Source organism: Neobacillus sp. S1115 (assembly GCF_055385565.1).
This window is the reverse complement of sequence record NZ_AP038275.1, coordinates 3462002-3577344: the sequence shown is the minus strand read 5'-3', so window position 1 is coordinate 3577344 and position 115343 is coordinate 3462002. Positions and strand designations below refer to the sequence as shown.

General features: G+C 39.9%; 96 protein-coding genes and 4 pseudogenes (2 of these 100 running past the window's edge). 82 read left to right on the top strand and 18 right to left on the bottom strand.

The window, feature by feature from the left end; all coding sequences use genetic code 11:
• The 8 genes in view from ACZ5B7_RS17255 to npdG are tightly spaced (at most 30 nt apart) and all read left to right on the top strand, a layout consistent with a single transcriptional unit that may run on beyond the window.
• A protein-coding gene (locus ACZ5B7_RS17255) for a pyridoxal phosphate-dependent aminotransferase (protein WP_464490286.1) crosses the window boundary here: on the top strand, nt 1–608 show its 3' portion. Its footprint begins 559 nt before the window's first position; the window shows 608 of its 1167 coding nt (coding positions 560–1167); the start codon falls outside the window, past its left edge; the stop codon is at nt 606–608.
• Between the two features lie 30 nt (nt 609–638).
• Entirely contained in the window at nt 639–1271 is a 633-nt protein-coding gene (locus ACZ5B7_RS17250; RefSeq protein WP_464490285.1) for a hypothetical protein, read from the top strand.
• A gap of 17 nt (nt 1272–1288) precedes the next feature.
• Nucleotides 1289–1897 (top strand): flavin reductase family protein, encoded by a 609-nt coding sequence (locus ACZ5B7_RS17245; protein ID WP_464490284.1) that lies wholly within the window; start codon nt 1289–1291, stop codon nt 1895–1897.
• Nucleotides 1898–1922: 25 nt separating this feature from the next.
• A complete protein-coding gene (locus tag ACZ5B7_RS17240; protein ID WP_464490283.1) occupies nt 1923–2570 on the top strand; it encodes a bifunctional 4-hydroxy-2-oxoglutarate aldolase/2-dehydro-3-deoxy-phosphogluconate aldolase in 648 nt (215 codons plus the stop codon).
• The gene (locus tag ACZ5B7_RS17235) at nt 2557–3537 is read left to right on the top strand and encodes a sugar kinase (RefSeq protein ID WP_464490282.1); all 981 of its coding nucleotides are present in this window, start codon (nt 2557–2559) and stop codon (nt 3535–3537) included. The genes ACZ5B7_RS17240 and ACZ5B7_RS17235 overlap by 14 nt, the downstream gene beginning before the upstream one ends.
• 26 nt (nt 3538–3563) lie before the next feature.
• Nucleotides 3564–4610, top strand: a complete 1047-nt coding sequence (locus ACZ5B7_RS17230; RefSeq protein WP_464490281.1) for an XdhC family protein — start codon at nt 3564–3566, stop codon at nt 4608–4610.
• Nucleotides 4561–5220, top strand: coding sequence for a nucleotidyltransferase family protein (locus ACZ5B7_RS17225; protein WP_464490280.1), 660 nt, complete (start codon nt 4561–4563; stop codon nt 5218–5220). Before ACZ5B7_RS17230 ends, ACZ5B7_RS17225 begins: the two co-directional genes overlap by 50 nt.
• A 24-nt stretch (nt 5221–5244) precedes the next feature.
• Complete coding sequence (gene npdG, locus ACZ5B7_RS17220; RefSeq protein ID WP_464490279.1) at nt 5245–5895, top strand: NADPH-dependent F420 reductase; 651 nt, start codon at nt 5245–5247, stop codon at nt 5893–5895.
• Nucleotides 5896–6025: 130 nt separating this feature from the next.
• On the opposite strand, the pseudogene ACZ5B7_RS17215 reads toward npdG, so the two are convergent.
• Nucleotides 6026–6505: pseudogene (locus ACZ5B7_RS17215) on the bottom strand (IS66 family transposase); the annotation flags it as partial.
• A gap of 1 nt (nt 6506) precedes the next feature.
• Between ACZ5B7_RS17215 and ACZ5B7_RS17210 the strand changes: the two are divergent.
• The 6 genes from ACZ5B7_RS17210 to ACZ5B7_RS17185 all read left to right on the top strand — a co-directional run bounded on the left by ACZ5B7_RS17210 (nt 6507) and on the right by ACZ5B7_RS17185 (nt 13863).
• Nucleotides 6507–6896 carry a hypothetical protein gene (locus tag ACZ5B7_RS17210; RefSeq protein ID WP_464490278.1) on the top strand — a complete coding sequence of 130 codons (390 nt, stop codon included), beginning with the start codon at nt 6507–6509 and terminating at the stop codon, nt 6894–6896.
• A gap of 289 nt (nt 6897–7185) precedes the next feature.
• Complete coding sequence (locus ACZ5B7_RS17205; RefSeq protein WP_464490277.1) at nt 7186–7980, top strand: hypothetical protein; 795 nt, start codon at nt 7186–7188, stop codon at nt 7978–7980.
• Between the two features lie 32 nt (nt 7981–8012).
• Nucleotides 8013–8747: an SIR2 family NAD-dependent protein deacylase gene (locus tag ACZ5B7_RS17200; protein ID WP_464490276.1), complete on the top strand. Its 735-nt coding sequence runs from the start codon at nt 8013–8015 to the stop codon at nt 8745–8747.
• Between the two features lie 263 nt (nt 8748–9010).
• Nucleotides 9011–10120, top strand: a complete 1110-nt coding sequence (locus ACZ5B7_RS17195; RefSeq protein WP_464490275.1) for a hypothetical protein — start codon at nt 9011–9013, stop codon at nt 10118–10120.
• A gap of 1 nt (nt 10121) precedes the next feature.
• Entirely contained in the window at nt 10122–12080 is a 1959-nt protein-coding gene (locus ACZ5B7_RS17190) for an McrB family protein (RefSeq protein ID WP_464490274.1), read from the top strand.
• Nucleotides 12064–13863 carry a DUF2357 domain-containing protein gene (locus ACZ5B7_RS17185; protein ID WP_464490272.1) on the top strand — a complete coding sequence of 600 codons (1800 nt, stop codon included), beginning with the start codon at nt 12064–12066 and terminating at the stop codon, nt 13861–13863. The genes ACZ5B7_RS17190 and ACZ5B7_RS17185 overlap by 17 nt, the downstream gene beginning before the upstream one ends.
• A gap of 217 nt (nt 13864–14080) precedes the next feature.
• On the opposite strand, the gene ACZ5B7_RS17180 is transcribed toward ACZ5B7_RS17185, so the two are convergent.
• Together ACZ5B7_RS17180 and ACZ5B7_RS17175 are read right to left on the bottom strand one after the other, a co-directional pair.
• Nucleotides 14081–15037 carry a phosphoglycerate dehydrogenase gene (locus ACZ5B7_RS17180; protein WP_464490271.1) on the bottom strand — a complete coding sequence of 319 codons (957 nt, stop codon included), beginning with the start codon at nt 15035–15037 and terminating at the stop codon, nt 14081–14083.
• Between the two features lie 87 nt (nt 15038–15124).
• The gene (locus tag ACZ5B7_RS17175; protein WP_464490270.1) at nt 15125–15730 is read right to left on the bottom strand and encodes a TetR/AcrR family transcriptional regulator; all 606 of its coding nucleotides are present in this window, start codon (nt 15728–15730) and stop codon (nt 15125–15127) included.
• A gap of 470 nt (nt 15731–16200) precedes the next feature.
• Between ACZ5B7_RS17175 and ACZ5B7_RS17170 the strand changes: the two genes are divergently transcribed.
• The 20 genes from ACZ5B7_RS17170 (at nt 16201) to ACZ5B7_RS17075 (ending at nt 36331) form a co-directional block, all read left to right on the top strand.
• Nucleotides 16201–17451, top strand: coding sequence for a 3-isopropylmalate dehydratase large subunit (locus ACZ5B7_RS17170; protein WP_464490269.1), 1251 nt, complete (start codon nt 16201–16203; stop codon nt 17449–17451).
• Between the two features lie 21 nt (nt 17452–17472).
• A complete protein-coding gene (locus tag ACZ5B7_RS17165) occupies nt 17473–18000 on the top strand; it encodes a 3-isopropylmalate dehydratase small subunit (RefSeq protein WP_464490268.1) in 528 nt (175 codons plus the stop codon).
• Nucleotides 18001–18039: 39 nt separating this feature from the next.
• Nucleotides 18040–19239: an ABC transporter substrate-binding protein gene (locus ACZ5B7_RS17160; protein ID WP_464490267.1), complete on the top strand. Its 1200-nt coding sequence runs from the start codon at nt 18040–18042 to the stop codon at nt 19237–19239.
• Between the two features lie 20 nt (nt 19240–19259).
• On the top strand, nt 19260–20150 hold the full coding sequence (locus ACZ5B7_RS17155) for an isocitrate lyase/PEP mutase family protein (protein WP_464490266.1): 891 nt from the start codon (nt 19260–19262) through the stop codon (nt 20148–20150).
• A 64-nt stretch (nt 20151–20214) separates the two neighbouring features.
• Nucleotides 20215–21069: a branched-chain amino acid ABC transporter permease gene (locus ACZ5B7_RS17150; RefSeq protein ID WP_464490265.1), complete on the top strand. Its 855-nt coding sequence runs from the start codon at nt 20215–20217 to the stop codon at nt 21067–21069.
• 18 nt (nt 21070–21087) lie between these two features.
• Nucleotides 21088–22044: a branched-chain amino acid ABC transporter permease gene (locus ACZ5B7_RS17145; protein WP_464490264.1), complete on the top strand. Its 957-nt coding sequence runs from the start codon at nt 21088–21090 to the stop codon at nt 22042–22044.
• A complete protein-coding gene (locus ACZ5B7_RS17140; RefSeq protein WP_464490263.1) occupies nt 22019–22765 on the top strand; it encodes an ABC transporter ATP-binding protein in 747 nt (248 codons plus the stop codon). Before ACZ5B7_RS17145 ends, ACZ5B7_RS17140 begins: the two co-directional genes overlap by 26 nt.
• Nucleotides 22758–23492, top strand: a complete 735-nt coding sequence (locus ACZ5B7_RS17135; RefSeq protein ID WP_464490262.1) for an ABC transporter ATP-binding protein — start codon at nt 22758–22760, stop codon at nt 23490–23492. Before ACZ5B7_RS17140 ends, ACZ5B7_RS17135 begins: the two co-directional genes overlap by 8 nt.
• A 35-nt stretch (nt 23493–23527) precedes the next feature.
• Nucleotides 23528–25144: a class I adenylate-forming enzyme family protein gene (locus ACZ5B7_RS17130; protein WP_464490261.1), complete on the top strand. Its 1617-nt coding sequence runs from the start codon at nt 23528–23530 to the stop codon at nt 25142–25144.
• Between the two features lie 29 nt (nt 25145–25173).
• Nucleotides 25174–26133 carry a fumarylacetoacetate hydrolase family protein gene (locus tag ACZ5B7_RS17125; RefSeq protein WP_464490260.1) on the top strand — a complete coding sequence of 320 codons (960 nt, stop codon included), beginning with the start codon at nt 25174–25176 and terminating at the stop codon, nt 26131–26133.
• Between the two features lie 779 nt (nt 26134–26912).
• Entirely contained in the window at nt 26913–27635 is a 723-nt protein-coding gene (locus tag ACZ5B7_RS17120; RefSeq protein WP_464490259.1) for a uracil-DNA glycosylase, read from the top strand.
• Between the two features lie 299 nt (nt 27636–27934).
• Entirely contained in the window at nt 27935–29494 is a 1560-nt protein-coding gene (locus ACZ5B7_RS17115; RefSeq protein ID WP_464490258.1) for a helix-turn-helix domain-containing protein, read from the top strand.
• 285 nt (nt 29495–29779) lie between these two features.
• Complete coding sequence (locus ACZ5B7_RS17110; RefSeq protein ID WP_378582135.1) at nt 29780–30439, top strand: flavin reductase family protein; 660 nt, start codon at nt 29780–29782, stop codon at nt 30437–30439.
• Between the two features lie 214 nt (nt 30440–30653).
• Nucleotides 30654–32003 carry a YjiH family protein gene (locus ACZ5B7_RS17105; protein ID WP_464490257.1) on the top strand — a complete coding sequence of 450 codons (1350 nt, stop codon included), beginning with the start codon at nt 30654–30656 and terminating at the stop codon, nt 32001–32003.
• Between the two features lie 771 nt (nt 32004–32774).
• Nucleotides 32775–33560, top strand: coding sequence for a conserved phage C-terminal domain-containing protein (locus tag ACZ5B7_RS17100; protein ID WP_464490256.1), 786 nt, complete (start codon nt 32775–32777; stop codon nt 33558–33560).
• On the top strand, nt 33553–33903 hold the full coding sequence (locus ACZ5B7_RS17095; protein WP_464490255.1) for a hypothetical protein: 351 nt from the start codon (nt 33553–33555) through the stop codon (nt 33901–33903). Before ACZ5B7_RS17100 ends, ACZ5B7_RS17095 begins: the two co-directional genes overlap by 8 nt.
• Entirely contained in the window at nt 33890–35185 is a 1296-nt protein-coding gene (gene dnaB / locus ACZ5B7_RS17090) for a replicative DNA helicase (RefSeq protein WP_464490254.1), read from the top strand. The genes ACZ5B7_RS17095 and dnaB overlap by 14 nt, the downstream gene beginning before the upstream one ends.
• Before the next feature lie 69 nt (nt 35186–35254).
• A complete protein-coding gene (locus tag ACZ5B7_RS17085; protein WP_464490253.1) occupies nt 35255–35665 on the top strand; it encodes a hypothetical protein in 411 nt (136 codons plus the stop codon).
• 73 nt (nt 35666–35738) lie between these two features.
• Nucleotides 35739–36059 (top strand): hypothetical protein, encoded by a 321-nt coding sequence (locus ACZ5B7_RS17080; protein ID WP_464490252.1) that lies wholly within the window; start codon nt 35739–35741, stop codon nt 36057–36059.
• Nucleotides 36008–36331 carry a thermonuclease family protein gene (locus ACZ5B7_RS17075; protein ID WP_464490251.1) on the top strand — a complete coding sequence of 108 codons (324 nt, stop codon included), beginning with the start codon at nt 36008–36010 and terminating at the stop codon, nt 36329–36331. The genes ACZ5B7_RS17080 and ACZ5B7_RS17075 overlap by 52 nt, the downstream gene beginning before the upstream one ends.
• Nucleotides 36332–36634: 303 nt before the next feature.
• Here ACZ5B7_RS17075 and ACZ5B7_RS17070 read toward each other — a convergent pair whose 3' ends face one another.
• Together ACZ5B7_RS17070 and ACZ5B7_RS17065 are read right to left on the bottom strand one after the other, a co-directional pair.
• A complete protein-coding gene (locus ACZ5B7_RS17070) occupies nt 36635–36967 on the bottom strand; it encodes a hypothetical protein (RefSeq protein WP_464490250.1) in 333 nt (110 codons plus the stop codon).
• A complete protein-coding gene (locus ACZ5B7_RS17065) occupies nt 36967–37209 on the bottom strand; it encodes a hypothetical protein (RefSeq protein WP_464490249.1) in 243 nt (80 codons plus the stop codon). Before ACZ5B7_RS17065 ends, ACZ5B7_RS17070 begins: the two co-directional genes overlap by 1 nt.
• A gap of 159 nt (nt 37210–37368) precedes the next feature.
• Between ACZ5B7_RS17065 and ACZ5B7_RS17060 the strand changes: the two genes are divergently transcribed.
• Together ACZ5B7_RS17060 and ACZ5B7_RS17055 are read left to right on the top strand one after the other, a co-directional pair.
• Nucleotides 37369–38376 (top strand): hypothetical protein, encoded by a 1008-nt coding sequence (locus ACZ5B7_RS17060; protein ID WP_464490248.1) that lies wholly within the window; start codon nt 37369–37371, stop codon nt 38374–38376.
• 9 nt (nt 38377–38385) lie between these two features.
• Complete coding sequence (locus ACZ5B7_RS17055) at nt 38386–39225, top strand: S-4TM family putative pore-forming effector (protein ID WP_464490247.1); 840 nt, start codon at nt 38386–38388, stop codon at nt 39223–39225.
• Nucleotides 39226–39331: 106 nt separating this feature from the next.
• Here ACZ5B7_RS17055 and ACZ5B7_RS17050 read toward each other — a convergent pair.
• A pseudogene (locus tag ACZ5B7_RS17050) lies at nt 39332–39457 on the bottom strand (3'-5' exonuclease); the annotation flags it as partial.
• Nucleotides 39458–40502: 1045 nt separating this feature from the next.
• Nucleotides 40503–41714 (bottom strand): annotated as a pseudogene (dcm, locus tag ACZ5B7_RS17045) (DNA (cytosine-5-)-methyltransferase); the annotation flags it as partial.
• A 460-nt stretch (nt 41715–42174) separates the two neighbouring features.
• Here dcm (ACZ5B7_RS17045) and ACZ5B7_RS17040 point away from each other — a divergent pair.
• The 9 genes from ACZ5B7_RS17040 to ACZ5B7_RS17000 all read left to right on the top strand — a co-directional run bounded on the left by ACZ5B7_RS17040 (nt 42175) and on the right by ACZ5B7_RS17000 (nt 60713).
• A complete protein-coding gene (locus ACZ5B7_RS17040; RefSeq protein ID WP_464490246.1) occupies nt 42175–42339 on the top strand; it encodes an HNH endonuclease in 165 nt (54 codons plus the stop codon).
• An 86-nt stretch (nt 42340–42425) separates the two neighbouring features.
• Nucleotides 42426–44663 carry a hypothetical protein gene (locus tag ACZ5B7_RS17035; RefSeq protein WP_464490245.1) on the top strand — a complete coding sequence of 746 codons (2238 nt, stop codon included), beginning with the start codon at nt 42426–42428 and terminating at the stop codon, nt 44661–44663.
• A 1711-nt stretch (nt 44664–46374) separates the two neighbouring features.
• Entirely contained in the window at nt 46375–49422 is a 3048-nt protein-coding gene (locus tag ACZ5B7_RS17030) for a UvrD-helicase domain-containing protein (RefSeq protein ID WP_464490244.1), read from the top strand.
• A complete protein-coding gene (locus ACZ5B7_RS17025; RefSeq protein ID WP_464490243.1) occupies nt 49412–52066 on the top strand; it encodes a hypothetical protein in 2655 nt (884 codons plus the stop codon). Before ACZ5B7_RS17030 ends, ACZ5B7_RS17025 begins: the two co-directional genes overlap by 11 nt.
• Entirely contained in the window at nt 52066–52260 is a 195-nt protein-coding gene (locus ACZ5B7_RS17020) for a hypothetical protein (protein WP_464490242.1), read from the top strand. The genes ACZ5B7_RS17025 and ACZ5B7_RS17020 overlap by 1 nt, the downstream gene beginning before the upstream one ends.
• A 36-nt stretch (nt 52261–52296) precedes the next feature.
• Entirely contained in the window at nt 52297–53688 is a 1392-nt protein-coding gene (locus tag ACZ5B7_RS17015; protein WP_464490241.1) for a 3'-5' exonuclease, read from the top strand.
• 180 nt (nt 53689–53868) lie between these two features.
• Nucleotides 53869–56376, top strand: coding sequence for a UvrD-helicase domain-containing protein (locus ACZ5B7_RS17010; RefSeq protein ID WP_464490240.1), 2508 nt, complete (start codon nt 53869–53871; stop codon nt 56374–56376).
• A 10-nt stretch (nt 56377–56386) separates the two neighbouring features.
• Nucleotides 56387–59041, top strand: a complete 2655-nt coding sequence (locus ACZ5B7_RS17005) for a PD-(D/E)XK nuclease family protein (protein WP_464490239.1) — start codon at nt 56387–56389, stop codon at nt 59039–59041.
• Nucleotides 59010–60713: a UvrD-helicase domain-containing protein gene (locus tag ACZ5B7_RS17000; RefSeq protein WP_464490238.1), complete on the top strand. Its 1704-nt coding sequence runs from the start codon at nt 59010–59012 to the stop codon at nt 60711–60713. The genes ACZ5B7_RS17005 and ACZ5B7_RS17000 overlap by 32 nt, the downstream gene beginning before the upstream one ends.
• Nucleotides 60714–60821: 108 nt before the next feature.
• Here the strand turns inward: ACZ5B7_RS17000 and ACZ5B7_RS16995 are convergent, their stop codons facing one another.
• Nucleotides 60822–62153 (bottom strand): Sau3AI family type II restriction endonuclease, encoded by a 1332-nt coding sequence (locus ACZ5B7_RS16995; RefSeq protein WP_464490237.1) that lies wholly within the window; start codon nt 62151–62153, stop codon nt 60822–60824.
• A gap of 158 nt (nt 62154–62311) precedes the next feature.
• Here ACZ5B7_RS16995 and dcm (ACZ5B7_RS16990) point away from each other — a divergent pair.
• Nucleotides 62312–63541, top strand: a pseudogene (gene dcm, locus ACZ5B7_RS16990) (DNA (cytosine-5-)-methyltransferase); the annotation flags it as partial.
• 1405 nt (nt 63542–64946) lie between these two features.
• Here the strand turns inward: dcm (ACZ5B7_RS16990) and ACZ5B7_RS16985 are convergent.
• From ACZ5B7_RS16985 to ACZ5B7_RS16965, 5 genes are all read right to left on the bottom strand, one after another.
• Nucleotides 64947–65462, bottom strand: coding sequence for a competence protein ComK (locus ACZ5B7_RS16985; RefSeq protein ID WP_464490236.1), 516 nt, complete (start codon nt 65460–65462; stop codon nt 64947–64949).
• Between the two features lie 926 nt (nt 65463–66388).
• On the bottom strand, nt 66389–67237 hold the full coding sequence (locus ACZ5B7_RS16980) for a hypothetical protein (protein WP_464490235.1): 849 nt from the start codon (nt 67235–67237) through the stop codon (nt 66389–66391).
• 347 nt (nt 67238–67584) lie between these two features.
• Nucleotides 67585–67722 carry a YvrJ family protein gene (locus tag ACZ5B7_RS16975; RefSeq protein WP_213119625.1) on the bottom strand — a complete coding sequence of 46 codons (138 nt, stop codon included), beginning with the start codon at nt 67720–67722 and terminating at the stop codon, nt 67585–67587.
• A gap of 103 nt (nt 67723–67825) precedes the next feature.
• Nucleotides 67826–68044, bottom strand: coding sequence for a DUF2922 domain-containing protein (locus tag ACZ5B7_RS16970; RefSeq protein ID WP_464490233.1), 219 nt, complete (start codon nt 68042–68044; stop codon nt 67826–67828).
• Nucleotides 68045–68183: 139 nt separating this feature from the next.
• Nucleotides 68184–68402 carry a DUF1659 domain-containing protein gene (locus ACZ5B7_RS16965; RefSeq protein WP_464490232.1) on the bottom strand — a complete coding sequence of 73 codons (219 nt, stop codon included), beginning with the start codon at nt 68400–68402 and terminating at the stop codon, nt 68184–68186.
• Between the two features lie 218 nt (nt 68403–68620).
• Here ACZ5B7_RS16965 and ACZ5B7_RS16960 point away from each other — a divergent pair, with 218 nt between their 5' ends.
• From ACZ5B7_RS16960 to ACZ5B7_RS16900, 13 genes are all read left to right on the top strand, one after another.
• A complete protein-coding gene (locus tag ACZ5B7_RS16960; protein WP_464490231.1) occupies nt 68621–68947 on the top strand; it encodes a pyrophosphohydrolase domain-containing protein in 327 nt (108 codons plus the stop codon).
• Between the two features lie 35 nt (nt 68948–68982).
• On the top strand, nt 68983–69978 hold the full coding sequence (locus tag ACZ5B7_RS16955; RefSeq protein WP_464490230.1) for an HNH endonuclease: 996 nt from the start codon (nt 68983–68985) through the stop codon (nt 69976–69978).
• A gap of 484 nt (nt 69979–70462) precedes the next feature.
• Nucleotides 70463–71206: an SDR family NAD(P)-dependent oxidoreductase gene (locus ACZ5B7_RS16950; RefSeq protein ID WP_464490229.1), complete on the top strand. Its 744-nt coding sequence runs from the start codon at nt 70463–70465 to the stop codon at nt 71204–71206.
• A 43-nt stretch (nt 71207–71249) separates the two neighbouring features.
• Nucleotides 71250–71984, top strand: coding sequence for a GntR family transcriptional regulator (locus ACZ5B7_RS16945; protein ID WP_464490228.1), 735 nt, complete (start codon nt 71250–71252; stop codon nt 71982–71984).
• A 60-nt stretch (nt 71985–72044) separates the two neighbouring features.
• The gene (locus ACZ5B7_RS16940; protein WP_464490227.1) at nt 72045–73487 is read left to right on the top strand and encodes an FAD-binding oxidoreductase; all 1443 of its coding nucleotides are present in this window, start codon (nt 72045–72047) and stop codon (nt 73485–73487) included.
• A gap of 39 nt (nt 73488–73526) precedes the next feature.
• Nucleotides 73527–74564, top strand: coding sequence for a zinc-dependent alcohol dehydrogenase (locus tag ACZ5B7_RS16935; protein WP_464490226.1), 1038 nt, complete (start codon nt 73527–73529; stop codon nt 74562–74564).
• Nucleotides 74561–76075: a xylulokinase gene (xylB, locus tag ACZ5B7_RS16930; protein WP_464490225.1), complete on the top strand. Its 1515-nt coding sequence runs from the start codon at nt 74561–74563 to the stop codon at nt 76073–76075. Before ACZ5B7_RS16935 ends, xylB begins: the two co-directional genes overlap by 4 nt.
• Nucleotides 76076–76146: 71 nt before the next feature.
• Nucleotides 76147–77496 carry an ABC transporter substrate-binding protein gene (locus tag ACZ5B7_RS16925; protein WP_464490224.1) on the top strand — a complete coding sequence of 450 codons (1350 nt, stop codon included), beginning with the start codon at nt 76147–76149 and terminating at the stop codon, nt 77494–77496.
• A 111-nt stretch (nt 77497–77607) separates the two neighbouring features.
• Nucleotides 77608–78528 (top strand): carbohydrate ABC transporter permease, encoded by a 921-nt coding sequence (locus ACZ5B7_RS16920; protein ID WP_464490223.1) that lies wholly within the window; start codon nt 77608–77610, stop codon nt 78526–78528.
• Nucleotides 78525–79355 carry a carbohydrate ABC transporter permease gene (locus ACZ5B7_RS16915; protein WP_464490222.1) on the top strand — a complete coding sequence of 277 codons (831 nt, stop codon included), beginning with the start codon at nt 78525–78527 and terminating at the stop codon, nt 79353–79355. The genes ACZ5B7_RS16920 and ACZ5B7_RS16915 overlap by 4 nt, the downstream gene beginning before the upstream one ends.
• Before the next feature lie 80 nt (nt 79356–79435).
• Nucleotides 79436–80236 (top strand): SDR family NAD(P)-dependent oxidoreductase, encoded by an 801-nt coding sequence (locus tag ACZ5B7_RS16910; RefSeq protein ID WP_464490221.1) that lies wholly within the window; start codon nt 79436–79438, stop codon nt 80234–80236.
• Nucleotides 80237–80325: 89 nt separating this feature from the next.
• Complete coding sequence (locus ACZ5B7_RS16905; RefSeq protein WP_464494512.1) at nt 80326–81516, top strand: iron-containing alcohol dehydrogenase; 1191 nt, start codon at nt 80326–80328, stop codon at nt 81514–81516.
• An 87-nt stretch (nt 81517–81603) separates the two neighbouring features.
• Nucleotides 81604–83061, top strand: a complete 1458-nt coding sequence (locus ACZ5B7_RS16900; RefSeq protein WP_464490220.1) for a CoA-acylating methylmalonate-semialdehyde dehydrogenase — start codon at nt 81604–81606, stop codon at nt 83059–83061.
• Between the two features lie 398 nt (nt 83062–83459).
• Here ACZ5B7_RS16900 and ACZ5B7_RS16895 read toward each other — a convergent pair whose 3' ends face one another.
• The gene (locus ACZ5B7_RS16895) at nt 83460–83960 is read right to left on the bottom strand and encodes a sigma-70 family RNA polymerase sigma factor (RefSeq protein WP_464490219.1); all 501 of its coding nucleotides are present in this window, start codon (nt 83958–83960) and stop codon (nt 83460–83462) included.
• A 757-nt stretch (nt 83961–84717) separates the two neighbouring features.
• Between ACZ5B7_RS16895 and ACZ5B7_RS16890 the strand changes: the two genes are divergently transcribed.
• A complete protein-coding gene (locus tag ACZ5B7_RS16890; protein WP_464494511.1) occupies nt 84718–84852 on the top strand; it encodes an ATP-binding domain-containing protein in 135 nt (44 codons plus the stop codon).
• A 182-nt stretch (nt 84853–85034) separates the two neighbouring features.
• Here ACZ5B7_RS16890 and ACZ5B7_RS16885 read toward each other — a convergent pair whose 3' ends face one another.
• Nucleotides 85035–86267 carry an acetyl-CoA acetyltransferase gene (locus ACZ5B7_RS16885; RefSeq protein ID WP_464490218.1) on the bottom strand — a complete coding sequence of 411 codons (1233 nt, stop codon included), beginning with the start codon at nt 86265–86267 and terminating at the stop codon, nt 85035–85037.
• A 77-nt stretch (nt 86268–86344) separates the two neighbouring features.
• Entirely contained in the window at nt 86345–87679 is a 1335-nt protein-coding gene (locus tag ACZ5B7_RS16880) for a sigma-54 interaction domain-containing protein (RefSeq protein ID WP_464490217.1), read from the bottom strand.
• Nucleotides 87680–87958: 279 nt separating this feature from the next.
• Here ACZ5B7_RS16880 and ACZ5B7_RS16875 point away from each other — a divergent pair, with 279 nt between their 5' ends.
• The 9 genes from ACZ5B7_RS16875 to ACZ5B7_RS16835 all read left to right on the top strand — a co-directional run bounded on the left by ACZ5B7_RS16875 (nt 87959) and on the right by ACZ5B7_RS16835 (nt 97214).
• On the top strand, nt 87959–89680 hold the full coding sequence (locus ACZ5B7_RS16875; RefSeq protein WP_464490216.1) for an AMP-binding protein: 1722 nt from the start codon (nt 87959–87961) through the stop codon (nt 89678–89680).
• A 30-nt stretch (nt 89681–89710) separates the two neighbouring features.
• A complete protein-coding gene (locus ACZ5B7_RS16870; protein WP_464490215.1) occupies nt 89711–90502 on the top strand; it encodes an enoyl-CoA hydratase/isomerase family protein in 792 nt (263 codons plus the stop codon).
• A gap of 15 nt (nt 90503–90517) precedes the next feature.
• A complete protein-coding gene (locus ACZ5B7_RS16865; protein ID WP_464490214.1) occupies nt 90518–90955 on the top strand; it encodes a VOC family protein in 438 nt (145 codons plus the stop codon).
• A gap of 40 nt (nt 90956–90995) precedes the next feature.
• Entirely contained in the window at nt 90996–92072 is a 1077-nt protein-coding gene (locus tag ACZ5B7_RS16860) for a TRAP transporter substrate-binding protein (protein WP_464490213.1), read from the top strand.
• A gap of 150 nt (nt 92073–92222) precedes the next feature.
• On the top strand, nt 92223–92804 hold the full coding sequence (locus tag ACZ5B7_RS16855) for a TRAP transporter small permease subunit (protein WP_464490212.1): 582 nt from the start codon (nt 92223–92225) through the stop codon (nt 92802–92804).
• Nucleotides 92805–94118: a TRAP transporter large permease gene (locus ACZ5B7_RS16850; RefSeq protein ID WP_464490211.1), complete on the top strand. Its 1314-nt coding sequence runs from the start codon at nt 92805–92807 to the stop codon at nt 94116–94118.
• Between the two features lie 36 nt (nt 94119–94154).
• Nucleotides 94155–94946, top strand: coding sequence for an enoyl-CoA hydratase/isomerase family protein (locus ACZ5B7_RS16845; RefSeq protein WP_464490210.1), 792 nt, complete (start codon nt 94155–94157; stop codon nt 94944–94946).
• 18 nt (nt 94947–94964) lie between these two features.
• Nucleotides 94965–95393: a VOC family protein gene (locus ACZ5B7_RS16840; RefSeq protein WP_464490209.1), complete on the top strand. Its 429-nt coding sequence runs from the start codon at nt 94965–94967 to the stop codon at nt 95391–95393.
• A 93-nt stretch (nt 95394–95486) separates the two neighbouring features.
• Entirely contained in the window at nt 95487–97214 is a 1728-nt protein-coding gene (locus ACZ5B7_RS16835) for an AMP-binding protein (protein ID WP_464490208.1), read from the top strand.
• A 248-nt stretch (nt 97215–97462) separates the two neighbouring features.
• Here the strand turns inward: ACZ5B7_RS16835 and ACZ5B7_RS16830 are convergent, their stop codons facing one another.
• The gene (locus ACZ5B7_RS16830) at nt 97463–97636 is read right to left on the bottom strand and encodes a hypothetical protein (RefSeq protein WP_213145827.1); all 174 of its coding nucleotides are present in this window, start codon (nt 97634–97636) and stop codon (nt 97463–97465) included.
• Nucleotides 97637–97823: 187 nt separating this feature from the next.
• Here ACZ5B7_RS16830 and ACZ5B7_RS16825 point away from each other — a divergent pair, with 187 nt between their 5' ends.
• The 5 genes from ACZ5B7_RS16825 to ACZ5B7_RS16805 all read left to right on the top strand — a co-directional run bounded on the left by ACZ5B7_RS16825 (nt 97824) and on the right by ACZ5B7_RS16805 (nt 103652).
• Nucleotides 97824–98834, top strand: a complete 1011-nt coding sequence (locus ACZ5B7_RS16825) for an NAD(P)H-dependent flavin oxidoreductase (RefSeq protein ID WP_464490207.1) — start codon at nt 97824–97826, stop codon at nt 98832–98834.
• Nucleotides 98831–100252, top strand: coding sequence for a carotenoid oxygenase family protein (locus ACZ5B7_RS16820; protein ID WP_464490206.1), 1422 nt, complete (start codon nt 98831–98833; stop codon nt 100250–100252). The genes ACZ5B7_RS16825 and ACZ5B7_RS16820 overlap by 4 nt, the downstream gene beginning before the upstream one ends.
• Nucleotides 100253–100371: 119 nt before the next feature.
• Nucleotides 100372–102078 carry a class I adenylate-forming enzyme family protein gene (locus ACZ5B7_RS16815; RefSeq protein WP_464490205.1) on the top strand — a complete coding sequence of 569 codons (1707 nt, stop codon included), beginning with the start codon at nt 100372–100374 and terminating at the stop codon, nt 102076–102078.
• A gap of 33 nt (nt 102079–102111) precedes the next feature.
• Entirely contained in the window at nt 102112–103311 is a 1200-nt protein-coding gene (locus ACZ5B7_RS16810; protein WP_213145831.1) for an acetyl-CoA C-acyltransferase, read from the top strand.
• Between the two features lie 38 nt (nt 103312–103349).
• Nucleotides 103350–103652: a muconolactone Delta-isomerase family protein gene (locus ACZ5B7_RS16805; RefSeq protein ID WP_464490204.1), complete on the top strand. Its 303-nt coding sequence runs from the start codon at nt 103350–103352 to the stop codon at nt 103650–103652.
• A 488-nt stretch (nt 103653–104140) separates the two neighbouring features.
• Here the strand turns inward: ACZ5B7_RS16805 and ACZ5B7_RS16800 are convergent, their stop codons facing one another.
• Nucleotides 104141–104587 (bottom strand): PaaI family thioesterase, encoded by a 447-nt coding sequence (locus ACZ5B7_RS16800; RefSeq protein ID WP_423798154.1) that lies wholly within the window; start codon nt 104585–104587, stop codon nt 104141–104143.
• 397 nt (nt 104588–104984) lie between these two features.
• On the opposite strand from ACZ5B7_RS16800, the gene ACZ5B7_RS16795 reads away from it, so the two are divergent.
• The 8 genes from ACZ5B7_RS16795 to ACZ5B7_RS16760 form a co-directional block, all read left to right on the top strand.
• Nucleotides 104985–107207, top strand: coding sequence for an McrB family protein (locus ACZ5B7_RS16795; protein WP_464490203.1), 2223 nt, complete (start codon nt 104985–104987; stop codon nt 107205–107207).
• Nucleotides 107182–108654 carry a DUF2357 domain-containing protein gene (locus tag ACZ5B7_RS16790; protein ID WP_464490202.1) on the top strand — a complete coding sequence of 491 codons (1473 nt, stop codon included), beginning with the start codon at nt 107182–107184 and terminating at the stop codon, nt 108652–108654. Before ACZ5B7_RS16795 ends, ACZ5B7_RS16790 begins: the two co-directional genes overlap by 26 nt.
• 794 nt (nt 108655–109448) lie before the next feature.
• A complete protein-coding gene (solA, locus tag ACZ5B7_RS16785; RefSeq protein WP_464490201.1) occupies nt 109449–110597 on the top strand; it encodes an N-methyl-L-tryptophan oxidase in 1149 nt (382 codons plus the stop codon).
• A gap of 34 nt (nt 110598–110631) precedes the next feature.
• Nucleotides 110632–111660 (top strand): TRAP transporter substrate-binding protein DctP, encoded by a 1029-nt coding sequence (gene dctP, locus ACZ5B7_RS16780; protein ID WP_464490200.1) that lies wholly within the window; start codon nt 110632–110634, stop codon nt 111658–111660.
• Nucleotides 111661–111682: 22 nt separating this feature from the next.
• Entirely contained in the window at nt 111683–112180 is a 498-nt protein-coding gene (locus ACZ5B7_RS16775) for a TRAP transporter small permease (RefSeq protein ID WP_464490199.1), read from the top strand.
• A gap of 19 nt (nt 112181–112199) precedes the next feature.
• Complete coding sequence (locus ACZ5B7_RS16770) at nt 112200–113510, top strand: TRAP transporter large permease (protein WP_464490198.1); 1311 nt, start codon at nt 112200–112202, stop codon at nt 113508–113510.
• Between the two features lie 34 nt (nt 113511–113544).
• Nucleotides 113545–114687: an N-methyl-L-tryptophan oxidase gene (gene solA, locus ACZ5B7_RS16765; protein WP_464490197.1), complete on the top strand. Its 1143-nt coding sequence runs from the start codon at nt 113545–113547 to the stop codon at nt 114685–114687.
• A gap of 146 nt (nt 114688–114833) precedes the next feature.
• Nucleotides 114834–115343: the 5' portion of a TetR/AcrR family transcriptional regulator gene (locus ACZ5B7_RS16760; RefSeq protein ID WP_464490196.1), read on the top strand. It continues 126 nt past the right edge of the window; 510 of the gene's 636 nt are visible here — the first part of the coding sequence; its start codon is at nt 114834–114836; its stop codon lies beyond the right edge, outside the window.

The following is a 115343-nucleotide window of genomic DNA, read 5'->3' as shown; positions in this document are numbered from 1 at the left end:
TAGCGAAGAAGCACGGTGTATATCTTATTAGTGATGAAGTATATGAAAAAATCATTTATGACGATTACCAGCACTTAAGCCCTGCATCTCTTCCAGGGGCCAAAGAATTTGTGATTACCGTTAATAGTTTCTCGAAAACTTACGCCATGTGCGGATGGCGGGTTGGTTATGTTGCGGCTAGCAAACATGTAATTGCTCCGCTTCTTAAATTACAAGAAGGGATGGCATCCTGTGCGAATACAATGGCGCAAATGGCTGCGGTAACCGCTTTAGAAGGGTCTCAATTTGCTGTTACTGATATGGTAGAGCGTTATCGAGCCCGCCGAGACTTTATGGTAGAAGGATTAAATCAAATACCTGGAATTTCAGTGGTAAAGCCAGGTGGGTCATTCTATCTGTTTGTTAACATTAAAAAGCTGGGTAAAAGCTCGCAGGAATTTGCTACCGATCTTCTTCAAAAAACTGGGGTTTTAACGGTTCCAGGATCTGGTTTCGGTCAAGCAGGAGAAGGATTTTTACGAATCTGTTATGCAAAGAATGAAGAAGTACTCCAAAAAGCTTTAGAACGGATTAATCATTTTGTATGTAGCGAGTACATCCGGGCTTGAGTTGAGACAAAAAAGAAGGGATTGGTAAAAATGTGGCATTTTGAGAGATTTATAACAAGTAAAGGTACACTAGGTGAACTGGAAACTTTTATGCGTGACGAACTGCTGCCCTTTTTTCGAGGGCTTGGCTTCAACGTGAAATTTTTTGTCACACAACATGAATTAGGGACTGGAGAATTCTTTTTTGCCACTGAAGCATCATCATTTAGTGCCCTAGATCATTGGGGAGAAATCGTGGGGGGAAATACACGCGGTCAAGAGTTACTAACCCGATTGGTGAATTTGATCGATGGAACCCCACAGGCTAGTATGCTGAAGGAAATCGGAGCCGCTTCATCACCTTTAAACTGGGAAGCACATCCAATGTGGCATATTGAGGGTTTTAATTCTAAACGTATTACGGGAGAATTAGAAGCCCACTTAGTGGAGAAGTGCCTTCCATATTGGAGAAAACGTGGATTCACTGTTCATGTTATGGAAAGTCAACTAGGGTTTGGTGACCGAGCCTTATGGTTATTAACAGGTATGGATCATTTTGGTTCCTTAGATCAATGGGAAGAGATGGCCATGGAGGAATCTTATGGTCAGCAAATAATGAAGGAACTTGTTTCAATGATTCAGCATAAGGTCGCTAATCTGGTCCGAGATGTAGAGACATATTGAAAGGACGGTGCAATAGGATGAAAGCTTTATTACCTGAGGAAAGAATGGCAGAAAGTTGGTCCTTTCTCCAGCCAAGCCGGCCGGTTTTGATTACTACACTCAATGAGGATGGTACGACAAATGTTGCTCCCTTTGGATGGAACATGCCGGTATCAGCTAACCCTCCTCGGGTAAGTGTAGCATTGGTAAACTCTCCACCCAATCGAACTTTAACAAATATTCGCAGAGAAAAAGAGTTTGTAATAAATATCCCCACTATACAGTTAGCAGAAAAACTAGTGAAATCTTCCTATCAGCATCCTAAAAATGTTAGTAAATTCACGGAAATTGGGTTCGAGCCACTAAGATCCGGAGTAGTCAGAACGCCCGGTATTGCTGAATGTAAGGCGAGTTTGGAATGCTGCCTCTACAATGAGATGGAGGCTGGCGACCATACATTGATGATTGGTGACGTTAAGGCGCTTACATTTGAGGAGAACCATTATACTGACGACTTGGTACTCAAAATAGATGAATCTTGGCCCATTATTCATTTAGATCAGTTCAAACAAAGTGGCGGTCAGGTACACACATTTCTAGGTCCAGAAGGGTTACATAATATTTTTATCCCCTATAACAAACGGTAGGATAAAAATAAGAGGAGGCAGCTTAATGGGATTTTATGATTGGATGAAGGAGCACGGTATAGTTAGTATCGTTCGCGGTTTAGAGGAATCTAGTATTCTTCCTGTAGCCAACGCTGTTTATGCAGGAGGAATTCGTTTATTGGAAGTGACCTTAAATACACAAGACGCAGTTCAGATGATCTCACAATTGAGGGAAGCCTTCGATGGGAAAATGTATATCGGAGCAGGTACAGTATTAAATAAGAAAATGGCAGAACAAGCCGCGGCGGCAGGGGCACAATATTTTATTACTCCAAATCTAGATGAAGAAGTGATTGATTACGGTTTAAAACAAGGAATTGATGTTGTGCCCGGCGTTATGACACCAACAGAAATTGTAAGAGCCTATAATGCTGGCGCAAAAATGGTGAAAGTTTTCCCTATTAGCAGTTTAGGGTTTAAATATATTAAAGAATTACAAGGACCATTAAGTCATATTCCCATTGTTGCGGTTGGGGGAGTCACGATTGACAACGTTAAAAGCTTTTTTCAGGCTGGTGCCACTGGGGTAGGAGTAGGGGGCAGCCTCATTAATAAAGATATTGTAAAACATGGTGATTTTGACGGAATAACGAAGACTGCTCAGGCATTTGTTCAATCATTGAAAGGCAGTGGAAGTTATGTCTCTTCATAATGGAAAACCAGAAATCTTAACTTTAGGTGAGTCGATGGTATTATTCCAAACCAGTCAGGATGGCTCGCTGCAGTATGCTCCATTATTGGCGAAATCCTTGGCAGGAGCGGAATCCAATGTTTCCATCGGTCTTACTCGACTGGGGAAACGAGCGGGATGGCTAAGCCGTATCGGAAAGGACCCCTTCGGTGATTACATTTATTCCACCCTAGCTGGTGAGGGGGTGGACCTCTCATATGTAAAGCGTGATTCGCTGTACCCTACAGGTGTCATGTTTAAAGAAATTAAAGGGGATATGGATCCTAAAGTTTTTTACTACCGAAAAGGGTCTGCTGCAAGTGCTTGGGATATGAAAGAATTATCAGAGGATATGTTTGAAGGAATAAAAGCCTTTCACATAACAGGAATCACTCCTGCATTAAGCGCTGAGTGCAAAATGGTCACATTTGAAGCTGTTCGGTTAGCCAAACAGGCTGGAGCGATGGTTTCTTTTGATCCAAATATGCGATACAAACTTTGGAATATCAATGAAGCTAGGGCAACCTTCCTGGAGCTTATCAAATCTTCAGATCTCGTCTTACCGGGTGTGGACGAGGCAGAACTTATTACTGGAGAACAAGACCTTGACGTAATGGGGCATAAAATATTGGAGATGGGTCCAAAGATTGTGGTAATCAAGTTGGGACAGAAAGGCTCTGTTGCTTATACAACCATTGATGGACAGCTCAAAAAAATTGAAGCAGAAGGATTTCCTGTCCAACGGATTGTAGATAGCGTCGGTGCTGGTGATGGTTTCGCCGCAGGATTTTTGTCAGCCTTTCTAGATCAACACCCTATATTTTATTGTTTACAAAGGGCTAATGCCGTAGGGGCAATGGTAACACAGTATCGGGGAGACTGGGAAGGCCTCCCTACGCTCGAAGAATTAGAAGGTTTTATTTCAGGAAAAGTGGCAGTTACAAGATAACGTCAACAAAGTTGGGAGGGAGTACCTTGTCACGAATACAAGAGGCGCGGGATGTACTGCGTAACATCGAAGAAGCATGGCAGCGCAAACAAAAAACTGCATTGTTAATGATTACAGAAGTACGAGGTTCCGCCTATCGCCAACCAGGAGCCAAAATGATGATGGCAGCTGATGGGCAAATGTTTGGTACACTGAGCGGAGGCTGTTTAGAAAATGACCTGTTTGAATGGGCAAAGGAAGCTATCCGTAAAAATACTCCAATTACCAGAACATATGATTTAAGTGAAAACGAACTATGGTCATTAGGAATCGGCTGCAAAGGTTCATTAGAAATACTAATAGTCCCAGTGGATTCAAATGATGGTTTCTGGGGGGCTGCAATTAACTTACTGCAAAAAAATCAACCATTAACGATGATTTTAGAAATCGCAACAGGTGTTCGGGTTTTACTTGACCAAAATGGCGATGGAATCGGTGCTGTGGAAATGCTGCCCGATAGTGTTCTCAAGTTGGCCTTTGAACGGACGAAACGTACACGGGCACAGGTTGTCAGTGATGGGAATCGAAGGTTTGTAATCGATACGATGAACCCGAGTGAACGTTTAATCATTTCAGGTGCTGGTCATGACGCAGTTCCTCTTGCTTCTGTAGCTGATAAAGTAGGTTTCGAGGTCACCATTTTAGACCCTCGAAGAGACTTTAACAACCCGTTTCGTTTTCCGGACGTTTCTCATTTGGTAGTTGAACCAAGCGATGCTGATGCTATGTCCTTAAAAGACAGCTCGTGGGTCATTATGAATCATCAACAGGATCGTGACGAAGCTGCGCTGGCACTCGCATTAAAAAGTAACCCACGCTATATCGGTGTGTTGGGTCCTTTATCCCGTACCAATGAGATGCTCAATAATATCGGGGAATCATTATCCAGCGGTCCTATTTATGCGCCAATTGGCCTGGATTTAGGGGCAGAAACGATCGAAGAGGTTGCCATTAGTATTTTATCTGAGTTAATGATGTTACGAAGTGGAAGCAGCGGAAGGTCACTTATCGGACGAAGTAAAATCCATGCTTAGGATTGGTGCGGTAATTCTGGCTGCTGGTATGTCCAAGAGAATGGGTGAGCCTAAAATATTATTAGATCTTCATGGTAAGCCATTATTCCGATACTCGGTAGAAAGTGTACTAAATTCAACATTATTTCCTGTCCTGATTGTTTGTGGCGAGCATTTCCAGATAATTCAGGAACTAACTAAGGAACTCCCAATAAATGTGATTGAAAATTTAAAATATAGGGAAGGAATGTCTGAATCAATTAAGTTGGGAATTGAAGTTATGAAAGATCAAGTAGATGCCGTGATGTTTTTTTTGGCTGATCAACCTTTCTTATCTCCGAAACTGGTAAATAACTTACTAGATTCTTATAGAATAAATCGATCAAAAGGAATTAAGGTTGTGAGACCTAGGTATGAAGGTTTACCAGGTCACCCCGTAATAATCGATTCAGATTTATTTCGGGATTTTCTAACCCTAAATGGAGATGAAGGAGGACGCTCCATCCTAAAGAAACGTGCCAACCAGGTAATGTTAGTGGACGTTGAAAACCCTTTGTGGGGAGCAGACATCGATACCCCCGAGGAATTCAACAAATACAAGAACATGATGCCTCATACTGAATGGATTTAAGAAATTATATGGAGGGTGAATTGAATGGAAACGATTAGTATTATTGGTGGAACAGGAAATCAAGGGAAGGGATTGGCTCTCCGATTAGGAGCTGCCGGGTATCCAATTGTCATAGGTTCACGTAGCAGTGAAAAAGCCATCAAAGTGGCTGAAGAAATTAAAGAGCAAAATCCGGCTTTGAAAATTGAGGGCGTTGATAATGAGGTCGCAGCGGAAAGGGGGAATATAGTAATCCTAACCATCCCGTTTAAGTCTCAAAAGGAAACTGTTGAACCGCTAAAGGAGAAACTAACAGACAAAATCGTGGTCGATACTACTGTGGCACTAATTCCCGGTAAGCCCCCAACCACAGAAAATGTTCCAGAAGGGTCTGCTGCAGAAAAATTAAAGAGTATTTTGGGACCAGATGTTCAAGTTGTCTCGGCTTTTCATACCATTTCTGCTCACATGCTGGAAGACCTGAGCAAAGAGCTAAAAGGGGATACATTGGTAGCAGGTGATAATGCCGATGCAAAAGAAAAGGTTATTGAATTGGCAAATAATATGGGTTTACGGGGATTAAATGCTGGACCTTTAAAAGTATCATCTACCCTTGAGAGAATTACTTCCTTAGTAATCGGGATGAATATACGGTATAAGAAAAAAAGTATCGGGGTTAACTTTACAAATATTTAGAATCTCCATTTGGCCTAGGGAATTTGGGTATAAAGTAAGCCAGAAATATAAAAAATAAGTACCTTCCGGTACGCAACAAAAATAGCCGTAAATTCTGATTTTTTTTAATCGAAATTACGGCTTATTTCATTTATTTGCTACATTCCACCTGAATCATTTTTGACCAGGGCATGTATTGATCTAAAATTTCAGGATTTTGATGGAATCCAAGGTTCGGTAGATCCGTCAAAAGTTTCTATATATATTCATAGAAATCAATGCCGTTGCTTTTGGCAGTTTCGGGGATACTCAAACAGATGGCATTCGCTTTTGCACTAGCCTCACTAACAATAAAGAGCCAATTTTTTCTTCCTATAACGTTGGGACGGATAGCATTTTAGGCTGGATTATTATCAATTTCAACGCTTCCATCGTTCAGGAATGCTCTGAGCCCATTTGCTCTGTTCAATGTGTATTCTGCTGCTTTCGCGAGGGCATTTTTCCCGTAGAATGGTGACGATACAACCCATTGAAAGAATTTATCCAAAATATGCTCCGAGTATTTTTGGCGTTTTTTTCTACGCTTACTCGGAGACAAATGTTTAAATTTCCTTTCGAGTCGATATAAAGCGTTGGAAAAGGGAATAGACGGCAGCAAACGAATCAAACTACTATGTAACCTGGCTCTAGCCTATACAAGAATCGGATACCCGCGAAAAGGTGCGGACCTGATTAGGGAAGCAGTTACCCTGGATGTGAAAAAAGAACAGCTTTGGTTCATCGAACTATATTTGGATAAGATGAAAAAGAAACATATGGAACCCATACTTTTAAAAGAAAATGACGAAAAACGCAAGAGAATCACCCATCATGATATGGACCAAATCCTCGAAGATGCCATGAACGGAAAATACTTGGTTCTCAATCTAGCAGACTCTGAAAAGCTTGTTTATGGAAGCAGCGATACCGTTAGGCTGGAGCCGAAGCAGGAGGAGCTGGTCGGTTATTCGATTGACAACTAAGGAATCTATTGTGATAAAAGCAGAATTGAAAAGGCGGTATGGAATGATCAAGTGTTAACTCCAGCCGTTGTCAAACGATACATTTCGGGCATTCGAGGAAAATTAACGCAGGCAATGGGCAGGAACGATATTAGACAGAGTGTATTAATAACAACCCAGAACGGCGAATATGTCTGGAATGACGATATCCTAGCAAAAGTCCTCCGCATGGGGTGAAAAATCCGGTTACGACCATCGTAACCGGATTTTTATATATTTAGGGTGCAAAAGATAAGGGAGGATGATAAGCATGAACTTACTAAAATTAGAAATGATGACCGCGACAGAACGGATCGCAGAGGCACTTACAATGAGAGGTTTGTTTATTGAAACAAAAGACGATTTTATCATTCTGACAGAGGAAAACACCAGGGCAGATATCATGAAAACACAACGATTGCTCAACGACCTAGGAATACCGACGTTTTGGCAAGGGAACCAATTCCAGGTACTAGTGAGCCGGTTTCCGATTGCGGCGATGAAGAAGATCATCAACGTACCAGGCAGGGAATTCCCAGTCCATATGGAAGGCTATCATTTCAAATGGAGAGCTTTTGCCCAGCGCCGATTTGGCATCAAAGTGAATGCCTTGGACCTCGATGCGAACATGGCCATGTTTGTCAAATCACTCAATTTGGGAGGGATTACGGCTCTTGCAGGCTGCAGCGGCCATCACCGTTACCCGCCAAACGTCCAGTTTTCTGGTGCCTATCAGGGAGCGTGGTTTAAGGTGATCCAGGAGAAATATTTAAGCGGATTGAATCTCCATTATACATGGGAAGTCCATTTTGATAACAGGTCAGGTTCCTGTATCAGGGCCGTGGAAACAGGACGCTGGGATATGAGTTTGATTTATCAGGACACCGTGCAAATGGCCGAGGTGCTCCAAAAATATGCGGCCGAGATTCGGGAACTCAAAAAAACTGCTTTTAAACGCAGCAAAGTAATGAAGGAAACAGCTGGAAATCTTCTAAAGGAAGAAAATGAAGGCGCATTAGTGGACTGGATGAAAGAACAAGCCGAAAAGCAGGTCAGCCTTGTCTGATAAAAATTTTGACTGAAAGGATGAAGAGAAACATGAAAAGCTCTCAAGATTATTCGGAACAAATAGTAACATTAGCAGATTGGCTTCAAAATTCTAAACACACAACAGTTCTAACAGGAGCGGGGATGTCCACGGAATCAAACATCCCGGACTTTCGCTCAAAGGATGGCTGGTGGAACAATTTGGATCCTAGAACGTTTGCGACCACCGAGGCTCTCAAGTATCATTATGATTTATTTCATGAATTTTACTGCATGAGAATCAACCTGCTTGAAAATTGCCTGCCGCATCGGGGGCATCATATATTGGCGGAATGGGAGCAGAAAGGTCTTGTTCAAGCCATTTGTACACAGAACGTCGACGGCTTTCACAGTGCTGCCGGCAACCATCATGTATACGAACTTCACGGCTCCATCAATAAGTTCCGCTGTGCGGACTGTTCTAGAATCGTAAGCAGGGAGCAATTCCTGAACAAGGAGAGATGCAGTCAATGCGGTGGCAAGCTCCGGCCAAATGTTGTCCTTTTTGGTGAAATGCTTCCGGAGGAGAGCTGGAGCGCTTCACTCTCGCATATTCAAAAGTCAGATCTTGTGATTGTGATCGGAACAAGCCTAGAGGTCTACCCTGCCAGCCAACTGCCGCAAATGACCGAAGGAAAAACCGTTTATATTAACGCAGAAATGAACGGAAAGAATCAAGACTTTAGTCTCGGTATTCAAGATAAAGCCGGAAATGTCCTTGCAAAAGTAAACGAAATCATAGGATAAAAAGAAAAATAATTTTCCGAGTATAGTAACTTTTTCCTATGGAACCATGTTATACTTGTTATGCAATTGTATAAATTAGGAAGCACAGCAAAGAGTCACTTTTAGTCATTTCGCTCGTTTTCTTTGCCAACATCACATGTATTACTATACTAATATGAAAATACATGTATCTATTTGACTACTTCCATTCTTTGTTTGGAGTAGTTTTTTTAAATTTTGTTTTCTGAAATATTAGAACTTTTATACCATTAGGAGGTTAAAAAATGGAGAAGGAAATATGGAAATGGATATTGGATTCTTTCCCGGATGATGGAATTGCCAATATTGCGGACAATCTGATGATCAAAATAAAAGGTTTTCGCCAGTTAAATCCCCAGCAAGCAAATTTCAAAATGGTGAGAAACAGAATCATAAAGGAAGCGCTTAATCAAAAGAACAGCAAAAAACTATATCATTTCTTTGATTCTCTCGTCGAAGACCGTCCCGAAATCGAGTCGTTAAGAGGGAAAAGTATCGAGGAGCTTTTACAGGTTCTAGAAGAGGAAGGGCTGTATCCATCTATCTTACTTGGGGTGCTGCTGTCCAGTGAGGATGAGGAAGATCATGGGAAGGCTCAGGAAATATATATAAAACTTAAAGAGGAAGAAAAACTCGACCTGCTGGAAAAGCAAGTGGATGAAAAGCTTGCGAATGAAGAGGAAGTGGACGAGCAGGAAATCTTGGAACAGCTACAAAAGGGGCTAAAAACGGCACTCAAGGAAATCGAGAGGCTGGAAAAGAAACTGAAGAAACTGGAACAAAAAAACGAGGAGCTAAAGACAAAAGAGGCAAGCAGTCAAACAAGCCTCAAAAATGAAAGGAAAGAATGGAAAACCGAGAAAAAGGCATTCCTGCAGGAAATTCATTCCCTTAAAGCGGAGATGGGCACGGTGCGTAATGATTCAAAGACTGCTTCAGCTGAAAAGGAAGAATTAAATAAAAAGGTAGCCAAGCAAACAGAAACAATGAAGTTGAAGGATGAAGAGATTAATAGGCTTCATGCACGCGTCGTCAAATTAGAAACAGATTTAGAGAATCAAAATAATCAGAACAAATCAGGTAGTGACAAGATAAAGGTTACGATGATCGGTGACCCTTATTCAAGCAGATTACAGAAGTATGACAAATTTGAACTGACCATTTTAAAAGGTTCAGAGTTTCAGGAAGAACAAGGGCAAACAGCATTGGATCATGCCGACCAAGTCTGGCTCCTGACTTACAAAATCCCAAGAAGCGTTCAAAAACGAGTAAAATCCGTTGTGAAGAACAAACAAACGAAGGAATTTGCGACATTTGCCGACCTGGAAGACCATATGCTGAAGGGGATGATTTAACATGAACAAAACATGGAACACCAACTTGATAGGCGTCCTTGCCAGTGAGGAATCGGTACAATATGCACTGCGTAAAAAGGCCATTTTTAAAAATGTGCAAGATGTCCTGCAGTTTTATATAAGGATCATCAGTAAAACGCCAAACAGTTTCCCTTCTATCAAATTGATTACTTTCTTTGGGACAGATTTGGAGAAATGGGGCTTTGAAGGCAATCATCTGGAGGAAACGGAGGGCAGAAGGGCGGTCTATCGCTTTCTTGAGGATAACCTGCTGGTATTCAAACCACAGCGGAAAATCCTCTATGATGGACAGGAAGTTTTTGACGGAACAGACCTGATCCTCATTCCAAAATCGGAAAGGTATCATGAGGGGGTAAGTTTAACGCCGATGCCGATCTTTTCTGAAGAAGAGCATGGCATGACGAAGGAAGAATTTGAACTGCGGCTGCAAGCAGGTGAATGGGTGGGAAAAATTGCTGGCATTTCCCATGAACAAAAGGACACACCGGAATATATCTTGTGGAAAACCAGCGATTCAGTTTACACCGTTTATGGTGAGTTTTCCGGACACCATTACGGGGACGAAGGATTTTCCTTTACCAGGAATAAGCTTTTGAAATCGGCTCCTTTTGATGAAGAGTGGCTCGATGATTGTTACGAGGTTGATCATACGAAGTTCGTACCGCACGATATCTTTATGTATATCGATGGGACCATTGAAGCGGCGGATCCTTTGGAGATTCCTTATCGGAAATCGCCCTACATGGAGGAAACGGAGCGGCGTTTGGCGGCTGCACAAGTACTAAGTCCCGACCCTGTGATAACGGTTGACCGGAGCCGCATGTCAGAATCGGAATTGATGCAGGAATTCATCCGAACCACGATGGAACAAGGACTGCTTTATGACAAAAAGGATCTCTATAACTTTCATACAGCGATGAAATCTTCCAATCTAGTTATTTTGGCAGGGATGAGCGGAACGGGTAAATCGAAGCTGGTCCAAGCCTATGCACGAGCCCTGGGGCTTACGGAGGATTATCAGATGACATTGGTACCTGTCCGGCCTGCCTGGACCGATGATGCGGATGTCATTGGATATGCGGATACACTCAATAAACAGTACCGACCGGGAGATTCGGGGGTCATCAACGCCCTTTTGAGTGCCAAGGACAACAGCAACAAGCTCCATATCATCTGTTTTGACGAGATGAACCTGGCACGGGTCGAGCATTACTTTTCGCAATTCCTTTCGGTGCTGGAGATGGAGGCGGGACCTAACAGGGGCTTGAGGCTATATAATGACGATTTGACAAGCCAGCTGAAGAATTCATCATTGTATCCGCCCGTCATCCCTATCGGTGATAACGTCATCTTCGTCGGAACGGTCAACCTGGATGAATCCACCTACCATTTTTCTGACAAGGTCCTGGATCGTGCAAACGTGATTACTCTTAATGTTCTTTCGTTTGATAGTCTTATGATGTTGACGAAAGAGATGAGGGAAACAACAAAGCCTGCTGGAGGAAACGGAACCGTTACCTTGGAACTGTTCGACAGCTACCGTGACAAAACCAAGGATATTCATATGAAGGAAATTGAATTAGCCCTGTTATGGAAAATCCATACCGAGCTGCAGAAGATCAATAAAAACCTGGGAGTCGGCCCAAGAATTGTCCGGCAAATCGATCAATATCTCAAGAACCTTCCTGGCAGCAGCTGCTTCACGAGGGAAGAGGCATTTGATAAACAAGTGGTGCAACGGATCCTGACCAAGGTAAGGGGGCCGGAGGATCTCTTGAAAAGGTTCATCGGGACGTACGATACCGTTACAGAGAACATTGAAGGAAGCATCCTGGGGGACCTATTGGATAAGTACGATGAGGTGTCCGAGTTCTACGACACCCGGAATGTCCTGGTCCAAAAGGCGAAAGAGCTGAAGCACAATGGCTATACCCTCTAATGGATTTGAAGTCATTTTTAACCAAAGACTAGGGAATCAGGACAACCCCATCACAGCAGGATCATTTTTTACGGATGAAAATGATTTTTTTGAAAAAAGGGACGAAGCCTCCATCGAAATAAAGGAATATTTAGCCGTATCCATCACTTTTCGTTCCAATAGGACAGATGCCCAGTTCTTCATGGATGGATTGGATACCCTATCTGAGCCGAATCTGAAAACCGATTCGCAAGTGGGGGAAGTATACCTTTCGCCTTCTGAAAATCCTGTCATCCTGTTCGATCACAATGATGAATATTACCCGCTGATTCCGGGCTTTTATCGGATGATGGTGATTTATGAAGGGACACGGTATTACAGCTGGGTGAAGGTTGTTCCAAAACAGCTCGAGGAATCGCAGTGGGAGCTGATGAAACAGGAAGTGGAGCAGGAATTAAACGGTTTGGCGAGGGAACTGCTGCTGAAAAAAACAGACCTGGATACCAGGATGGACAAAATCCCATTAGGGCTGCTGGAGCAATTTTTCGTGATTAACAAGCGATTTTCCTCGGTAATGGCGGCGTTGACTGATTTGTATCGAAAAGTCAATTTTCGAATCAATAAAGGCTATACCTTTGTTTCAAAGGAGAGAACTAGAGTTATAGACGATAAAACCATTCGTCATGCCGCCTTCCGCCCGAATAATGAACAGAGCTTCAAGGCGCCCGTCAGTGAGGTGACCTATGATCTGCCGGAAAACCGTCTGGTCAAAAAAATCATCGAGTCCATTTCCAAAACGTTGACCGGCTTTATCGAGAGTGTCGAAAGGACGGCGGCCAGCCTGACGGATCTTCATGAAGTGAGTCCCGTCGAAACGGGTCCACAAAAGGATATCACTTTGCTGGAACTTGAAAAATTAAGCGGGATTGCCGGAAAGATGCGCGGAGCCATTCAGTGGACTAAGACGGCGCCATGGTATGAAAGTGTCGGAGTCTATCGAGAATCAGGCATCCCGCATGTGATGAACAGCGATCCCAGGTACCGTGCGATTTACCAGCTATATCGGGAACTCCATCAGGAGAAAAGCGAAGTACGAACTTATCCATCCTATACTTATCAGTGGAAACGTTCAGACAAGCTCTATGAGATTTGGGGATATATCCAGTTCATTAAGGCCCTCACGGGAGATGACTTGGCGTTTTCTCCTAAGAGCGGCTGGATCTTCAATGAGGAATTCGGCAAAAATGTTGGGTCCATTCCATCGCTTCCTTCCAATACAGAGGTAGTGCTGAAAAAGGACACCCTGAAACTCGTATTAGTCTATGATGGACACCTACCGACACAGAGCAGGCTTGCGACAGCGAAAAAACCTTTATATACAAGGGGAACGCACACCACTCCCGATGCCAGGCTGAATGTCTATAAAGAGGATATCTTTATTGGCAGCATCATCGTCGATTTTAAGTACCGTCCAAGAAAAGCGATATGGGACGAAAATCTGATTTTTAATCAAAGGCAGAATGAGGTCATGCGGCAGCTGGTCAGCTATAGTGATAATATTTATTCGAACTTTCTATTTGGAGCCGTCGGGAACCCGCTCATCAGCAGGTTCAGCCCGGTCCAGGAAGTATGGGCCGTTTATCCGAACCGTTTCGGTGTATCGAGAAGTCACGAATATGCCGATCATAAAGTGTGTTTAGTAGAATTGACGCCGGGCCAATTGAATGAGCTTCTTGTTGATAAAATTAGGGAAGGTATTGATCGTCTTTTGAAGACTAGTGAACTGATGATGGCACTGTACTAAAAGATGATTCAGTTAAAGACATGGGGTGGCAATTGGTTTAAGGTACTTTGCCGATGCTAACTAAAGGATAGTTTTTCAAAATAAAACCGAATCAACAGCTCCTTTTTGGGATGCTGCTGATTCGGTTTATTAAGTATGTTTAATAACTCGGTCAAAATGAGGAATTCAGGATATTTTGAAAGAAAAATTGTTACTTAGTATGTTTCGTAGTATATATTTAAACTTTTACCTCATATTCAGAATTTAAACCAGTTAGAACATTCATAATATTTCTTGCAGTAATGAAACCAACCTCCACCAATGCCTCTTCTGAATAACCCGCTATGTGTGGAGTAGCGATGAAGTTCTCTAACTCTAACAGTTTGTTTTTTCCTATAGGTTCCGCTTCAAAAACGTCTAGGGCAGCACCTTTAATTTTTTTAAAATAAAGTGCTTCATATAAAGCATTCTCATCAACAATCCCGCCTCTAGCAGTATTGATTAAAAATGCCTCTTTTTTCATTTGATCAAACTCATTCTTACCTATCATTGAAGCGGATTTATTATTGAAATCGGTATGAGTGGTAATAAAATCGGCAGATTGGATGAGTTCTTTAAAAGATACATATTTCACTAAATTTAATTGCTCAAGTGTACGGTCAGGGTAAAGGTCATAGGCAAGTATTTTCATATTAAATCCTTTTGCTCTGCGTATTACTTCTTTCCCTATTTTTCCAGTCCCGATAACACCTAATGTTTTACCGTAAATATCGTTTCCTATCATATTTATCCAGTTGCCATTTTTGACTACAAGGCTTGACTCATTAATCCTTCTCGAAAGGGAGAGCATGAGCCCGAAAACAAAGTCTGCAACTGCATGGCGGTTAGCCCCTGGTGCATTTGCTACCACAATTCCTCTTTTTTGTGCGGCTGAAATATCAATATTATCTACACCTGCCCCATGCTTTGCTATAATTTTTAATTTTGGGGCGTAAGAAAGTATTTCTTCCGTTATTTTTTCAAAGCCAAGAATTAATCCATCAGCATCATTTAGTGCAGAAAGAAATTCATTATTAAAATCTGGATTTTGCTGTTCAGATAAAAAGATGATTTCACAATCATTTCTTCTTAATAATTCAACCGGCTCTTTAGAATATTTTCCGAATGTCGGAGAGGTGGAGATAATTTTAAACATTTCACTTTTCACTCCTAGCTATTCATATATTAATAACTTTCAGGTTAAAAAGAGTGGATACTATATCTGTTGTAATCGCTTTCCAAATTAAAAAACTTTCATACCATTAATAAGACACCTTAGCCCGTTCTCGCCGACACTTAAGAAATTAAATTCACCTTTAAGTAAACACCAATCAAGAAAAATACCTTTATAATATTGCAGGACCAAAAAAGTCAACTCATTTGAAGTCATATCGCTGCGGAATATATTAACTTCCTGACCCTCCTCAATTATTTCCTTAACAATCCTATTGATTATCCTTTCTTCATTCACAACAAATGGGGCAGTATCCTTTTGAGAGAGTTGATTTAGTAAAACAATAGTTAAAACCTCTGAACCTAATTTTTCTAAATGCTTTATACCTTCGGTTAATACATAGATTAGTTTTTCTTGCGGAGGTAGCTTATCCTTTATTTCTAAATAGAACTTCTCATATAAATCATCAATATTTTTATAATACTCTATAAAAACCTCATCTTTAGATTTGAAATAGGTATAAAAAGAGCCTTTTGATGTTCCTGCACCTGAAGTAATATCCTCTATAAATACATTATCGTACCCTTTTTCCTTGAAAAGTTTTAGTGCAGATTCAAATATGGCTTTTTTTGTTTCAAGGGCTCTCAATTGGCGTGATGTCATCTTTTTTGTCATTAAATTCTCTCCTTTCATATATATAATTTTTCATTTTGATTTTTTGGATGAATGAGATGAACTAGGGTGAAGAATTCTATTAAAACCATAAAAATCAAGGTAATATTTGAAGATTATTAAATTTACAAATGATTTTACATGAAAGAATAACTTAAATCAACCTAGGTCAATGACTCGGGTTGGTCAAATCTCAAGAATTTTTCTTATCTTTAAAAAATAATTTGAATAGGATAAGAGGAAGTATAACTGAATTCACTAAGTATAAGAACTATTTATTAAATATTTTAATATATTTTATAGGCAAAATATTAAAAATATAAAAAATTTTCTGTATTGACTGATAAAACAACCGAAGGATATACTTGGATTATTAAATGAATCGGGTCAATGACTTGGTTCGGAAAAATCATCTTGATCAGCGGTAATGGCTTTTATCTTGTAATCTTTCGAGAATAGGAAAGGAGAAATGTATGGGAAAGACAATTATTGAAAAAATTTTGTCAAATAATCTTGGAAAATCAGTCAATGCAGGTGATGAGGCCTTATTTTCACCTGACATCATCACAGCTTACGATTATCCAGGATATATCGACAAATATGAAGAACAATTAACAGAGTTAGGGATTAATAGAGTTACCAACAAAGAAAAATATATTTTTTTCATTGATCATTTTGTTCCAGCTTCAACTGCAAAAGAACAAGAATTACATCAAGGTACAAGAAGATTTGCGAGAGAAAATGGAATTAAACTTATTGAAGGTAAAGGAATTGGTCATCAAGTAATTATGGAGATGGGGTATGCGCGCCCAAATCAGTTCGTAGTTCATTTTGATGGCCATATCAGCACTGTTGGAGCTCTAGGGTGTCTTGGAATTGGTATTAGAAACAGTATGATTGAGGCAATAGCTACCGAACAAGTTTCTTTAGTTGTACCGGGTACTGTCCGGATCGAATTAGAAGGAAGCCTGCAGCCTGGAGTTACAGCCAGGGATGTTTTTCATACGATTGTTCAACGCATAGGTCCAGCAGGCGCAAGAGCATGTATTATTGAATACGGCGGTAAGGGCTTACGGTCTCTTGATATGGATGAACGGATGACCCTATGTAATCAAGCGATGTTTTTGGGCGGCATCTCTTCTATTATGGAAACGGATGAAAGGGTTTACACTTTCTTTTATGAGCGAGGTTTACCTGGATATCAAGATGTAGTTCCCGATGGAGATGCCCATTATGAAAAAATAGTTCGAATTAATTTAACTGAAATAGAACCTGTTATTGTCATTCCGCCATCTTCTGCCAATACCGTTCCTATTAGTGATGTTTTGGGGATTCCAATCCACTCTGGTTATATTGGTTCATGTGCAAGCGGTAGGGTAAAAGATTTTGAACAAGCTGTTTCCATACTAAAAGGGAGGAAAGTAGCGGATGGTTTTCGTTTAAATGCCGTCCCTACCTCGACGGAAATACAAGCGAAGATTTCAAAAATGGGAATAACCGCACAATTAATAGAAGCGGGAGCACTAGTTAGTTTTCCAAGCTGTGATTTTTGTGTGGGACGATTAGGTGCTTTAGCAGACGGAGAAAATGCTCTATCAACGGGTACCTTAAATATTCCTGGCAGAATGGGGAGTACGAAAGCCAATATTTATACTGCCAGCCCCTATACCATTGCTGCATCAGCAATCTACGGCAAAATTACTGACCCAAGGGAATTTTTCTAAAAACATGGAAGGAGGAACATTATGCTTCCGGTCATAAAAGGTAGAGCAGCATGGATATTCACCGAACCTAATTTTGATATCGATTTAATCGTAGGTGTATCTAATATTAAAATAAAAGATATAGAAATCTTAAAATCTGTTTGTATGAAAGAGTATGATTCTGAATTTGCAAATAAAGTAAAACCAGGTGATCTCATTATAGGCGGTGAAAATTTTGGTTATGGTCACCCTCACTATCCTGCATTTATAGCCTTGAGAGCTTTGGGAATTAGTGGAGTCATTGCAGAATCATTTGCACCCGGTTTCTATCGCGGGGAGACTACCAACGGGTTTCCTTTGATTGAATGTCCTTCTATCTTAAGTAATGTGTCAAGATGGGATACACTCAATTTGGATTGGGATAATGAAGTAATCAAAAATGAAAATAGTGGAGTATCCATAAAATGCTTGCCCATTCCTCAAAAGACTAAGGAAATGGTTAAGCATGGAGGAATTATCAAATACTTACGCTCCAATAGGTTATCCTCAAATGTTATCAAAAATGGTTAATTTATAAACATCCTTTCATTAATAATAGGGGGTAATACCATGATAAGAAAATCAACAAAGTATTTATTTTATATCTGCTTTTTGTTCATCTTTTTAGTTGGCTGTGCAGATAGAAATCCTGGCAGTTCTTCCACATCAGCAACATCAAGTAAAGAGTCAGGGTCAGATAAAAAACCTATCGTTATTGGGGCTTCTCTTCCTTTATCAGGTACATTGGGGTACATGGGGAAAGATGTAGCAGATGGGATACAAGCTGTTGTCAACAACGCTAATGATGAAGGTGGAATAAATGGTCGGCCAATTAAGTTTATTCCAATGGATGATGCTTATGACCCAGCCAAACATCTAGCTAATACAAGGTATTTGGTTGATAACGAAAAGGCTGTTGCTATTGTAGGTAGTTTAGGGACGGAAGGATTAAAATCCGCCGCAAAATATCTGAATCCTAAGAATTTTCCGGTTATTGGTGCATTAAGCATCTCTGATGCGATTTCCAACCCTCCGCAAAAATCATTATTTGCTTTACCTGCACCACAATCTGTGGAAGGACCAACATTGGTAGAATATGCAGTGAAAAAGCTCAAGGCCAAAAGAATTGCGTTCGTTTATCAAAACGACAGCTGGGGTGAGCCTGCGTTTAAATTTTCTCAAGAAAAGATGAAGTCATTAGGATTAGAGTTTGTTGCTGTCGAAACATTTGAACCAAAAGCGAGTGAGATGTCTACACAGCTTCACAGAATCAAAGAAGCAAAACCGGATGCCGTTATCTTATATGCATTAGGAAGCCAGGCGGCATCATTTGTAAATTCTGCAGCAGACGAGAATTTCAAACCTGCACTCTTAGGTCCATCTGGGTTAAATAGTCCAGAGTGGATTAAGTTAGTGGGGAAAAACGGAGAGGGTATTATCAGCTGCAGCAGTTATTATCCTATTACTGCTGATAACATGAAATGGGTACGTGACTTACATGAAAAATATAAATTATCGAATCCATCTAGCAATTCGTTAATGGGTACTTCTGCAGCCTTAGTGTTCATCGAAGCTGCTAAAAAGGTTGGTAAGGACTTTACACCAGAAGCCCTTCTTAAGGCGACAGAGAAAATCAAGGGTTTTGATCAGAAAATAGGAGATCCAATTTCGTTTGGAAAATTAGATGAAGGTGAAAAAGCACGACGTGGGCAAACGACCGAATCTATTATTATTCTAAAAGATGGTTTATTCGAACCAGAAAAAAATTAAAAGAAAGAAGGAGAGTTAAAATGGCAGCTACGGGACAGGAATTAAGAAGGAGACTAAGCGAAAGTTCAATTTTTACAACCATTGGGGCTGGGGATGCTCTAATGGCGAAAATTGCTGATCAAACAGAGCAAATTGATGGCATTTTAACAAGTGGATTTGCCATCTCTGCTCATCAATTAGGTCTGCCTGATGTGGAGCTTTATACTAGATCAGATAATGTATATGTGGTGCACAATGCTTGTGCCGTAGTAAACAAACCGGTCATTGCCGACATCGATACAGGCTACGGTAATGCTGTAAGCATTATTAGATCGGTACAAGAATTTGAGCGTGCTGGTGCTGCTGGTGTTATTATTGAAGACCAGATTAGTCCGAAAAGATGCCCAATCTGTGTAGATGAAACTAACAGTATCTTACCAATTGAAGAAGCGATAGGAAAGATAAGAGCGGCTGCTGAAGGCAGGTTGAATCAAGATACGGTAATCATCGCAAGAACAGATGCAACAAATCCTGAGGAAGCAATTAGAAGGGCAAAATTGTATCGTGAGGCTGGAGCCGATCTTGTCCAGCCCATTTCAAAAGCCTTTAAGACAAAAGAACAATTAAAGGAATTTGTAAAAAGTGTTGATTGTCCCGTATCACTGGTAATTGTAGGGTGGCTTGAACAATTGACTTTTGAAGAAATCGAATTTATCGGTCCAAAAATTGCTCATTTTGCCTTAGCAACAGTGAATGCAGCACATGCAGCAGCAACAAGAGCAGTAAAACATATTGCAGAAACCAAAACAATGAGAAACATGCCGGTAGAACAAACGCATCATTCAAGCTTGGTTCAATTCCTAGGAATGCCTGTCATTAGCGAGTTGGAGGCCAAGTACCTTCCTGATGAAAAGAAAGTGTTTGGACGCTAGTGGAAATAGCCCCAGTTGGTAAAGCATCTGGGGCTAACATATATGTAAGGAGGTACAATAAAAAATGTTACAGCTAATTTTAGATGGTCTTATATACGGTTCCATTTATGCCTTGATAGGTTTTGCCATAAGTACATTATTTATGACAACTGGTGTAGTTAATTTTGCCATTGGGGAAACAATCACTTTTTCCATGTATGTTGGGATCATTACAATGGAATGGTTTCACACCTCTTACATGCTTACCGCGATTGAAATTATTTTACTAACAGTAATATTCACCGTTCTTATTACGAGAATCTTGGTACTTCCGTTATTAAAACATGGTTCAATTATCTCTACAATTGGAACGGCTTCCATGTATATCATTTTTCCTATATTAACAGTAGGCTTAAGTACACAAGATCATCCTTTTCCAAAAGCTCCAATCCCAGAAATGAATTTAGGAATAATAAGTTCCTGGGATGCAGTAATCATTATAATAACTGCATTAGTTGCAATTTTGCTGCATCTTTTTGTCATGAAGTCCTCTTGGGGAGTTGGGATACGTGCCATTAAAAGTAATCAATCCCATGCTTTTTCAATAGGAATCTCGGTTGGAAAGATTGTAATGATTACAGCTATCCTTTCCGGATTTATTGGAGGTATCACAGGTTTAATTGCGGCTCCAAAATTGCTTTTAACCCATAACTTAATGGGCACACCTTTTATGGTTGCACTAATTGGTGGCGTACTTGGGGGACTTAATAATCCAAAAGGGATCTATTTCGGATGTTTATTATTGGGAATTGTACAAAGCATTACGGGGGGCTTGTTCGGCAGCATATCACGAGAAATTATTCCAATTTTAATCGTTCTTATCGTGCTAGTGATTAAACCAGAAGGATTATTTTCATCCATTCGTGAAAAACGAGTTTAAAGGAGGATTTTAATTTTTATGTCAATTAAGATGCAAGTAATTATATGGGTTAGTTTACTGGTTTTGGGAATCCTTGCTTCATTTTTTCTCCCTCCTTATTTCTGTTATTTGCTGGGATTAATGGCTGTATATTCTCTGGCCTCGATTGGAATGAATTTTCTAACAGGATATACGGAGCAGATTTCATTAGGAAATGCCGCATTCTTCGGTGTTGGAGCCTATGTCTTTGGAATATTGCAAAGTTTAGAAGTTAATAGTGTTTTATCCATCATTGCTGGTGCCGCGCTATCTGGAATCATTGCCTTTATAGTTGGTTTTTTAACAATCAGGGTCAAAGATATTTATTTAGCAGTTGGAACCTTGGCGTTACCACTACTATTACTTCAGATTACAAAAGGTATGGAGATTACAGGGGGAACAGGAGGCTTGTCCGTACTCCCTTTAGTGGAACAAGAAAATGCCAGCAGTGTAGAGGTTGCAATTATCATCGTTATAGCATCTATCATTGGTTTTGTTTCGACATTAATTGCGAATTCGTTCATAGGGCGGGCTTTTCATGCAACTAGATTATCTGAACATGGAGCAGTAGCACGGGGGATTAATGTTGTAAAATATAAAGTTCTTGCGTTTGTACTTAGTGCCATTTTAACTTCCATATCTGGCAGCCTGTATGGTGTAGTGGTTGGATATATCACACCTGAACTATTTCAAGTAATGGTTAGTGTGAATTTTCTAATCATGGCAATTGTAGGTGGCAGAGGAAGCATTGCAGGTTCTCTTTTAGGGGCGGCTTTCTTAGTGCTAGTTCCAGCATTATTTAATGTATTTGGACTTGCTCAATGGCAGCAACTTGGATTAGGGATTGGTATGGGTGTAACGTTATTACTGTTTCCTTCAGGTCTTATTGGGCTTATTTCAATAGTAATGAAAAGGAGGAGGGTATCAGTAAATGAAAGCAAACCAGTTGCAAGTTAACAAAATCCACTTAAATATTGGTGGAGTCTCGATCTTAAATGATATCTCATTTTCATTATCTGAGGGAGAGCGAATAGGATTAGTCGGACCAAATGGGGCAGGGAAAACTTCTGTAATTAATTGCATTACTCAGTTTGAGAAACGGTACAAAGGAGAAATTACCTTTGCAAATAAGTTATTGAATAAAGAAAATCCACAGGATTTACCTAAATACAAAATTATCAGGACATTTCAGAATCTGGGATTATTTAACGAATTAACGGTTTTGGATAACTTTTATATTGCGGCTCATCAGTCATTTGAAACCAATTTGAAAAACCTATTCACATTAGAAAAGAACATAAAAAAAGAAGCACAAAAACTACTTGAAAATGAATCAATAGATTTAAACGACATGATTAGTGATTTGTCTTATGGACAACAGAAAATTGTCGAATTTTTATGTGCACTCATACAACGGCCAAGTGTGTTAATTTTGGATGAACCGGCAGCTGGATTAAACGATTTTGAGAAAAGTAGAATGATAGAAATGATTCTCATGAAACAACAGGAATTAAATTTTAGTCTATTAGTTGTTGAGCATGATGTGAATTTTGTATCCACTCTTTGTCAGAATGTAGTTGTTTTACAAAGTGGGGAGCTTTTGTGTACCGGTTGTCCTGAAGAGGTTTTTCAAAAAAAGGAAGTAATCCAAGCATGGATAGGTGAAAGCAATGTATAAAACTCAAACCATAGAAAAAGTTGATCATTTACTGGAAGTTAGCGAACTATCTGTTTTTTATGGAAAACTTCAAGCTGTAAATAATGTGTCCTTTCAGATTCCTAAAGGTAAAGTGTTTGCCATCGTTGGAGCAAATGGGGCTGGAAAAACTTCATTATTAAGAGGAATCTATGGGACTGCACAATATACAGGATCACTAAAATTCAACAACGTAGCATTTACTGCCAAGACAAACCGATTTAAATCCGGAATCGCACATGTTCCTCAAGGAAGGGCTATTTTTGGTGACTTAACCGTTAAAGAAAATCTAAGTATCGGGGTTTTGGGCATTAAGAAAAAAACCGATGAGTTAGAATATTTATTAAATCTATTTCCAATTCTGGAAACAAGACTGAATAAGCAAGCAGGTATGCTCAGCGGGGGAGAACAACAAATGTTGGCCATAGCCAGAGCCATGATGAGTAGACCCTCATTATTGTTATTGGACGAACCGGGGATGGGCTTATCTCCTAAATTACGAATGGAAGTTTACGAAAGCATTAGGAGATTATTAGATCAAGCTGATCATGATATGGGAATTTTACTTTGTGATCAAGAGATTGGATATGCTTTAAGAATTGCTGATCAAATGAGTGTCATGCAAAAAGGCCAATTTATTTGGACTGGAGAAGCTAATTCAGTTTCCGTTGATGAGTTAAGCACGAAGTATATGGGATTAAAAGCTTAAAATCCTTTTATTTTTTGCTGGGGGTGGAAAATAAAGTGTCATATTGGAACAAAAATTTAGCAGAAGAATTTCAAGTTGTTAGAGATAAAAATCAAATTCCAGTTTTTAAAAATCGATCAACTAGTGTTGCCGAAATGTTTTGGAAAACGGTTAAAAAGTTCCCCAACCGATTGGCTTTAGTATATGAGGAAAGTCGTCTCACATATGGTGAACTGGGAGATAGAGTCAATCGAGTTGCGTTTAATTTGGCAAATCGCTATGGGATTAAACCTGGTGATAGAGTTGCATTATTACTGAGTAATGGACTTGGGTTCCCTATTTGCTTTTTTGCCATTGCAAAAATCGGTGCAATTTCAGTTCCATTAAACACTAGATTAACGGGCTACGAAATTATCCATGAAGTGGATAATTCGAAGTCAAAACTGTTAATAATGGATGATGAATTCTGGCCGCAAATTAACGAAATTAAGGATCACATACCATCCATCCAATCTATTTTTGTTTTAGGTGAGGCTCCTAGTAGCCCGGGGGTATTCAGTTTCGATACTCTTCTCAAACAATACGAAGCTGAACCGGTAAATATTTCTGTGGCTGAAACCCAGGCCTGTTCGATTTTATACACATCGGGTACAACCGGAACCCCAAAAGGTGCCATTTTGACACATCGCGGTTTAATTAGTACAGGGATGAATTTTGCATGCACCTTTCAACTCCAAGAAGATGATAGCACATTATTAGCTGTCCCGATTTTCCACATTACTGGTATGCTGCAATTTTTAGGTTCCATTTATCGGGGAATTCCAGTATTCATAATGAAAACTTTTAAAACCGGTAAAGCAATTGATTTGATAAAACAACACAAACCAACTGTACTGGTCGGGGTACCAACCATGTATTGGTTTATTCTAACTTCGTCGGAATTCGCTCCAGATGATTTTAAGCAAGTCAGGGCCCTGCTTTATGGAGGTGCTCCTGCTCCTGTATCATTAATCAAGTTACTTAGAGAAAAAATCCCGCAAGCGAAAATTCACAATGGGTATGGGCTAACAGAAGGTCATGGATTAGATACTTTGCTTCCTGATGAGGACGCCTTAAAAAAACCGGAATCGATTGGTCTGCCGGTACCATTAGTAGACTGTCGTATCATTGATGCAAACGGAAATCTAAAAGGACCAAATCAAATCGGTGAACTTGCTGTAAGAGGGCCAAAAGTGATGATGGGATATTGGGAAAATCAAAAGGCAACAAGTGAGGCCATTGTTGATGGATGGCTAAGGACCGGGGATTTAGCAAAAATGGATGACGAAGGTTACGTTTATATTCTTGATAGGAAAAAGGACATGATCAATCGCGGGGGAGAAAAAATTTACAGTATTGAAGTGGAAAATGTTTTGTATTCTTTCCCAAAAGTACTAGAAGCAACCGTATTTGGTGTAGAAGATGTGAAATACGGGGAACAGGTAAAGGCTGCCATTGTATTGAAGCCAGGAGAATCAACAACTGAGGACGAGATTAAAGAATTTTGCATTGAAAAGCTTGCAAAATTTAAAATTCCTAAGTATATCGAGTTTTTGGATCAGTTGCCTCGGAATGCAGGGGGAAAAGTCCTGAAACAAACACTAAGAAACTCGCACTATATTATTAATCAATAATAATACCAACTTTTTGGGAGTAGGAAAAAATGAAACTAGTAACGTATGCTAAAAATGGCCGGAAAAGTATTGGGGCATTAGTGGGGGAAGTTGTAATTGATCTTCAAACTGCTTATAAAGCCAAATTACAAAATGATGGGAAGTTTGTTAGTAACCGAGTAGCAGAGGTTTGTCTCCCCGATAATATGGTTGAATTCCTTCAAGGTGGGAAGGAGAGTATGGATGCTGCAAAAGAGGCGATTCAATTTGCTCTTAAAAATAATCCAAATGATATCCCGTTAATCCTAAATAAATCGGATATAAAAATTTGTGCCCCAATTCTAAACCCTGGGAAAATAATATGTGTTGGTCATAATTATCGCGATCACATAGTTGAAATGGGCCGGGATTTACCAACATACCCGGTTTTATTTGCTAAATTTGCAAATACGGTGATAGGACCTGAAGACGATATTCCTTTTTATCCAATTTCCGAACAACTTGATTATGAAGCGGAATTGGCATTTGTCATCGGAAAACGAGCCAGAAATGTTCCTCAAGAAACTGCGCTAGATTACGTAGCAGGTTATACCATCTGTAATGATGTTACATACCGCGATATTCAACGTCGTACAACTCAATTCTTTCAAGGAAAATCGGTAGACGGGACAGCTCCAATGGGTCCCTGGATTGTAACAACGGACGAAATTAATGATCCTTCTGGATTAGAAATTTCCTTATCAGTAAATGGTGAAGAAAGACAAAGGTCCAACACTTCCAATCTTATTTTTACTGTTCAAAGTCTAATAGAGTACTTGTCTGAATTGATGACCCTAGATCCAGGAGATGTGATTTTAACAGGTACTCCTGGAGGTGTTGGAGTGGCAAGTAATTCTCAAACATTTTTGAAAGATGGCGACGTTGTTCGAATTGAGATAGAAAAAATTGGAGTTCTGCAAAATAAAGTGAAAAAGGTGCCACCATTTAATCCTAATAAAGGAATTTCATAGTCACCAATCAAGGGGCAGAAAATAATTAAACTTGCTAGTAATTTGATAGACATAATACAGCAATACAGCTGTATGACCCTTAGTAACCTCTTCTAATGAGTTATGGTTCTGTAACATTATTAATCAGAAGCAATTATATTAGCTATTCATTTAAATGCGAAGGCGATTAATAAAATTTTCCTTCGCTTTTTTCACTATACAGGTTTTACTCATTCTTTGTGTGTTCGATTTTTTTAATTTCATTTATGAACTCAATCCGTTCACAAATTTCCTTTACAATTTCACTTTTCTTCCCGCTTAAAGTCATTCCATTCTTCCAAATAATAAATCCCATATGTCATCAGTCGAAAACCTTTCTTATGGATGTTTCAAAAATATAAATTGTTATCATCCTCGTGCTTAGGACTGTATGAATAGAGTGATTCCCAGAGTGAGATAAATTCATCGAAACTAGCAGCATCTTGAGTTTTTAAAATTGGGTACATAACATCACCTTATTTCGCTTTTATTAGATAGCAATATTTATCAAGTACCGGCAGGGGATTTAACGGCTTTACATCGCCTCTTAATTATTTATTGATGATAAATGTCTTTCGTGTGCTCTTTAGTATGGTTACTCATGTGTAAAGGGAGCGTTAGATTGACAATCCTTTTTTTGCTATTTGTCTTTATAAAGAGTAATGAAGGGATTTGGAAATTTATGCAGAAAAACTAGTAATATAGTAATGATGGGAATTAGGGAGGAATACAGGTTGTAAGAACCAAAAGGAGATATTGTGATGTTGAAATTTATTGATGAACTAATGTCATATTATTCAGACCAAGCAGTATTTAATCCATGGAACGATTATTCTACACAACTAGACATTGGACCTGATGCACCAATGTTAAGGATAAATCATCTTCAGCGCTTTCTTGAGCCAAGGATATCAAACGCTCGCTATATTTTTGTTGCAGAAGCATTAGGATTTCAAGGTGGTCATTTTTCAGGAATTCCAATGACTTCAGAAATAATGATCACAGGAAACCATTCAGAAGTAGATTATCAGCATATTTTTCATGGTAAAGTTGGTAGAAGGACTAGCAATCCTAATTTACAGTACCTGCGATTTAAGAAGATTTGGAAAAAAAAGGGTGCGAGTGAACCGACAGCAACAATTGTTTGGAATACTATCCTAGAGAATAATGTTGATCCCTTTGAAATTATTTTGTGGAATATCTTTCCTTTCCATCCTTATGATCCGGCAGTTGGTTTATTAAGTAACCGAACCCCAGAACCTAATGAGCTAAAATTAGGGGTTTATTATTTAAAAAGACTTTTAAATCTATGTCCCAAAAATATTAAAGTAATAGCTATCGGAAACCATTCTACAAATACCCTAAATCAACATGAAATTGAAAATATTCCTATTAGGCATCCCGCAAACGGTGGTGCCCCAGCGTTTAAAGAAGGATGTAAAAGAATTTTTACAGTTAATGATGTTAATAATTTTCTTAAATAAACGTGAATATGAACTCTGATTATGAAGGTGTGCCAAAAGTGGTACACCTTTTTGAGCCAATTTGTATTATTAAGGGAAGAGAAAGTTAATAAAACGTATGTTCTTGACGTAGAGTTATCATAACATTCTGATATAATGATAGTAAATTATATTAAGCGAACCTGTCCAAAAATTGAAGTTAAGAGTTGTTTTTTAACAAAAATTTGGATGAAAGAGATGAAAAATTTTTAAGCAGGTTTTAATTTAAAAATAATTGAATAAAAAATAAGGTGAAAAATGCAATAACAGGTGGTTTATATATGAAAATATTAATAGCGGAACGGGATGAGCTTGAAAGAAAAGGATTGAAGTGGCTGCTTTTAACCAATCAAGTGCCAATTGATGAATTAAAAGAAGCCAGCAATGAAGAGGAATGCATGACATTGCTGATGGAATGGAAACCAGATATTTTTGTCATGGAACTTGAGATGTTTCAGCCAAATCAGCGGGAACATTTATTCCGAATGGTCAGGAATCTGAGGATTCAAACGGTCATGCACACAAGCCATAAAACGTTTCAAGCAGCTGAACAAGCGGTAAAAATGAAAGCAGAAGCATTATTTGTGAAACCATATGTTGCGGAAGAATGGCTGAAGGCATTGAAACAAATGATCCGAAACCATAGAAATATTCCGAAAAAAGAAGGAGAAACCTCTTTATATCACGGTTGGGCTTATGATCTTCTATTTGGAAGAGTCATCAATGAAGCATTTATGAACGAACAGGTTCAAAATTGGGGATACGATCAAGTGCCCAGCATAGTGGCCGTATTGGCTTTGGACCAACAAAATAAAAAGGAATTTGAACCAATTACATTGATTCATTTGATTCATGATGAACTGCAGGAGTATCGGCCCTTTGTATTGTCAGTCGATGAACAGATCATCCTTCTGGTTAGTGAGGAATATCTTCCAAAAGGGAACCATCCCATCCATTCCCTGTGGCAGATTTTGAAGGTATTTTGTGAACGGATGAAACAAAGAAATAATCTTTCCATTTCGGCCGGAATTGGAAATCAATATGATACTCCAAAACTTCTTTATAAATCCTATTTTGAAGCAAGACAAGCCTTGCTGCGCCGCTTTTATTTTGGCGGAAACCAGGTGTTCCCCTCCATGACGAAAAATTTGAATGAACAATATGATCCTTTTTTGACGCCAACGGAGAATGATGAATTACTAAATTACTTAATAGAAAAAAACAGGGATGGAATCAAAACATGGTTTTATAAGCTTTTTGGCGGTTTTCCCGATGAAAATGGCAGCTATCCACATTCCGATTTAGTCCGGACCAAATTGACGAATGCTGTTGCCCCTATCCGCAGATTTATGAGAGAAAAACCATATTTGTTAAGGAATGACCAGGAATATCAGGAAATCTTTCAGGAAATTTTATACGGCGAGGTTTTATTCGATATTATCCAAAAGATGATTCGTCTTTGCTCTTTACTATTTGACCAAGTTGAAAAAGAGGAATCCCTATACAGCTCCCAAATAATGGCTAAAGCAATTCAATACATCGAACAAAACTACCATAAACCCCTTTCATTAGAAGAGGTATCTGGATGGGCAGGCAGAAGCGGTCAATATTTCAGTTCTTTATTTAAACAACAAATGGGCTGTACATTTACGGAATATCTTCAAGCAAAAAGGATTGAAAAGGCAAAAGCATATTTAAAATCAACGGCCATGACTGTTTCTGAAGTGGCGGAATCTGTCGGTTATGTGGATCCCAATTATTTTAGCCGTGTTTTTAAAACGGTTACCGGGGCCTCTCCGAGGACATGGAAAACGGAAAATTGTGCAGATATCTTAAAATAATTCAGTTTTTACGAAAAAGGGATACGAAACATTTCAAGAAAACAATAAATATCACTAAAATTCGGAATATTCTCTATGGATATTCCTTTCTTTTTTCATTACCATAAAAACTAATAAAATAATTAAATTTAATAACGATTTAGGGGGTGATTACTACATCAGCAGCACTAACAGAAATTCACAAGCAGTACCTAATAAGCCTATGGAAAAACGCTTTTCCTTGAGTGTCGTTGCAATAATTAACAAACTCAGTTGCTGAGAAAAAAACATTTGGGAGGAATTCACTTGCATTATTCACCAAAGAAAGGTCAGCATCATGGCTTACCATATGACCCCTTTAAAAGTAGTACGATACCACGCCCTATCGGATGGCTTTCAACCAGGTCTAAAGATGGAGTAGATAACCTTGCACCTTACAGCCAATATCAAAATCTTACCTGGGATCCACCTATGGTAATGTTTGCAGCAAATCAATCAGTATTAGGAGGAAGAAAGGATACGGTTCGAAACGCTGAGGAAACTGGTTGGTTTGTATGGAACATGGCTACTTGGGATTTGCGCGAAGCAGTAAATATTTCCGCAAAGGCGTCTACGGCAGACGTTGATGAATTTGTGGCTGCGGGTGTAACGAAGAAAAGCTGCATTGAGGCTCCTGTTTCACGTGTTGCTGAGTCACCGGTTCAATTCGAATGTGAGTATATTCAGACAATTAGAATACCAACTGGTAATGAGGTTTCAACAGTTGATATTGTTATCGGACGAGTAGCTCATGTGCATATCGCTGATGACATCATTCTTCCTAGTGGGAAACTTGATATATTGAAAATAAAACCCATTGCCCGCCTTGGGTATTATGATTATACAGTTATCAACAATATATTTGAAATGAAGGCACCAGCTGCTACAAAAGAAGAGTTGGCTGGCCTTGAGGGACGAAATGTTTAATGACACAAAGGAAGCTAGTTGAAGATTAATTAACTAGTTAGTCATAGAATACTCTTGAAAGGTTGCAAATGAATGATGAGGCTAATTTCGGCACTCGGATTAAATCGGACATTTCCTAGTCTCTTCTCTCTAAGTTCACCTTTTGTCAAGTAGCATATAGGTTTCGATTTATTTTTAAACACTATTTATGCTTAATGGAGGAGATTATACTATTATGCCGAATCCACAATCTACTAATGTAGAAACAAGTTCTGAAATTCAGAGACAAAAAGTGTACAGTATTTCAAATGTTTTGAAGTTCTTATTTTTTAGTTCAATTGGTATTTTTGTGTTTTTTATTCCAATTACGTTAAATGGTACCTCCTCTATACCGCTTGATCATATTGTTACATGGCTAAATACTACTTTCCCTTCCGTTACACCTATCTACGCGTTGCTTGTCATTTTAGGGGGAGCAATCTATCCATTTGTAACAAAAACATGGAACCAAAACACTTTTAATATTGTATTCTCAATTCTTAAAGTTTTAGGATTTGTCGTTGGATTAATCATCTACTTAAAAGTAGGTCCAAGCTGGCTGATGAATCCAAATATTGGCCCTTTTCTCTTTGACTTGTTAGTTGTTCCAGTTGGGATCATGGTTCCTTTAGGCGGGGTATTTTTGGCTTTATTAGTAGGGTATGGTCTTCTCGATTTTATGGGAGTAATATGTCAAAAAATTATGAGACCAATTTGGAAAACTCCAGGTCGCTCCGCCGTCGATGCACTGGCATCATTCGTTGCCAGTTTTGCAGTAGGATTATTAATTACGAATCGAGAATTTAAAAAAGGAAATTACACCATAAAAGAGGCTGCCATTATTGCTACGGGATTTTCTACTGTCACTGTTTCGTTTATGATTGTGGTTGCTAAGACACTGGGGCTTATGGAGATGTGGAATTTCTATTTTTGGGTAACATTGCTGGTTACATTTGCTGTTACTGCAATATCTGTAAGAATAAGACCAATCAGTAAGATGAGTGATGATTATTATAATTGCCAAAAAGGCAATCCAGAAGAGACTGTAAAGGGAAATTATTTACAAAAAGCTTGGGAAAATGCAATGAATGCAGCAGAAAATGCACCGAGTTTTGGGAAAAATATTTGGGATAACTTACGTGATGGAATGGTAATGACGATGGGCATTTTGCCATCGATCTTATCAGTTGGTTTAATTGGCTTACTCCTTGCAGAATACACTCCAATTTTCGATTATTTAGGATACATTTTTTACCCAATAACAGCTTTACTTCAGCTTCCAGATCCGTTGCTAGTTGGAAAAGCTTCAGCAATTGGAATTACAGAAATGTTCCTGCCAGCACTATTAGTCGTTAAATCTGCCATCGTAACGAAGTTTGTTATTGCAGTCACTTGTGTATCATCTATCATGTTCTTCTCTGCAAGTATCCCGTGTATACTTTCAACAGACATTCCAATTACAATTCGTCAACTAGTAATCCTTTGGTTCCAAAGAACCGTCTTAAGTTTAATCATTACCACACCAATTGCATTCTTATTTTTATAGCATCATGAAGTGATGAATCATTTCGACTATTTCATTTATTAAATTATCCAATAATTCAATATCAAGCTATCATAATAGTTAAAAAAAAATCCGGGCATAGCCCGGTTCTTTTTTGTTTAGCGATTATCCGATCGCTTTGCGGGGCAGGCACCGTTTTCGAGGGGAAAACCGAATCAGCAGTCCCTTTATTGGAAGCAGTTGTTTCGGTTTATTAAGTGAAATTAATAACTCGGCCAAGTAAAGTCCTTCTTATAATAGGTTTTCTTTAATTTGTACAAATCATATTCCCATTCACCGATGGCGTGATTGAACATTTGTTTTTGTTTACGATACCTTAAGAAAGCATGAAAGAAATATTTGCTTGTGCTGGGGGACTGACCCCATTTTTAGGCCATTGATAGGATATATATTGAGCCGTGTTTGTCTTAACATGCCCCCTACATGAACCAAGTCTGCATCATGGGTGGAACCATCCCGAACCAAGCAATACCAGAGAATAACTCATAGATTACTTTGAGAATACAACAGAGAAAAATATATATTTGTCCCGCAAATAAATACGAAACCGCAAATAAAACCCGCTTATCCGCAAGTAAAATCATCCTATCCACAAATAAAAATTAAAACTCACAAAAAAATTATTGAACTACCCTGTCCTTTTTAAGTCCTAATCGATATATAGACGGTGAAGCGGATGAACCGATGCATCGGTCAACCCTTCAAGCACGACGAACCAGTCCATTGGTGATTGAAAAAGAGGAGGGGAATAGGGTGAGTAAATTATTGATCAACGAAAACCCGGTGATGATTATCCCATCACTGGCAGTCAAAATTGGCTTGAACGAAGCTGTCATCCTGCAGCAAATCCATTATTGGGTTTATGGCAGCAGACATGTCATTGAAGGCCGGAAGTGGATATTCAACACGTATAAAGATTGGCAGGAACAGCTTCCGTTCTGGTCTGAAAGCACAATAAAACGTACGATTCACTCGCTGGAAAAACAAGGATTGCTGCTATCCGGGAACTGGAATCGGTCGAAAATGGATAAGACCAAGTGGTATACCATCGATTACAAACAGCTGGAGGAACTGACAGAAGTCGAGCCAATGACCCCTTCAGATGAATCTCAACCGGCAGAGGATGAGACCACCGCAACAGAAACAGATCCAAACCACTTGCAGGTCGACTTATATGAGTTGTTGGATGACAACGGTGACGAATCTATGCCAATGCAAGCAACACCAAAACCAAAACCAGCAGCAGAGAAAATACCGGTTGCCGAAGTCATTCACTACCTGAATGAAAAAACAAATGCAGCCTACAAACCGAGCAGTCCGAAAACAAAGGAACTGATTCGGGCAAGGGCAAGAGAAGGGTTTACCCTGGAGGATTTCAAAGCAGTGATTGATTTAAAAGCGGCGGAATGGCTGGAGGATCCGGTCATGTGCAAATATCTCCGGCCAGAAACGTTATTTGGCTCGAAATTTGAGGCCTATCGCAACCAAAAGTCTTGGAAAAAAGAGCTAACTGAGGAGGATTTTGATTTAGATGAATAAGCGGGAAACGTTCGCCCTATTGAAAATGATTTCGGTGTTTTATGAACAGTTTAGTTTTGACCAAGAGAAAGTGAACCTTTGGCACGATGCGCTAAAAGACCTTACGTTTGTGGACGTGGAGGAGAATTTGTTAAAACATGTGCGGCAATCGCCGTTTCCGCCGAAAGTGTCCGAGCTTTACATAAAGCCCAGTGTTCCAGGGATTGTTCCGAATCTCGATGAAACTAAGGTCATCCTTACCCGTCATTATGTGCCGGCAAATAGCGAAGTCGTGCAAAAAGAACTGGCTAATATCAGAAAGCTATTGGGCATCGAAAGGGAGCAGCAGGATGAGACCATTTGAACCTTTTAATCAAGAAGCGGAAGAAGCATTTGTCGGGTCCTTTTTCCTCGACAGTGAATTAGTAAAAGAGTGTGCTATTCTCCCGGAACAGCTATACTTTCCAGAGCTTCGACTACTCTATACAGGCATTCGCAGCCTAGTTGAAAAAGGAATGCCAGTAGATTTGGTGACGATACTGAATGAACTCGGGATCGAGGGGATTAAAAATGCTGGTGGAATGACCTACATCGCCCAATTGACAGGTAGTGTGCCAAGTATTGCCAATTTTTATACCTATGAAAAACTGGTCAAGGAGTACGACAAAAAACGAAAGTTGATCGCAGCAGGCGAAAAAATAATGGTCCAGGCCACCAGTGAGGATAGTGACACAACATTAAGGGACGGAATCGATGAACTGATTAGTATTGAAGAAGATCAGACGGACGATGACACGGGCGAGATTACCTCATCATTGGTGGAGTTATTTGTAGAGTGCGAGCAGGATCAGGGCGAAATGGTAGGAATGCCCTCCGGTTTTCATGACTTGGACAGGCTGACAGGCGGATTCCAAGCCTCGGATATGGTGATTATCGGGGCACGTCCAAGTATGGGGAAGACGGCATTCGCGCTGAGTTTGGCACTTCAAGCAGCAGAAGAGGACGTGAGCTTGATTTTTTCACTGGAAATGTCCAAGAAACAGCTGATCAAGCGTATGACCGAGTGCACGGGGCGAATCGACAGTCTCAAAATGCGGAACCCCCAACAGTCGTTCCAGGATGAGGATTGGGAACAATTCGCCAATGGAATCGGAAAGCTATCACAACTTAAGCTGCATATCTTTGACCGAGCCGGAATGGATATTGCCTATATCAGGTCTAAGGTCCGCAAAGCGCGCAGAGCCTACGGACAGCAAAGGCGGCTGCTCGTGGTGATTGACTATTTGCAGCTCCTGGAGGGCAATCGAAAAAACTATCAAAACCGCCAGGCAGAAATCAGTGAAATCAGCCGGGCACTCAAAACTATGGCGAGGGAACTGAACGTCACCGTCATCGCCCTATCGCAGCTAAGTCGGGGAGTTGAAACCAGACATGACAAACACCCGATTCTCTCGGATCTTCGCGAAAGCGGGCAAATTGAGCAGGATGCCGACCTGATCGCGTTTTTGTACCGTGACGATTATTATAACAACGATTCACCGAAGAAAAACATGATGGAAATTATCCTGGCAAAACACCGCAATGGACCGACCGGGACCGTTGAGCTTGAGTTTAACAAGCAATATGGGGCGTTCGTTAACCTCTAAGCACAAGTAGATGCGTGTCAAGGCATCCGGAAGCTTTTTTAAAAAATAATGAAAAGGGAAGTGTTAACGATGGGAAATCGTAGAGGAATCAATGTTGAAATTTGGGATCATCCCATTATTAAAAAGATGAGTGTAGAAGAGAGGAATTTTTATATCTACCTGCTAACGAATAGTCAAACTACTAGTATCGGAATCTATCGAATTTCAAAAAGTCTAATCGCTCTTGAACTGGATGTTTCGGTTGAGCGTGTACAAGCCTTACTAGACAGCTTGGGTTTGGAGTACGAGTTGATTCGCTACAATCCTGAAACGAGTGAGGTTGCCATTAAGAACTGGGGAAAATTAATTTTGCTGGATGGCGGTAAAGAGGCTATGATGTCTGAGTTAAAAGATGTGGAGGATCATTCGCTTATCACATATGTTATGCAATCCATTGATGATCCGAAAACTCGCAGCCTATTTAAAACATGTAGTCATTAGGGGAAAGGAAACTCAGGACCGAGATGGAAATGATTATATGTAATAGAATACGAGGGATTAGGTGGGCCACTTTATGCGAAAGCAACTAGCCGGCACGGCCCTCCTGACAGCAGCTGTCCTGTTCATGGTAAATCTTCCAGAGGCGAAACAGAATAATCCGGGTGTCAACCAACAGCATAAGAAAGGGGACAGACAAACAGAAGTAGAATTGTTGCCAGAAGGCCAAGTCCCCGTCACATTCGTGAAAACAATCGATGGCGATACCATTAAAGTAAGAGTAATGGGAAAAATTGAAATGTCCGCTATTTGTAAATCGACACACCGGAATCGAAAAAGCCGGGCATGTGTGTCCAGCCCTATGCCAAGGAAGCGTTTGAACGGAATAATGAGCTAGTACAGAACGGCCCACTAACACTGGAATTGGAGAAGGGAAATACGAGAGATGGTTACGGGCGGTTGCTGGCCTATGTCTATGTCGACGGAAAATCAATACAGGAAACGTTGTTACAGGAAGGCCTCGCACGTGTGGGATATATCATGAATCCTCCCTATAAATATCTGAAGCTATATAAAGACGATGAAAGTCAGGCAAAAAGAAACAGCGAAAACATCTGGAGCCGCCCTGGGTTTGTAACGAAGTGGGGATTTGATGGCTGCTCGCCCTGAAACGAGTAGTTGGTTTTTAAAGCCTATTCTTTCGAAACCCCTAACTTTTGTTTTGGAAATACTTAGGGGAATAACATGATATGAGATAAAACATCTTCACTAAGTGATGCGGAATTTAATAGAGGGGTTATTTGCTTCATGTTATTTAAAAAAAGGAGAAATTAACTATGAGGCACCTGTCATCTCATAGCCTATACTGTGCCCGTTGAAAAACTAGTTCACCATACATCTGAATAATTTTGTGCAGCCCATGTTATTATGTAAGGTACTTCATATCTTTGAAGTCCCGCAATTTAAGCCGAATCAGCTGGCCAAATCAGATTCAATTTTGGGGCTTAAATTAAATGCGATTTTACCATTTGCAACTTGATCCAAATGCCACCACCATTCAATTAGTGGTTCTTCTGATAAAGAAAAATCATATACTTCTCCAATATTTTCTGACATTCTCTTGGCATTTCTAATTAATTGCATATCGAAGCTAAGCAATTTAATTCTTTCATCATTTGTAAGTTCATGAATCACCCGCTCTATTCTGCTTCGTCTGTGCAGCATATCAACAGATTCAAAGGGACTTACCTCAAAATCATCTACACATTTTCCATAAATCTTAATACTTTTTCTGTGCATTGTCATTATCTAAGCACCTCCTTAATTTTACCTAAATATTCATATCCCTTTTTATTTGAAAGATACTCAAAATAATCACCATCAATTGGGAAGGAAGTCTCCATTATTGCATCCTCTCCAATAATAACAACCCATTTACCATCACCAAAAACAAAATAATCCTTTTTGAATCCTTTAAGATAGTATAGGAACACATCACTTTCTTTACCACTAACTATTTCCATTATAACATTTTCGTAATCTTTCATAGAAAATGGAAGGTGCCTGGCACTAGTTTTCGGTGGCTCTATAAGGAATAAAATAAAAACCCTAAAATATGGATTCTTTGTCGAATATTGATGAATTTTACCTGTTAATGATATAATAGAAAAAAGTACCAATTTTATAGAATAGAAGGGGAAAAGGTTTTGCAATCAACTGAAAAAATACTTACGACCCAAAGAGCATTTGAGGTTTTTTCTAGAGACTACGTGGATTTAGCGACTGATAGGACTGAAAAGGCAATCGATAGTCGCAATTGGTTAATTGAACAAATTGAAAAAGCACCACAAAATGATTTATCATTCCCAAGACTTTATAAAGAGAAAAACGGAAAAATGATGGGGTCATTTAGTCGAAAAACCAAGATTAGACCTTTGGATGATATTGATCTTTTGGTTGTTTTTTCTGCGGATGGTACAACTTATCACTCTTATCATGACAGGATTGAAATGTATGTCCCCAATACTGCTAGCAATCTGTTATTGTTGTCTGACGGTGAAAAACTTAATTCTATCAAGGTATTAAATAAGATAAAGAGTGCCTTAAATTCTGTTCCAAATTACTCTCAGGCTGATATTAGGTACAATCAGGAGGCAGTCACACTGAAATTGAAATCATACGAATGGAATTTTGATATAGTACCAGCCTTTTTTACAACCCCTGAATCAGATGGGAGGACCTATTATATTATCCCAGATGGCAAGGGGAACTGGAAGAAAACTGATCCTCGGATTGATGCCCTGAGAACAACTGAAATAAACCAGTGGCATGGAAGGAAGTTATTAAAAATAATTCGATTATTTAAATACTGGAATAATAGGCCACTAGCACCTAAAATGGGTTCATACTTATTAGAAAATATGATTTTGGATTATTTTAAATGGCGTACTCCAATCACTACACCTCAGTTAGCCGTCAGGGATTTTTTTGATCATTTGAAAACCGCAGTTTATTCAAGTTGTATGGACCCTAAAGGTATTCAAGGTGACCTAAATACCTTAGACTTAGAATCTAAGAATAAAATCTCTGCAGCAGCAAGCAGATTTTCAACCATCAGTAATGGTGCAATTATCTATGAAATGCTTGGTGAACACAAAAATGCAATAAATGAATGGAAAAATGTATTTGGGGCCAATTTTCCTTCATATGGATAAGGAGAATAAATGAATAATATTTATGCAGAACAAAATACGGATAAGTTTATTAAGCTTTTAGCTGCTCAAAGGCATATTTACACAAAAGCAAAAAAAGTTCGAGCAAACCGAACTTATTTCTCGCTGTTTTTAATTATCGCCAGTTTGTCAGCATCTATTTGGAATAACGAGTGGAGTCCATATCTAAGCATGCTTGCGGGGTTGTGGACTTTTGCATTATTGTTATTAAAAAACTATGAAAAAACGACAATCACACAAGGGGCAAAAATCCAGGAGGAATTTGATACAACATTGTTCGGATTACCTTGGAATAATATACTTGTAGGTAGTAAAATAACACGGGAAATTATTACAGAGGCGGACTCTAATTTCAAAGGTACCCGTTCACGGCTTCAAAATTGGTATGCGAATTATAATAAGGATTCACATATACAGAACATTATACACTGCCAGAGAGCTAATCTGTCTTGGGATTGGAGATTAAGGCAAGCTTACTGCAACTTTATATTGTTAATGATTTCAATATTGTTCTTTGGAGAAGCAATTTATGCGTTAGTTCAAAATAAGTCCCTTTATGAATACGTAGTTGAATTATTTATACCTTCCATTCCAATTATTGGAATTGGATTAGAATCAATCATTGAACATAAAGTCTTGGTGAAGGATAAAAAGGAAAAAGAACAAGAAGTTTCGTCACTGTTAGATGGTAATCATGTAGATATGGAAACAGCAAGGCGATTGCAAGACATAATTTTTACCTTTAGGACCTCGACGGCAGTCATTCCTGAATATTTCTACAAGATATTTTGGAAAAGATTCGATAACACAATGCATAACTCTATTGACTAGGAATGTTGTTATTTATTTAATTAATGGTGAAGTGTATATCCATAAAGAAACAGTTCAAACTCGTTGGAGATTGAACTGTTTTATTTTCCTTCGCATACTAGGGTCTCTATTTTAAAAAACTTGATACCTCTAATTCCTTGTTTCTAAAAAACCTTGGCGATGTAATATATAACTCCTCTTTAGCCCTTGTTATTGCAACGTACATTAGCCTTCTTTCTTCCTCAATCAATTCATACTTTGAAAAATCTCATTGATGATAAAATTATTATTATTTGAGAAATCTATTTAATGAAAATAGATACCCTCTAACAAAGTTAGAGGGTTCTTCTAAGTAATTGATAATTATTGGTATTCAATTAATTTGGGTTTACTGTTGTAATTATTAAACGTTTAATATGATTATTGCTAAAAAATGTACTAAAAGGGGGATTTTTTCCTAATATCCCTCAAAAAAGTGTCAGTTGATCATTCTTAAAATATTTCCCTATTATAGACTTTATCTCCTCTTGGTTTGGTGCATACACACCTATTCTTGCAATTCTATCAAGTAACTTAGTAAATTTAATCTTACCTAGAATCACACCGATTACACCGATGTGAGTAAGGAGGTTATTGACTCTCCCAGCTCCTTTGACGAATGCATTTTCTCCCGATTGATGATAATAATGACAATCCTCATTGAAAGCTAATAAATCATTATATACAAAAAAAGCTTCCCAAGACATATCCAATATATTAGGATAAATGGATTCTATTTGACTTATAATATGTCTGTCAGGCTGATATTTATAAAACTCTTTGTTTATTACTGATTGGTAAATACTGGTGTGTGTTGAACCTTTTATATCTAAATCTCTAAAGTTATATTTATAAGTTTTTTCTATATAATCATGGCTTTGCATGTATGCGATTTTATAAAATTCAACAGAAAGTAACTCCAAGAATATTTCCCTATTTTCCTTAATTTGAACCGTTATATCAAATATTGCATCCCAAATATTTTTAAATAATAAGTCGGGAGAGTAATTCCCATTACTAAGTTCTATCTTTGGACGAACATCGTATAAAGTGGGATTTTTTTCAAGGGCTGTCTTTTGACCTGGATATTGTAAATACAATATTTCATTTTGTTTTGACTGATATATAAGAATCTGTCTTTCCTTATGATTGTATTCTAAATTTTCTCTAGGTAAATTTTCACAAAATATAACATTAGCAAGTCTTTTTTTTGTTGACTCCGAATCTTTTGAATTAATCTGTTTTGAAACATGTATCGACACTTTTTCCATCTCCCAATTTATCTTTTTGATTTTTTGGCCCATCTTTTCAATCAACCCAACGACTGAAGCGTTCCCCATACAAAAGTAACGCATTCTATCTGACATTCCTTGTGTCCAATCGTCAGGAAAACCATTTAGACGTTCACACTCCACTGGAGTAAGGAAGCGTAACCTGCTGGTTTCAGGGTCTTCCACAATATGGCTAAAACGATTCATTTTGCCTTCGCTGCTTAATATTGAACGTCCGGGCTTATTTAAGGGATCTGGAAATGCCATTCCTCCTTCGGAAAAAAAGTATTTATAACCATGTGCCGTCGTGCGTTCTATCCTTTTCGGCCCCTTTATATATTCGAATTTTTTTATTGTGTTTTCATCTAAATAATACTTTTCATCAACATCTGTCTGAAGGATTTTTCCTAACTTCTGTGGTTCTTCTTTTATTGATATGAGTTTTTCCGTGTGAACAACGCCGTTTCTCATTATACCTGCGTTGAAATATCTCGAAGAAAAATACTGCGAAATCTCCACAAGATCAGTTGGCAAAATAAAGGTGTTTTTTTTATGGTTTGAGCAGTTTAACACAGGGAAAATATCAGCAAAAAACCCTTCCTTACTGAGCATTAGTGAAGCTTCCACATTACCTCTTTCTTTAATAAATTGATTATCATTTCGGATAGCAAATATATAAATTCTCCGTCGGCTTTGTGCTTGTCCATATTCTGCAGCATTTATCACTCGCCATTCCACTGAATAATTTGCGTCTCGGAAGCTTGCAAGCATTATTGAGAAATCCCTTCCTAGTTGTTTAGAGGGTATTTTCAATAATCGATCAACATTTTCAAGCAAAACGTATTTGGGTCTGATTTGCCTAACTAGCCTCATAATTTCCCAAAAAAGGACCCCTTTTTTACCTTTTATATCCTTTTCACTTGAAAGACTTCGAGCAACGGAGAAATCCTGACATGGAAAACCACCTGCTATTAAATCTACATCTATCTCTTTTACCTCTTTTTCTTCGATTTCAGCAATGTCCTTGTTAACATGTAGGCCATTATCGCAAAAGTGGCTTATATAGCAATTAAATGCGTCTTGATTTTTCTTGGAAGGACCCCATTGATTAGCCATAACTACTTGGAAGCCCCTTACTCTTTCCAAACCAATTCGGAAGCCGCCTACGCCTGCAAACAATTCTAATACTTTTAAATCCATTTGAATCCATCCTTTTAATTAGTTGTTAATATTATTAATTTTATTATAATGGAAAATCGTGAAAAAGATTTACATAAATTGGTTGTCAAGCAAAAAAGATATTCTTATAATGAGGTTAACTAATAGGAGGTCGTGTACTTCAATACAAAAACCTCATTGTATTCATATCAAATTAATCGGGGATTGATATTGGAAGTAATTGATAAAACAATATGAATCGTTAATTTGTGGAAAAATGGATTGATGTAAGACCTAGTGTATATGATAAAAGACAAAACTGTTCAAAAAATGTTATGCAAAAAGCTAGAAAAAAACAATTAAGTGGCGGAATGTTACAAACATCCAGCGGTAAAAGAAAGATTTAGGCAAACAAAGTAAAAAAGAAGAAGCAGAACCTGGTGATGATTTTAAAGAATGGATTGAACTTTTGAAGCATTGTTGTTTTTATAGTGGGGTGAGGATGACAAAGTCGGTGTGTCCCAAACAAAGAACTAGAGACCATTTAATACCGCTCTCGAAGGGAGGAACAGATACGATTGATAATATTGTTCCTGATTGTTGTTCCTGTAATTCTTCAAAAGGCACGGTGAATTTTTGGGATGACACGGTGAAACGTAATGATTAATGGTATTCATGTTAACTTTAATAAGAGATTAATTGAAGTGTTTATAGGGGTAAAAATAGTAATTTATAGGGGAGTGGAGAAACATAATGAATTCTATGGAAAATATAATTGAAACCCGAAAGGAAAAATTTGAACTTGATAGCGGAAAACGAAACCTTGGATTTATTTATTCAGAAGCAATAATGGAATCTATCGACGATTCTTTTGATGCATCTTTCTGGGTTAAAGAAAAAGGTACCGGGGATCGTATTGACATATATATACTCGATGAGGATTATGAAGAACTAATAGAAGGCGAAATAATTAAATCAAAAAGATATTCTTATATTATTTTAGATAATGGTCCAGGAACAAATGTTGATAATGTATTCAATTTCGGAAGAATGGAAGGCGAGAGGTTTTCAAGTTTACATGCTTTAAATAATCTAAATGGTTTATTTCATTACGGAATGTCTTCCCATTTAAATGTTGGAAATCGATTATTTTTCTATTCAAGACAAGTTGACGCTAAATGGTGGCTTAATTGTATAGAGAGTAACGAAATCTCAGAGGAGGTATTCTCATACAAGCGGGAAGAACAACCCAATATTTTTGTGAATAATAAACTTCTAGATTTAGATAATTCTAATTTTTATGTCAGAACTGTTGTACAAGTAAAGGGAGTAAGAAAATCTGAAGTAGAGACAGAAAATATAAATAAACTTGTTGAAATCCTATTAAAACAGTTTGGGATTACATACAGGCAGTATATAGAAAGAGGTAATGAAATATTTATTAATGGTAATAAAGTAAAGCCCATAGATCCATTTCTTCAGGACATCGAATTTGTAGAAAGGGGAATCGGCTCAAATTTATTACATAGGTTCAATATCAATCTTAGAGAATTATTAGAGAGGGAAGACGAGATTGTAAAGCATAGAATCTTTAGAAAATATGGTCATTTATTTAATGACGAGAATGAACTTCTTCAACAGAATATTGAAATAAGTATGTTTCATCTTAACACAAAGTTTATTAAGACGAGGTTTAAAAACGAAATCGCCGGGGAAATACCTAATATCTTACTGCCTTCGCCTGAGTACTCTGGCTTTTATATTAAAAGGAATCTTCGATATATTGGTAGAGCAGCAAAAATATTAGAGATTTGTACTGATCACCCATCATTTAACTATTTTAGGGCCGAAATTGCTTTTTCTCCTATATTTGATGAATTTTTCGGAATCCAAGTTAATAAGAATAAATATGATATTAAAAGTTCATTAGCTTCTCTTATTATAAAAAAAATCAATGATAAGACGAAAGTCAAATTATCAACATATTTAGATAAATATAAAAAGAAGATAAAGAGGGAAAACCAAAACCAACCTTCATTAGAAACTTTATTAAGGATAAGAGCTCAAAACATTAACAATTTTATGCTTCATCTTGAATCAGTTTGTGCAGATGCAAAGGAAATTGGGGTAGATTTTAATTTAATTAATGAAACAAAGGAAACCATCAGAGTCTTAAAAAATATTAGCATTTCTTTAAATTCAATAATAGAGAAATATACTAAAATTAATGAACTACCGGAAGATGAAAATATGGAAATTGAGAAAGAAGCTGATAGAATCATTAATGTAGTTAATGGGATACTTCGAGAATCAGAACAGATGTTAGCTAGGCTTGAAAATATAATTTCAATAATAAATGAACAACTAATAATTCCGGCAAATATATTAAAAAAACGTGTTAGTGACTCAATGAGTTCTAGTCGAAGAATATTAGTGACTAAGGAAGCAGAACAGATTTATGATTTTCAGGGTTATATTCTAGAGCCTTTAAATGAAGTCCAAATGTACGGTGTTTTATGTCAAATGTTACATCATTACCCAAATGAGTTTGATTTTGTATTATTAGACTATAGTGAAAATAAATCTTTGGATTGTGTAGGGAAAATAAAGGAATTTGAACTATATCAAGAACTAAATATAAAAGAACGTTTTAAAAACCAATGGGACCATAATTGGGATGAATACATGTTAAATAGTGAAGGAGCTTTCTCATTTATCGAATTAAAATATTTGTTAGGTGAAAAAGAGGACTTAGGTCATTCAATGTCGCTTGTTTCACATTTGATTTGTTGGGATTTTCATCCAAATAACTTAAGTGAGTATTCGGCTATAGACGGTAAGTACAAATTGTCCCAAGATAAAAGTTATTTATTTCATACGGATAAGATGAAAAAAATTAAGGTAGTTTGTTTGCGGGAAATAGTAGAGGAGCTCATAGAGGACGAGTTTATTACGTCAAAAGTTAATTTAAATAATTATTTAGTTAAATAATTAGAAAAAGAGAACGGCTAGGTAAACCGTTCTCTTTTTATTTGTATATAGAAAACTATGAAAAATTTTTATTAATTGACATGATAGAGGACATGGTTGCAATTTTCTTTTCAATAAATAAGTTGGAATGGCAATCAGTTCACGCGTAGAAAAAAGTGTAAGACATAATAGACTGAATTTACTCATTATGGAAGTATGATTTTATGCAAAGGACAATTTAATACTTAATCAACATGCCTATATACCGAATAAGTCTTGAATCAAAAGAATGTTTCATTCTTAGTTTCTACAGAAGCAATTTAAATGGTTTTCAACTTTGATGAATCCAATACTCGCCACATGGATGAGAGTGGACAATATAATAATCCTATTCTGTGAAAGAGTAGCAGAAGGCTACAAAGATATAGTACATTTTTATCCAACAACTCGGTCAAAAAGAGAAAATCATATTCGAAAATAAGGTGAAATCTCTGCAACTAAGAACAGATACTTGTTTACTCCAAAAAGAAAGGTTTCACTAAGGGATTTTGCTTATCCTTTTGTCAGTTGATTTTCTAATTGAGGGGGAAAGAAAAACGTATGGACATGTTCAATGGACATCCATTTCTTATATGAGTTTTTTAAAGATTTGAAAAAGGAATTATCGGAAATTAGAAAAATGCGATACATACTATGTATTAAGAAGACTACCTGTTGATGCTAGAAGCGCTACTTTTTGATCCCGTTTGAGATGGATATGAAATGCTGGATATGACACGTAACAACCCTTTATGGGCGGCTATAGAAAAAATTCGCTTTCAGGATGTATACGAAAAAATCAGGTTTCGCCAAATCGCCTTGAAGGTCTACCAATCAATGCGAGGAAATGTATATTTCTAGGAAGCACAAATGCTTTTTTACAAATATAAGGAATAGGGTATATAGCAAGATTTTCATATATAGATAACGGGAAATGTTTTCAATGTGATGGTAGTGGAATTTATTATGAGGTTATTTAAAAACAGCTCGAATGGATACTTTGATGATACTTTCGCAAAGGGTGCTATTGTTGGCAAAAAATCCAAGGTAAAAGAAAAACTCCTAGGCTTTATTACGGAGGTTTCTTAAAATCAAAAAGAAATAAAAGTACATTGGTATGATGACCGCAAAGAGATTACAAACGAAACAATCAAAGCATCATCCACTACCGTTTCCATTGAATTATAAAGTGAGAAGGATATCTACGATAAAGAGTTTTATATATATGATCTTGCAGCTTTGGTTATAATAATCAAATTAGGGATGGATTTTGAATTCGAAAAAATATTTGAATCATCCAATGTATACGACGTTGGAAAACTAGCAAGCAATTATGATGCTGTTTTAGACAATGAGAGTAATACAGAAGATGCTGATAACTACAATGATTATGAGATGACTTTTATTAATAGATCATTCAATAATAAGGCTTCCGCAACAAACAGGGAGATAAATAATAACGGTAAATTTCATTTAAAGTCTTATCCTTACAGGGTAGACTTTTTTTCTTGTTTAATATTATCAATATTCCTTTTTTTATATTAAACTCATCTGGAGATAACGCAATCCCCCATTCTGTATTCATGTGAGTAAATGGAATTGTCTGCAAAAAAATGTATACAAATTACACTCCCACACTTACTTTTTCTGTATAATAAAATAGGTAATAGGTCTTATATTGGGGGTACTATGATTGTTTATCCAGACAGAACTAGAGAATAGGCCGGGTTTGGAAGCAGAAATAAAGGTTTGGGAACAGGTCAAAAGCTATTTTTCTAACCGTCAGAGTTTTGCCTTTTTACATTATCCAATGTTTAATCAAGGCCACAGAGGCCGTAAAGAGATAGATATATTAGTAGTCGATAAAAGCATGGGAGTCACTGTAATCGAAGTAAAAGGGATTTCCATTGATACCATAGAGAGCATTCAAGGGCATGTTTGGCATTATCGCGAGGGTTTTTATACAGACAAAGGTGAGCCGTATAACCAGGCCGAGCTGCAGTTGAACATGCTTTGCAATAAGATTGAAAAAAATCCGCTGCTGTACCGCAGCTTCAGTAAGCGCGTTGTCATCGCACTGCCTTATATTACCAGTAAGGAGTGGGAAGCGAGGGGATTTGATCAGCTCCTGAATTCTCCTCCTATTCTATTTAAGGAAGATATCGAGAACAATATTGGCAGATTGGAAGATTATTATATTGTAAAAACGAATGAACCATTAAATAATCGCCAATGGTCCATCATGAAGACCCTATTCTCCATTAAGGATGAAGAGAACCAGACGATTGTCATAAAAGAGGAACAGTTTTCCAGACTGTATATATTGTCAAGTGGGACCCAGTTTCTGGAGGAGCAGGCCTCGATTGAGGAAGCATTGACAAGGGGAATCAAAATCTTCCTCCTAAGCTATTCTTCCCTGCCTCAGAAGTGGTTGGGGGAGCGGAAGTCCTTTAAGGATGAGTACCAGTTATTAGTCTATAACAGTCAAAATATAGCGACAACGAAAGAAAAAATCATCATCCATGATGGGGAAAACCTCACGGAGCAAATCGAGAAGGTCATTGAAGCCGATTTTTCTTCGTTTAATTTGGGTCAGTATAATGCTTCCCATGCACCGTTAGAGGAACATTTAATGGTTACCGCCGGAGCAGGTACGGGGAAAACCCATGTCATGATCGACCGTATTTTGTTCTTGTTGGCCAAAGGTGATATCTCCCTGAAAGATATCATCATGATTACGTTTACTAACGATTCCACCAATGAAATGAAGGAACGTTTGCAAAAGAAACTGATCAATCTTTCCAAGCTGACCGGCGAAACAAAATATATCCGTTATGCGGAAGATATTAAGGAGATGCAGATCAGTACCATCCACTCCTTTGCCAAGACCATCATTGTCTCATTGGCCCATGAGCTGGGACTTGGCCGGAACGTTCAATTGCGCAGCTTCGTGAAGACGAAAAAGGATATTATCGAACAGCTGGCGAACGAATATTTTCGTAACAATCCGGTCAGTGATTTGGTTAAGCTTCAATTTCCTCATTATGAATTAGTGAATGTCATCTATGACTTCTGGGAGGAAATGGAGAAGAAGGGTCTCACCAAGGATGAAATAGAAAAATTGGATTGGGGTCATGCCAAATCTCCCGAATACCAAATCGTCCAGGGGTTATTTGAGTACGTTTTCCAACACTGTGAAGAAAATCTCGACATTGAGAAGAAAAAGGAAAATGCGGTGTCCATGGGCGACCTAATCCGTAAAATTAAGGACTTCAGTCAGGACGAACAGAAGATGAAGCAGCTTCAGCTGGACAAATTCTTATTTGTCGATGAGTTCCAGGACAGCGATAATGTTCAAATCGAGATGGTCGCAAGCCTTGCCAATTACCTGAACTATAAATTGTTTGTCGTGGGTGACGTGAAGCAGTCAATCTACCGTTTCCGCGGCGCCGACTACAAATCCTTTGATTTGCTCGATAGCAAGGTGAAAAAAGAGCAGAAGGACGAATCTGCATTTACTCCGATTGCATTGAACCAGAACTACCGGACGACTGCGAGTATTTTAAATAAGCTGGACCGCCTTTTTGCCGAATGGGGGAAAAAAGGCTGGTTGTCCTACACAAAGAATGACCGCTTAGAGGGTGTTGATACCCCGGTTGAAAAAGCGAATGAATACCAATTTATTAAAACAAGGAATCAAAAACAGGCGGAAACGGAAATGGTTGCGGCCATTAGAGAGTCGCTGGCCATCACGGAAAAAATGGCGAAAGATAAAAATCGCAAAATCGCCTTGATTGTCAGGACAAATGCTCAGGCAAAAGCGGTGAAAAAGTGGTGTGACAATGCCGATATTCCAACATTGCAGAACCTGGATGGTACCTTCTATAACTGTGATGCCGTCCGTGATTTCAAGTGCATGTTTGATGGTTTATTATATTCGGATGAAGCGAAGTATGTGGTCAACGCGCTGCAGACGCCATACTTCCGATATGAGATTCCCTATCAGGTCCTATTGCCGTTTTCCGGAAACAGCAAGAAGATTGTCGAGTTTATCCATAGTAAAATAGGCAACGATTTTACTCAATATGTGGAAGCTTTAAAAACCCTGCCAGTCATGGCGGTGGTCCAAAAGATTATTTCTGAGAAGGGAATTCTTCAGCATTTATCGGACTTTTACGATAAACGGTCCAATAAGGACGGTCAAAAGAAAATAGATGTAGAACAATACAAGAAAAACCTGTTCCATTTGATGAATATCATTCAGCAGCAATTCGATACGATGAGCGGGACATTATTTACTTTGCATGAATGGCTTACCCTGCAAATCCGCACCAACCGGTCGGAAAACGAACCGATGATTGAATCATCCGAACAAAGTATTGAGATTACGACGGTTCACCGTTCAAAAGGCCTGGAATACCATACGGTCATCATTCCGAAAACGGATGAGCCCTTCGAAAGAGATCGGACGTCTTTCCATATTCAAGAGGAAAATGAAATCGTCGGGAATAGACGCAAGGTTGGCTGGTATTTGAAGGAACGAAGCAGCAGCAGCTATTATGACCAATTGAATACCTTCGAGAAAAATGAAACAAACAAGGAAGAAACAAGATTGCTGTATGTGGCGATGACAAGGACGAAGGAGAGACTTGTTGTCATCCTGCCGGAGCAGGACAAACAGGATACCTGGTCTTCCTTGATTAAAGCTGCGGGTATTAAGGAGGTGCGAAATGGACGTTAGTGTATACACCTACCATCATCCTAAAAAATGGCGTGAGCAAAAGGACTTATTTAATCTTATAAAGAAAGAGATTCATATAACAGCTACCAAGAACATGGCGGACGGAATCAAGGATTTTTATGGAGATGACGATAAAGGTGAATTCCAATATATCTTTACTGTTCGTCAAGTCATCAACCGATTACTAGGCAGATGGAGTTCACCCGAGACGCAGCTGAATCAATATCTTACCCTTGCGAAAGTTATCAGTGAAACTATCGGCACAAAGTCCTTGATGGACTCGTTCCGCAGCAATACCGACGAATTGTTGGAGACGATTCGTTGGTTGGTCTTCTCGGGGATTGAGCCACATCACTTAGCGGCCAATCCTGAGTTGACTCCCAAAGAGATTTTCTTCCAACAGGTTTGGACCAATTTAGAAGGTGCGGACTCTTCCTATGGAGATTTGAGGAAGATTTTGAACCATAAATGGAAACGGGAGAAAATCATTAAAGCATTCAATAAGATTTTGGAAAATCGCTTGGAAGAGGGACTGGATATTAAATTGCCCGAAATCGGGCTGACTCATACCAAGCTCGTCCTCCACGGGTTCTACTTCATTACGCCCGAGCAGCAGATTTTTTTGAAAAAGCTGCAGGAAACGGGCTTTGAACTGATTTTTATGAACATGTACGATGACCGGTTCCCGAACACCTTCGATTTTACAAAGGCGTTCATTACGAAACGGTTTGATTGGACGGATGACTGGAAAATCCAGCCTAACAATGACAAGACAACTACTGTAGGAACGACTCTGCTGAACGCCTTCGAGGAAGGAAAAGCCAATCGGTTGGACCAGCCGCCGGAGATCATCGCTTATGATACGTTCCTTGATTATCTCCACGAGCGCATCATGAAGCATTATCCAATCGGGGAAAAAACAAATCCGACCGAACATAAGGACTTCCAATTTATCGCTACCAATGCGGATATCTTGAATGGAATTTTAGTGCAGTATTATCCTGAACAATTTGCAGAGAAACGAAACTTCTTAAACTATCCTGTGGGCCGGTTTATTTTAAAAATCCACGAAATGCTGCAGGATGGAGAGCTTGTGATGAATGAAGAAATCCTCATGAGCACGTTCTCGTCAGGATGGCTTTACGATGAAGTCAGCCGCAAGAATGCCCGGGATTATACACATGAATTGAGGCAGCTGTTGCCTTTCTTCGTTAACTGTACGACGACGATAGATTGGCTGGGACGTTTTCAGGAGCTGATTGAACAATACGAGCAGATTCTTCCATTGTTTGAAGGGGTGGACGATAATCGGGTGGTGGAAAGTATCCGCAGTCCGTTCACAAAGATTGCCTATCTTTCATTCGATGTGGAGAGAGTGAAGCAAGTCCGCGTCTTTGTCGCACTTTTAGAGGACCTGGCTACCCATTTGTTCGTGCTTTCTGGTGAAACTGTTTCAATCAATGAGCATTTCGCCCGGTTGGCCGAGTTGATGAGAAAACATAATCCCGTTAACCATACGGTCCTCCAGCAAGAGGAAGAGCAGTTAATTGAAAAACTGAACTATAAAATCTCGCAAATCGAGGACAATCATTTATTTTTGTATGAGGACATTGGGCAGGCCATTTCATTCTACCTGAGCGGCAAGTTTTCCGATGATGAGGATGCCTTTATCAAGCCATTCATCGAGGTGGATGGGGAGGCCTTCAAGAAGGACGTGAAGAAGTTCTATCTGACCGGTCTCGATGAACAAGGTCTTCCTCTTAGCGAGTTCAGTACACCATGGCCGCTGCAGGATGAAACGTTTGCGTTATTAAGCCAAAAGCACCGTGTCCTCGAATTGAACGAGCTGCGGAATGGTTCCATCAAGCAGATATCAAGGTATTTGCTGTTTATCGCATTGGAATTTTTGCCGAAGGAACAGCTGGAACTCTCCTGGATTCGGAATTTCCTTGACCGTGTCGATCTACAGCCGGCGGTCTATGTTCATCAGCTGGATTTAAAGGTAGTGGAACCACCACTGGAATCCAAAGAATACGGGGAAATCAAGGAAAATCCTTTTGATTTCGCTGCTTATTTGCCGGATGAGGACGCATTGCGGTCAGCCTTTGATGAACTGAAATACGAGGATATTTTGGCCGAATTTGAGCTGTGCCAGCGCCGTTTTTATTACGGGTATGTCCTAGGCCGTTATCCGGTGTTTTCTGATGAATTTATTCACCAGTTCATTTTTACGGAGATTGTCAAGATGGTTAAGCGATATACGCAGAAACCGAATGATGAGGTTATCGAGCTTGTGAGCGAGTTGTTCCCGCAGTGGACGGAGTTCAAGAAGGACACGCTTGCCCAAACGAGCATAGGCTATGCCGGGCGCCGTCAGGAACGGCAGGATGTCATTATGGAGAATGTTTCGGTCAGTGAAACGCGTAAGAACTTCCAGTTTCCAGGATTAACAAATGTGAACCGGAATAAGCTTTTTGAGGAAGTCATGATTAAGAAAGAAGAGATCATGAAAAACTTGAAAAATCCAGCGCCGGAATTGGCCGCCTCACTCGAAGCAAATCCTGGCTATAATTGCCGCTTCTGCCCACATGTTGATTATTGCGCTGACGGGGTCTATGCGGTAGATGAGGTGAAGAGAAAATAATGAATTTACAGGTGTGGAAAACGGTTGCAGCCAAGTGGCGCACATTGGAGGAAACCGTGCAGCCTTTGACGATTGTGGAAGAAGTAACGAAAGAAGCTGTAAAAGAGATTAAGGATAAGGGCCTATTAGTATCAGCCATGGATTTCTTGAGATCAGGTCCTACAGAAATTGATGACGACGATGATTGGCCATAAATTGTTGTATTTTATTAGAAGGGTAGATTTGTTCAGATGAGTGCAAGTTTGGAGCATAAATTAACAAAGCAACAGCAGGAAATCGTTGATTTTAAAGGAAATGAAGTATTGATTCGCGGGATTGCCGGCAGCGGAAAAACCCTCGTGCTTTTAAAAAAAGCAAAGGATACGGCAATCAAATATCCGAATGACAAGGTGGCCATTTTTACCTATAGCAGCACACTTACGAATTCCGCCAAGCTGTTGATGAAAGAATTCAATTTAAATAACCTTGATATTCGGACGTTTCACAGCTGGGCGATGAGTTCCTATTTCAAGGTCATGAATAAGAGCTACAAGATGATCAATCCAAGGTATCGGGACTCCCATAAAAATGCCATCGAAAAGGTGGCCGCAACCTCACAGCACCGTTTTGTCAAATCAAGTGAGTACAGCGAGTTTTTAAAGGATGAGATTGCCTGGATGAAAGGGAAGGGAATCGATACCCTGGAGGATTACCTTGACGCCAACCGCCGCGGCCGAGGCAGCGAAGTCCGTGTTACGGCTGCGGACCGCCGTCTGATTTTTAAAGTCTATGAAGCTTACAACGGAGATAAGGGGTCATTACTGGATTACAATGATTTCGGGTTAATCCTATCTAAAAACCTGTCCAAACTGAAGGATGAAGTGAAGTATGACCATATCTTCATCGATGAGGCACAGGACCTCCAACAGGTACAGCTTCAGGTATTGAGAGCGGCAGCCAGCAAGTCCTTTATAGTGGCCGCTGATAAGGGGCAAAAAATCTATAAGACATCGTTTGCGTGGCGGGACATCGGCCTCAATATCACTGGGGGCCGGACGAAGATATTGAAGGACTCCTTCCGGTCGACGAAGCAGATCATCGAGCTTGCGGCCAGTCTGCAGCGGCATGATTCGATTATCAATGATGAAGAATTTGTCCCACCTGCTTTACCATCCAGGGAGGGCCCGAAACCTGTATTATTCCAATGTGCAGCCAGGGAAACTCAAGACAAGGCCGTAGCGAAAGCGATTCAACAGATCCAAAAGGAAACTCCAAAGGCGACAATCGCGGTTTTAACGAGGGATTGGAAAAGTGCCTATCGGATTAAATATGCCCTGGACGAACTAAGGCTTACGAGTCAATTCATTAAAAAGGATGAGGGCAATCCACACGAACCTGGAATCAAGCTATCGACCTATCATTCGTCCAAAGGTTTGGAATTCGATTATGTGATGGTCATGGATTTAGTGGAGCCAAAGCTGGCTGAGGACGTGGATGAGGAACAATACTGGGAATTGGAGCGGAGATTACTATATGTTTCCATGACTCGGGCTTGTACTTATTTGCAGCTCTATTCCCACGTGGAACCTTCCCGCTTACTGAAGGAACTCGATACTCGTTATTTTGAGAAGGTAAGTGTTTAGTAATATTTTACTATTATTTTACGGATAAACCTTAAAGACTTGCCATTTGGCGAGTTTTTTCTTGTCTTTTTCCTACAAGACTAGTCGGATTTTGATTCCAAATCCTAGAAGTGAGAAATAAAGTATACTATAATAGTAATATACGTAATATTTTTGCAATGGGAATGGGGAAAACGATTCATGTTGAATCAACCAATTGTATATTCATATGTTTTGTATGCTGATTCCAATGTAATAGAACGGGAATCAGACTTCTTATTCAGCTTATTGAAAAAAGGTGTAAAAGTCCTTCTATTTACGAATAAACAAACGCTGTTGAACCGGACGGAAGAAGAACTCGCGCCTTTTCAGAAGGCAAAGCTGTTCAACCAGATGATGGAGGACATAACCATCGATGAGAAGATTACCATCATTGATGGTCGATGGGATAAAGAGATTACTAGAATTGTCCACGATTTTCCAAGGTTCAACGTTGAACAATATAAGATTGAACATGCACCGTATCATGAAAATATCATGGTTAAAGCGGGCGCGGGTACCGGTAAAACAACGGTTATGGTGGAACGTGTCCTTTATCTGTTATTGAAGGAAAAAATCAAGCCGGCCGAAATTGTGATGATTACCTTTACGAGGGACGCGGCCCAAAATATGTACAAAAAATTAAGGGAGCAGCTTTTCCTTCGTTCCAAAGCAACAGGTTCCAAACAGTTATTGGCGCTCCTTGAGCAATTGAACGAAATGAGCATTAAAACAATCCACTCCTTTTCAAAGGCGTTGTTGAAGGAGCTTGGTTCATTAAGGGGATTCGGCTTGAACCTTCAGCTGCGCAGCTTCAAAACGGAGAAAAAGCGCTGGATTGAGGAAGAGCTCAACCGTTATTTTGAAACGGAACTTGCCAACAAAGACCTGAACATCGAAGATATGCTATCTCCGTTAAAATTTTATGAGTTGGTCGATACACTCTACGATTTTTGGGAGAAGTTCGAGCAGAAGGGCTTTTCTTCACATGAAATTATCGAAGTGGTCGATTTTGGCGATGCGCCTCCTGGCAATGAACGGCTGAACAATCTGATTCAGACGGTAATTCGTAAGGTCGAAGAGCGGTTTATTTCGGAGAAGGAAATCCTCAACGCCGTGATGATTAACGACTTGACAAGACAAATTGATTTGATTCGGGAAACGCATGGGGCCAAGGCCTTCCAGACATTATCCACGAAGATTTCCTACTTGTTCGTCGATGAATTCCAGGATAGTGACGATGTTCAAATCCGCCTGATTGCCACTCTGCAGGAAGCGTTCGGTTCCACCTTGTTTGTAGTAGGAGATACGAAGCAGTCGATTTACCGCTTCAGGGGTGCCAATCATACGGCGTTTCAAATCCTTAAACAATCTTTGCAGGAGCGGCAGATTTCCATCAATGACGAAGATTATTATTTGAATAAGAACTATCGTACCACGGAAGAACTGTTGACGGAAATGGATCAGTTTTTCACTTGGTGGGGCGAGAAGGATTATCTCCAATATGACGGAGATAATGACAGGCTGAAAGGAATGCGGCACGGGGATGAGGAAATGCCCCTTGTCATTCTAAAAAAACGGGAAGACTCGAAGGAAAATATGCGTGCCAACATCATGCCGTTTATCAAGCAGGATTTTAAAAAAATCCAAGAATTGAATGAAGCCAAAAAGTCGGATGAAGAGCCTGAAAAACTTGCAGTGTTGACGAGGACCATTGAAGAGGCGAGGATGATCAATAGCTGGTGCAAGGAGGAAACGCTCCCGATTAAACTCAAAGTAGGGGGAGGATTTTTCCTGTCGCCGGCAGTCAGAAACTTTCATTCTCTTATTTTAGCGTTGCTGTTTCCCGATAACGGTAAATATTTGGCGAATCTTTTGGAGGGTCCTTACGGTCAGGTCCAGAAAAATCTTATTCCGGACCTGCTGGAGGCCGGAAGGTATACGACGGGAACAGTGGAGATACTTAAAGGGGCAACATCCTTTTCTTTTGAAAAGTATCATAAACTGCTATCCTTTCAGCCTGTTCTTTCTGTGCTGCGGACGATTATCAATAATCGGAAGCCGTATAACTGGATTTTTTCTCGTAAATTGGATGAACTTCGGGAAGCTTACGGTACGGAGTATCCCGAGGAACGGCTAGTAAAAGAGGCAACGGATGAAACCCGGAAATATGAACTGACCGTTGGCAAACTGTTTGAATTGCTCCATCAACGGTTTTCAGAGGACTTTGTCTCATTGAATCAAATCGCCGACTGGCTTCAAGTCCAGATTGCGACGAACCGTGATGAAGAGGAGGTTTCTTTCGAACCGACGGGCGGCGGCTTGGACCATGTCCATATCCTGACTGCCCATAGGGCAAAAGGACTCGAGTATCATACGGTCATCATTCCGTTTACGGAACGGCCGTTTACCTCTTCATTCAGTAAAATCATTTTTGATGATAAAAAAGAGAAGGCAGGCTGGTCAATTCAAAAACCAGGCTATGAAGTCCGTTCTAACAACCATTTTGCGGAGCTTTCCTCCCATGATGATACGGAATCTATCAAAGAGGAGACGAGGCTTCTATACGTGGCGATGACGCGGGCGAAAAATCACCTGATTTTGATCCGGAACATGAAAAACGATGCCTTCCAATGGACCTGGTCCAGATTACTAACCCAATTTAGATAGGATGATAGATATGAGTGGGAATGTCACAGTTTTAACCTACGAAAATCCATATACTTTCCACGAAAAACTGGAGTTCCAGCCGTATTTTCATTGTCCGCATATTTGTGCGACTCGGGCTTTGGCAGAAGGAGTGGAGCAAAGGTTCGAGCTTCCATATGTTAAATCCACAGGGGGCATTGTCGACTTGTTTTACCCTGGCTGGAATCTTCCGGAAAACCGGTTCATCCAGTATAGCCAGCTGTCGGATCTTTTGCGAAACAGGGACCAACCAGGGGATGCGAAAGTGCTCCGCTCCTTTAAGCGAAATAAATTGAATCTGCTGATTACGATGAGGAACTTTACGGAGATTGGCTTAACACCGCAGGATTTACATCCCCATGTAACGAAGGTGGAAGAGCAGTTATTTTGCGACCTTTGGGAAGCGATGCTGCCAAACTTTAAGGATTATATGGATGATGCGGCTAAAAAGTTAGAGAGTCTGGAGGAAGTCAGGAAAGTTTTCAGGGAAGAAGCGAAGATTCCGCTGACGGACGACACGGTCGTCCTACATGGCTTCTACTATATTTCTCCTGTGCAGCATTATATTTTTACTAAATGGAAGGAACTGGGTATTAATATTGTCTATCTGAATCTGTACAATACTGATTTCCCTTCGGTGTTCTCGTTTTTGAATGAAAACTTCTCGGAAAGATATGGCTGGGCAAAGGCTGAGGATTGGCAGATTACGACAGACGATTCGGCGTTGAATGGACTTCAGTTTGCATCCCGTTTTGAGGGTAAGGATGTCCATGGGGAACAACTGCAAAACGTAACCGAGAAGCCTTATGATTATATGGTTGAATTTGTGAACGACATCAAGGACGGGATCCGTTATGTGTCGCCTAACAGTGACGAACTGAAGGAGAGATTGAAGGAATTCCGTCCCGAAGCCTTCTTGAAGGACCGTCATTTCCTTTCGTATCCGATTGGCCAGTATCTGTTCCACCTCCATTCGATTTGGAATGAGGAAAAGCAGAATTATTACCTGACCGATAAGATTCTGATGGAATCCTTTGCTTCCGGCTGGCTTCAAAACGAAGGGGAGAATGCCCGCCAATACACGGCGCAGTTGAAGGCAGTACTGCCTTATTTCACGAACTGCCAGACCGCTGATGACTGGGTAACACTGTTCCAGTTGCTGATTGAAGCCAAACGGTCATCCGCCCAGATTTTTAAAAATTATCATCTGCTGAAGGACGATTACCTTGAAGCGGTCAGGGTCAGTCCTGTCCTGCGCTTTTCCTATTTTTCCGTGCCGCTGCGGGAGCTGAACAAGCTGCAAGGGTTTGTGGAGAAATTGGTGAAGGATGCCCAATGGCTCATTAACATAAAAGAAGAACGAATTACCATTAAGACTCATTTTCAACGCATCCAGCAGCTTCTGGATGATTCGAACTTGAAGTCTTCCTTGACGGACCCGATTGAAGGGAAATTGGTGGAACAGCTGGAAGAGATGCTGTCGAAGCCTATTCACGATGACCATTTTTATCATGTCGGAGATCTTGCCGATGCCATTGTGGTCTTTTTGAAAAATGGTCTTGAGGATCCTGACAATGCACTCAGCTCGTCTGACTCAATAGCTGGTGACACGGACGAAGATACCGGTGTGCAGCCGATTGAATTAGGGAAGATGGCGGACTTGGATGGCTTGATTCTCATGGATGATTTCGAGGAGCTCCATTTATGCGGGATGGATGAGAAGCATTTTCCGGAAACCTCCTCTCCGTCGCCATGGCCATTGTCGTTTGATTGTATTTCCAAATTGAATAACCATGCGGCCGACATGTATATTTTCCGAAAAGAGAATTCCTTGGCGTTTTCAAGATACCTTTTCTTTGTCGCCTTGAGCTTTAATCGGAAAATCTGCTTATCTTGGGTGAAGAACTGGAATGAATATGAGGATTTGGATAAATCCATCTACATCCAATTGCTGGACCATTCAGCGGATGGGGACACTGACGAGGGAAGCTACGATTATCTACCTCCTGCCTACATTCCGGAGGGGCTGAATCCGGAGCTTGTTTATCAAAAAATCGGCCAGCTACCGCAAGAGGAATTTGCTGAAATGAGCTTGTGCAAAAGACGCTTCTTTTACAGTTCGATTGTCGATGGGTTTGCCACCTATCGTTCATCGTTTCATCAGGGATTTCTGATTGGCAATCTCGTGAAAATCTATGCTTCAATAGGGAAAAACAAAACTGAGATTATCGACATGATGCAGCGGATGTTCCCATTCATCACGGAAATCACGTTAAGGACCATCGTTGATCAAAACATGAATCAGGATTATGTGGCCGGGATGCGGAAATATGGACTGGGCAAAAGACGGAAGTTTGCCGATATCGATTATCCTGAGAGCATGTTGTATTTTCAATTTTTGACGCACCGCGGGGCCTTCCAAAATGAAATCTGGCAATCGGCATTTACGCCGGTTTCCGGAATTCGCAGGCAAAAGGCGGAAATGATCCAAAGGATGGCTAATCAAACGGGAGTCCTAGCGGAGGCAAGTCCGTCCGTGTTCTGCAAGCTATGTCCGCATGCGGAATATTGTGAAGACGCCTATTATGCCGTAGATATTTCTAAAAAGGGATTTGATGAAAATGACATTGACGCAGCAGGCAATTGATCATAACAGAGAAAAGCTGGATTATGCGTTTTCCGTCCTGTCAGACGCCCTTACCACCGTCCCTAGCATTGAAAATGACATTTCAGAGAGGACGGCTCAATTCCTGCAGAATATTGAATTGAGTGATGAGCAGCAGAAAGTGGCCAAGATGAATTCCACGCATTTGCTGGTCAAAGGGATTGCGGGCAGCGGGAAAAGCATCACCCTGTTGACGAGAATGATGCAGAAGATGTCCGAGGATTTCGGTAAGCGTTTTTTGTTCGTCTCCTTCAACCAAGAGCTGGTCAAGGATGCCGAGAACCGCTTTAAGAAGTCGGAGTATTACGAGCAACTGAAGGAGCATCACCATACAGTCCATTTCTATACCTTTCATGAACTTGCCCACCATTTATTAAAATCCATGGGAAAAAAGGTGAGGTTTTTCCAAACCAGCCATTACAACCTGAGCCGAAATGAGGATAACGTCAGGGGCACCATGCTGCGGCTGATGGATCTACTAGAAACAGAAGAGTTTAAGAATCTGCCGTCCATTCATACGATTAAGAAAAAGAAGAATACGACCTTCCTTTTTGATGAATTTTCCTGGATGAAGGGCAATGGTTTCATCACGCTGGAAGACTACTTGAATTGTGAGAGGGTCGGCCGCGGGAAACTGCCGAATGTTTCGGTGAAACAGCGTCGGACGATTTTTCGGCTGTTTGAATACTATCTGAAAGACCAGCAGAAGGACTTCTATAACCGTATCGACAGGGAAGACTACGCGCTTCTTGTTATGGAGAACCTGCACCGGCTGTTGCACAATGAAAAATATGACCATATCTTTATCGATGAAGTCCAGGATTTGCAGCCCATGCAGTTGAGGGTATTGGTGAACATCAATACAGGGACCCTGACGCTAAGCGGCGATGAGCGGCAGCGCATTTACAAGAGCAGTCCATTTTCCTATCGTGCGTTAGGGATTAACGTTCAAAGCGGGCATAATGTTGTGCTTAAGACGAACTGGCGATCTACGTACCAAATTATGAAGTTGGCCAACTCTTTACAGTTTTCTCGCTCGCAGGAGGATTCCAGGTACGATGATGAGAAATATTTTCCACGGCAAGGTGAAAAGCCGGTCATACAAGCGTTTTCTGGGCATCAAAAGATGTTAACTTCTGTAGGGAATAAAATCCTTGAACTGCACGGGGATGAACCAAAAGCTACCTTTGCGATTATCCATCGACAGCACGATGTGCAAAAAGAAAGGGAGATTAGGACGTTCCTTGGACGTTTTTTCACCTTCAATACGTATATCCAGCGAGCCGAAGGGAAGACTCAAACAACCAGAACCGGGCGGCCGGACATATATTTTCTTGAGGCTAAAACTACGAAGGGCCTAGAGTTTGATTATGTATTTATCTTAGATTTCAGCAAGTTTTATTATCCTCACAAAGATGAAATTGAAAATTTAAACAAGAAAAAATCTGTCAATTCAAAGGACTTTTTGGATGATAAAAAGGAAATTGAGGACAAGGAAAAACGTATCCTTTATGTTTCCCTTACAAGAACAAAACAGGCTGTATTCCTTTATTATGTGGCATCGGAGAATCCAGAGGAGAAAATTTCTCCATTTGCAAAGGATTTCACACCTTCAGATTATGAGGCAAAAGGTTTTAGGAAAACCCTAATATAAACAATAAAGGAGCTTAATTTCATGTTAAGCTCCTATTATTTATTGTTATCCTATGAATTTGTAAGAAAAATAGTGAACTTAACCATTATGTCATGTCCTTATTTATATCTATAAATTCTTTTTATAAAGTTGTTCCGTTAATTTCTTATATAAAAATTCCTTGGAAATCATAAAGCATGTTTTTGTAACATCTTTTTCGAAAAACGCTTGGTAGGTTTGATCACCTCCCTTACCCCTTGGGGCAATTTCCAGCACTTGCCCCTCAAATGAACCTGGATAAGGCAATTTGCTAATATCATGTAAGGAAATCGCTTTTTGCACCATTTCATAGCTTTTTTCAAGTAATTGAATGTCTTCATCAGTAAAAGATATCGATAGAACATCTTTAAGGACACGCTGCCCATTTTTCTTACCTTTACCTTCATAACAAATTAATGCAAAAGTTACTTCTTCGAAATAACTTTTCCAAGTGGATTCTTCCCAACTCTGCTCAAATTCGGAACGAACAATATTCCTGAAGGTAAGGCGCTCAAGAGGGTAGTAATTATCATCAATTGGAATGTTTTTAATAACATGCGTAATCTTCGCAAAAAGCGGATGCTTTACAGGGAGATCTTCATCTTTACCGATAAGAATATCAGATATCATTTTTCCAAGTTGTTTAGGGATATTTCCTGTAAAATCTTTTTGAGTTACCGTTTGATAAATCTCCATCTGGGTCTTACCAAAAAAAGGTTTGAGCTGAGCTTTTAAATATTCCTCAATGCTAGTAAAGAGAGGATATTGCAAAATAGTACTTGGGTTTCTAAGAATACCTGTTAAGTACCCCTGTTTTAAAGAAAAAGCTCTTGGTTTAGCTGGTAGCAGGGAAAAAGGTTGTTTTCGTTTGACTTTTGAGGACGCACTTTTGGTTGCAGCTCCTAAAAAAGCGGTATCTCCCTCAGATAGGAGGTGTGCTTCACCATTGAGAACTTTTTGTTGAATCTTTTTATAGTCCATCTCAATGACAGGTAAATCTTGATCCATATCATATAATTGAAAGTCTTCTACTACGAAATCTTTGTAGTCTACACCTTTTTTATATTCGTACCAGATGATAAGAAGTAATTTACTTTTAAACAATAATGAGCTAAACTCAAATTGTTGTTTTACTATATTAAAATAATCTATCATACTTAAAGAAAGTCTTTCTTTAGCAGTTCTAGTTTTGTCCTTATTCTTAATAAAGCCTGTGACTTTTAATTCCACATTTAGGTGTTCGAAATCTGCCCTGCTTTCATTGTTTAGTTCATATCCATAAAAACCTGTTTCAACAACCTTACCTAATGCACCTTTATCCTGTTTTTTCTTTAAAAGATTAAGCTTATCTAACTCCCCAAATGTTTTACCTTTGATATTTGCCGTAAATGAAAGTAATTCATTAATTGTTGTAAATTTCAATTTATGTACTCCTCGTAAGTAGTGTTTTAACCTAATTTATAGTATAGAAAAAAATTCGATTACTATAAATAGAATTAACATTTTCCATTGATCTTTTAAACAAAACATAGTATAATATGATATAAACAGATTGTATGTTCGGTTATTTGGAGGGAATTATGAAAAAAACAGTAGTGGAACTTTTTGCAGGTGTCGGCGGTTTTCATTTGGGGTTAAAAAACGCAGGAGATTGGAATGTTCTTTGGGCGAATCAATGGGAACCGGGAAAAAAAGTCCAACACGCATATAATTGCTATATTTCTCACTTTCCTGAGACAGAAGCAGTAAATATGGATATTTCTGTTGTGAATGATAACCCAGAAAAATATCCAATCCCTCAGCATAATTTACTGGTTGGTGGTTTCCCATGCCAAGATTACTCTGTGGCTTCTACAGGTGCTAAAGGTATTGAAGGGAAAAAGGGAGTACTATGGTGGGAAATTCGTAGAATTTTAGAGCGGCACAAACCACCTTTTGTATTATTAGAAAATGTAGATCGTTTATTAAAGTCACCGACTAAACAGCGGGGCCGTGATTTCGCTGTAATGTTAGCTTGTTTTCGAGATTTAGGCTATAACGTGGAATGGCGCGTCATTAACGCTGCCGACTATGGTTTTGCACAAAGACGTAGAAGAGTATTTATTTTTGCCTATCATGGAACTACTAATCATTGTAAAAGAGTGTCAAATAAAATCGATACTTCTAACCTGAATCAACATCTTGTTGAAGATGGCTTCTTCGCAAAGGAGTTTCCAATTCGTTCCATTCGAGATTCGTTACCCTGGAAATTAGATGAAGATTTAAAGAGTGTTTCTGATAACTATAAAAATGGTGCTTTTGGAGAAGCAGGAGTCATGTATGGAAATGTTATTTTTTCAGGGAAATATGAACCTGTCGGTCAACCTCCACAAACCCTTGAAGAAAAACTTGTCGATGAAGTAGAGGAAAAGTATTTCTTAGGTGAAAACATATCGCAGTGGAAATATATGAAAGGAGCCAAGGAACAACCTCGAAAAACAAAAGAAGGTTATGAATATATATTCCGGGAGGGAGCTATTGCATTCCCTGATCCATTAGACCGCCCGGCACGAACGATGCTTACGAGTGAATCAAGTAAAAATCGTAGTACACATGTTATAGAAGATCCCAAGACTCATAATCTCCGCTTACTTACCCCTATTGAAGCAGAACGCTTAAATGGCTTTGAGGATGATTGGACTAAAGGAATACCAGAGAAATTCAGGTATTTTTGTATGGGAAATGCCCTTGTGGTAGGGCTTATCACTAAAATGGGTAGGACCCTTAATGAGATTTTCGAAAATGAGATAGAAACCGAAGAACCGATAGAAAGCATAAATGAGAAATCAGTTGATTACTTGTTTGATAATACTGTTGAAGAACAAAAAATATTTAGCTTGGCAAAAGAACAATCTGCATTCATCTTAGAATCTGCCCAACTTGAGGAACAGCAATTAATTAGTCTGGCCATTGAAGAGGCAGCAAAAATGTTAGAAAACGCTAAAATAGAGGAACAAAAAATAATTTGCCAAGCTAAAGAAAAAGCTGCAAAAATACTAGAAAATGCAGAACATGAAAAACAAAAAATGATTATACAGGCAAGAGAAGAAGGAATGAGAATAATTGAGGATGCAAAGCTGACCGCTAAAATCATTATTGATTCGGTTAAAGAGAAAGTGTCTTATTAGTTAAAATCAATGATATATACTCATCTATTAATTAGTCGGGTTTATAAGGAAAAGTATTTATTAATTGCAAACCTAAAATAACCCCCATTTTTTGAAATGGGGGTTATAAATGATTATAAATGAGGGAAACACTCTTTAGCTATGTAGCAAACTGAAGGGCTTAAGGTCTAGCAGAAAACATTGGTTCATTGCCAATTGCTTATTAAATCTTTCTAAGTGGGTCCGCATTTTGCGAACTTATGTAAAGGCTGTTACCTTGAAACGACGCGTTAGAATTCGACAATTACGAAATATATAAGATGAGTTTGGTTAAACCGCTTACATTTTGTTTTGGCTGTTTAGGTGGTAAAGAAGCTAATGTTACGAATCGATTCCATCTGGAAAGGTACATCAAGATATTCCCTAGTATTGCTTTTACGGTGGAAAATGCGCTGTTTAATTGAGAACTAATACATCCGCTTGTATCTGCAAGTATTTTTAATAGAGAACGGGAGGTAAGCTCGAATGGATAATTAAGTAATGGTGATTATAATTATTTTTCTTCATATGTCTGTTGCAATTTGTAAAGGGCCATCTCCTTTGCAGCTATTGTGGTACTCCCAAAACAATTCCAAACGGTTGTGGTTCCATCTGTCGCCGTCGCTACGTATGAATCTCCAATTTTAAGCACACGAAATTTAACTTTTGCATTCCGATATATCCAATAAAATTCCCAAAATTGACCTAGTGCTTCTTTTATTATATTCACCAACACGTACCTCACCTTTTTACCAAATTAATTCGGAAGTCAACCGATGTAACTGTTTTCAATTGTGGCTAACAATTAGCACTTTCATGTCATAATCCTAGAAGAAAACCTGAAAAACTATTTTCCTGGTCAAATTTAAAGTTTACAGAGTCGAGACGTGCTAGCATCTTGGTGGCAAAACAAATCATGCTGAGACTAATTTCATTTTTATAAACCCAGCCAAGAGCCTTAGTTCAGTGGATATAGCCCACTCCTTATCCATAATCGTCGCCAAACAAAGGCTAAATAGGATTCATTCTTTTAGCTATGCTGCAACCTAAAGCGCTTAGGATCTAACAGAAAACCGATGGGGTCGTTTCCAATTGCCTTTGAAATTTTTCTCAATTGATCCGCATTTTGCAATTTATTGTTAAAGGCTGATACCTTGCAAGGGATTGTTAGAATACGTCCATTCTTAAGTACCACATGTGTTTTTAAATAATAGCCATTGGTTCTGACGATATGATATGGATTAAACCACATGGCATCCTCGTTTTTGGCTGATTTGGTCGCAAAGATGCAAATGTTATGAATCGGATCCACCTGGATAGGGCACATCGTGATATTCCCTAGGAGCGCTTTGGCGTTGGCAATCGCGCTGTTTAAATCAAAACCAATGCATCTGATGGTATCTGCTAGTATTTCTAATGGAGAACGGTCTACAACTAGTTTCCTGTGTAATTCTTCAACAAGAGTGCAGCACTTGCCATTTCGATCATGATAGCCTGACATGTGAATAAAATCTGGTTTGATAATATAGTATTTTTCAATATCCAAAGAATTTTCGCCCCTTAAAGGTTTTTTGATTGATTAATCTTTGAAAAAAGGTATACTATCAATAAGTTAGTTTGTCGCTAACTTATTAGACCAAGAGCACCGTCTGTCCAGGACATTTGCTCTTGGTTTATTTTTTTTGTTGCTCACATTAACCTCACCTCCCAGCAATAACACTTTTGCAAAACAAAATAAAAAGATCTAGAGGAATCACTATAACTATACGACTATTACAAAAGCATTTAGATAAAGTTGTTTGGACGTGGTGAATAAAGAGCGGAACTCAGTATGTTCAATTAAATCAATTATTTAATACATTTTTTTACAGATAGCTGAAACATTGGATGAAAATTTATTGTTATTTTCAAAAAATATTTACAAATAAAAAATAACACAAAAAATTACACAATTGGGATTGTTTTAATGCCTAATTCGTAACTTTTTGTGTCAAAAACAGTCGATTTATGTCGTGTTTGGTTGTTTGTTAGAATATTAAAAAAATTGCATCATCTTACTTGCTATTCAGGTTCATGATTTCATCTTTAACCGTTAAATTAGTTTCTTCCTTTTCAGAAATGGGATAAAATTCTGCGGTTTCTTTATTTCCTTTACCAGTTCTTCGGGCTCCATCTGTCAACCTTTCCTAAGTTTAAAGACAGTAAATAGGGATGGACCTTTTTTATTTATCTCCAAATCACTCATGTACGACATCCAGGTTGCTGACATGAGCAAGCTCCTCTTGTGTCAATCCTTTTTCAGAACGAATCCTTTTAATCACTTCACCTATGTAAATGGCTTTTTTTTCTTAAGAGAATTCTCCTTTTTTTTAGACCATTACACAATTAGAATGTAAAATGCTCCACGGGCTATAGCCTACAGAAACGTGATATTGCTAATTTTTGTACCGAAGTTATGATAAAAATAAACGATTAAAGTTTGTCTTCATAATAAGCCAAAAACATACTATGGATCCAGGAATCATTAACCATAGACCCCGGTACAACACCATATTCTGCGTCAAGCTCATCATAAAATCGGCGCATAAATTTATTCTGCAAAACGCCATAAAAGTAGGCGATTGGATTTCTGACAGCTTTAGTGGATTTTAATTTGCGAATCAGCTGTTTAAAGGCTTCAATAGCAATCTCAAGTATCTGGTCTGTTTCGTTCTCGCTGTTATATTTATAGGCAGCAATTTGCGTCATATGCCAGAATTCCTCAATGGTCTTTGCGTCAGAATAAAAGTACCTTACCAGCTGGACAAATTCTTGTGGAACACGATTGCTAACATAGCTATGATCTAATTCCAACGGTTCTTCTTTACGTTTATTATTCTTTGGATCTTTTTCAGTTTTTAAAAGATTACTAGTTTCTATTGGCTGGTTCATTTTTACCGGTTTGGGTGGTTCATCTGCAGGAAAACGATTAAAAACATATAAGTTGCTCGTCTGCGAGCCGTTTTTTCGCTCTGTTTCGTATACGGAGATGATGCCGAATTCCTTTGCTTTTAAAATCATCCGTTTAAAGGTTGAACGGGAAATGCCATTGTCGTGGAATTCCGCGTGAATGGCCTTCAGGATGGTTCCGATTTTGGCATTGCAGACACCAGGGATTTTTGCGGCAAATCGGATGAGACGCTTTAAGCCAACTAGTTCCCCTTTGGAGAAGTCGGCCTTATGCTCTAGCAGCCACTGTTCGATATGGTGGTTAAATTCAGTGAGACTAGTAAATTGAGAAAACTCGTTAAAGTGTTCAATATTTGCTGATTTTAAACTCATATGTATGTGCCACCCTTATGATCGTTTGTATATGGCCATTCATCTTTTAAATGATTCTGGCACCTTTACGATATCGGTTTTGGCAGAATGAGTCGAATTCACTCATTTCCAATTTGGAGCGAATTTGGGTAGAAAAATGCGATTTTCAGCTCCAAATTGGAAATGAGAAGGCCAATTTTGTGATTTTCGTACCGATTTGATAGTTTTTATATTTGCATGGAAAATGGTAGAAGGGAGGGGGAATTGTGTAGAAGAAGCGGTTAAAGAGAAACACGGGAGGAGAGAGACCAGTTATAATTCTCTCTCCATGTTTTGTATTTTAAAGATTATCATGGCGAATAAACCCTTCACACCTTCATCCGCTCAGGTAAACTCTGTATCGACTGGACCACTAAATCTAGCTTTGATTCAATACGATAAAGGAGATAAAGTGTCACTACAATGGGAAATCCTACCTCGTTGATGAATGAAATGATTTGATCCACAACAATGTCCTCCTTTCCAATTTTTAAAAAGAGACCGGTTTCAGTCTGAACTGCTCCGGCCTCTTTCCTAAACACTATCGAATTTGACTAAACTACTTTATGCTTAGACGATTTCATACTCAACCACATTGCGGTCGACGACTCTCGCGCCTTTTGAGGAAACATATCGTCCGCTGGCAGAAGTAAATACATCCGCTGCAATAATTTGTTCCATTGACTGTTTAACAGCAACCTCATCAAACGGTTCCTTTGGGTTTTCCACCGCAATACGAGCGGTTTTACCGAATTCCGTGCCAAACATTAATTCCAATGTTTTTGCCATTCTCGTTCACCTCCTTTCTTTGAGAAATGAAGGCGGTTCTTTTGCTTCAATCTTTAATTGATTTCCTCTTTATTAGATTGGTAGCTTTGTTGATTTAGATCTGATGAACCGTCCCATTGCATAACTAATTGCTTCCCAGTTACGCAGTTAATTCAGTGCTGTCGCTGCGCTCAGTTTTGTTGAGCGGGTAGTTGCATAATGCAGAAATTGCTAGTGCAACCTGGAATAACTGGTCAGCAGTTGACTCCTTTTTGATGTTGCTAAACGTTTTGGTTTTTACGACTGGGTTTCCTTGCTCATCAAGATCAACCTGAAACGCCAACCGAAGCTTTGAACCTTCTAATAATGCTTGTGCCATTTTCGTTCACCTCCTTTCACCTCTTATTTAGCTTTTTTGAGGCAAAAAGGACAGGGGTAGAAAAAATTATATGATTTTTACATGGAGAAGGTTTTTATGCATCAGTAAGCCTACTAATTTTAGAAATTTAAATTTATTAAACTAATAATCATGGTAAAATAATCCTATATTATGTAAATGAAATAGGATTTATAGAAGAGGATTAATGGGGTGGAAAAATGCCATTGTACAATAAACTGGTTCGCGATAAAATCCCAGATATAATTGGTAGCACGGGAAAGAAATGTTCTTTTAAAGTATTAAATGATGATGAATATATAAAGGCACTTCAAAAGAAAAGTTACGAGGAACTCGATGAGTATGTATCTAGCGCCACAAACATTGAGATAATGGAGGAGCTAGCTGATTTATTAGAGATTTTTCATTCCCTTGCTGATTATCATGGAATTTCGATTGAACAAATCGAGGAAATTCGGAAAAGAAAGCGGGAACAGCGCGGTGGATTTCAAGACAGGATATTTTTAATTGAAGTTGAAGATTATTAAAGTTAAGGCAAAAGAGCATTGCAGGTGATAATACAATGAGTCATAAATTACAAGTGGGCGAAATGAAAGCTGCTTATTTGACAGATAAAGAAATTTGGGGCCATTTTAACTACATATTTTCATCGAAATCCAAGAATTCAACTACATATAAATTTGTATTAATCAAATCATTGTTAGAAAACTTATACAATGTCAATGATAAGCTGGAATTGAATTACTCAAGCTTGTTTTCGAGTTTTGCAAAAATCTATTGGAATCTGGTTATTCATCATAATCTTAATCAGATAAACATGACGGATAAAAGGGCTGAAGTTCAAAATATCCTGCTTAATATCCAGTCCAAATACCAAATCCCTGAGACGGTTGTTTTCGATAGACTTTCAGCCGAAATTCAGGTGGAAATTATCAATAAAGTGAAGAAAAAATGTAAGATCAATGTTATGGGCGCGATATATGGCGATACAGGCTGCACCATCTATGATTTTGATAATCAAAAGGAACAGCTGCGAATGAATAGTACATTTTACTCCTTTATGCAACGGTTCCAGCGAGTCCTGAATTATTTAACGAATTATCATCTTGCCTTATTTTTGGAAAAATTCAATGAAAAAGGGGATACCACCAACCTGTTATTAAAGGTTGAAAATGTATCCAAGAGGTCATCACTTGATCAATTTTATCAAGTGCTATCCTCCTTTTATAACGGGAAGTGTTTTTACTGCGGAAGAGCTATCAGGAAGGAAAATGCTCACGTAGATCATTTTATCCCATGGAGTTTTGTTCAGGCTGACCAGCTTTGGAATTTAGTTATCGCCTGTAGTGCTTGTAACTTATCTAAAAGTGATAAATTGGCGGGCAAGATATTTTTAGAAACGGTAATAGACCGAAATGAAACCTTAATTACTATTCCGGAACTTGGAAGAAGAGAGGATATGAAGGTTTATTCTAGCAATAAACTTAAAGAGCTATACCATTATTCGGTAGAAAATGGGTTTACTGATATTTGGACTCCAAAGAAATTGATTTTATAGGGAAGAGAAGGAACAATGAACGATTCCCACCAAAAAAAATTTTTCCTTGAAGCTGAAGGAATAAAGGGACATATCGGTTGCAAAATTCCCTATCAAAGCTTTAAGGATAGGAGACCAGTTAAAGTATAAAAAAATCAACTAAGTTAAATATACAAATATCGAGGGCCAGTCACTTTTACATAGACGTCTTTAAGCCCGGAGTCCGATGGCGTTGGACAATGAGGATATTTTTAAGATTTATAAAATGGCATGGTAACAGGGCCCACTATCACCGCCCAAAGTTTGTTGAAATGAACAATAAATTTCAAAATAAAAAGAAGGTCGGTTTTCCAAAGATGCCGGCCTTTTGCTGTTGTTTGAAAAGATTTTATTTTTCAAGGTGCACAATTAAAAATTTGATTTTTAAAAATATGTTGATTTTTCAGAATATAGGCATTATTATTTAATGTATAGTTGTATATACAATAGGAAAGGGGGGACTTGGATGAAGTTACTGGGAAGGGTTGCTGTCGTAACAGGCGGAGCGAAAGGAATAGGGAAATATGTTTGTAAGCTGTTTGCGGAAGAAGGCGCTGCCGTAGTGGTTGCAGACCTTGATGAAGAAACAGGTCAGAGGGTTGCGGATGAACTTGCAGCCAGTGGGCATAAAGCTGTGTTTGTAAAAGCGGATGTAGCAGACGAAGAGTCTGTTAAGAATCTAGTCAAAGCTACTGTAGATACTTTCGGGAAGCTAGATATTATGATTGCGAATGCCGGTATTGCAGAAACTATTCCTATACATAATCTGTCTCTCGAAACCTGGAATCGCACCATTGATGTGAATTTAACCGGTGTATTCCTAACAAATAAATATGCTATACAACAAATGCTGTCCCAGGGGCATGGGGTCATTGTCAATACAGCTTCGATGCTTGGTCATATTGGCAGAAAGGGAGTCACTTCCTATACCGCCTCCAAAGGAGGAGTGGCCAATTTAACCAAGACCTTAGGGGTAACGTACGCCAGTAAAGGAATCCGAGTTAATGCCGTTTGTCCGGGCTATATCGATACAGACTTAATCCGGAATAAATCTCCTGAGGAGTTTGAAGAACTGATCCGATTACATCCGATTGGCCGTTTAGGTCAGCCGGAGGAAATTGCCAAAGCTATTCTTTTTTTAGCAAGTGACGATTCTTCATTTGTTTGTGGTGCCAATTTAATGGTGGATGGAGGTTTTACGGCTCAATAAGAATTAAAGATGCTTATAAAACAGAATGAAAGGGTTTTACGATATGGAAAAAATGAAAACCTTTGCAAATACTCAAATGCCTATCTATATTCAAATATCTCAGGACATCCGAAGCCAAATCGTCAGTGGCCACTATAAACAGGACGAGAAAATTCCAACCGAGGATGAAATTGTCGTCAAGTACGGCGTCTCGCGAATGACAGCCAGAAATGCTGTAACCGAATTAGTGAAGGAGGGGTTAGTTTACCGCGTTCAAGGTAAAGGAGCATTTGTAGGAAATGTAAAATTAAAACGCAGCCTCAATAAAATCACAGGGTTTCACCAGGATATGCTCGAAATTGGCCTGCACCCAAGATCAAAACTACTAGAATTCCAAAAAAGACCCCCAACAGACAAAGAGTGCCAAAAGTTAGCCATCCGGAAAATTAACAAAGTCTTCTCCATCAAGCGGATCAGATATATTGATGATACTCCCTATGGTTTACAGGAGTTAGTCATACCCGAATATCAGGTTCCAGAATTAGCCTCAGTCGATCTAGAACATCAATCGTTCTATTCCTATTTAGAAAATATCAACAAGCCCATCAAAAAAGCCGAACAGCAAATGGAAGCAGTCATGAATGACCAGGTAGCGAAAACGCTGGGTATATCAGAAAGTATTCCGTACTTTTCTTTTGAAAGAATTTCCTACCTTCATGATGGAATTCCAGTAGAGTTGTTACACTCTTTTTTTCGAGGAGATAAATTCTCCTACACGATTAGTCTTTCCAGCGAATAACGGAGTCCTATTTTTCAAAAGGGCTTCAAAAAATAGATACACAGAGAGGGGAATTTTATTTTGAATTTAAAAGGGTACGCTCTGGAGATGTTCCGCTCAGAGCTTGAGGATGCTGTAGGTCCTGAAAATGTAGTCGATGTGGTGAATGATGCTCAAAAGGATTTGGCCATTGATCAATATTGGCTGACCTTTATGTGGAAGCAAAAGAACGAAGAGCTGCCAATGCCTCATTTTATCGTGAGGCCGGAAACGACCGAAGAAGTCTCGAAGGTCATGAAAATTTGTAACACCTATAAGGTGCCGGTAGTCCCTAGGGGAGGAGGCTCCGGAACCCAAGGCGGCGCAGCCACCATGTATGGAGGAATCGTGCTGGATGTTACAAGGATGAACAAAATTATCGACATTGATGAAGAGTCGCTCGTTTTGACCGCCCAGCCGGGAATCAATGGACGAGTCCTCGAAAATATACTAAATAAACACGGGTTCATGCTTGCTCATTACCCATCCTCGGTCGATATCGCCACATTGGGAGGATATCTTGCCGCAAGAGGCTCTGGGGTCATGTCCACGAAATACGGCAAAGCGGAGGACATGGTCTTATCCGTAGAGGTGGTCCTGCCGGATGGAAAAATCGTCGAGACACTACCTGTTCCAAATCATGCCTCTGGCCCGGGGTTGCTGCAGCTATTTGTTGGGTCTGAAGGAACGCTTGGTGTAATCACAAAAATTCGCATCCGCTTAGATCCACTCCCGGAAACTCGACTTTTCCGAATGATTAAGTTCCCTGACATTCACGATGGCATTGAAGCAGGGCGCCAAATCATGCTCAACCGATTAAACCCTGCGGTCATCCGGCTGTATGATCCAGGCTCCACCAAAAAATCGTTGAAGGGAACTGGGATGAATGCGGATGGGGTTAATATGGTTCTCATGGTGGATGGATTTGAAAGCATTGCAACCGAGCAAATGAAAAAAGTGTTAGAAATCTGCTTCGAAAATGGAGGGACGGATTTAGGTGAAGAACCGGGATTATATTGGTGGAACACCCGCTATGACTTCTACCGCCCGCCGCTGCAGCCGTCCTATCCGCTTTTATATGGAACAGTAGAAACAATCACCACTTATGACAAAATCCACAAGCTTTATGATGAGAAAAAACGGCTGGTGGAAGAAAAGTATAAGGAGTATAACGCGGAGTATATGGCCCATTTTTCCCATTGGTATCCTTGGGGGACGATGATTTATGATCGATTCTATATAGCTAATCCTCCTGAAGACGCTAAGGAACTATTCCGGTTGCATAACCAGATTTGGGCGGATTGTTCACGGGTCAATCTGGAAAATGGCGCACTCTTAAATGAACATCATGGAATCGGTTTTAAACTTGGCTATCTAATGCCAGAGCTCTATGGCGAGATGTTTGATGTGTTACTAAATATTAAAAAAGGCATCGATCCTAAAGGAATCATGAACCCGGGTAAATTAGGGTTTGGGATTTGGTAATCTAGTAGATTAGTAGTTTTTAATAAAAGGAGTGGCGTTATGAAAGCATTATGCTATGTAGGTCCCAATGAATTAGCAGTTAAAGAAAAAGGCATTCCCGAGATTGGGCCGGGGGAAGTCCTGATTAAAGTAGCCTTTGCCGGGATTTGCGGTACCGATACGTTAGCCTATCACGGCGGGATGATCAAACGGACAAAGCCTTTTGTCATATTAGGCCATGAATTTTCTGGAACCATTCACGAAGCAGGACCATCTTCCAGCTTTCAGAAAGGGGACAGAGTAACAGTTGAGCCGATCACCTCCTGCGGCGAATGTGACAGCTGCCAGAGAGGGGATTATAACCTTTGCACAGTTGCTTTCAACCTGATTGGCATCGATAGTGATGGGGCTTTTGCCGAGTATATTAAAGTTCCTGAGTCCAAGGTTTACCGCCTCGGAGATACGATTTCGTTGAGGGCCGGAGCCTTAATTGAACCGCTTGCGGTGTGTGTCCATGCCGTGGAAAAAGGAAAAGTTTCTGCCGGACAAACGGTACTGGTGGTTGGCGGAGGTCCAATCGGAATCATTACCGCACTAACCGCCCAACAAAAAGGGGCAAACGTATTCATTTCGGAAATTAATCCGTATCGCATACAGGTTGCCCAGCAATTGGGGTTTGAAGTATTGAATCCAACCGAAACGAATTTTCTTGAACAAATAAGCGAAAAAACTCAGGGACGCGGTGTGGATGTTTCCATTGAAGCCACAGGAACCAACAATGGGATAGTCACCTGTATTGAAGCAGCCCGTACGAAGGGAATCTTAGTGATTGCCGGCCTGCCAAAAAAGAATGCCGATTTTGATGTGTATCGCATCATCGCCAAAGAATTGCACCTTGTCGGAACAAGGGTCTATAGGAAGGAAGATTATGATCAAGCGATACAATTGCTTTCATCCGGCGAATTGGATCTAAGCAGCCTCATTTCCAAGGTGGTTCCGTTGGAAGCAACCATTGAACAAGGGTTTGAAGCGATTGACAACGGCGAGGATGTCATCAAGATCCTCATTTCAGTTTCAGACGAGGATGAGAAGGCATGAGTGAACAATACGTATTAGGAATTGACCATGGCTCAGGCGGATGTAAGGTCACCTGTCTTAAGTCCGATGGAACCATTTTTTCAGAGGCGTATGTCCCGTATCCATCTCTTTATCCCCATCCTAAGTGGGTAGAACAGGATCCTGAAACTTGGATGAAAGCCGCCTTTGAGGCAGTATCCAAAGCTACGGAGAAATTAGGCCCACATGGAAAGAAGAATATTAAGGCACTCAGCTTTAGTGCCCCGCATCATGTGGCGGTTTTACTCGATAAGAATCGTCAAGTGATCCGACCGGCAATCATGTGGAATGACCAGCGTTCGGGTGAACAGTCTAATCAGTTGGGCGATTTATATGGAAAGAAAATATTTGAACTTACTTATAACGCACCTAATCCGACTTGGACACTATGCCATCTTTTATGGCTGCAGCAGCATGAGCCGGAACAGTACGAAAAAATCGATAAAATTCTCTTTATGAAGGATTATGTCCGTTATTGCTTTTCTGGCCAGATGGCTACCGATTATATCGAAGCAGAAGGCACACTATTATATGATATTGAAAAACAAGAGTGGTCTGAATTCTTGCTTTCGCTGGTTGACTTAGATGAAAGCGTATTCTCAAAAGTTTTATCACCCACGGATGATTGCGGAACCATTTTGCCCGAAATCGCAGAATTGCTTGGGCTATCCGAACAGACGAGAATTATTGTCGGGACAGCGGATACGGCGGCTGAGGTCTATGGATGCGGTACGATCAAGGATGGAGATGGGGTCGTCAAGCTAGCGACAGCAGGAAACTTCAGCATAGTGACGAATACGGTCACCAAGAATGAAAAACTAACAACCTACCATCATCTTGTCGATGATTTATTCTACCAAAATAGTGCGACCAATTTTGCTGCCGCCTCTTTCCGCTGGTTTAAGGAAAGCTTTTTCCAAGAGTTTGAGGAAAGCAAGAATCTACCGTCGATTTATCCTGAGATTATGAAACAGGTTGAATCAGTCAAACCGGGTTCGGAGGGGTTAATTTTTCAACCTTACCTAAATGGCGAGCGTTCGCCACACTGGGATCCATACTTAAGGGGGAGCTTCTTTGGCTGTACCGCCCGCCATTCCAGAAGCCATTTTGCCAGAGCAGTTTTGGAGGGGGTTGGTTTTTCACTTAAGGATTGCAGCCAGCAGTTTCCTAACAAGCGTTTGAAAAAAATGCGGATTATTGGGGGGGGAAGTAAAGGCCCGGAATGGGTGCAGATTATTGCTGATATCTTAAATGTTGAATTAGAGGTTCCTGCCAGCAGCGATGCTTCCTTTGGGGCCGCTTTGGTTGCGGCCACAGGAATTGGCTGGTTTGCCGACTTAAAGGAAGCTGCTCAGGCTACTGAAAGTGTCATTTATAACCTTTCACCAAAGGAAAAAAATATTGGGGTTTATGAAGAGTTATTTTCCATCTACCAAGAATTACATTCACGGACCTATGAATTGTCACACAGGCTATCGCAATTTAGTTCCTAGGGAATAAACTTTTGTAATATTGGGAATTCGCCTGTCATCAGGCATTCTATATTAAGGGGAGTGAAAAATTGATGAGGAAAAAATGGTTTCTTTTATTCTTGGTAAGTAGTTTACTAGCAGGAATTCTTTCCGGGTGTTTAGGCAGCCAAGTTGAACCAACAGAAACAAAGGTAAAAACAGGGAAGAAAAGCGATACCATCATTCGAATTGCTTCAGTAGAAACAGGACCAAAAACAATGGAAGTCCTTAAAAAAGCAGGGGAAGAGTACGAAAAGGAATTTGGGGTCAAAGTGGTAGCAGAAGCTGTGCCGCTAGCGGATATTTTTACAAAAATTAATGCAACCTATGGAACTTCTGCCCAATATAGTGCATTCCTTACTGGATTTGTTGGACATATCTCTATTTTAGAGGAACAGGGGAAGTTAGCTGAGGTGGATGATATCATTGAAAACCTTGGCGGTAAGAAGGACTTCTACAACGGACATATCTTATTCCCAATCAAGGGGAAAACATATTGGATTCCATACGATTACAATTTAGGCTATGGCTACGTTCGAAAAGACTGGTTAAAGGAAAAGGGATTATCTGTTCCTAAAACATGGGATGAATTAGTTAACGTTGCCAAGGCGTTAACGGATAAAGCCAATAATAAATACGGTTTAATTATGCCGTTATCTTCTGATGGAGCCACAAACTGGCTTACAAGCAGTTTATTGTGGGCCAATGATGTCCGAATTTTTGATGATAATTGGAAGGTCATTTTGGATTCACCGGAAATGAAGCCGAAGGTGGTTGAATCTCTTAACCTGCTTAAAGAACTTTATCCATACATGCCGGCAGAAGCGACAAGTGCGTCGTACGCCGAGATGACGGAAGCTTTTATCTCCGAGCAGGTAGGTATGACCTTCTATTCCGGTAGATTAGTAGACATTCTAGAAACGAAAAACCCAGATTTAGGAGACAAATTTGAAGTGTTTGGTATTCCTATGAAAGATGGAAATGGTGTAGCCGCTACACTAGGCTATGACTCAATGGCTGTCTTGAAGACTGATCATACTGACGAAACTAAGAAGTTCGTGGAATGGTTTTATAAGGAAAAGCTAAATGATTTCTTGCATACCGATGGAGTTCATTACTTCCCGGCTCAGGAATCTATTTATAATAGCAAAGAATGGCGTTCTGACCCAGTCATTACGAAGTATTGGGAAACAGGCGTGGAGCCACAGTATGAACTCTTAAAAAATGCTGATCTGCACTCCATTGATTCGGATGGACCTGAAACGGATGCACGTCCTGGTAAAGTGTTTGAAGCCTTTTTAATTCCAAAGCTATTCCAAAAAGTGACGTTGAACAATGAAGACCCTGGAAAGGCTGTAGATGAGATCGCAGATGAGATTCGAAAGTTAGTTGGAGAGAAATAGAGTTATAGTCAGGCAGATTCTCTGAGATCTGCCTGGCTCCTCTAGGAATAGGAGGCGGTTACGATAGAAAGGAAGCTTTCAAAACGAGATATCCCCCTGGTACTCCTTTTTTTGATACCCGGTCTAGTAATATTCACATTCGTAATTATTATCCCTGCGGGCTTTGCCATCAGCTATAGCCTTTACGAAGCATCAAGCTTTGTAGGAATCCCAACGTTTGTCGGTTTGGAGAATTATCTGAATCTCTTGTCGGATACGCGTTTTTGGCGAGATTTATGGCAAACCTTAGTCTATTCGATCGGTTCGATATTCTTGCAAATCATTATTGGTATTGTCATTGCTCTAATTCTTAATCAACAATTTAAAGGACGGGATTTTGTCAGAGGGGTTTCAGTTGTTCCATATATTATTCCAGTTATTGTTGTTACGATGGGCTGGGAATGGATTCTGGATACGAACTTTGGGATTATCAATAAGACATTGGCGTCTATAGGGTTAGGGAAAATTAATTTCCTCTCTATGGATCTTGCTATGCTTACTTCCATTCTATTATCTGTTTGGACATGGACTCCTTTTGTTACCCTTGTTTTCCTTTCGGGATTACAGACAATTTCACATGATTTGTACGAGAGTGCGACATTGGATGGTGCCAATGGCTGGCAGCAATTTTGGAGAATTACGATTCCAATGATAAAAGACTTGTTAATTACTATTGTCCTTCTTCGCGGGCTCTGGATGTTCAATAAATTTGATTTAGTTTGGCTGTTAACGGGGGGCGGACCGCTTGAAAAGACGGAAACCCTTCCAATCTATATTTATTTAAATACTTTCAAGCTAAACGAAGTAGGCTATGGCGCAACAGTCGCAGTTACTTCTGCAGTCATTATGATGGTGATCATGTATGTTTATTTAAAAATTACAAGCTATTCACCGAAGGAAAAGAAATTGAAGAAGAGGGAAGCGGCAGCGGTACAAGAGCAAGTGTCAGCTCTCAATAAAGGAATTTCTATCAAAGGAGACAGCAGCCTATGAAAAAAAGTATACGGTCTCAAATAACCATCTACATTCTGGCTGCTTTTGTCTTTGTTTATTCTTTTTTCCCTATTTACTGGATTGCAATCTCGCCATTACGCGGGGTCAAAGGGTTTTTTGAAGATAGCACTACTTTATTGCCCACTGCATTTGATTTAACCTTCTTTGTGAATATATGGAATGAGACGAATTTCCCTCTGTATTATAAGAATAGTTTCATAGTAGCGATTGCTACCACTGTTGTTACGGTTATTTTTTCAAGTCTCATAGCGTATGTACTAACTCGTTTTCATTTTCGCGGTAAAAATTTCTTGTTAAACAGCATGTTAATCGGCTACATGCTGCCGCCGATGTTATTGGCGATACCACTGTTAGGAATGTTTATTTCCTTCGGCATTGATGATTCCTTGTTTGGATTAACGATTTCTCATATTGCGATGACGCTGCCGTTTGGTGTCTGGATGCTGAATAGCTTCTTCAAGACCATTCCATTTGAACTGGAGGAAAGTGCTTGGATGGATGGGGCGAGCCGATTCCAGGCTTTGTACCGCGTAATTTTGCCTTTGCTTATTCCAGGGGTTATCAGCGTAGGGGTCTTTTCGTTTATCGTTTCTTTTACGGACTATACGTTTGGACTCATGATGGTGTCTTCGGAAGTGAATAAAACGATCCCTATCGGATTAGCAGGTATTAAGGAGTCAACTTCCCTGCAACGCGGTGAATTGCTTGCAGGTGCGGCCATGATTATTGTCCCTATGGTTATTTTGTTCTCCTTTGTTACGAAGTATTTTATTAAAGGTCTTACAGCTGGAGCGGTAAAAGGGTAAGCGGATTTGGATGCGAAGTGGTGTCAGACACGCATTGGTTTTTGTCGAATAGCAAGTTAGCGGCAGGGAGATGATCGACTTTGTTCGAATTAGATGTAAATCAGCGAAACGTTGTAGTTACGGGAGGAAGCAGCGGAATCGGGTTAGCGATTTGTAAGGCATTTTTGCAAAAAGGAGCTAACGTGAGTAACTGGGACATACATCAATCAGAAGATGTAAAACAATTACTCGATGAATATCCTTCTAGGTATCAGTATCTTGAAGTAGATGTCACGGAAGAAAGTTCAATCATGAAAGCGGCGGAGTATACTTGGGGAATCGTGGATGTGCTCATTAATAATGCAGGAATCATCAGTAAATCGCCGCTTGAGAGTATCCGTGTCGAGGACTGGAATCGGATTTATGATATTAATGTTCGAGGCACAATGCTGGTTACCAAAAATCTCGTGTGGAAATTGAGGAAGTCCGGGAGAGGGCGGGTCATTAATCTCTCTTCCATGACCGCAAAAATCGGACTGGAAACCTATAGTCTTTATTCCTCGACGAAGGCAGCTGTGTCTAATTTAACCAAAGTATGGGGGCTGGAATTGGCCAAAGATGGTATTACCGTAAATGCCTTATGTCCAGGGTGGGCTGATACAGCGATGAAGGGAAAGCTTGTTCAGGGGATTGCTGGGATCCACCATATTCCTGATCATAAGGCGGAGGAACTCATTTTAGGACATGTCCCGCAAAAAAGGTTTATTCAAACAGAAGAAATTGCCTTTTGCTGTCTCTTTCTAGCAAGTACGCTTGCGGGAGCAATTAGTGGACAGGAGATATTTATTGATACAGGGCTGACAAACATGTTTAAACCTGGTGTACATGCAGCTGAAGTTTAGTGACTAGTATTCATAAACGGAAAAATTCCTCTAGGTTGATCTACTCGGGACATTTTTAAATGAGCGAGAAATTAAATGAGGTGAATGGAATGGAAGGTTTTGCAGTATTTCATACCCCGGAAAAAATTTTATACGGACGCGGTTCTTTCCGGCAGGCTGGAAGGGAGGCGGCTGCCACGGGGAAAAAGACACTGATTGTGACCGATGAAATGATGACAAAGCATGGGTATGTTGCGGAACTTCAACAGCTTCTGAAGGCAGAAGGCGTTGAAAGTGTCGTCTATCGTGGGGTGGCTTCTGAGCCGACCGACCAGTACGTAGCCGAAGCGCTTGAAATGCTCCGCAGCGAAGAGTGTGACGTGGTTCTGTCACTCGGCGGCGGCAGCTGCATCGACACGGCTAAAGCGATTGTGGTTCTCGAGAAGAATGGCGGCTACATTGGGGATTATATTGGTGGCCAAAAGGACTGTACACAGCCAAGGGTTACGCACATTGCCCTTCCTACAACTGCCGGCACCGGATCAGAGGCTACGGATGTAACGGTGATTACGAATACATCGACTGATGTGAAAATGATGATTAAGCACCCGGTGTTTATGCCGGCCGTTGCCATTGTGGATCCGTATTTAACACAGTCCGCTCCACCGCCTGTTGTGGCGGCGACCGGGGTGGATGCCCTTTGCCACGCCATTGAAGCCTATTTATCGAAAAAAGCTCATCCGATGACGGACACATTGGCCAAATCGGCGATTGGGCTGATTGTTCGTTCACTTGAGCGAGCCTATAATGACCCCACTGACTTGGATGCGAAGGAAGCGATGTGTCTAGGTTCCCTGCAGGCGGGGATGGCGTTTTCGAATGCTTCCGTTACCCTGGTTCATGGGATGTCCCGCCCAATTGGTGCGCTTTTTCATGTCCCGCATGGTCTATCAAACGCGATGCTGCTTCCGGCTGTTCTCGATTTCAGCAAAAACGCTTGTACGACACAATTGGCGGAGATTGGCGAATTGTTCTTTGAAAATGGCCATAAGGAGTCTGATTTAGATTTTGCTGAAAAAGCAGATGCAGTCATTCAAAGAATAAAGGAAATGTGCCGGAGCCTGAATATCCCAGACCTAAAAAGCTGGGGTATTCCAGAGCAGGAATTCCAAACAGCCCTCGAAAAAATGGCAGGAGATGCCCTAGCCAGTGGAAGTCCTGCAAACAACCCAAGAGTACCAACAAAAGAAGAAATCATCAGCCTATATCAAACATGCTATGAATACATGGGGGTTAAATAAGAAAAATGGGGCCAGGCTTGGCCCCAATAAAGTAATGCTTTAAAGTGATAATGATGTGGGGTTTTTAAGGTTAGGGAGGAGGATTAGATGTCTATCGTTACAGTTAAGGTTTTGAAGAATTTCATTGGCGGCAATTGGATAGAGGCGAAGACTCAACGATACGAAGAAGTACCGAATCCGGCAACAGGAGAAATTTTAGCAAAAGTACCTTTTTCCTCTAGAGAGGATTTGGATGCCGCCGTCGCTGTAGCCAAACGTGTGTTTGTCTCTTGGAGTGAGACTCCAGTCCCTAAACGGGCACGAGTCATGTTCAAATACCAGCAATTATTGGTTGAGCACTGGGATGAGCTTGCGACTTTGATAACCAAGGAAAACGGAAAAAGCTTCAAAGAAGCCTATGGTGAGGTACAGCGCGGAATCGAGTGTGTTGAGTTCGCAGCGGGTGCCCCGACACTTATGATGGGTAAACAGCTTCCAGACATTGCGACAAACATTGAATCAGGAATGTACCGCTACCCGGTAGGAGTAGTCGGCGGGATTACCCCGTTTAATTTTCCGATGATGGTACCGTGCTGGATGTTCCCGCTAGCAATCGCACTCGGGAATACGTTTGTTCTGAAACCGTCGGAGCGGACACCTCTGCTAGCCAATCGCTTGGCTGAGTTGCTGAAAGAGGCCGGACTCCCAGACGGTGTGTTCAATATAGTCCACGGTGCTCATGATGTAGTCAATGGATTGCTAGAGCATAAAGATATACCTGCTATTTCTTTTGTCGGCTCTCAACCGGTCGCCGAATATGTCTACAAAACAGCAGCAAACCACGGCAAAAGGGTGCAGGCATTAGCTGGTGCCAAGAACCATTCGATTGTGAGCCCTGATGCTGATTTAGATCAAGCAGTTAAAGAAATCATCAGTGCCGCCTATGGGTCTGCCGGCGAACGCTGTATGGCTTGCTCTGTGGTGGTCGCTGTTGGCGAAGTTGCTGAACCTCTGATTGAAAAATTGACTGAGGCTGCCGATCAGATTCGGATAGGTAACGGGCTGAAGGAAGAGGTCTTTTTAGGTCCGGTCATCCGCCAGCAGCATAAAGAGCGGACAGAGTCGTACATCCAGACGGGGGTTGAGGAAGGAGCCGTTTTGGTCAGGGATGGACGAAAGGACGAAGCCTATCTTCAGGATGGATATTTTATCGGGCCGACCATCTTTGACCAGGTGACACCTGAAATGAAAATATGGAAGGAAGAAATCTTTGCCCCGGTATTGTCGATTGTTCGGGTTGATAGTTTAGAAGAAGCTGTGGATTTAACAAATCAGTCTGATTTTGGCAACGGTGCCTGCCTGTTCACGAAAAATGGTGCTGATGTCCGTTATTTTAGAGATAAAATCCAGGTCGGTATGCTCGGTGTGAACATCGGGGTTCCGGCGCCAATGGCGTTCTTCCCATTCTCAGGCTGGAAAAACTCCTTCTACGGAGACCTCCACGTCAACGGCCCAGACGGTGTTGACTTCTACACCAGAAGAAAAATGCTTACCGCCAGATGGTAACTCACTTAGGAGTGGGGGCAAGCTTGTGCGGCTGAACCAAGGTTGGATATTTAGGGTAAGACCCCCAACTAGCTAAAGTTTTACCGCACGTGGGGTCTGAACCTAATTTACAAAGAAATTGATTTTATTATGAAGACAGAAATAATGAACGATTCCCAGCAAAAGAAATTACTCTTTGAAGCTATGATTGATGAGTATAAGAAAATAGATAAAGAAGGCAGTACACCATTGATAAAGTTTCAAATTTTTTAGCTTGAATCTAAGGATTTAATCGAAATACGGAAGACCCTTCTAGGATTACCTCGTGATTTAATATTATAATGATTAAAAAAAGACTGATTTTAAATTGGAAATCAGTCTTTTTTAACAGAAACTACATATGAACAATTTTTATACTATTAATTAAAATTTTCTTTAAAAGTAACCGTGTTATCCATCAATCTCCTACGCGCTCCTTCCCGCCATTGCTTTACAGCCGATACCGTTACACTTTCCAGTTCGGCAATTTCCCTGACGGATAGGCCATTAATGAGAGTGTACTGAAGCCATTTCCCTTGATTTGGGGTTAGCATTTCCAAACAGGATAACAAGATTTCTTTTTCTAAAGAGGGGTCTTGCTGGCTGTCAGCTGTCATCTCCCAGAATTCCTCCTCTAGACAAAAACTTCTATCCTTGCTTTTTGCCATTTTATTGAGTTCCAAAAGTAGCTTGCCTCTAATATATGAATAAGCATAGTTTGTAAAATTCCCTTTTTCCGGATTGAATCGTTGGCTGGCCTCCCATAAGGAAATGAGGCCAAGCTGGTAAAATTCCTCCAGGTCTGTATATAGATGAAGAGAGTGGATGATCTTGTGAATCATTGGCTGATATTGTTCTGCTAACTGTTCAAAGCTTTCCAACGCTAGGTCCTTTCAGGAAAGCGCGCTTATGCCTCTGTATTCCCGGGTATCTCTACCATAGCGGGATTTCCTAATTTCAGCGAATCCACTCATTTCTAATTTGGTGCCGAATTACCCCCTAAAAATGGCAAAATCTAATGTCTTATTTCTAATTTGGAGCTGATTTTAAGAAGTTTCGACCAAAAGTATATAAATTGAGATTGGGTAAGGTTCTCAAAAGCTATTCTGAAAGAACGGTAAGATTATCTAATTCTTCAACACTTTAAAGATTTTATCCTTCGCTATTTTTGACGATCATTTTGTAGATGCGGAATTGTATGAAAAAATCATGAATGTGACACGAGAGTATCGAAACAGAGCTGCACACCCCAATATCATTTCAATAGGAGAGGCATCGGAAGGAAAAGAGTTGATTAAAGAATTAATTTTAAGAGTTTTAAGGGATTATAAGGGGAAAAGGTAAAAGTAAAGTTTCATTCAGGTGAAATATTTACGTAATATATCGATGGTCGCTTAATGAAAAAGAACTATATGAAAAATGGCTAAACCTAGTACGTATTTTTTAAAGAAGCTATTAATAAAATATGAAAGATTAAGGCAACTATTAAGAAGTGGAAGAAAAAATATCAACGGATTGCCATCATTCATAAAGACGAGAAAAAGGCAAAAAATTAATAGACTGTTTAACAACTGAAATCGGAAAAAGTGTCGTTTATATTAATCCTGAAGAAGATGTGAAGCCTGGCTTTGTGTCGGTATAGCTTCGTATAATAGTAAGGGAATGGAATTTGATGGTGTTATTTTAGTGAATGTCAATGAAGAGTCCTTCCCGAAAGATGACCTGCATGCTCGCCTATTATATGTGCTGCTGACTAGGGCCCAACAGGAGTGATAGGATTTTATCAAGATAAGCCTTCGGAGTTGCTTGATGGTTATGTGAAACAGCTTGTAAAAGCGACATCTAAATTTGATGATATATTATAATGACGAGTAAGGCGGCTATGAACTGCCACAGTGAAGGTTCTTATGGCAAAAACCATAAGAACCTTCACTGTGAAATCTGGAATCCTTTTTTTATCTCCCAATCACAAAACAGACGGTGGTTGTTGTGCTGCCACCGATGTTTAAGGTGGCGACATTTTTTGCATCTTTTACTTGGTAGCTTCCTGCAGTACCAGTGACTTGCTTATATGCATCAAGAACCATTCGGATTCCCGTTGCACCGACTGGGTGGCCTAAGCCGATCAATCCGCCGCTTGGATTGATGGGGATTCGACCATTGAAGGCAATATCGCCTGATTCAATAGCCTTCCAGTTTTCGCCGGGTTCCGTTATCCCGAAATGGTCGATGGCCATATATTCGGTGATGGAAAAGCAATCATGTGTCTCAATCGCATCAATATCATCCACGCCGCGAAGTCCTGCTCGGTCAAACATGTCCTCGATGGCTTTGCGGACATGTGGAAACACGAAGCGTTGCTCCGCACTTTCCTTTATCTTGTCTTCTAGCAGCATGGGGGCTGTTTTATGCCCCCAGCCTTTGATCACAGGGATGCTTTCGAACGGTATTTGGAGACGCTCGGCATACGCCTTTGCGTATTTTTCGGATGAGAGAAAGATTGTTGCCCCGCCGTCTGTTACTTGCCCGCAATCCTGGCGGCGAACACGGCCTTCAATCACATGATTATGCTCATCATTTTCCAGAAAGCTATATTCATTGAATTGCCACTGTCTTGTTTGAGCGTTCGGGTTTCGCTTCGCATTTTCAAGATTAATTTTTGCGATTTCAGCTATGTGTTCGTAGCGGAATCCGTAGCGCTCGTCATAAACATCAATTAATCGATTAAATAAATAGGGCCAAGGATAGGTGGCGTCTTTTGCCTCCCGCCCTGTCCAGCAGGCGACACCGAGATTATCTGCCGCTTGTTCTCCTGATACATTCCGCAGTAATTCTACTCCCGTTACACAAGCTAGATCATAACGGCCAGCCTCTATATCGGCAGCTGCTGCCAGGATGGCAATACTGCCTGAAGCGCAGGCTGCTTCATGGCGGCTTGCCGGAACGCCGGAGAAGGCGGGATGAATCGAAGCGAATAATCCGCCAAGCTGTCCCTGCTTACTCCCCAGCTCTCCAACAAAATTCCCGATATGACAAACTTCCACTTCACTCGGATCAATTTTTGTTGATTCCAGTCCACCCTCGACACTAGATTTTAATAGATCAAAAATGTCTTTTCCTTCTCGCGTCCAATTTCTTGAAAAATCGGTTTGGTATCCGCCAAGCACATAAACCTTTGACGTATTCATGATTCACTGCCTCCTCATAAAAGAATTGATAAAATCGACTTAACGTTTTATTTAGGATGCAATTTTCATGCCAAAGGCTATTTCAACCGCTGTAGCTTCTTTACGAGTGAGGATTGACTGATTCCAAGTACTTCTGCTGTTTTACGAGTTGTTTTAAATTCCCTTAATTTTTCCAAAATGATTTTCTTCTCTAAATCTTGAAGCGTTTTTTTCAAGGTCCGTTGATGGGGGTTCTCCGGAGAATGAAGGAACGGGAGATCTGACCATTGAATATCATCATGATCAATGGTCACCACTAACCGCTCAATTAAATTCTCCATCTCGCGGATATTTCCCGGCCACTTATAATCCTCGAATAATTGGATAGTATCATCTCCAAATCTCTTGGTTAACCCATATTTTTTATTTGTTTTTTGAAGGAAATGATAGGCAAGTGGAGCAATGTCTTCAACTCTTTCACGTAAGGGCGGAATCGTAATCGGAATGATATTCAAACGATAAAATAAATCTTGTCTGAAACGCCCTTCATTTACGAGTTGTTCAAGGTTTTTATTCGTTGCCGAGACAACTCGTACATTGACTCTGATGCTTTTCCTGCCGCCAATTCTAGTAATCTCAAATTCTTGCAGTACCCTTAACAGCTTGACCTGCAAATCAAGCGGCATGTCTCCAATTTCATCTAAAAAGATGGTTCCACCGTTTGCCTGTTCAAATAACCCTGGCTTTCCGCGGCTGTCTGCCCCTGTAAAGGCTCCCTTTTCATAGCCGAAAAGCTCTGACTCGAGAAGATTTGGAGGGATAGCGGCACAATTCACCTTAATTAATGGTTCATTTGCGCGTTTGCTTAGCCGATGGATAAAATTTAACAGCACTTCTTTCCCTGTCCCTGATTCACCATGAATAAGGATCGTCGTATCCACTTGGGCAATTTTTGCACATATAGCAAGGATTTTTCGAAATTCTGGGCTTTTGGCAATAATATCAGAATAAACCGGGATCTCTTCATGAATTTTCATGTTGTCTTTGTGATGATGTTTCATTTTAAGAGCAAGCGATAGTATTTGATCAATTTTAAGTTTGTTCAATTCAGCGATATCGCGAATAATTAACACAACATGTGTAACTTGGCCTTTTTCATTTTTTATTGGGCTCCCCGTAATTAACACATCCGACCCTCTAATATGCATGACTTTTGTAACGGGTTTTTTATGTTTTATGACTGCTAGAGTAATAGAATCGTTTATTATCCCTTTTTTCAATGCATCTTTTATATTTCCTCCTACAAATTCTGATTCTGGATACGAAGTAATTCTGCATGCAGCCTTATTGATGGCGATTCCATATCCATCGGCATCTCTAATAGCTACGCCGTCATAGGATGATTCAAATACCTGCTTGTATAATTCCAGCAAATGAAAACTCTCCCTTCATCAAAGTATCTCTGATAAAAAATTCATCATCTGATTCTATTATTCATCAATAACATGTAAAATCCTTCTCTATTTTTGATAATATTCAAAATATTCATCATTTTTTGTGAGTTTTCATTGTTGGCACGGTACTTGCATTGTTATTTCATGACCATGTCGTTTCTGAAGTCATCATGGTTAGAAAAGGAGAGATCACTGAAAAGAGATAAACGGAGTCAATGAGTTGTTATTTTTATGATGGGAGAGTTTGGAGGAGGTCAAATGAGTGTAGAAATGTTTAAACAAACATTAGGGACTGAAGAAGAGTCTGTTATTAAAAAACTTGAAAAATGGGCAAGGAAAACAGGGGATAAGACGTTTGTCTATTATGGTGAAACACAACGATCGATTACCTATAAGGTGTTCAATGAAATGGTTAACAGTTTCGCGAACAGCTTAATCAATAAAGGGATTCAAAAAGGGGATCGTATTTCACTATTTTTATATAACCCTTTTATCACAACGATTGCGATGTTTGGCATTTGGAAAGCGGGGGCCGTTTATTGTCCGATTAACTTTAATTATAAAGGCAGTCTGCTTTCATACCAGATTAATGACACAGAGCCAAAAATGCTTATCACCGAAAGAAAAAAAGTATCAATTATTAATGACATAAAAGATCAATTAACGTCTTTACCTGTCATAATCCATGACCCAAAAGAAGAAGATCATGATTATTTGGATGAGAATGTCCAACTTGATAGTAAGTTTCCCAGCCTATCATTTGAAGATTTTATGGCAGGCAATCGTGACAATCCGTCTATTGACCTTCATTTTTTTGATATAGCAAATATTATGTACACATCAGGTACGACAGGTCCTTCCAAAGGGGTAGTACAATCTCATCGTTGTCTTCACAGTTATACATTTCTGGTACGCGCTTTTAATAATCAAGAAGACGTCCTTTACAGTGATATGCCGATGTATCATGTCGGTGCAGCATTTGCGAATGTTGTCACTGCCGCTTTTGTCGGCTGCACGGTTGCGATGTGGGATAAATTCAGTCCAGGTAATTTTTGGAAGCGTATCCAAATAAGCGGAGCGACAAATGCAATCCTTTTAGATGTGATGATTCCGTGGTTACTGAATGAAGAACCGACTGAAGACGATCGTAACAATACATTGAAAAAAGTAATATTGCAGCCGCTGCCTGAATATCACCATGATTTCGCCAAACGATTTGGGATTCATTTTGTACAAACAGGCTACGGGCAGACTGAAGCTGCGGGTGGGTGTAATGTCATTATTGATGAGCTTGGAGAGGAACAAGGCACTCCACCTGAACTGTATAAAGGATATACAAGAGAAGAAATTGCTGAAATAGCCAAACGGTTAAATCTTTCTTTTCCAAAAGGCAATATAAAATTTCCAAAAGGTTATTTGGGAGGTCCGACTCCATTTATGGAAGTAGCCATCCTAAATGAACATGATGAGGAATGTGACATTGGGCAGTCGGGACAATTTGCTTATCGACCTCTTTTTCCTTATATCATGATGAAAGAATACTTTAACAAGCCTGCAGCAACTGCAGAAGTTTTCCAAAATCTTTGGTTTCATTCAGGGGATGTAGGCTATAAAGACGAAAACGGATTCTATTATTTCGTTGACCGGATGAAAAATTTGATTAGGCATAAAGGGGAGAATATTTCATCCTATCAAATTGAAGATCTCATCACTCAGCATCACCTAGTGGATCTTTGCGCCGCTTTTCCGATTCCAGCTGAAGAGGGGGACGAGGATGATATTGTTGTCTATGTTGTCCCAAGAACAAATGAATTAAATGAAGCAGCTTTAAAGGAATGGACGAAAAGGGAATTGCCGAAGTATATGTGGCCGAAGTACATCCGAATCGTTCCGGATTTGCCAAAAACCCCAACAAATAAAATTGAGAAATATAAATTAAGGGCACTAATTTTAGAAGAGCTTCAAAAAGTTAATATTTAAGGATTATGCAGTAAAGAGGTGGGTTGATTGTTGTCTACGGAAGAAACATACGAAACGATTGTTTTTGAAAACAATAATGGGATCGCGAAAATTACGTTAAACCGTCCTGAGCAGCTGAATGCCCTAAATTATGCAATGTTACTAGATTTAGATAAGGCTGTTACCAGAATTAAAGAAGATGACACCATTCGGGTATTAATCATAACGGGAGCTGGGAGAGCGTTTAGTGCAGGTGGCGATGTTAATGGTTTTGAGAACGCAACCATTCGCCATATGAATCACCAAATGGAAATTGGCAATCGAGTGATTACGAATATTACTAATTTAAAAATTCCGGTCATTTCAGCAATCAATGGTCATGCCGTTGGTCTCGGTTTTAACTTCGCTTTAGCTGGAGATATTATTATCGCATCAGACAAGGCTAAATTCTCGCAGATTTTCATTAAAATTGGCGTCATTCCTGACGGCGGAGGCACCTTTTTTCTGCCGCGGCTAATAGGGTTAGCGAAAGCGAAGGAGCTGATGTTTACAGGAAGAATGCTAGATGCGAAAGAAGCCTGTGATATGGGGATAGTGAGTAGGGTAGTAAATAGTGAAGATTTTGAACAAGAAATCGAAAAGCTGGCTAAGCAATTTAGCCTAGCCCCAACAAAAGCCATCGGAATTATGAAACAGTTGCTGAACAAAAGCTATAATCATGACCTGCAGACAGCTTTAAGCTATGAACAACTAGGACAAAACCTTGTCCTTGACTCGGATGACTATCATGAAGGCGTTCAGGCTTTTATCAATAAAAGATCGCCTAAATTCTTAGGAAAATAAGAGAGGAGAATCACTATGAACGTAACGAATGGAGCTAAGGTAACAAAGGTGCCTTATGTGGCAATTGCAGTAAAGGACCGTGACAAAGCAGCTGATTTTTTTACAAAGACGTTTGGAGGAGAAGTGATTACTAGGTATTCAGGACCTGACAACGAATTTTTAGGCTATAAGGATGCTTTGATTCAAATCGGGGATTTTCATCTTTATTTAATGGAACCAATGGAAGAAGACAGTGTTGTGGGCAAATTTATAAAAAAGCGCGGAGAAGGGCTTCATCATATCGCATTTTCTTTCCCAAATTTACAAGAAGCCGTAGAAGATTTAAGAGAAAGATCACTAAGTGTTTTCGATTTAGGTCAAGCTACTGATGAACTTGCTTTCCTTCATCCAAAAGATGCACATGGGGTATTAATCGAGCTGACCCCTGAGAATATCAAATACAGGAATGATTAATAGAATCTATTTAATTTAAAAAAATTCCAGGGGGTAAAATATGGTGAAAAGAGAAAAAAAGCATGTTTCGTTGTTTGCTAGTTTCATGTTGTTAAGTTTAATCGTCATTTTAGCAGCTTGCTCAAGTGATAAAACATCTAGTGATTCTGGTAAACCTAATGGCAGCGATGAAAAGAAAGTTTATACATTTAACCTAAATTCTGTATACCCAGACACCACGTTAGCAGGGCTAAATTTTTTAGGACCTGAATTTATCAAGGAAGTTGAAAAGAGAAGCAACGGACGGATTGTGATCAAACCGTTCTACTCAAATGAGCTTGTCCCTCAATCAGAAATATTGAGTGCGCTGTCTAGCAATACCATAGATCTTGGTCTCACCAGCCCTGTTTACTTTGGCGATAGCATTCCAACTGCTTCGACACAGAGTCTTCCTTATTGGTCTAAATCACTTGAACATTCTTATGAACTCTATCGTGAAACAGGTGTAGGGGAACTATTTGAAAAAGAATTGGAAGAAAAGGGAGTCAAAGTTCTTGCCTATGGTGTTGGCGGCAGTGGTTATGGATTTGCTTTAAATAAACCGATAAAGAAGTTTGAAGATCTCAGTAAACTGCTGTTACGTTCATCCGGGTGGGCTACTGATACATGGTATAAAAATATCGGAATCTCAGGTGCCAGCATTCCTTTAGCAGAAACGTATGATGCACTGCAAAGAGGAGTCGTTGATGGAACACCATGGTCATTTACAGAACTAGAATCTTCGAAATATGGTGAAGTTGTTAAGTATATCGTTCAACCAGCATTCATAAATGGAGGGTTAAGCGGTCTATTTATCAACATGGATGCCTGGAATAAACTACCAGATGATTTACAGAAGGTTATGACGGAAGTTGCTCAAGAAATGGAGCTTAAGGCTCTTGAAACGAATAAAGAAAAGGAAAAAACAATTCAGGCACAAGTGGACAAATATAATATTGAAGTGATCAATCTTCCTGAAGACTTCCAGAAGAAACTTTATGATAGCGCCCAAGCCGTTTGGGATGAATATGCCAAATTGAATAAGAACACAGCAAAAACCGTAGAAATACTGCGTAAGGAAAATGGGGTATCTCAATAGCAAAAGTTCTGGGAAGTGTTTTCATTCCAGTCATGATGTCTACCCATGAGCTTGGACATCATGACTGTTGTTCTTCTATCTAGGATTAGGTAACGTCAGATAAGATTAGCCACAATGCAACATTAGTTTTTTATGAAGGGTGGGTTAAGGATGAAAGTTGAGAGTGAAATAATCCAAGCAAAAGAAAACAGGACATTGATGGAGGTTGTCAACAAATCAATCAGAAAAACAATCAGATCAATCAATTATATAAATGAAAAAATGTATATTGTGATTGGCGTGATTATTGTTTTTCTATCATTCATGATTTTCTACGATGTACTTGCCCGCTACTTCTTTCATAAACCTACTAGTTTCGGGTTTGACACATCGATTTGGCTGACGGTGGTGATGGCGTTTGTTGGCGGAGGGTATTCGCAATTAAAAAATGAACACGTTCGAGTTGATATTTTCTATGAAAAGTTTTCCGACAAAGGAAAAAGTATCGTGGACCTTTTCACTCATCTTTTCATATTTCTTACGGTTATTCCCCTTGTCTGGTGGGGGGGGAGTCATGTCCTTAAATTATTTGAACAAGGAACGGTTGCTACATCAGGCTTAAATATATCATTATGGATTAAGTTTCTTATTGTCCCATTCGGAGGAACCCTGCTCGGCCTGCAGGCATTGGTAACCTTTTATAAGGATATTTACTTAATTATTACAGGTAGAAAATATGAGGAGGACAAATAAGTGGATGGTTATGTTATAGCACTTATAATGTTTGGAGCACTGATGATCGGAATCATGATGGGTATTCCCATTGCCTTTACGATGTCCGGCATTTCCATTATCGTTGGCTTCTTCATATGGGGCGGAACTACTAGTCTGACTGGGTTTGTATTGTCTGCCTATAGTGATGTAGGCCAATTTGTATTTACTGCTGTACCATTATATATCTTCATGGCCGGAATTTTAAGATACAGCGACTTGGTAGAAGGGATGTATGAAGCGTTTTACCGTTGGTTTGGGGGGCTCAGGGGAGGACTAGCGGTTGGAACAACTATCATCGCCACCTTATTCTCTGCTATGGTTGGGACTACAATGGTTTCTACAGCTGCACTAGGAGCTATTGCACGTCCTTCAATGATTCGCCGCGGTTATAATGATGTTTTAACACAAGGCGTAATCTTGGCAGGGAGCGGGTTAGGAATTCTCATTCCCCCAAGTATTGTCATGATTATTTATGCTGTCATTGCGGATGTATCTCCTGGACAGTTGTTTATGGCTGGTATTCTTCCTGGAATCATGATGGCTGTCCTTATCATCATATACAGCTTAGTCGTTTGTTGGGTGCGACCTGACTTCGGCCCTGCTATCCCAAAGGCAGAAAGGTTTACGTGGAAAGAGAAATTTGTAGCACTTAAAGGTGTTATTTTACCATTAGCAGTCATTGCTACTGTTTTGGTCACCATTTTCATGGGAGTAGCTACACCGACAGAAGCTGCTGCAGTTGGAGTTGTAGGTTCCTTAATTTGTGCGGGAATCAAGCGGAAATTATCATGGAGCAACATCAAAAATATGTTTGAAATGACAATTGGATTATGTGCAATGTTGTTTTGGCTTGTTATTGGCGCCTCAGCCTATGCAAAAATTGTTAGTCTAACCAGAGTGGGTGAATATCTGTCAGGCTTAATAGAAGGTTGGAATTTATCTCCTCTGATGTTTCTGATTGTTGTTCTCATTGTCTATTTTATCCTAGGTATACCTCTTGATGCTGTACCGATTTTGTTCATGACGGCACCTATTATCATGCCTATCTTTGAAAGCATGGGGATTGACTTAGTATGGTTTGGCGTTATTTTTATCATCAGTGCTATAACAGCGAATTTATCTCCGCCTTTTGGAATACAGATGTTTATTTTAAAAGGAGTTGCTCCGGACATAAAGATTTCCGACACGTTTAAAGCGTGTTGGCCAATGGTTGGAATATTTACATTAGGTACGATTATATTATTTATTTTCCCTGAGATTGTAACCTGGCTTCCGAATCAAATGTATAAATAACAACTATATAAACATATATGAAAGGTGGGGTTGAGATTGTCAAGTGCATATAAGTTCCAGACAATTACTTTGGATGTGGAAGCCGGGATTGCCCGGTTAACTTTAAATAGACCGAACCGTCTAAATGCATTAAATTTTGCTTTAATCAAGGAGTTGGATCAGGCTGCATCCATTATTCAGGATATTAACGACATTAGAGTTTTAGTCATTACTGGGGTAGGAAGAGCTTTTTGTGCGGGTGGAGACGTGAAAGAAATGGAGACCACAACGCAGGAGCAAAATCAGGAAGCGCTAAGACTCGCTAGTCGGGCTCTCTACAACATCGCCAATTTAGAAGTTCCTGTTATTACTGCTGTCAATGGCTACGCCTTTGGCGCCGGATTCAGTCTAGCTTTGGCGGGGGATATTATTATTGCGTCTGATCAGGCAAAATTTTCAGCAGCTTTTGTAAAAGTTGGTTTGGCACCGGAAATGGGTGGGACCCATTTTCTCCCGCGTTTAATTGGATTAGCGAAAGCAAAAGAATTAGTATTCTCCGGTCGAACGCTTGATGCTCATGAAGCGTATAACTTAGGTCTTATTTCCAGTGTAGTGGGTTATGAAGAATTTAATCAGGTGGTGGAAAAGGAAGTTAAAAAGTTGTCTCAAGCCCCTACGAAAGCACTTGGAATTGCTAAGAAACTCCTTAACCACAGTTTAGAAAGAGATCTCAAGACATCCTTAATCTATGAACAAGTATACTGTCCCATAGCAGCACAAACAAAGGACCATGAAGAAGCAGTTCGCGCGTTTAAAGAAAAAAGAGAACCGGTTTTTACCGGAATTTAATGGGAGGAGGAAAATAGAATGAATACAAAAGTGACTAAAGTTCCTTACGTTGCTATTGCCGTTAAAGATATGCATAAAGCTGCCGATTTTTTTGCCAATACATTCGGAGGAGAAATCCTAGCTAAAGGGACGGTTGAAGAAGAGTTATATTTGGATTGTATGATTAAAATTGGGGAATTCGGTCTTTACTTAATGGAGCCTATGTCGGAAGACAGTGTAATTGGACGGTACATTGCAAAAAATGGAGAAGGCCTTCATCATCTCTGTTTCACTTTTCAAGACCCTAAACTAGCTCTAGCGGAGTTAAGACAAAAAGGGCTTCGAGTTTATAGTATCTATTTTGAAGCAGACGACATCGAATTAGCTTTTATGCATCCCAAAGACGCTTATGGAGTACTTCTTGAATTAACTCCAGAGACCGTTCCCTTACGTACAAATCTTTCATAGCGATTTTTTCCTTACGTAGTAGTTTTCTCGGGGAAAACATGTAAGCGAATTCAAAAAGTTGGCATGGACATTCTACAAGATGGAGGAGCAGTAATGGGAGTGGAATTGTTTAAACAAACATTAGGGACTGATGAAGAGTCCGTTATCAAAAAACTTGAAAAATGGGCAAGAGAAAAAGGGGATAAAACGTTTATCTATTACGGGGAAGATCATCGATCCATTACCTATAAGGTATTCAATGAAATGGCAAACAGTTTTGCCCATCATTTAATGGACAAAGGTATTCAAAAAGGGGACCGCATTTCGCTATTTTTAAAAAATCCCTACATCACCACGATTGCCATGTTTGGTATTTGGAAAGCTGGGGCTGTATACTGTCCGATAAACTTTAATTATAAAGGCAGCCTGCTATCATACCAGATTAATAGTACCGAGCCGAAAATGCTTATTACTGAAAGACAAATGGCAGGGGTTATTATTGACATAAAAGATGATATACCTGCTTTACCTGTTGTGATCCATGACCCAAAAGCGGAAGAGCATGACTATCAAGATGAAAATATCGAACTAGACCGTAAGTTTCCCAGTCTATCATTTCAGGATTTTCTAACAGGAAACTGTGAAAATCCAAATATCGACCTTCATTTTTATGATACAGCAAACATTATTTATACGTCTGGTACAACTGGACCTGCCAAAGGGGTTGTTCAATCCCATCGCTGTCTTCACACTTATACGTATGTCTTACGCTCGTTTAATAATCAAGAAGATGTCCTTTACAGTGATATGCCGATGTATCATATTGGTGCAGCATTTGGGAATGTTGTTAATGCCGCTTTTGTCGGATGCACGGTTGCAATGTGGGATAAATTCAGCCCGAGTGATTTTTGGAGGCGTATTGAGGTTAGCGGAGCGACAAATGCCATCCTTGCCGATGTCATGATACCGTGGTTAATGAAACAAGAGCCGACTGACAACGACCGTAATAATACTTTGAAAAAAGTACAAATGCAGCCGCTTCCTAAATTTCACCATGAATTTGCGAAACGATTTGGTATTCATTTTGTCCAGACGGGATATGGGCAGACGGAAGCAGGAGGCGGGTGTAATGTTGTTATTGATGAACTTGGAGAGGAACAAGGCACTCCTCCTGAACTTTATAAGGGATATTCAAGAGAAGAAATTGCTGAAATAGCCAAAAGTTTAAACCTTTCTTTTCCAAAAGGCAATCAGGAATTTGCGAAAGGCTTCATGGGGACTCCGACTCCCTTTATAGAAGTGGCCATCCTCAATGAACATGATGAGGAATGTGACATTGGGGAGAAAGGACAAATTGCCTATCGTCCACTGTTTCCGCATATCATGGTGAAAGAATACTTTAATAATCCAGCAACGACGGCCGAGGTTTTTCAAAATTTATGGTTCCACACCGGGGATTTAGGCTATAAAGACGCAAATGGATTCTATTATTTTGTCGACAGGATGAAAGATGTGATTAGGCATAAAGGCGAAAATATATCAACTTTCCAAATTGAAGATTTCATCAATCATCATGACCAAGTAGAGCTTTGTGCCGCCTTCCCGATTCCAGCTGAAGAAGGGGACGAGGATGATATTGTCGTCTACGTTGTCCCAAAAACACATGAATTAAGCGAAGCAGCGCTAAAAGAATGGACGAAAAAGGAAATGCCGAAGTTTATGTGGCCGAAGCACATTCGTATCGTTCCGGACTTGCCAAAAACGCCGACAAATAAAATTGAGAAATACAAATTAAGGGCTTTGATACTAGAAGAGCTTCAAAAAGTTTGGCTGTTTTCGTAAACTTTGTTGTTATGCAAGAAAAGCAGTGGTTTATTCAATTAGGAACGGGTTCCCCTCTGCGAAAAAGCTGGATTATGGGTCGACACCCTTGGAAGAGTAAAAAATAAGCGGAAGTTTTTCCGTTATTTGCAAAATGGAGCTTTTTTAGTAAAAAATAAGCGGAGTTTTTTCCGTTATTCAATGAAAAACTCCCGATTTTAGCGGTTTAAACTCAAATAAGGGAAATTTCTCCGTCTATTTCAGCTAATTTACACCCATTTTCCTAAATAAGCGGAATTTCTTCCTCTATTTTTTAGAATGAGCCTTAAGAAGGTAGCAGAAAGCAACAAGGTTTTAGAAAAGAGCCAAAAGTTAAAATCTAATGATTTTGCATAAGAAAAAGGTTCAGGCAGGGTACAAACTCTGTCTGAACCATTTTTCATACATTAAAGACCTCTGATAAAAAATTCATCAATTGATTCAGAAATTCATCAAAAAAGAGTGATTGATAAAATATTCATCATCCATCGTGTGTTTAAACTATTGGCACGGTACTTGCATTAATAAATAGTGTAGCTTGTAGTTTAATGCCAGTGGCTGCAAAGTATGAATGAAAAGGAGTGATTGTCCATGAGTCGAAGATTACCAAAATGGCTAACCGAAAACACGGTATTGCCGATTATTTCTGCCCCGATGTTTTTAGTATCGGGACCGGAGCTTGTCTTAAGCTGCTGCAAAAATGGGGTCATTGGTTCTTTCCCTGCCCCAAATGCCCGGACCATCGACATTCTTGAGGAATGGATGACCCGGTTGACAACGGAGTTAAAGGAGTACAAAGAAAGAAATCCAGACAAAAAGGTGGCTCCCTGGGCAGCAAATATTGTCGCGCATCGAAGCTATAAACGTCTCGAGGCGGAGCTTGCTCTTTTGAAAAAATTTAAACCGCCGATTGTCATTACCGCACTTGGGAGTCCGATCCCTGTTATTGAAACTGTTCATTCCTACGGAGGGCTTGTGTTTGCTGATGTGAATTCAGTCAAATATGCCAAAAAAGCAGCTCAGGCTGGTGTGGATGGTTTAGTTCTAGTCAGCGCCGGGGCAGGAGGACATACCGGATCTATTACTGGCTTTGCCTTTGTCGATGCCGTCCGCGAATTTTGGGATGGAATCATTGTGCTGGGCGGAGGAATTTCTACGGGAAAAAGCATCTTAGCTGCCCAAACATTGGGAGCTGATCTCGTGTATTTAGGGACCAAATTTATCGCAGCCAGTGAGAGCATGGCAAATGATCAATACAAGGAAATGCTCATCGAAGCCACACACGAGGATATTATTCTGACAAATGCATTTTCTGGTGTGCATGCTAATATGCTCCGGCAAAGCATTGAAAAAGCAGGCTATGATGTTAATAATCTATCAACTAAAAAAGCAATAAACTTTGACAATCCACATGGAGAAACAAAAGCATGGCGGGACATCTGGTCGGCTGGGCACGGCGTGGATACGATTACAAAAGTCCAACCAGCAAAAGAAATCATTGAAGAGCTTGAACAGCAATACAGGAAGGCCTATTCAGATTTTCAGCAGCCAAATGAGTGGCTTCCAGCGGAACAAAAGGAAAAGGAGGAATTTATACGATGATTGACACAAAAACCTATGAAAATCCCTATTTCCACGATGGTCTATACGCTCCGATTAAGGATGAAATGTATGTGGATGAATTAACCGTCCTTGAGGGGAAGGTTCCAACCGATTTTTACGGAGCCTATGTGCGAAACGGCCCTAATCCAAAACATGAACCTAAGGGCCGCTATCATTGGTTCGATGGGGATGGAATGCTTCATGCCGTTTATTTCGAAAATGGAAAAGTCAGCTATCGTAACCGCTATATCCATACAAAGGCCTTCCAGCATGAAGCCATTGAAGGGAAAGCCATATGGGCAGGATTAATGGAAGATAAAAAGCAAAATCCGTTTTTTGAAAAAGAAAAAAATACATCCAATACGGATGTCGTCTTTCATAACAATAATTTGCTGACACTTTGGTATCGGTCCGGCCAGCCCTACAAAGTCGATGCCAGAACATTGGAGACAATCGGAGTAGAGGATTTTGGCGGCCGTCTGACGTGCAATATTTCGGCCCATTCGAAAGTGGATGAGGCAACGGGTGAGTTTATTTTTTTCGATTATGGAAACGTGTATCCGTATATGATGTATGGCGTTGCTTCGGCAACAGGAGAGCTAATGCATGTTGCCCCGGTTGAGCTTCCGGGACCACGACTGCCGCATGATATGGCGATTACGAAAAATTACTCGATCCTGATGGATTTGCCGTTATTTAATGACCCTGAATCAGCGAAATTAGGAAGATACAGTGTCAAGTTTTTCCGCGAATTGCCGAGCCGATTTGGCATTATTCCACGTTATGGCGGTGCCGAGTCCATTCGCTGGTTTGAAGCAAGCCCTTGCTATATTTACCATGTGATTAATGCCTGGGAAGAAGGAGACGAAATTGTTTTAACGGGATGCCGGGTAAAAGAACCTGTTCCTTCAAGTACAAAAAGGGGCGGTCCAATTGAAAGAATGCTGGCTTTTCTCCGTATAGATGCCCAGCTTCATTACTGGCGCTTTAATTTGAAAACAGGGCAAGTAAAAGAGGGCGAGCTATGTGACATGAACACAGAGTTTCCGGTGATTAACCTTGATTATATGGGGCATAAATCGCGTTATTCCTATAATGTTCATATCGGTCCAGGGGAAACGGTACAATTTGACGGGCTGGTCAAATATGATACATGGACGGGGCAATCGAAAAAGTACATGTTCGGAGAAGGCCGATATGGTACGGAGGGGGCCTATGCACCGAAAATTAATGCCAAAGCTGAGGATGATGGTTATTTGGTGACATATGTTCATGATCAGCGGGAGAATCGATCGGAACTGATTATTATGGATGCAAAGGAATTTGAGCTTGGCCCGATTGCCAGACTTCTTGTCCCGCAGCATATCCCAATGGGTTTCCATGCGACGTGGATTAACGGTGAAAAGCTTTTCACGTAACAGGCTAAAGTTTGGCGGTAAAGTTTGACCTGTTTTTTTAGAAAGGGCTTACTTTTCCTAATGAAATGAAAAGTGAGCCTTCCAAAATTTGCACCTGATAGCAGGGGGACGGTAGAAATATGATTCTTTCATCAAATGAACGAATAAAAGAGTATGTACAAAAAGGCTGGTGGGGAACTGCCACCATAGAGGAGTATTTTCTTCAGCACGTTGAACAATGGTCAGACAAGGAAGCCATTGTCGATCCGATTAACCGGGGGGCGTTATGTGGAGGTCTGATGCAAAGGCTAACCTATAAAGAATTGGATCACAGGGTGAGTCGGTTAGCGGAAATTCTCCTTGAACACGGTATTGTGAAGGATGATATTGTGGCGATACATTTGCCTAATATCGTGGAACTAGTTATTACTTATTTGGCGGTTTTGCGAGTGGGGGCGATTTCCAGTCCATTTCCGGTTCAATATCGTGAATTTGAATGTTCCCAACAGTTGAAGATGTTAGGTGCAAAAGCAGTGATTACGATAGAGAAAATGAATCAACGTGAATATGCAGCCATGCATGTCAAAATTAAAGAGCAAGTCCCATCGGTTCAACGTGTTTTTGTATTTGGGAATGATGTTCCCGAAGGGGCGATTCCGATTCATACAGACGGGATTGATTCAGAGTTTACGAGATTGAAAGCCTATCGTGATACGATTAAAATAACAGCGGATGATATATTCACCATTTGCTGGACATCTGGAACAGAGGGGAAACCAAAAGGTGTCCCAAGAAGCCATAATGAATGGTTTATCAGTGCTTATGGAACAGTAGATGCCGCTCAACTAACAGGAGATGACCGCATTTTAAATACCTTTCCGATGGTGAATATGGCGGGTATCGGTGGGATGCTGATTCCGTGGTTATTGTCAGGGGGGAAATTGGTGCTGCATCATCCCTTCGATTTACCCTCATTTCTTCAGCAGGTTGAACAGGAAACGATTACGTACACACTAATTCCACCTGCCTTACTAAATATGATGCTAAAAAATCAACCCATGCTAAATGGTAAGGATATTACCTCACTAAGGGCTGTGGGAACAGGCTCTGCTCCTTTGACCGCATGGATGATTGCGGGCTGGAAGGAAAAGTATGGCGTGGACATTATCAATTTCTTTGGCTCTAACGAAGGGGCAGCATTTTTAAGCAGTCCGAATGATATCCCCGATCCAGAAATGCGAGCGAAATATTTTCCGAGATTTGGAGTCAAAGGGTTCAACTGGGACAACCGAATTTCTGAAAGGATTGAAAGTAAGATTGTAGATTTAGAGACAGGGGAGGAAATTACAGAATCACTTCACCCTGGTGAGCTGCGGATTAGAGGGGCCAGTCTGTTTTCTGGTTATTGGAAATCAGAAGAAATGAATCAAACGTCATTTGATCAAGACGGATACTTTTGTACAGGGGATTTATTTGAGATTGCCGGTGATCAAAATCAATATTATCGAGTTGTTGGACGAGTCAAGGATGTAATCAACCGCGGGGGACTAAAGATATCACCCGAGGAGCTGGAAGGATTGCTTCAAGGCCATCCAATGGTGGAAGATGTGGCTGTCGTCTCTTATCCGGACCCGATTATGGGTGAAAATGTATGCGTTTGCATCGTTCCAAGAGAGTCTGCAGAAATCAAGCTGGAGGAACTTGTTGCATTTTTACGGGAGAAACAGATTGCTTCTTATAAATTGCCGGAGCGATTGGTCCTGTTAGATCAGCTGCCGCGAAATCCGGTAGGGAAAATCTTGAAGAATCAGCTCCGGGAGATGGTGAAAAGTGAGCGGGTTAATTAAGGAGCTTATTGTTAAGAAAGGAGTGTGAGAAAGATGGAGGCTTATATTTATGATACGATCCGTACACCGCGCGGGGCAGCAAAGAAAAATGGTTCATTGCTTGAAGTGAATCCCATTCATTACGTTTCACAACTGTTTCATGCGCTTGAATCCAGGAACGAACTGCGCTTATCAGAAGTGAGCGATATTGTTTTAGGCTGTGTTACACAGGTTCGCGACCAAGGGTCCAATATTGCTAAGGTGGCAGCTCTGTTTGCTGGTTTGCCCAATACCATTCCCGGCATGACGGTCAATCGCTATTGTGCGTCAGGTTTAGATGCCGTTCTGATTGCTGCTGCAAAAGTGAAGGGAGAAATGGATGAGCTTGTCATTGCAGGCGGCGTGGAGTCTTCCTCGAGAGTTCCCATGTTTTCTGATGAAGGATCGTGGTTTTCTGCTCCCGAAGTGATGGATAAAACAAATTATGTCCATATGGGGGTATCCGCTGATATTATGGCATCGTTATCAGGATTTACTCGCGAAGAGCTTGACCAATATGCTTATGAATCGCATGAACGCGCCGAGAATGCGTATCAGCAGGGCTATTTCAACCGTTCTTTACTCCCTATCTATGATCAACAACATCAAGAATTTTTGGAAAAGGACGAACTTGTTCGTCCTGATATTTCAATGGAAAAATTAACGGCTTTAAAGCCATCGTTTTCCGAAAAACATATAAGTGGAATGGAGAGCCGAATTAAACTGCAATTCCCTCAATTGAAGGAAATCTCCCATGTCCATCATGCCGGGAATTCTCCTTCCTTAGCCGACGGAGCTTCTTTGATTCTCATTGGTTCGGAAGAAAAAGGGAAAAAGCTGGGCTTAACACCGCGAGCCAGAATTGTGGCTTCCGCTAGCGTTGCGGATGACCCTTTCTTATTAGGCGGCGGGCAAAAGGCAGCTGAAGAGGTTCTGAAGAAATCGGGATTAACAATCGGGGATATTGATTTGTTTGAGTTTAATGAAGCTTTTGCTGCGACGGTACTAAAGTTTCAACGTGATTTTGGTCTTGACCGGGATCAGCTGAACCCGAACGGCGGTGTGATTGCAATGGGACATGCGCTTGGGGCAACGGGAGGTATGCTCATTTGTACGCTGTTGGACGAATTGGAAAGACGCAATCAGAAGCGCGGACTTGTTGCCATAAGCGGAGGAGCAGGAGTAGGCACGGCGCTGATCATAGAAAGAGTATAATTTTAAAAAATTGAAGTGAAGCAAAGGAGGCGTTTATCTTGTTATTTTTAATCAAAGCTGCTGTTATTCAAAAGGATCTCTCTATGGATGAGTTATGGGAGAAATGGGAGGCTGAAGCGAAACTTTGTCTTAAAGCAGTTGAGCGAAAGAAAATCGTCGGGGCCTATAAGATTTCTGGACAAAGAAAAGTCGTGCTTATTTATGATGCTTCCTCTCATGATGAACTGGATCGAACCTTTATGGCTGGGCTCCCATTATCAGAGTATGTTGAAATTGAGGAAATGCTTCCTATTCGTCCCTATGAGGATTTTGCGATAGATATCGGCAACCGTTGGAAATAGGAAAATCATTGGCTTTCAATGATAATATCTTTAGGTTTACTTTTGACATCGCAAAGGAAGATGAAGAAATTCTTTATAACTGGATAAATGAAATTTGTGAATATCGGCTTCATTATGATTTTGAACGTAAGGGAAAAAATCCTCAGATTCAATCCAATAGTGAATTGAGGATTTTTTTAAAAAAATTTTTGGTATGTTACCCTCTTTTTACAAAATGGATGTAATTTTGGATAAATTGTCCCTTTTTATTTATCCAAAACTGTTCAAAGCTCTTGCTGGGGAAGCTATTACAATGAAGTGGTTCAAACGAGATGAATACAAAAATTGTTGAGTTTCCTCCATTGGAAACCAAAAGGAATTAATCGTGAGAAGGCACCACCCAATTATTGGATGGTGCCTAAGATAATAATAAATGGTAGATTTAAGTAGTTATGTAGAGGAAGTAATAATAAAATAAAGTAGAGAACCATCCCCCTGGTCACCCTCTGTTACTTGTCGTATCGATAAAATGTGCCGGAGGTCGTGCACAATAACTCGCCTTCTTCATTGCGTACGTCCGCTTCCATGAATGAAATTTTATAGCCATCCTTCTTATAACGAGACGTTGCAATCAATTTTCCGGATTTCGTTGCTTTAAAAAAAGAGGTCTTCAATTCTAGCGATACATAAGGTACGTCCTTCAGCCGAAAGTTTAAATGACCCATCGCTGTGTCAGCGAGAAAGGTAAAGATGCCACCGTGCACGATCCCAGCCGGGTTATACATAATGTCAGTTACCGGACACGTAATGGTACATGTTTTCGCCTCATCATCATAATCAAACTCAAACTGCAACATATTGAACATAAATATACTTTCCGGTTTGATGGCGCTTGTATCATAGGCCTGCTCCATATGTGCCATAAATTCTTGCTTGTTCACCGATAATTCCCCCATTGTTAAAATTTCTCCCTTTTAATAATATCATATTTTTCGGAATTATTAGACTGCATTACTGAATTTAGCTAAATTCGGTAATTCGTTTGTGATTGTAAAAGTAAATATATTTTCTAGTTCACACGTTGCAATAGAATAAAAGGCCGGCGGGTCAGCCTCCCAGCATGCAAAAGTTTTAACGTGCAACGGGTTCGACCCTAAATTATGTCCACTTGGTAGAACTTCTCTTTCAGTTACACCAAATTTGGTAGATGTAATTTTCCTAATTCTGCTAGAATATAAATAAATCTTAATTATTTCAAATGCGCTCTTTTAAAGCGCCTCGACACCTGCCATAAAGGCCGGAACAAGTTTAAGATTACGATCAATGAATTATTTTAAGCGGGTGAAACTAATAATGCTAAACCTTACATACTTTCAATCATTATTTAACGAAGACAACACCGAAATTCGCTGCCGAAAGGTGCTGGATGAAATTTCACCGGTTGTGAAACCAATTTTTCAACAATTTGTTGAAAGAATCGGGATACAGATCGGAAATGAATACATAATCAGAAGCTATGATACGACGCTTACCACTACCTATCATGATGCCCGTAATCCAACGTATGCTGAGAAGAAAAAGGAATCTGATATTGGCCGGAAACACTATATTAAACTGAATCGGAAAGTGGATGACAAGGAGTATAATTTCCTCACCCTTGAACTTGATGGGATCAGCAGAATGCTGATGATTCATTCTGAACTGAATTTCATCCCGTTTTGGGCATGGGTTCGGAACGAAAAAATTCAAGGTGTCCTGGAGGCGATTCCGTCCGATTATTCTATTTTTACGGGATGGAAGGAAAAGTCGGTGATCCCCAAAGAGGAGTTTGTTCTGTTTGTCAAAAGCTGTATTAAACCACGCAAACGGCCAAACTTTGAAATTGGAACAAGCCTGCCGCTGGAAGGGAACTTGGAAGAGGAATCCCTGATTGCCGAGCTTGTGTCCGCTTGGGAAAAGCTTGGCCCATTCCGAAGTTTTTATAACGAAGAAATTGATGTTTCAACTCGAGCATATGATGCCCTGATGCTCCTGGCCGCTACCCGAAACATTAAGGAAACACAGTTGCTTGGCCGTTCCTATTCAGTCGACATAGGGCCATTGGAAGATCAAAAACAGGGAAAACGACAGCCTTTTAATATCTATGATGGAGAGCAAATGCTGACAAAGGGGTTTATCAGCTACCTTGACTATAGTGATAAAGATTCGCCATTCCAGACAATTATCGTGCAGCTTGAGGGGCATAATCATATTTTCACTAGCGCCAGAGCCATAATTGGGAACGGCGTGATAGAATGGTGGATTTCCAAGTTATTCGCATCACAGAGCCGGGATAACACGCAGGTGATGGCCAATGCGATGCGATTGTTAAGTGAGCATCATATTCAGGTAAAAGGAAGTTCCTATAATGTCGGAAGCTTCAATAATGAAACGCAGTCCTTTGTGGAAGGGGCTGAAGCGGTCAAGAAAACGTTTATCGATGCTGCCATAATCTTTGCTCATGCAAAAGGGAAACTGGAATTGCGGTCTGATGCTCCAACTGTCGGAACAGGAGAAGAGGACGAGCCTGAGACAGAACAAGGATTGGAACCGAACTTTATGTTCAGTGAAATCATCAACATGATTTCCAACAGCCAATTTACGTTTTCCCATGACATTATTCGTGATTTACATTTGAATTTGACTGCTTTGGATGATAAACATTTTGTTCTGTTAAGCGGGATTTCCGGAACAGGGAAAACCCAGCTTTGCCGCTTATATGCCAACGCCGTTTACGGTTTGGAATATGAGAGTGAAAATCCCTATTTTACGATTATTCCGGTGCGTCCAGACTGGACGGATGCGACTGCTCTGTTCGGTTATTATAGTTCCTTTGAAAAACGCTATGTCAAAACGGAGTTCCTCCAGGTTCTCCTGAATGCGTTAAAAGAACGGGATAAGCCGCATTTCATTTTACTTGATGAAATGAATTTGGCCCGGGTGGAGTATTATCTGAGTGATTACCTAAGTGCGGTTGAATCGCGCAAGGAAATTCCACTGCATCAGGATGATCAGATTACCGATATTCCAAAGAAACTGGTGATTCCGCCGAATGTCTATGTATTGGGAACCATTAATGTTGACGAAACCACCCATTCCATCTCTGATAAAGTCCTGGACCGTGCCTTTGTCATGACGCTTTCCGATGTTGACTTTGATTCATATTGGGAGAGGGTAGACCAGGATTTGAAAGCTGCGCTAACGAACGAGTTTACGATTTTACAGGAATTGCATCGCACGTTATCCTTTTATGAGCTGCATTTTGGCTATCGTTCCATGGGGGAAATGCTACAAAAACTATATGCCAATCACCAGCTCCCTGAAGAGTATCAACTGGATTCGATGGAGGCATTGGATCGGGTGATTTCTGAAAAAGTGTTAACGAAGGTCCGTGGGGATGAGCGGATTTCTGATATGCTGGCGAATTTGGAGGAATGGCTGACCATGAATATTGGTGCTGCTTCCATCTCACTTCAGCACGTGAAACGGATGAAAGAGGAGTTAGAGTATTATGGTGCAACACAATTCTGGCGCTAATCTCCTTGAGCTTTTTGATAAGCAGCAAGGCTGGATTCCTTTTTTTGATGCGTATCTTAGAGAAGCGACTGAATATAAGCTGCGTTTTCACAGTACTGAAATAGATGTGAGCTTTCAGGGTATTCCGGTACCATTTTTTCAAAAAGAGGGAAAAGGCTATGCTACGTTCATGACGCCTTTTCAATCTGGCTCCGTTCGGGTTTTTATAAACGGTCAGGAATTTGAGACCTTTGTTTATCCGGATGATCGGAAACTGACGGAAGATCAGTTCAACCTGATGCTGGAAGAAATCTTGTCGGAGGCAAATAGCTGCTTCCAGCTCAGCGGGTTGACGACCCATGTCAATGCATCTGGCCGAAACCGTGATATCACTTGGACACAGTGGAGTTATTTGGATCGATCCTTTCATCAGTTGAAGCACATTTTTTCAAGAATTGAAAAGCAGCCGCTTCGCCGTTTGGACAAGTATACCATGATGATGAAACGGGAAAAGGTCCAGCATTCGGAACAGGTCACTTTAAGGTGGTTGGATCTGCAGGGGTATGGTGACGAGATTCCGAGTACGGTACAAAATGTGAAGACATTGGAAACGCGAAATCTATATGAAAATCAAGTGCTAAAGCAGCAGTTGCAGGATTTGTATCGGCTCCTCCGCAAGTACGAAGTGGTTAAACATGAGGAGGTAGCCGGCAAAGCGTTGAGATATAAAGGGATTGTCAAGCGGTGGTTAAACAGTGCGTTTATGAATGAAGTCACAGCAAACAAAGGTCCTTATACGATTACGCAAAAATTTCGTAAGCATCCCGTCTACCGCCTTTGGTATCAATGGTTTGACCAGCTTTATAAGCATAACCGTGAGGGCATCGGCTTTGATTACCCAATTTCATTAAAAGACACGTTTCAATTGTATGAAATGTGGTGCTTTATGAAGGTGGTCAGGATTCTGAGGGAAGCGGATCTTGTGCGTGATACGGGTGGATTGTACCGGATGACGAAGGATGGCATTTTTCTGAATCTGGCCGAGAATAAGGAAAGCAAGATTCAGCTGCGGGACGGTGTGAACCTGTACTACCAACGGGCCTATCAGTTCAACTCCCCAAATTTCCATACGTATACGCAAAAGATGATTCCGGATATTGTCCTAGAAGGGGAGAACGGCCTGATAGTGTTTGACCCGAAATATCGGGTTCCGGACAATTTGGGTACTGCACTGGGAGAAATGCATAAATACCGCGATGGCATTCTTAAACGTGATACCGGTGAGCGTGCCGTTCAGGAGGTCTATATCCTGACACCGACAGCTGATGAAGCGGCCAAAGGGATGAGATATTTCGATTCGGATTATCATGATCAATATGGAATGGGTGCAATTAGAGTAATGCCAGGGGAAGAAGATGGATTTTTCCTCGAGAAGATTATGGGAATTGTTTGTCGGTTGTCCAGGTAGAAATAATGTGCAATTTTATTTTCTGGAAAACATCATTAAAATTAATTTGCGGTTTGGTAGTAAAAAACATAGTTTCATCTGTTATTAATTTAAGATAAAGAGCGGAATATGAAGAAAGGAGTAAAGTGCACATTAACGTAAATGTGTTTAATAGGGCCGAGGTGGTTATGTTCTACATATTGTTGTCTGCCCGATCTAAACAACCTTTCCCGAAAAGGTACTTACACAAATAGTTATTATGGAATATTAGTACAAATAGTACTGAAAGATATCCTCAGAAGGATCTGGACGAAATGCTCGGATTCTTCCGAGAGATTTCACTTCCTCGAAAGCTTAAGCATCTCAGAATGGTTTGGGAGCTGAGTGAGAAAGAGTTGAACGAAGTCGCTCGGATATGCTTGCTTCCTGAGAGCACAATGGGTAAAATGCCTATACTAATCAAATGATTCTAAAGGCTTTCCATACTATGGAAAGCTAGGAGGATTATTGCTCACTCCTTTTCTTTAATTCAATCTAGGATTAAAATAGTCTCTCACCAAATCCTCGTAATAACCACGTTAGTTTAGCAGTAACAGCAAGTCTGCTACCATCCCCAAGTTGAATTTCAAACAGCGCATCTATACCTACAGCTTTACCTTTCTAACTTTATAACTAACAGATAATTTTAAATTGATTTAATTTTCAGTATTTCTATTGTAAATACAGTGTTAAGTTTATATAATAAAGGAGTGAACAATCACTCTCTACTTTTAAAGAATTTTATACACAAACAAAATATAAAAAGGAGTTCATTTATGATGACACAAAGAGTTGCAGTTATTGGAGTTGGATCCATAGGCAGTATGACACTGTGGCAATTGGCTAAAAGAGGGATTCAAGCGGTTGGATTTGAACAATTTGGAATTGCACATGACCGTTCTGCGGTTGGCGGGGAATCTAGAATGTTTAGAACTGCTTACATGGAAGGTGCCGATTACGTTCCGTTGCTTAAAAAGTCACGGGAATTATGGAAACAGTTAGAGTCCGAAACAGGCCAAGAGCTACTGAATTTGAATGGTGGGCTTATGATAGGTCCAGAAGATTCCTATAAAATGAAAAACGTTGTAAAAAGCGTGATCGATTTTGATATTGGTCATGAGATTTTAGATAGTATACAAGCTACCCATCAGTATCCTCAGCATCGATTTTTTGAAAACGAAATTATCGTCCTTGACAAAGAAGCCGGAGCGATTCGACCTGAGTTAGCCGTTTTTACTGCAGCAGAACGTGCGGAAGCACTTGGTGCTAAGATACACCGATATACAGAGGTTGAAGATATATGTGAACTGGATAATAAAGTTCAGGTTACGGCAAATGGTCAAGTTTATGACTTTGACCAAGTTATTATTACAGCAGGTCCGTGGACAACAAAGTTTTTTCCTCAACTAAAAAATCATTTAACTCCTCGAAAAATTGTTATGACATGGTATCCAACAACTAGATTAGACAACTATAAACCTGAGAAGTTTCCTGTATTCGGAAGGATTTGTGAAGATATTAATATTTTTGGAGTTCCAACCATAGAAGGAAGTATGGTCAAAATTGGAAGTATTGATACCTTTGGGGATATCGAAGATCCTAGCCAATTATACCGTGATGTTAAACTTTCGCAATTAAAAGGAATTAATGGGGCTGTAAGTAAGTATTTTACTGAATTAAGACCTGACCCTGTAAGAATAAGTGTACACATGGATGGGTACACATCAGACGAACATCCTGTGGTAGGGGCGATTCCAAATTTAAATAGAACCTACATTATGGGCGGCTATTCTGGTCACGGATTCAAGCTAGCGCCAGTTATGGGGAAAATAGCTGCAGATTTATTAGTCGATGGAAAAACAAGTTTCTATATTGACCATTTTAAACCAAGCCGATTTAGTGAGTCTCAGATTGTATCTAATTAATAGTTTAAAAATATCTAAGAATTGAGGGATTGGGATGAAGAAAGGATTTATATTCATATCACTTCTTATGATGGCCTTGTTATTAGGTGCGTGTGGAAACAAGGACCAAGCCTCTGGGGAAGGCGGAAGCAAAAAGAACTATGAATTAAAATTTGGAGGCATTATGCCAGAGGATCACCCTGACACCATTGCCATGAAAAAAATAGCGAAAGAAGTAGAAAAGCAAACTGATGGACGGATCAAAATCAAGGTTTTCCCATCAAGTCAATTAGGTGATTATACTCTAATGTATGAAGAGATTGGAAAAGGAACTTTGGACATGGGGTTAATGTCTAATCCTTCCCATTTAGACAGTCGTCAGGAAATGGTTCTCCTGCCGTACCTTTTCAAAGATTATGAGCAGGCAGAAAAACAATTTAAATTGGACTCTTTTGTTGGAAAAAAACTACAAGAGATTGATAATAAACAAAATATCCAATTATTAGGATTTCATGCCCAAGGTTTTGGTGGATTGGGAACAAAGAATGAAGTGAAAGAACCATTAAATTTCAGCAGCAAAAAAGGGGTCTTGCTGCGTGTCCCTGGAATGGATACTTTTATAAAAAATGCGGAAGATTTGGGATTTAATACCGTGCCGCTGCCTTATGCTGACCTATATACAGCTCTTCAATCAGGAACAGTAGAGGGATGGGTTGGTGGACACCCACAAGTGAATTATATGCAATTTAGAGATGTTATTAAGTATTACTATCAATATAATAACTTCTTTGAGGCACACAACCTGTATATCAATAAAGACCTGTGGGATAGTTTTTCAGAAGAAGACCGCAAAGTATTCCAAAAATTATCGGATGAAATGACAGCTAATAGTTTTAAGAATGCCGAAAAACTGGAAGAGGAATACAGAGAAAAGCTGAAGGAAGAAGGAATTAAGGTCATTGAATTTTCAGATAAAGAATTACAGACACTTGCAGATTATTCGCGTAAAAACTCATGGTCTGTTGCAGAAAAGACTATTGGGAAGGACTTATTAGATGAACTATTGGCAGCATTAGAAGAATAATCAATAAAGGGGGGAAAACTTTATGAATATTATCCATAAGATTTGGAGTTCCCTCCTAGTTATCCAGAGGGGAATTATGATTATCTCTAGCTCCTTAATCGTATTAGGGTTAGTCATTACCGTTATATTACGATATATCTTCCAAACCGGATTACACGGTTTGGAAGAGTTAATTATTATTCCTGCATTTTGGATGTATTTTATAGGGGCTGCTTATGGGACATATAAAAAAGAACATATCACTGCCGATATTTTAAGTGTATATCTTACCAGTGAGAAAAAACGTTTATGGCTTAAAATGATAATCTCACTCATTAATTGTTCACTGATTTCAATATTTGCCTTTTGGAGTATAGAGTATATTTTCTGGAGCATAAACAAAGGAGCACACTCTAATGTATGGAAGTATCCTATGTATATTCCTCAGAGCTCCATCCTTGTAGGGTTTGGATTAATGACACTTTATACTTTCGTTGAATTAGTGAAGGATATTGTTAAATTACGTCGCTATAAAACTTAACGAAAATGAGGAGAATCGTATGGTCATAAATTTATTGATTGCTTTGACAATATTAATCGTTTTATTACTGATCGGCGTTCCAGTTGTTTTTACCTTTTTGGCATCTACTGTGTATCTTATTTTCTCTTTAGATTATGATCCAAGTTTTTTAGTACCCTATGGTTTTGGTAAATTGAATGCACCTGTCTTATTGGCCATTCCGTTGTTTATTATTGCAGGAAGTCTTATGGAAAAAGGCGGCATAGGAAAAATCATTATTGAATGGACCGAATTATTTGTAGGAAAGATTAAGGGCGGACTTGGCATAGTTACAGTCGTTTCATGTGCCATTTTTGGCTCGGTCTCCGGTAGTGCATTAGCAGCATTAACTACCATTGGCTCCATTATGTTTAAACGGCTTGATGAACAGGGGTATCCACGAGGCTATGTTGCTGCGCTTATTTCCAACGCTTCTATTCTAGGGTTATTAATCCCGCCTAGTGGAATTATGATTTTATATGCTTGGATAGGGAACCAATCTGTGTTAGCTAGTTTTCTTTCTACTGTCGTCCCTGGTATTATCATGATCATTCTACTTAGTATAATTAATATTTTTTATTTGAGAAACAAGCAAATTAAAGTGTCGGAAGTTTCTGTTAATATGAATCTTATGCAAAAAACGAAACGTTTTGGAATCAAAAGCTATATCGCGATACCAGGGTTAATTATGCCGATTATTGTACTGGGGGGCATTTATGGAGGGGTCATGACGGTGACCGAGGCAGCGGCAGTTGCTGCCATATACTCCATTCCAGTTGGATTCTGGGTCTATAAAAAGCTGACGCTTAAAAATTTAAAAGAAGTATTAATCAGTGCGGCAACGACAACAGGGGTCATCATGGTCATGCTGTATGCCATAACTATTTTAAGCAGGATGTATGTTATGGAGGATGTTCCCGGAATGATGACTGACCTTTTATTTTCAGTATCAGAGAACCCTTTAATATTACTTATTATGATAAATGTATTTATGATTATTATAGGTATGCTGATGGATGATATAAGTGGCGTCTTATTGGTTACACCTGTCTTGCTGCCGGTTGTTATTAATTTGGGAGTGGACCCGATTCATTTTGCAGCGATTTTGGCAGTCAATCTCGGAATGGGTAATGTCACCCCGCCAACCGCACCATTATTGTATTTTGGGGGTAACTTAGCTAAAGCACCGATTAATGAGATGTTGAAACCTACTTTTATCATGTTATTATTTGCGTGGCTTCCAACTCTCATCATTACTACTTATGTACCCGAAGTGGCATTGTTCTTACCACAATTAATTTTAGGTAAATAAAGTGTCCAGAACATTTTAGAAAAGGAGTTTTTGTATGGATGCAGAAGTGGCTGTTATTGGGGTAGGTACGATGGGGAGCATGGTGATGTGGCAATTAGCACGAAGGGGAATATCTGTAGTAGGATTTGAACAATTCGGTATTGGGCATGATCGTTCTGCTGCCGGTGGAGAATCCCGGGCCTTTCGGACTGCGTACCTTGAGGGTCCTGAATACGTACCCCTTCTGCAAGAAGCTAAAAAACAGTGGTTCGAATTAGAAATAGATACAGACAGTAAATTATTGACTTTAAATGGCGGTCTAATGATTGGTGATGAATCCAACCCCTCGATGAAAACGATCATCCGATGTATAGAAGAATTTAATCTCGACCACGAAATTTTAGTGGGGGAATCAGCACGCAAGAGATATCCACAGCACCCCCTTTGTTCAGGAGAGATAATGGTTCTTGACAAACAAGCTGGTTTTATTAAACCAGAATTGTCCGTACTATCTGCAGCAAGTAGGGCAGAGATGTTGGGGAGTACAATTTACAGATATTCTAAAGTAGAGTCCATCCAGCCCCATTCAGATGGTGTAACGGTAGTAGCCAATAATAAAAATTATTTATTTGAAAAAGTGGTCATTACAGCTGGGCCTTGGCTGGATTATATATTACCAAATTATAAAGAAAACTTTGAAGTTAATAGATTGATATTGGCCTGGTTTGCAGCTAAAGATATCCATCAGTTTACTCCTGAACGGTTTCCAATATTCGTCCGGTTCAATCAGGATATAAACCTTTTCGGTGTACCGACAATAGATGGGAATATGGTGAAACTTGCTCCTCTTACTGGATATGGAGATGGTCGTATTCAGGATCCGGACAACGTAGACAGAAATGTAAAAGTGGAGGATTTAAAAAGTTTCATAGACGGGGTTGCCAAATACATCCCAGGCCTGATACCTGAACCGATACGGGTGTCTTCATATATGGATGGGTTTACCATCGACCATCATCCTATTGTCGGTTTTGCTCCTGAACTTGAAAATGTCATTGTTTTAGGAGGGTTTTCAGGGCATGGTTTTAAAATGGCACCTGTTATGGGGAAAATTGCGGCGGATTTGGTTATTAACGGACGAACATCGCATAACATTACGCATTTAAATCCAAATCGGTTTATTAGTGCAAGGATTTAAAATTGTTTTAAATATGGGTTTACAATATTATATAGATATTAAACAAATTTAATATATTCAACAACATATGAATAGACAGAAAATTATCCCATTGCCTGGAAAGACAATCCGGCGATGGGGTAATTGGTTAGGAGATGAAAAAAAACTTGAATACGTTTGAAAAATTACCTAAGGAAAAACAAATAAAAATACTAGACGCCGCAGCAGAGTTGTTTGCAAGTAAAGGGTACTATGGTTCAGGAATAAAAGAAATATGCGAAAAGGCTGAAATATCCAATGGGGCTTTGTATAAATACTTTTTGAATAAAGAAGAGTTGTTTCTGGCTGTATTAGATCGGTGTCAACAAATAATGGTAGAAAACTTGTATGAAAAGCGTACAAAAATCGAAAGTTCGATATTAACTACTATAGAAGAATATTTAAAAGAAATTGCTGATTTATATGAAAGATTCCCAGACTACCTTAAAGTTTATGCAAACTTAGGGTCAACAAATATGGAGAAATTTTCAGAACGTTTTGCAGAAAGATTTAAGGAATCAGGTAAGTACATCTATGATATGGTAGGTGAAGCGAAAAAGAGAGGTGAATTTATTGAAGATATTGATGAAAGGGCTTTCGCCTTTTTAATCGATAATCAATTTATCCTTTTTCTATAC

What these genes read in the sequence shown, in the direction of transcription:
- ACZ5B7_RS17025 (WP_464490243.1), top strand. Translation starts at nt 49,412, where the DNA reads ATGGACGTTAGTGTATACACCTACCATCATCCTAAAAAATGGCGTGAG.
- ACZ5B7_RS17185 (WP_464490272.1), top strand. Translation starts at nt 12,064, where the DNA reads ATGGCTATACCCTCTAATGGATTTGAAGTCATTTTTAACCAAAGACTA.
- ACZ5B7_RS17115 (WP_464490258.1), top strand. Translation starts at nt 27,935, where the DNA reads ATGAAAATATTAATAGCGGAACGGGATGAGCTTGAAAGAAAAGGATTG.
- dctP (WP_464490200.1), top strand. Translation starts at nt 110,632, where the DNA reads ATGAAGAAAGGATTTATATTCATATCACTTCTTATGATGGCCTTGTTA.
- ACZ5B7_RS16950 (WP_464490229.1), top strand. Translation starts at nt 70,463, where the DNA reads ATGAAGTTACTGGGAAGGGTTGCTGTCGTAACAGGCGGAGCGAAAGGA.
- ACZ5B7_RS16925 (WP_464490224.1), top strand. Translation starts at nt 76,147, where the DNA reads ATGAGGAAAAAATGGTTTCTTTTATTCTTGGTAAGTAGTTTACTAGCA.
- ACZ5B7_RS17250 (WP_464490285.1), top strand. Translation starts at nt 639, where the DNA reads ATGTGGCATTTTGAGAGATTTATAACAAGTAAAGGTACACTAGGTGAA.
- ACZ5B7_RS16865 (WP_464490214.1), top strand. Translation starts at nt 90,518, where the DNA reads ATGAACGTAACGAATGGAGCTAAGGTAACAAAGGTGCCTTATGTGGCA.
- ACZ5B7_RS16790 (WP_464490202.1), top strand. Translation starts at nt 107,182, where the DNA reads ATGGTGCAACACAATTCTGGCGCTAATCTCCTTGAGCTTTTTGATAAG.
- ACZ5B7_RS16875 (WP_464490216.1), top strand. Translation starts at nt 87,959, where the DNA reads ATGAGTGTAGAAATGTTTAAACAAACATTAGGGACTGAAGAAGAGTCT.
- ACZ5B7_RS17235 (WP_464490282.1), top strand. Translation starts at nt 2,557, where the DNA reads ATGTCTCTTCATAATGGAAAACCAGAAATCTTAACTTTAGGTGAGTCG.
- ACZ5B7_RS17010 (WP_464490240.1), top strand. Translation starts at nt 53,869, where the DNA reads ATGTTGAATCAACCAATTGTATATTCATATGTTTTGTATGCTGATTCC.
- ACZ5B7_RS16955 (WP_464490230.1), top strand. Translation starts at nt 68,983, where the DNA reads ATGAGTCATAAATTACAAGTGGGCGAAATGAAAGCTGCTTATTTGACA.
- ACZ5B7_RS17065 (WP_464490249.1), bottom strand. Translation starts at nt 37,209, where the DNA reads ATGAAAGATTACGAAAATGTTATAATGGAAATAGTTAGTGGTAAAGAA.
- ACZ5B7_RS16900 (WP_464490220.1), top strand. Translation starts at nt 81,604, where the DNA reads ATGTCTATCGTTACAGTTAAGGTTTTGAAGAATTTCATTGGCGGCAAT.
- ACZ5B7_RS17015 (WP_464490241.1), top strand. Translation starts at nt 52,297, where the DNA reads ATGAGTGCAAGTTTGGAGCATAAATTAACAAAGCAACAGCAGGAAATC.
- ACZ5B7_RS17180 (WP_464490271.1), bottom strand. Translation starts at nt 15,037, where the DNA reads ATGTTTAAAATTATCTCCACCTCTCCGACATTCGGAAAATATTCTAAA.
- ACZ5B7_RS17070 (WP_464490250.1), bottom strand. Translation starts at nt 36,967, where the DNA reads ATGACAATGCACAGAAAAAGTATTAAGATTTATGGAAAATGTGTAGAT.
- ACZ5B7_RS16965 (WP_464490232.1), bottom strand. Translation starts at nt 68,402, where the DNA reads ATGGCACAAGCATTATTAGAAGGTTCAAAGCTTCGGTTGGCGTTTCAG.
- ACZ5B7_RS16795 (WP_464490203.1), top strand. Translation starts at nt 104,985, where the DNA reads ATGCTAAACCTTACATACTTTCAATCATTATTTAACGAAGACAACACC.
- ACZ5B7_RS16970 (WP_464490233.1), bottom strand. Translation starts at nt 68,044, where the DNA reads ATGGCAAAAACATTGGAATTAATGTTTGGCACGGAATTCGGTAAAACC.
- ACZ5B7_RS17245 (WP_464490284.1), top strand. Translation starts at nt 1,289, where the DNA reads ATGAAAGCTTTATTACCTGAGGAAAGAATGGCAGAAAGTTGGTCCTTT.
- solA (WP_464490197.1), top strand. Translation starts at nt 113,545, where the DNA reads ATGGATGCAGAAGTGGCTGTTATTGGGGTAGGTACGATGGGGAGCATG.
- ACZ5B7_RS16835 (WP_464490208.1), top strand. Translation starts at nt 95,487, where the DNA reads ATGGGAGTGGAATTGTTTAAACAAACATTAGGGACTGATGAAGAGTCC.
- ACZ5B7_RS16960 (WP_464490231.1), top strand. Translation starts at nt 68,621, where the DNA reads ATGCCATTGTACAATAAACTGGTTCGCGATAAAATCCCAGATATAATT.
- ACZ5B7_RS17135 (WP_464490262.1), top strand. Translation starts at nt 22,758, where the DNA reads ATGTATAAAACTCAAACCATAGAAAAAGTTGATCATTTACTGGAAGTT.
- ACZ5B7_RS17190 (WP_464490274.1), top strand. Translation starts at nt 10,122, where the DNA reads ATGAACAAAACATGGAACACCAACTTGATAGGCGTCCTTGCCAGTGAG.
- ACZ5B7_RS17175 (WP_464490270.1), bottom strand. Translation starts at nt 15,730, where the DNA reads ATGACAAAAAAGATGACATCACGCCAATTGAGAGCCCTTGAAACAAAA.
- ACZ5B7_RS16840 (WP_464490209.1), top strand. Translation starts at nt 94,965, where the DNA reads ATGAATACAAAAGTGACTAAAGTTCCTTACGTTGCTATTGCCGTTAAA.
- ACZ5B7_RS16935 (WP_464490226.1), top strand. Translation starts at nt 73,527, where the DNA reads ATGAAAGCATTATGCTATGTAGGTCCCAATGAATTAGCAGTTAAAGAA.
- ACZ5B7_RS17140 (WP_464490263.1), top strand. Translation starts at nt 22,019, where the DNA reads ATGAAAGCAAACCAGTTGCAAGTTAACAAAATCCACTTAAATATTGGT.
- ACZ5B7_RS16820 (WP_464490206.1), top strand. Translation starts at nt 98,831, where the DNA reads ATGATTGACACAAAAACCTATGAAAATCCCTATTTCCACGATGGTCTA.
- ACZ5B7_RS16830 (WP_213145827.1), bottom strand. Translation starts at nt 97,636, where the DNA reads ATGAAAAATGGTTCAGACAGAGTTTGTACCCTGCCTGAACCTTTTTCT.
- ACZ5B7_RS16980 (WP_464490235.1), bottom strand. Translation starts at nt 67,237, where the DNA reads ATGAGTTTAAAATCAGCAAATATTGAACACTTTAACGAGTTTTCTCAA.
- ACZ5B7_RS17040 (WP_464490246.1), top strand. Translation starts at nt 42,175, where the DNA reads ATGACAAAGTCGGTGTGTCCCAAACAAAGAACTAGAGACCATTTAATA.
- ACZ5B7_RS16800 (WP_423798154.1), bottom strand. Translation starts at nt 104,587, where the DNA reads ATGGGGGAATTATCGGTGAACAAGCAAGAATTTATGGCACATATGGAG.
- dnaB (WP_464490254.1), top strand. Translation starts at nt 33,890, where the DNA reads ATGAGACCATTTGAACCTTTTAATCAAGAAGCGGAAGAAGCATTTGTC.
- ACZ5B7_RS17205 (WP_464490277.1), top strand. Translation starts at nt 7,186, where the DNA reads ATGAACTTACTAAAATTAGAAATGATGACCGCGACAGAACGGATCGCA.
- ACZ5B7_RS16945 (WP_464490228.1), top strand. Translation starts at nt 71,250, where the DNA reads ATGGAAAAAATGAAAACCTTTGCAAATACTCAAATGCCTATCTATATT.
- ACZ5B7_RS17200 (WP_464490276.1), top strand. Translation starts at nt 8,013, where the DNA reads ATGAAAAGCTCTCAAGATTATTCGGAACAAATAGTAACATTAGCAGAT.
- ACZ5B7_RS16825 (WP_464490207.1), top strand. Translation starts at nt 97,824, where the DNA reads ATGAGTCGAAGATTACCAAAATGGCTAACCGAAAACACGGTATTGCCG.
- ACZ5B7_RS17120 (WP_464490259.1), top strand. Translation starts at nt 26,913, where the DNA reads ATGTTGAAATTTATTGATGAACTAATGTCATATTATTCAGACCAAGCA.
- ACZ5B7_RS17145 (WP_464490264.1), top strand. Translation starts at nt 21,088, where the DNA reads ATGTCAATTAAGATGCAAGTAATTATATGGGTTAGTTTACTGGTTTTG.
- ACZ5B7_RS17160 (WP_464490267.1), top strand. Translation starts at nt 18,040, where the DNA reads ATGATAAGAAAATCAACAAAGTATTTATTTTATATCTGCTTTTTGTTC.
- ACZ5B7_RS17080 (WP_464490252.1), top strand. Translation starts at nt 35,739, where the DNA reads ATGCGAAAGCAACTAGCCGGCACGGCCCTCCTGACAGCAGCTGTCCTG.
- ACZ5B7_RS17170 (WP_464490269.1), top strand. Translation starts at nt 16,201, where the DNA reads ATGGGAAAGACAATTATTGAAAAAATTTTGTCAAATAATCTTGGAAAA.
- ACZ5B7_RS17075 (WP_464490251.1), top strand. Translation starts at nt 36,008, where the DNA reads ATGTGTGTCCAGCCCTATGCCAAGGAAGCGTTTGAACGGAATAATGAG.
- ACZ5B7_RS17095 (WP_464490255.1), top strand. Translation starts at nt 33,553, where the DNA reads ATGAATAAGCGGGAAACGTTCGCCCTATTGAAAATGATTTCGGTGTTT.
- ACZ5B7_RS16810 (WP_213145831.1), top strand. Translation starts at nt 102,112, where the DNA reads ATGGAGGCTTATATTTATGATACGATCCGTACACCGCGCGGGGCAGCA.
- ACZ5B7_RS17165 (WP_464490268.1), top strand. Translation starts at nt 17,473, where the DNA reads ATGCTTCCGGTCATAAAAGGTAGAGCAGCATGGATATTCACCGAACCT.
- ACZ5B7_RS16915 (WP_464490222.1), top strand. Translation starts at nt 78,525, where the DNA reads ATGAAAAAAAGTATACGGTCTCAAATAACCATCTACATTCTGGCTGCT.
- ACZ5B7_RS16770 (WP_464490198.1), top strand. Translation starts at nt 112,200, where the DNA reads ATGGTCATAAATTTATTGATTGCTTTGACAATATTAATCGTTTTATTA.
- ACZ5B7_RS17005 (WP_464490239.1), top strand. Translation starts at nt 56,387, where the DNA reads ATGAGTGGGAATGTCACAGTTTTAACCTACGAAAATCCATATACTTTC.
- ACZ5B7_RS17155 (WP_464490266.1), top strand. Translation starts at nt 19,260, where the DNA reads ATGGCAGCTACGGGACAGGAATTAAGAAGGAGACTAAGCGAAAGTTCA.
- ACZ5B7_RS16855 (WP_464490212.1), top strand. Translation starts at nt 92,223, where the DNA reads ATGAAAGTTGAGAGTGAAATAATCCAAGCAAAAGAAAACAGGACATTG.
- ACZ5B7_RS17105 (WP_464490257.1), top strand. Translation starts at nt 30,654, where the DNA reads ATGCCGAATCCACAATCTACTAATGTAGAAACAAGTTCTGAAATTCAG.
- ACZ5B7_RS16860 (WP_464490213.1), top strand. Translation starts at nt 90,996, where the DNA reads ATGGTGAAAAGAGAAAAAAAGCATGTTTCGTTGTTTGCTAGTTTCATG.
- ACZ5B7_RS17085 (WP_464490253.1), top strand. Translation starts at nt 35,255, where the DNA reads ATGGGAAATCGTAGAGGAATCAATGTTGAAATTTGGGATCATCCCATT.
- xylB (WP_464490225.1), top strand. Translation starts at nt 74,561, where the DNA reads ATGAGTGAACAATACGTATTAGGAATTGACCATGGCTCAGGCGGATGT.
- ACZ5B7_RS16885 (WP_464490218.1), bottom strand. Translation starts at nt 86,267, where the DNA reads ATGAATACGTCAAAGGTTTATGTGCTTGGCGGATACCAAACCGATTTT.
- ACZ5B7_RS16905 (WP_464494512.1), top strand. Translation starts at nt 80,326, where the DNA reads ATGGAAGGTTTTGCAGTATTTCATACCCCGGAAAAAATTTTATACGGA.
- ACZ5B7_RS16775 (WP_464490199.1), top strand. Translation starts at nt 111,683, where the DNA reads ATGAATATTATCCATAAGATTTGGAGTTCCCTCCTAGTTATCCAGAGG.
- ACZ5B7_RS17125 (WP_464490260.1), top strand. Translation starts at nt 25,174, where the DNA reads ATGAAACTAGTAACGTATGCTAAAAATGGCCGGAAAAGTATTGGGGCA.
- ACZ5B7_RS17150 (WP_464490265.1), top strand. Translation starts at nt 20,215, where the DNA reads ATGTTACAGCTAATTTTAGATGGTCTTATATACGGTTCCATTTATGCC.
- ACZ5B7_RS17240 (WP_464490283.1), top strand. Translation starts at nt 1,923, where the DNA reads ATGGGATTTTATGATTGGATGAAGGAGCACGGTATAGTTAGTATCGTT.
- ACZ5B7_RS17055 (WP_464490247.1), top strand. Translation starts at nt 38,386, where the DNA reads ATGAATAATATTTATGCAGAACAAAATACGGATAAGTTTATTAAGCTT.
- ACZ5B7_RS16815 (WP_464490205.1), top strand. Translation starts at nt 100,372, where the DNA reads ATGATTCTTTCATCAAATGAACGAATAAAAGAGTATGTACAAAAAGGC.
- ACZ5B7_RS17000 (WP_464490238.1), top strand. Translation starts at nt 59,010, where the DNA reads ATGAAAATGACATTGACGCAGCAGGCAATTGATCATAACAGAGAAAAG.
- ACZ5B7_RS17195 (WP_464490275.1), top strand. Translation starts at nt 9,011, where the DNA reads ATGGAGAAGGAAATATGGAAATGGATATTGGATTCTTTCCCGGATGAT.
- npdG (WP_464490279.1), top strand. Translation starts at nt 5,245, where the DNA reads ATGGAAACGATTAGTATTATTGGTGGAACAGGAAATCAAGGGAAGGGA.
- solA (WP_464490201.1), top strand. Translation starts at nt 109,449, where the DNA reads ATGATGACACAAAGAGTTGCAGTTATTGGAGTTGGATCCATAGGCAGT.
- ACZ5B7_RS17035 (WP_464490245.1), top strand. Translation starts at nt 42,426, where the DNA reads ATGAATTCTATGGAAAATATAATTGAAACCCGAAAGGAAAAATTTGAA.
- ACZ5B7_RS17020 (WP_464490242.1), top strand. Translation starts at nt 52,066, where the DNA reads ATGAATTTACAGGTGTGGAAAACGGTTGCAGCCAAGTGGCGCACATTG.